The sequence below is a fragment of the Paenibacillus sp. sg306046 genome (assembly GCF_059821225.1).
Window position 1 is genome coordinate 1 of the sequence record NZ_JCAMRT010000018.1, and the last position, 114970, is coordinate 114970.

Genomic DNA, 114970 nt, shown 5'->3' on the forward strand with positions numbered 1-114970 from the left:
CCGAAGGAGCACGATTGGAAATCGTGTAGGCGTCACAAGCGTCTCGAGGGTTCGAATCCCTCTCTCTCCGTAGAGAGGTTTAAGATATTTTATTAGTAAGGCCCGTTGGTCAAGGGGTTAAGACACCTCCCTTTCACGGAGGTAACAGGGGTTCGAATCCCCTACGGGTCATTGATGAGTTTGATACTCATCACCATGGAGGCTTAGCTCAGCTGGGAGAGCATCTGCCTTACAAGCAGAGGGTCGGCGGTTCGATCCCGTCAGCCTCCACCATATAGTTTTAATTGAAATGACGCGGGGTGGAGCAGCCCGGTAGCTCGTCGGGCTCATAACCCGAAGGCCGCAGGTTCAAATCCTGCCCCCGCAACCAATGATTATGTGGAGCCGTGGTGTAGAGGCCTAACATGCCTGCCTGTCACGCAGGAGACCGCGGGTTCGAATCCCGTCGGCTCCGCCATTAATTTATTGAAGGTTTACGTCTCATCGGTTCATCTGAACATAGATGAGAACCGTTTTTTTATTTTATGCCGTCGTAGCTCAGCGGTAGAGCAACGCACTCGTAATGCGTAGGTCGGAGGTTCGATTCCTCTCGACGGCACCAGAGGAAGTCAGATTGTGGCGGTCGTGGCGAAGGGGTTAACGCACTGGTCTGTGGCTCCAGCATTCGTGGGTTCAAGTCCCATCGATCGCCCCATATCTTATTGGGGATTAGCCAAGCGGTAAGGCAACGGACTTTGACTCCGTCACGCCTAGGTTCGAATCCTAGATCCCCAGTTTCTGACTTGAGCCATTAGCTCAGTTGGTAGAGCACCTGACTTTTAATCAGGGTGTCGTAGGTTCGAGTCCTACATGGCTCACTTTTACCTCGCGGAAGTGGCTCAGCGGTAGAGCATCGCCTTGCCAAGGCGAGGGTCGCGGGTTCGATTCCCGTCTTCCGCTCCAAAAGTTACACTTGTTTCAAAGTAGCTTTCATGGTTTAATAATTAGTGATATGTGCGGAAGTGGCTCAGCGGTAGAGCATCGCCTTGCCAAGGCGAGGGTCGCGGGTTCGATTCCCGTCTTCCGCTCCACAAGTTACACTTGTCTCGAAGTAGTTTTCATGGTTTAATAATTAGTGATATGTGCGGAAGTGGCTCAGCGGTAGAGCATCGCCTTGCCAAGGCGAGGGTCGCGGGTTCGATTCCCGTCTTCCGCTCCATAAGTACACTAAGCCGGTATGGCGGAATTGGCAGACGCGCGCGACTCAAAATCGTGAGGGAAACCGTGGGGGTTCAAGTCCCTCTACCGGCAGTTTCATCGGGACGTAGCTCAGCTTGGTAGAGCACCTGGTTTGGGACCAGGGGGTCGCATGTTCAAATCGTGTCGTCCCGATTTCATTTTCGCGGGTGTAGTTCAATGGTAGAACTTTAGCCTTCCAAGCTAATAGCGTGGGTTCGATTCCCATCACCCGCTCCATCTCTAAGTTCCAGTAGCTCAGCAGGATAGAGCAACGGCCTTCTAAGCCGTCGGTCGGGGGTTCGAATCCCTCCTGGGACGTTTCTAAGTGAATATCAATTGATATATAAACCGCTCAAANCTCTAAGTTCCAGTAGCTCAGCAGGATAGAGCAACGGCCTTCTAAGCCGTCGGTCGGGGGTTCGAATCCCTCCTGGGACGTTTCTAAGTGAATATCAATTGATATATAAACCGCTCAAAGCCTTGATGTATAAGGGTTTTGGCGGTTTTTCCTCTTTATTTGAAGTATTTTCTTGGTTTCTTCATCCATTTTAAGTATTCGAACCGATCAGGGAGCAAATTACTTGGGCTTTGCGAGGGTTTGTTTTTCATAACCCATGCTAAGCCCGTTATTCATCTTAAATTCTATAAAGTTTTATTCGCATCGCTGTGGCGCTGAATGTAAGTCTTAGGCCATTTTAAAGCCTTTCTTAAACGTATCTTGCTGATCCCATTTCGACCATGCAGCTTCCAGCAGGTTGCCGTCTGGATCGGTGAGATAGAAGTATTTGGCTTCGCCCTGCCCAAGTGTATGTAAGGGCTGAACCGCCACACCGTTCTCCTCCAGCAACCGATGCGTGCGTTCGATATCAAGGCAGTTCAGAGCGAGCACAGGAAACGGCTTTCCGTTTCTGGAGAGCGCAAGCGGAATTGCGTCCGATGTGGCAATAAGCAGCACTGCGATCGAATGCTGATGAGGATGATGAAGCACGGCGAGCTCCGAGCCTCTGTCTTCAAATCTGTTTACCAGAATAAAGGATAAATGTTCGGTATACCAATTTATGGAAGTGTTCAAATCTGATGAAGGCAAATAAACATATCCAACACGTGTGAAGGCAAAATCAGGATTCATCGCTATTCCTCCATTTCATTATTTCTACCCCGCTTTTATTTACCTTAAATTTTGGGTGTTTCCTTAAATAATATTATTTCCAAACATATGTCGATCAACCAGAATTCGAACGCCCAGTGCAGCAGATGGGCCAGTTGGATACTGCTGAGGATTAAGGTAATTGAAACAACTGCCGAGTTCAGCTCTGAAGGCTGAGTTAATCTGAAGCTGCTGCTTACAGAAGCTTTAGCTCGGAAGCCCGTTGGATGGCCTTCATTCGGCTGTTAACCTCCAATTTACGGTAAATATTTTTCAGGTGCCGCTTGATCGTTTCACTGCTCACGTGAAAACGTTCCGCCATTTCACGGTTGATGAGTCCCTCTTGAACCGCTCGCAAAATTTTCATTTCCTGGGCGGTAAGCAGAATCGGATTACTGTTGGGAATGCGGCTCTCTGGGTTCAGCTTATGCAGCAGTGTCTTGACATACTCAAGCGAGACGGGAAAAGCCGGTTGCATGGGACTGTTCTGCCGGAGGCGTATGTACTCGGCCAAGAGCTTCGCCATCGAAGCTCCTTCGTCGAGGAAGCTGCGAAGGTATCCTTGCGGCTGAGCCAAATAGAGGGCCTTCTCCAAGCGTGTAACTGCCTGGGACGAACTGCCTTGGCGATCGTGCGCCAGGCTTAGCAGAATCAATACCTTGATTTGCTCTCTGATCCGCAGATCGCGGCTTGCCTGCAGATGCATTTGTTCCAGCAGCTTGAGGGCGTCCTGCGGGGCTCCTGTCATCATCAATGCTCTTGCATAGTGCAAATATTCCGTGAAGCGATAGTAGGGAACATGATCAGAGGGCTTCAGTCCGCAAACGGTCAACCATACTTCCGCTTCTGCTATTCGTCCGCTCAGCAAAGCAAGGAACATCTCTACAGCTTCCAGCTTTTTCAGGAACAGATATCTGTCCGAGGATCGAATTAGAGCCGCGACCTGACTCAGGGCCAGCTTCGCTCCGTCGGCATCGCCTTTGATCTGAAGAAGATGGGCGTAATGAATGGAGGAATTAACCACAATTCGAGAATAGGGCCGCATCACTTCTTCTTTTCTGGCCCGATTCAGCAACGGTTCCGCTTCCTCAATGCGATCCCATTCCATCAGAAGCTCCCCGTAAGCAACATAAAAATATCCGGTGAACGGATAAGCAGCCCTTTTCCCCCAGCGATCCGTCCAGACGCGTAAAAATCGGTCCGCTTCATTCAGATCGTCAAAGAAGGAAAGCAGGCCTTCATAGTTTACTCCGCGCACCGTGTTTCCCCCCAGCATTTGCATAGGGATGCCCTGAGGGGCGTGTCTGTCGAATTGCTCCAGATATTCGGCAGTATGTGGAATATCTCTGCGGTAGAGAGCTAGCTCCGAGCTCATGAGCAGCACGGTAGGCACCCAAGGGAACCACTCTGGGCGTGCAAGCCTGCTTCGAACCTGCTCCAATTGGGCTTCGGCAATGGAGATTTCCCCCGCTTCGACATGAAGCTTGATGGTCATGCACTGCAGGCAGGGGCTTGCGTCCAGTATAGAGGCTGGAAGCTGGGAAAGCCATCGCTTCAGCATGACCCGTCTGAGACTCCACTCCTCGATATGCTGCTCCAATAAACTCGCCGCGTCCTCGTAGTGTTTGCCTTCCAAAAAATGATCCACGGCTTCCTCATAATACTGATGAGCTGCATACCAATGCCCTGCCGCGGCATGAACGCGGGACCATTGGCCAGAGTTCTTGCCGCGAAGCTGCTGCTGTAGAAACTCGCCGAACAATTGATGATAACGGAACCAGCCGTATTCGTCATCCAGTGGAAAGATGAGCATGTTGCTCTGACACATCTGCTCCAGCAGGTGCTGGCTGTCGGGTCTGCCGGTTACCGCTTGGCATAATGAACGGTTCATTCTCTCAAGAATCGAGGTCTGCAGGAGGAACTCCTGTCGCTCCGGAGGCTGCTGCGCGAGAAACTCCTCCAGAAGGTAATCGGCCATATCGCGCTGTTGACCGTTAAATCGACCGATAAAGCGAGCGGGGGCGGGGCTTTGCTTCAGAGACAGCGCTGCCAGATGGAGGCCGCTGAACCAGCCTTCGGTACGTTGTACCAGCAGCCGCAGCTCCTCCTGTTCGAACGGCACGTTCAACAGATCCGCGAGATAGCGGACGCCATCATCAGGCGACAAGCGGAGATCACCGATGGCTACCTGACGCAGCTGCCCTTGGGATCGAAGCCGCGCAAGCGCCATCGGCAATTTTTTGCGGCTTGCGGTATAGATGTGCACGTGAGCAGGCAAGTATTCGAGCAGATAAGCGAACGCTTCATAGACTGAGGGCGCCTCGATCAGATGCAGGTCGTCCAAAATCAATACAAGCTCTTGAGCGATGTCCTGCAAGTCCCGCAATAATGCGAACTCTACTCTCTCCCTTCGATTCCCCTCTGTTTCGGATAAGCAGTTCGTTGTTGCCGCGCAGGCGGTCGGGAAGACGCGCCGGATGGCAGCGAGCAAGTAGTTCCAGAAGCGCTCGTTATCATTGTCGAGATGGTCGAGGGACAGCCAGGCCACAGGATAGGGGCATTGCTTGGCCCACTGGCTCAGGCAGGTTGTCTTCCCGTACCCGGACGGAGCGATCACGGTAGTCAGCTTGCACGCGAGCCCTTCATTCAAGCTATGGATCAAGGATTGACGTGCCATAAGATGGTTTGGCCGCAAAGGCGGAATTGAGAATTTGGTTTGTAGCATGAGGTTGCAGCTCCACGACCTTCAATATGTTTTACGTACTAATTATATATAAAACGCTCGAATAAATCTCGTTTTTCCATATACCGTCTGGAAAGGTGAGCTAATGAAGTTTGCATCCGTACAAGCAAAGATTGCGGCCTGTTCCTGGTCATCCTGTACTGCTTGAACGGCTGTTTTGGATCAGCGAACGAAATGTGCCGCAAAGCAAAGTCTGCGTCAGAAAATGGACACGCTTCAACAAGCTTAATCATTGAAAAGGACTTCCGGGAACATCATGTTGAACATGCACAATGACAAGACCAGTCTGGCAATGAGCGGCGGTTTCACGTATAATAGAGAAAAAGCACAGGCTTCGGATGAGGCCTTGCCTATAGTTTAAACGTTTCAATTACGAATCGAGAGGCGGCGAAGAGATGTTTGATTTGACTGGAAAAGTGGCATTGGTTACTGGAGGAGCTGTAGGCTTGGGCGGAGGTATTTCGCTGGGCTTGGCTAAAGCAGGTGCAGATGTCGTGATCGTGACGAGTAATGACCGTTCACGTGAGGTTCAAGAACAAATTGAAGCGCTTGGGCGCAAAGCTCATACGATTGTCGCCAACCTGATGGATGAGAGCGGGCTGGATGGCGTCGTTCAGGAAGCTTTATCGGTATTTGGCAAAATTGATATTTTGGTAAATAACGCGGGAATTATTCGCCGTACGCCTGCTGCTGATCATGCAGCCAGTGATTGGCACGATGTGCTGTCCTTGAACTTGAATTCGGCCTTCTTCTTGTCCCAATTGGTAGGTCGGGAAATGATCAAGCAAGGCTCCGGTAAAATTATTAATATTGCTTCGATGCTGAGCTTTCAGGGTGGAATTAATGTGCCTGGCTATACGGCTTCCAAGCATGCGATTGCCGGGGTTACGAAAGCGCTGGCGAATGAATGGGCTGGCAAAGGCATTCAGGTTAATGCGATTGCACCTGGCTACATGGATACGGATAACACGGCAGCAATTCGCGCTGATGCAGAGCGTAATGCACAAATTTTGGGACGTATTCCAGCGGGACGCTGGGGAACGACGGAAGACTTGCAAGGCCCGGCAGTGTTTCTGGCTTCGGCGGCTTCCGATTACATGAGCGGTCACGTATTGTGCGTTGACGGCGGATGGATGAGCAGATAATGAGCGCGCGCCAAAGCATACAAGAGCAGATGTTTCAGCCGGAGATTATTACTTTTGGCGAGTCGATGGCGTTGATGATTCCGGAAAACACGAAGGGAATCGAGTATTCCTCCTCATTTCAAGGCTTGTTCGGCGGGGCTGAAAGCAATGTCGCGATTGGTGTAGCTCGTTTGGGGCATCGGGCCGGTTGGTTTGGTCGGCTGGGCAAGGACCCGTTCGGGCGGATGATTCTCAAGAAAATTCGCGGCGAAGGGGTCGAGGTGTCCCGCGCTGAGCTGACAACAGAAGCTCCGACCGGGCTGATGCTGCGTGAGATTGTTTCCGGCAAAACCTCGGTGTATTACTATCGGAAAGGGTCTGCTGCGAGCTTTATGCGTCCGGAGCATTTGGACGAGGAATATATCAAGCAGGCACAATATTTGCATGTTACCGGGATTACGATGGCGCTTAGCGAAAGCGCACGGGAAGCGGTGCGGGAAGCAGTGCGTTTGGCCAAAAAGCATGGCGTCAAGGTTTGCTTCGACCCGAACCTGAGGCTCAAGCTGTGGACGATTGATGAAGCCCGCGACGTGCTGCTTGATCTGGCTGCGCAAGCAGATTATTTCCTGCCGGGGCTGGATGAGTTGAAGCTGCTGTATAAGACGGACAACCTGGATGAAATTGTGGCCAAGCTGCGCGAGCTGCCAGGCGTGTCAATTGTGAAGGGCGGCGACGATGTTACCTACATCGTGGAGCAGGCTGCGGTAACTGAGGTGCCTTATTTCAAGGCGGAGCAGGTCGTGGATACGATTGGTGCAGGCGATGGCTTTTGTGCAGGCTTTTTCGTGGGATTGCTCAAGCAATACGAACTGAAGGAAGCGGTTCGCTTGGGCAATCTGGTCGGCAGTATGGTTGTACAAATGGAAGGCGACTGGGAAGGTATTCCAACCTGGGAGCAGGTTGAAGCTTATCTGAACAATGTCAAGCATGTAGAGCGGTAGCAGCTATCTTTAGAGCCCTAGATAAGCAATCAGGAGAGGATGAGATACAGCCATGAAAAAAATTCAATTGGTGCAGCAAATTGTTGAAGAGGGTGTTGTCGCGGTTTTGCGCGGAGAGACGCCGGATGAGGTTGTCGAGATGGCGGAGCAGGCGATCGCGGGTGGAATCAAGGTCATTGAGGTCACAATGACAGTTCCATTTGCGCTGCAGGCGATTGAGAAGCTTGCGAAAACCTACTCGATCACATCGTCCGATCCAGCCAAGCAGGCGATTATCGGCGTTGGTACGGTGCTTGATCCGGAGACGGCACGTGTGGCAATTTTGAGCGGCTCCGAGTTTGTAGTAGGCCCTTCGTTAAATCGGGATACAATTACGTTGTGTAACCGATACCGTGTGCCGGTTATGCCGGGTGTGATGACGATTCAGGAAATTCAAACGGCGCTGGAGCTGGGCGTAGACGTTGTGAAGCTGTTCCCAGGCAATCTGTATTCCCCTGCTATGATCAAGGCGATCAAAGGGCCGCTGCCGCAAGCTAACATTATGCCAACGGGCGGAGTTTCCTTGGGCAACCTGGGCGAATGGATCAAGGCTGGAGCTGTTGCGGTCGGTATTGGCTCTGACCTGACGAGTGAAGCGGTGAAAACAGGCGACTACAGCCTCGTAGCGAAACGTGCTGCCCAATATGTTGAAGCTTATCGTGCAGCCAAGGCGTAAGCTGCTCCGCTATAAACGGCTGCCTTTAAGGGAAATAAAATCAAAAGCTAAAAAATGCAGGAGCCGGATCTGTTAAAGGCTGCTCCGCGTTTGATTAAATTCAAAGAAGAGGAACGATTGATGGTCTAAGCCGTCGATCGTTCCTTTTTTAGCTTATAGAAAAATCCCTCAGAACGTATAGTCCTGAGGGATTTAAAGAAAAACTATTCGGTAGCGACGGATTGATCAGCTTGCAGACCAACCGGAGCAATACGTACGAAGTTGTCTTGCAGATTATTCAGCAGCTGTTGAATCTTAGCCGCAGTATCTTCCTGACCGGAGTTCACCAGTTCAGTATGATACGCGCCAAGCAGCTCGGTCAAGTCTTTGGAGCTTTGGGCACCGATCGGCTCGACTTTGACTTTCGCGCCTTTGGCGATCCGGCGTTGCAGCGCTGCTTCATCCAGACCCATCTCAGGCACGAGACGCTGGTAGATCACGCCGCCTGTCATACCGGCACAAATCCATGGACCTGGGTCACCCAGAACAACGGCACGGCCATTGGTCATGTACTCGAACGCAAAGCCTTTCAGGTTGGCTCGGGAAGCGAGGCCGCCCAGCTCATCCTGCAGCGGAGAAGCGATTTCTCCACCAAATACAACGTCTGCTCCGGAGAAGCGGATGCAAGCGCGTGTATCGGCATTACCTTGAATCAGGAACAGACCGCTTTGTGCGCCGTAACCAAACGATTTACCAACGGAGCCGTTAATAAACTGCTTGTGCTTGCCAGGCGCCTTCAGAATTGCAACCTTACCGCCGAGGGCCATTTTACCTACGCCGTCCTCAGCGCCGCCATGAACAGTAATGTCAACGCCGCGTGCATTGAAAGCAGCGAGACCGTTTCCTGGAACGGAGCCTTCGGTAATGTTGATGTTGATCTTAGGCAATTGATCGTAGCTGCCGTCGAAACGGTCTCTGACCCGGTGGCTGGAGTAACGGCTGCCGAGAATACGCGATTCGGCGTCGATGTTCGTCCAGTTGCGTTCTACCGGAGCATCGAAGGAAACGGATTCCGGGAACAGGTCCAAGCCTTCCGCGCCTGCTGCAATCCGGATATCGGACGACACAACGATGGCATCGGCAAATTTTTCTTCGGCTTCTCTGGCCATTTGCTGTGCGGCCGCGAACGAAAGCGGAGCCGGACGAAGCAGGTCGGACAAGTCGATTTTTTCCAGATGGCTGACTTGCTTCAGCAGGTCGGAACGACCGACCAGCTCTTGCGCATCCTTGAAGCCAAGTTGGGCCACGACTTCACGAATTTCTTGACCGATGCCGCCAAACAGGCGAACGAGCGAATCTACGGCTGTGTCATAGACACGCGGTACGAAGCGGCGCAGGCCTTTCTCTTCGGCTTCCTCCAGCGAATCAATCTGGGTAGCGATTCCGACGTGGCAAGTATCCAGATGGCAGCCGCGGCAAGTGGTACAACCGATGGACTGCATTGCGATCGAGCCGAAGCCGACGCGGTTAGCGCCGAGCATAAACATTTTGACAACGTCCGTACCGGATTTCATACCGCCGTCGGACCACAGCTCGACCTGATGACGCAAGCCTGCGTCGATCAGCGCCAAGTGGGCAAGCTTCGTGCCAATCTCGGTAGGCAGGCCGACATGCGTAATCGAGTGAATACGCGCTGCGCCTGTACCGCCGTCGAAGCCGGACAAGGTGATGACGTCCGCGCCTGCTTTGGCGACGCCGACAGCAATGGTGCCGACACCCGGAACGATTGGGATTTTGACGATAATTTTCGCCTGACGACCGCTTGCTTCCTTCAGCTCGGAAATAATTTGAGCCAAGTCCTCAATCGAATAAATATCATGGTTGTTCGACGGAGAAATCAGGTCGGAGCCGATCGTTGCGTTACGCGCCAAAGCGATTTTCGCTGTAACCTTGGAGCCTGGCAAGTGACCGCCTTCGCCCGGCTTCGCGCCTTGGCCGATTTTGATTTCCAGGAAGGCAACAGCTGTCGCCAGCTCGACGTTGACGCCGAAGCGTCCGGATGCAACCTGCGCACCGCGTGTCCGCTTGTAGCGGCCGAGCATGTCTTTGATTTCGCCGCCCTCGCCGTTCATGGTGACCATGTTCAGGCGCTCGCCGGCTTCTGCGTAAGCGCGGAACGCCGTTTCATTCTGCGAGCCAAAGGACATGGACGAAATGAGCACAGGCAGGTCATGCCCGCCGATGCCGATATTCACGTCTGCCGGGTCAAGCGGCTTGCGGCCTTCAGCATGTGCTTTCTCGATATCGAAATCCGCTACGTGGCGGATCGAAATGCCGTTTTTCTTTTCTTCCTCGCGCAGCTTGTCGCGGTAGTCGGTATAAGGAGCCGCGCCGGACGCCGTGTCGCCGAGCGCCTTCCACATCCGTTGGAAGAAGCGGAAGTTTTTCGCCGCTTTCGCCTTAGGGTTGGAGAAGTCGTTATAGCGGGCTTCAGCTTCAGCTTCCAGCTCGGCAAAGCCTGTTCCGGCCTTGTCGCTGCCCAGATAGTTCACAATATCCAGCACTTCCGCTACCTCAGGCTTCAAGCCGATGGAGGAGAAGAAGCGGGTATAGCCGCGCAGCTCATGCGTACCAATGGTGGAGATGACTTTCTCCAAGCCTTTCATCAGCGCGGAAAATACTTTATGCGCCGCAGGCGCGCCGTTTTTGGCGGAAGCCGTTGCGTACATAAGGTAAGGCGACAGCACGTCTGCGCCTAAGCCACAGGCAACCGCGATGTCATGCAGACTGCGGATGGCCGCGCTGCGCACAACAAGCGTCGTTTGCCGGCGCAGATTGTCGCCGAAGCCAAGCTTCTCAGCGCGCAATGCAATATCAACCTTGGATACGGCCAGATGCGGCTCAATCCACAAACGATCGTTTTCGTGAGCGCCTGCATCATCCAGAATGAGCAGGGCTGCACCTTGGCGGACAGCGGCAATCGCATCAACCGCCAGCTGATCGAGCGCCGCGGGCAGCGAGGCGCCGCGGGCAAACGTTGTGGACAGGGTGGCAACGGATTCGCCGAACAACGATTTCAATTGCTCCAGGCTTGGCTGCTTCAGCGCCGTCAGGGAGTCAACTCCGTTGCTGCCTTCCAGCACGACCGGATAAAGCAATTCCAGACGCAGACGTTCGTCCGGCTGGCCATATACCGTTGGACGCGGGCCAACGACGATCCGTGTCGAGAAATGCTCCATTTCGCGGTCGCGGTCAATGGCAGGATTCGTTACAACAGCTACACTTTCCTTGATGAAGTCAGGAATATTTACACGTTCCCATGCCAGCGCCGCATGCGGGCTGTCATGACCAAGCGAACGGATCGGCTCAGCGCCGGTTTCCGCCGTCGTTTCGATCATTTGAATACCGTCGCGATCCCAGCCGAACGCGCTGTACATCGTGTCAGTAGGCGCCACATCAGCAGCTGCCTCGACTTCAACAGCAGGCACTTCATTGTGCAAATGCTTGCGCAAGCCTTCGAACCCGATGCGAGCTTGGGCGCGTTCCAGCACGAGCGATTGCACTTCAGAGTAAGGGATGACTTGAACATGCTCTCCTGGTGTCAGCACAACGCCGATTTTCTCGCCAGGAGCGATCGGCTTAGGCTCAGCAACCATTTCGCCAACCTGGATAACGCCTTGCTCCGAGGAGAAGTACAGCGATGTTTCGCTTTCGACCATCCAAACCGGACGCAAGCCGAGCGCATCGACGCTGAAAATACATTCGTTGCCGTAGCGTGACACAATTCCTGCCGGACCTTGTGCGTAATGCCCCCAAGCTTGGCGGAAATAAACGTACAGGTCTTGCATTTCCGGACGGAACAGCTTCATTTCATTCAGGATTGGCGGGAATACGATCTCCATCGCCTCGAACAAGCTGACGCCTGCACGGTGAATGAACGTTTCAATGGTACGGTTCATATCCTGGGAGTCCGAACCGCCGTCGACGAGCGGCACGCCAACCATGTCAGCTTCGATACGCAGCTTTTTGACCGTATTGATCTCGCCGTTGTGGCCAAGCAAGGAAAACGGCTGTACGCGGAAGAAGCTGGATTGCGTATTGGTGGAGTAGCGGTTATGTCCGATCGTGACTTGCGCCGCAAACAACGGGTCGCGGGTATCGTTGTAATATTTAGGCAGGATGCTGGCCGCACCCATTACTTTATAAGCAGCCGTTACATTGCTCAGCGTAGCGACGTGAACGGTATATTTCGCTTCGATAGCGACATGCAGCTCAAACAGATGATCGGCAACCTTGACAGCCGGCTTGTCGCACAGACCGGCGACTTGCCAGAAGGTTGGTTCGTCATTGCGGCCGTTAGGGCCGAGCACGCTGCTGTCAACCTGGTTTTCCTGCTCCAGCAGGACGCTGACTTCGAACTTGGCGAACAGCTCGCGGATGCCAGCCTGCATCTCAGGGGCCGAAATTTCCAGCTTGCGCGGGACGAAGATGTGAGCGACGGAAAAACGCTCGTCGTAAGCCAGTTTGCCGTCCAGGCCGGCGTCCGTCAGCTTCTTCTCCCATAGCGCGCGCGGGATGTCGGTCAGGATGCCACAGCCGTCGCCTTCGCCGTTGATAAAGCCGGAACGGTGCTCCATTTTGACAAGCGCATCAATGGTTTTTTGAATATTATCGCGGGACGGGAATCCATCCTTCTCAACGATACAAATGATGCCGCAGCTGTCATGTTCGGTGGCCAGTAAGTTCCGGAAACGGCCTTCATCACGCATAACTTGATTCATTCTCTTTGGTCAGCAGGCTGACCTTCACCTCCCAATAATAGTAATGCCGTATTCGTCTTGTACAAAGACTTTGTCATGAACGGTAAAAGAAAGCGGACGAAGCGAATACAAACGAAAATGAATAAATATGCAATTATTCTGTATAATCATCGTTTGCGCTACTTGTCCGTTCTTCTGGAAGCTACGCGAATTGAGGGCTGAATAAAGGCGCTGATCGCGCCCGCAACCTTGCAGGGAACGCAGAACTTCATGAATTTCATGGCAAAAACCTTATTTTTAGCCGAGTTTATTCAAATACAGAGTAGTAATAGAATACCATGAAATGTGGCTATAGACAATAGAACATTACACCTTTCGACACAATGTAAGCGCTATCTATTTTGCATAACTGGTGAATAAAGGCAAAAAAACACGGAAAATCATGGCGGGTAAAAAAGCGAACGAACTATTATCGAATAATGATAATAGTTCGTGATTTGAGTGATAAATGCTTTTTATTAGCGCTTTAAATCAGTGAATTGTTTCGGACATGCGTTTGAAAGCATGAGCTGCCGCGTCGATGGTCAGGCTTACATCTTCTTCCGTATGAGCCGTTGTCAGGAACCAGGCTTCATATTTGGAAGGGGCGAGGCAGATGCCTTGCTCAAGCATCAGGCGGAAGAAGGCGGCGAATTGCTCGCCGTCGGCGGCTTGCGCTTCGGCGTAGTTCGTGACCGGGTGCGCGCAGAAGTGGGTAGACAGCGCTCCGCAGATGCGGTTGACCGTCAGCGGAATGCCGCGCGCTTCGGCCGCGCGCGTCAAGCCTTCGCCAAGCTTGGCGCCGAGACGGTCAAGCTGCTCATAGGTACCGGGCTGCCGCAGCGCCTCCAGGCAAGCAATGCCTGCGGAAATCGAAGCGGGGTTACCGGCCATCGTTCCTGCCTGATAAGCGGGGCCAAGTGGTGCAACCTGCGACATGATGTCAGCTTTTCCACCATAAGCACCTATTGGCAAGCCGCCGCCAATAATTTTTCCAAGCGCTGTAAGGTCTGGTTCGATCGCTTTCAGATCCGTACCGGCGGGCAGACCGGCGAACGTCTGTGTCGTGCCGTAGTGAAAGCGGAAGGCGGTGATAACTTCGTCATAAATGACAAGCGAGCCGTTGCGCCGCGCGGCCGCGCACAGACTTTCCAGGTAGCCGGGATGCGGCATCACCATGCCGAAGTTGCCGACAATCGGCTCGACCATTACGGCTGCGACCTCGCTGCCCCAACGCTCCAGCGCTTGCTCCAGCGCAGGAATATCGTTGTAGGGCACTGTGATCACCTCGTGCGCGATGCTGGTGGGGATGCCTGCGCTGTCGGGAATGCCAAGGGTGGACGGGCCTGATCCGGCGGCCACCAGCACGAGATCGGAGTGACCGTGGTAGCAGCCGGCGAACTTGATGATCTTGGCCCGGCCGGTATACGCGCGGGCGACGCGGATTGTCGTCATGACGGCTTCGGTACCGGAGTTGACGAAGCGCACCTTATCTAATGAAGGGATTGCTTCCTTCAGCATCCGCGCAAACTGAATTTCCAGCTCGGTCGGCGTACCGTACAAGGTGCCGTTTTCGGCGGCACGGCAGATGGCGGCTGTCACGTGCGGGTGGGCGTGGCCTAAAATAACCGGACCGTAGGCGGCCAGGTAGTCAATGTAGCGGTTGTCATCAACATCCCAGAAATAAGCGCCTTGGCCGCGCTTCATAAAGACGGGCGCGCCGCCGCCGACTGCCTTGAACGAGCGCGAAGGACTATTTACGCCGCCGACGATATGCTCCAGCGCTTCGCCGTACAGCATCGCGGAGCGGTCTCGGGATATGGAACCGGACGGGGTGGAAGCAGGTTGATTGTAGCTGGACGGAGAGGACATGGCGATCAGTTCCTTTCAATAATCAAATAAATTTCAGTTCAGCGTTGCGGAATCCACGTTTCCTCGAAAAAGCGGAGCTTTCGCTCCGCTTGTCGGGTTGACGCTGTCTACTTTTTCGCCGGAGTGACGGCCGACTTGGTTGAACCGGCGGCAGCCTTCGATTCCGTGGGGAACGGGTCGCGCCCCTCAAGCACCGCCTGCACATACGGCAGCAGCTTGTCGCGGTTGAAGCTGATGACCTCGGCCCCGCCGACCCGCTTCTCGACGAGCAGCTCGGCCGGCGGAATTTGCGAGCTGGCCATCCCTTCGGTTTTGGCCTCCAGAGCGAGGGTGCCAAGCTTGAGCATATCGGTGGCCGTCAAATTTGTCTCGATGTACGGATCAATGCTGTTTAAAATCATCGGCATCCGGATCAGCGAGCCGGTGGATTGCATTTTCTGGGCGACGGCGGTCATAAATTTCCGCTGGCGCTCGGTCCGGGAGAAATCGCTCAGCGCATCATGGCGGAAGCGTACATATTGCAGCGCTGTTTTGCCGTTCAGGTGCTGCGGCCCCTTTTTCAAATCAATATCAAATTCGGGCTCCTCGGAGTCGCGGTACTTCATATTTTTCTCGACGTCCAGCTCGATGCCGCCAATCGCGTCCACAAGAGCGATAAAGCCTTGAAAATCGGTATAAATGTAATACTGGATCGGAATACCTAGCAATTCACTGGCCGTCTTCATCGCCAGATGCGGTCCGCCGGTGGCGACAGCGGTGTTGATCCGATCATTGCCGTGTCCCGGCACCTTCACATACGTATCGCGCAAAATCGACAGCAGCACTGCCTTTTTCGTCACAGGGTCAATCGAAGCGACCATCATGGAGTCAGAACGAGGAATTTCGTTTTTTTTCAGGCCGCGGGAGTCGCCGCCAAGCACCAGCACGTTTACGCGCTCCTTGCCCTCCCATTTTGGAGGCAGCAGCGACTGGGGATCGGTTCCCTTGCCTGTGCCAAGCGCTGAAAATTTGGTCGATTCGGGCTTGCTCTGGATGTTTTGGGCAAATTTCATAAAGCCGTATGTATAATAACCAACGCCCGCAAGCAGTACAATAAGGACAACGACAATCAGCCGCTTGAATGTTAGTGCCATAGGTGAGATCCCTTCCTTCATCTTCGGATATGCTTTTCCTGCTGCACCGCTTCGTGTATCATAACGAGGTGACGGTTTATAGGTTCCCGAAAATTTCTATTCATTATACCGGGTATCGCTGTAAGGTCGCAAGCTTCGGCAAATTTTGACAGGAGGACTTCCAGAGATGTCGCTTGCTATTGATGTGCGCGAGCTGCGCAAGGAGTTTCAGGTGCAGAAAAACCGCGAGGGTCTGAAGGGCGCCTTCCGCGATCTGTTTAGAAGAGAGTATAACCACGTCCGAGCGGTCAAAGACATCAGCTTCCAAATTCCGCAGGGCGAAATTTGCGGATATATCGGGGAAAACGGTGCCGGGAAGTCCACGACGATCAAGATGCTGACCGGCATCCTTGTGCCTACGTCCGGAGACATTCGCGTTAACGGCTACATTCCCTATAAGGAGCGTGAGGCGTTTGTCCGCGGCATCGGCGTCGTATTCGGCCAGCGCAGCCAGCTGTGGTGGGATTTGGGCGTCGTAGAGTCGTTCCGGCTGCTGCAAAAGGTGTATCGCGTCCCCGACGGCGACTACCGGCAGCGGATGGATGAGCTGGTAGACCGGCTCCAGCTTGGCGAGCTGCTGAACCGCCCGGTGCGCAAGCTCAGCCTTGGGCAACGGATGCGCTGTGAGCTGGCGGCTTCGTTGATCCATAATCCGTCGATTTTGTTTCTGGACGAGCCGACGATCGGTCTGGATATTGTCGTGAAGACGGAGATTCGTGAATTTCTCAAGTCGATGAACAGCCGGTTCGGCACGACGATTTTGCTGACGACACATGACTTGCAAGATATTGAAGCCTTATGCTCGCGGGTCATCATGCTGGATGACGGCAATATCATTTACGACGGCGGGCTGGATGAGCTGAAGGAGCGCTGGGGCAAAGGGAAGGACATTTACCTGCGGTTTGCGGAGCCGGTACAGCTGGACAGGCTGCGCGTGCTGACCGAAGGGCTGGATGTGGAGTGGTCGCTGGAAAATGAGCTGACAGCCAAGGTGTGGCTTCCGCAGAAGCGCGTCGGCGTATCCGAGGTGCTGTCGCGGGTCGTAAACGTCGTCGGGATCGAGGATATCAAAATTGTCGAGACGAACACCGACGATATCGTGCGGGAAATTTACAAATCAGGCTCCGCCGAAACCCGGCAAGCGCCGCAGGACAGCGAACGGGAAGTGACCGTGCATGTCTAGCGCCTATCTCGAAATTATCCGCATCCGCTTCCTGATGATGCTGGCCTACCGGGTCAATTATTACAGCGGCATTATTATTTATGCATTAAACATCGGTGCGTATTACTTTCTTTGGAAGGCGATCTACGGAACGAAGGAAATGCTCGGGGGCTTGACGCTGGAGCAGATGACGACCTACGTAGCGGTTGGCTGGATGGCCCGCGCCTTCTACTTTAATAATCTGGATCGTGAAATTGCGACGGAGATCAAGGATGGCAGTGTGGCGGTGCAGTTTATACGGCCTTACAACTACATTTTGGTCAAAATGATGCAGGGGCTGGGCGAGGGGCTGTTTCGGCTGCTGCTGTTTTCGACGCCGGGCATGGTGATCGTCTCGCTGCTGTTTTCCGTCAAGCTGCCGACCGATCCGAAGCTGTGGGTTGTATTTCTCGTGATGCTGTTTTTCAGCTTTCTGATTAATACGCAGCTGAACATCATTACCGGGCTGAGCGCCTTTTTTCTGGAGAATAATGAAGGCTTGATGCGGATGAAGCGGGTGGCGGTAGATTTGTTCTCGGGGCTGGTCGTGCCCATGTCGTTTTTCCCCGGCTGGGCCGAGGGAGTGCTCAAGCTGCTGCCGTTTCAGGCGATTACGTATTTGCCGAGCAAGGTGTTCACCGGAGCGGTCGCGGGGGATGCCGTCTATGACGGGCTGCTGGTGCAGGTGCTATGGTTTGCGCTGCTGCTGGCGCCGCTGGTGCTGCTGTGGCGGAGCGCGCGCAGCCGTTTGTTTGTGCAAGGGGGGTAGGAAGCTGTGTTGTTCTATGCAGGACTTGTTGTCGATTACTTGAAAAATTATATGAAAACACGCCTGACCTACCGCTCGGACTTCTGGATAGAGGTGCTGTCAGACCTGCTGTTTAACGGCCTGAACCTGTTTTTTATTTTGGTCGTATTTGGTCACACGGCATCCATTGATGAATGGAACGAGCAGCAGGTGTTGTTTATTTACGGTTATTTTATGGTGCCGTACGGTATTTTTATCGCGTTTTTCAGCTTGTGGAACTTTGGTGAGCGATACATTGTCAAGGGTGAGCTGGATCGGATTTTGACCCGTCCGGCGCATAACCTGGTGCAGTTGATGCTGGAGAATATGGACCCGTCGTCGCTATTCAGCGCGCTGGTCGGCTTGCTGATTATGGGCTACACCTGGTCTGAGCTAGGCCTTGCGCTGACCTGGTCCGATCCGCTTATGCTGGCGCTCATGGTAATCGGCTCGATTCTGATTTATGCCGGGGTGTACATTTTCTTTACGGCGCTGTCGTTTTTCTCCGATGCTCCGACGGGCATTACGGCGCTGCTGTGGAACTTGCAAAACTACGGGCGGTATCCGATGACGATTTATAATGCGGCCATGAAATTTGCGCTGACGTGGGTGCTGCCGTTTGGCTTCGTCGGCTTTTACCCGGCCGCGTATTTTCTGGATCGGGACAATTGGGGCAGCTTCGCGCTGCTGACGCCGGTGGTCGGCGTTATTTTCTTCATCATCGGTTTGTCCGTATGGAATTACGGAGTCAAACGTTACCGCGGCGCAGGCTCCTGAGGACGGCTGGACAGAGCGGGGGCGGTTGGGGGGCAGCCGGAGCGCTATTCGGAATGGAAATGTGAGGGTGAAAGCAGGACGCGTTCCCGGACCGGCGGCTAACTGCCGCTGGAACGGCTCGCGGCCTGGATGCCAGGGAGTGTGACATATGGAAGAGTTGAAGCAAGAATTACAAGTCGGGCAGCTAGTGCCTGATTTTACGCTGGTTGCCGGAAGCGGGAAGCAGGTGTCTCTGAGCGATTACCGGGGACGCAACATCGTTTTGTATTTTTATCCGAAAAATAACACCCCGGCCTGTACAGAGGAAGCTTGCCAGTTCCGCGACTACTCTGGTGAATTCGGCAAGCTGAATACGGTGGTCATCGGCATTAGCCCGGACCCTGTTCGCTCGCATCAACGGTTTGCGGATAAATACGAGCTGCCGTTTCTGCTGCTGTCCGACCCGGAGCATGAAGCGGCGGAGCTGTTCGGCGTCTGGGCGCTCAAAAAGCTGTATGGACGCGAATATATGGGTGTCGTCCGGTCGACATTTGTGATCGGCAAGGACGGCTCGCTCATCAAGTCGTGGAGCAAGGTGCGCGTCAAAGGGCATGTGAACGAGGTGGTGCAGGCGGTTAAGGAAGCTGAAGCCTCCGGAGCTTAAGGCTTGGGAAGGTTGAGGAAATTGATTAAATTTTTAAAATATGGGTAAATATAGAAAATATGAGGAGAGCTAAAAAAGCTGAGGCTGCTGAGCATAAGTGTAAGGAACCGCAACAACGGGCATGAAAACATTTTACATAAACCGTCATTTACATAAACCGTCATCAGGATGCAGGCGCTGTGCGGGCAGCGGACCGGATCGTGATGGCGGTTTTTTTGCCTGATCAAGCGGGCGGCGGTTGGCTGAAAGGGAGTCGGAAGCCAGCAGAAACCAGGAGAAGCCAGCGCAGCCGGGGATGTGGCAGTCCGCATGTCGCTAGTTGTGGTCCAGGGACTCCGACTTTTGCCGGCGGCGGTAAGCGGCGGGCGGGCAGCCGAAGTGCTGCTTGAACAACGTGTTGAAATAGCTGAGATTATTGAAGCCGACGTCCAGCGCGATTTCCATCACCTTCCGGTCGGAATGCTTGAGCCGAAGCGAGGCTTGGCGAACGCGGTACAGGTTCAAGTATTCAATCGGCGTCATGGCGGTCGTTTTTTTGAAAAACCGGCAGAAGTACGCTTCGCTCATCGCCGCTGTTTCGGCCAGCTTGCCCAGCGGAATCGGCTCCTGGTAATGCTGCTCGATGTACACAATCGCCGATTTCAGCCGTTCATAGCTGGGGTGGCCCGCAGCGCTCCGCAAGCGGTCGCTATGATCCTGCGGGTCCCGTATGGCGAGCAGCCGGGACATAAGCAGACAGAGCAGACCGCGGGTCGTCAGCTCCAGCAGCGGCGCGCCGCTGCTGCTGGCGTCGAACAGCTGCCGCAGCAGCGCCAGCAGCTCGCGCTCCGGCGCAGTCTGCTGCGTCAGATGGACGGGGACGCGCCACGTTTTGCGAAGCAGCGGGAGCATGTAGCGTTCATGAACGGCATCCAGCGGTCCGCTGCTCAGCAGGGTCGGATGGAAGACGACAGCCAGAAAGGAGCAGGGCGCGTCTCCGGCTACTTGACCGGAATGCAGCTCGCCCGCATTGACAAATACCGCCTCGCCCGCCTGCAAGCGATAATCGCGGCTATCAATCCGCAGCCTCGCTGCGCCCTCCGTTACCAGCAGAAACTCCAGCTCGTCATGCCAATGCAAATCCAGCAGTAATTCCTCCGGCGGACAGGTGATCGCATACACATTGGCCGGATGGTTCGGATCGCCGTGGATGCGGTTTTCCTTCAAGGCGGATTTGTTCACCGGATAGCTCCCCTTTCTCCAGTAAGCAGAGGTCAAAATCGTGATTATAATAGTCAATATATACGTAGAAAGCGATTCCAAAGGTCAATATCATTATAAGCAAAGAAACGGAGGGATCGCAATGAAGTTTACGGACGGGTACTGGGGATTTCGGCCAGGTGTGGATGTGCAGATGCCTGTAGAGGTAAGGGATGTTCAGTCGACGGCCGGTAAGGTTACCGCCTACGCCGCGACCAGACTGGTCAAGCGCAAGGGAGAGACGCTGAACGGCGCGCTGCTGACCGTTGAATTAAGCTCGCCGCTCCCGGAGGTGATCCGGGTGCGCTGGACGCATCATGCCGGGAAACGGCAGGCGGGCCCGTCCTTTGCCATTCACGAGGATGAAGCCGCACCTGTTGTGATCGAGCATATGGAGGATACGGTGGTCATGGCCAGCGGCGCGCTGCAGGCGGTGATTCGCCGCTCGCCGACATGGGGGCTGGAGTTCAGGTACGAGGGACGCCGACTGACGGGCACAGCTCACAAGGGCGCAGCTTATATCCGGGATCAGGATGGCAGGCCGTATATGCGGGAAATGCTGGATCTGGGCGTCGGCGAGCATATTTACGGATTAGGGGAACGCTTTACGCCTTTTGTGAAAAATGGACAGGCCGTTGACATCTGGAATGAAGACGGAGGTACGAGCAGCGAGCAGGCGTACAAAAACATCCCTTTTTATATATCCAGCGCCGGGTACGGGGTATTCGTGAATCACCCGGAGCGTGTGTCGTATGAGGTGGCGTCCGAGGCGGTGTCCAAGGTCGGCTTCAGCGTGCCGGGCGAGACGCTGGAGTACCTGATCATCGGCGGAGCGACACTCAAGGATGTGCTGGACAATTATACGAAGCTGACCGGACGGCCTGCGCTGCCGCCTGCCTGGTCATTTGGCCTTTGGCTGACGACGTCGTTCACCACCGACTATGACGAGGCGACGGTTACCGGATTTATAGAGGGGATGGCGGAGCGGCGTATTCCGCTGCATGTGTTCCACTTCGACTGCTTCTGGATGAAGGAATACCAGTGGTGTGATTTCGAATGGGATGCGGCGATGTTCCCGGACCCGGAGGGCATGCTGCGCCGCTTGAAGGCACGCGGGCTGCGGATTTGCGTCTGGATCAACTCGTATATAGCCCAGAAGTCGCCGTTGTTTGCGGAGGGCGCGGAGCGTGGATATTTGGTGAAAACGCCGGACGGCGGCGTGTGGCAGTGGGACCGCTGGCAGGCGGGGATGGGGCTGGTCGATTTTACAAATCCGGCTGCGATCCAGTGGTACCAGAGCAAGCTGCAGCGGTTAATGAATATGGGCGTCGATTGCTTCAAGACGGATTTTGGCGAGCGGATTCCAACAGATGTTGTGTATTTTGACGGCTCTGATCCGCTGAAAATGCATAATTATTACACCCAGCTGTATAACAAAGCGGTATTTGAGGTGCTGGAGCAGCATCGGGGCAAGCATGAAGCGATGCTGTTTGCCCGCTCCGCGACGGCCGGAGGCCAGCAGTATCCGGTACATTGGGGCGGCGACTGCTCCGCCAACTACGATTCCATGGCCGAGACGCTGCGCGGCGGCCTGTCGCTGGGCTTGTCGGGCTTCGGCTTCTGGAGCCATGATATCAGCGGATTTGAGCGGACGGCTCCGCCGGATATTTACAAGCGCTGGGTAGCGTTCGGGATGCTGTCCTCCCACAGCCGGCTGCATGGCAACGAGTCGTATCGGGTGCCGTGGCTGTTTGATGAGGAAGCGGTGGATGTATTGCGGCTATTCACCGAGCTGAAGTGCAGGCTGATGCCGTATTTGTTCAGCTATGCCGTTGAAGCGACGTTCCGCGGGCTGCCGATGATGCGCGCAATGGTGCTTGAGTTTCCCGAGGATCCGACCTGCCACTATGTGGACCGGCAATATATGCTCGGCGAGCGGCTGCTGGTCGCTCCGATCTTCAACAGCGAAGGGACCGTGACGTATTATGTGCCGGAGGGCCGCTGGACCAACTGGCTGACGGGAGAAACGGTTATCGGCGGCAGATGGCATCACGAGACGCATGGCTACAGGACGCTGCCGCTGCTTGTCCGGCCGAATTCATTGATCGCGCTCGGCAGCAACGACCAGCGTCCCGACTACGATTATGCCGATGGCGTTGCGCTGCACCTGTTCGAGCTGGAGGACGGGGCGACGGCTGCCGCTGTCGTACACAACCTCGACGGCGAGCCGCAGCTTGAGGTACAGGCAGTGCGAAGCGGTGACACGGTACGCATCACGGCGGCTGGCGCGGCCGACAAGCCGTGGACGCTTGTGCTGCGCGGCTGCGAGGGCGTCAACGCCGTCGAGGGCGGCGAGGTGTCGGGCCATGCGGAGGGCGTCGGCGTACGGATTCAGCCAGCGGCCGGCGTTCAGGAGCTGAGCATTGAGCTGTAGCCATTGCCATTGGCCCGTTTGCCATTGGCGGATGCAGATCACACGGGAGGCCAAGGCGGTGTTAGGAGTTAGCTGCGGCAACCGTCTGCGATCGGCGTCCGGAAGCTTCGGATTTAGCAGCGCCATGGTGCGGATAACCGAGTGTTGGTGAGCTTCTTGGCAGCGCCATGGTCGGGTAACCGAGTGTTGGTTGAGCTTCGAGCAGCCGATAGCGGACTGAAGGCAATAGCGGATGAAACGAAACCGGGGTCGCAGGACGCCCGGTTTTGCTTTTATGGCGGAAAGGAATAAAATGGATAGAAGACATGGCGAAAACCAACGATTGAGCATGCAGCATGACGTCATCAGCATCATAAAATTCCGGGAGGCATGACTATGACGCAGCAATACGTTCCATTACTCATCGGCACTTATCAGAAGCAGGGCACGGATTCGATTTTTTCACTGGTTTTCAACGAGGAAACCGGGGCATTCGCCGTAAAGGCGGCAAATACAGACCTGGCCGACCCATCCTTTCTGATCGTCAACGGCAAGCGGGACAGGCTGTACAGTGTAATTGAGGATGCGGACGAGTCGGGCGGCAGCGTTGCTTCCTTTGAACTGGATGAGGAAAGCGGGGCGCTCCGGCTGCTGAATCAGCGGAAGACGCAAGGGGGAGCGCCGTGCCATCTGACGCTGCTTCATGGGGAGCAGGTGCTGCTGGTGACGAATTATATGAGCGGCAGCGTGGCGGTTTATCCGATCGAAGCGGATGGCGGCCTGGGGGCGCTCAGCGACTTGCAGCGGCATGCCGGGCATAGCGTGACTGAACGCCAGCAAGGGCCGCATGCGCACTGCGTTGTGGTGAAGGATGGACATATTTATATCGCGGACCTGGGACTGGATCAGGTTGTACAGTACGGCCTGGAGCCGGAAGGCCCGCGCCTGGTGCGCAAGGCGGCTTTCCAGGTCGAGCCGGGCGCAGGGCCGCGGCATCTGGCCTTTCATCCGGAGCTGCCGTTTGCTTATGTCATTAATGAGCTGAACAGCACGATTCAGGTGTTCCGCTACGAGCCGGAGTCCGGGGAATTAACGAGGGGGCAGGTAATCTCGACACTGCCTGCCGATTACGCGGGCGTTAGCTATTGTGCGGAAATCGTCGTCCATCCGTCCGGTCAAACGCTGTACGGCTCCAACCGGGGGCATGACAGCATCGCAGTGTTCAGCATCGACCCAAGCAGCGGCGAGCTGGAGCTGCGGCAGCATGCGTCTACGCTCGGGCGGACGCCGCGCAACTTTGCGTTGTCCCCAAGCGGCCGTTATGTGGTGGCGGCCAACCAGGATTCGGACTCGCTGTATTCGTTCCGGGTGGATGCGGCGGACGGAACGCTTGCACCCACGGGGCAGTCTATCACGATCCCGCGCCCGGTGTGCGTGAAGTTCTAATAGAGTTGAAGTCTAAAGGCGGGAGAAACCGTCAACACTAAGCCTGGAGGCGTAACTAAGCCAATTTCCGGGGGAGTGAGCGTATGCTGCCATTTCATTACCGTATGGCCGAGCTGTGGGCGCATCATCAGGTAAGGGAGCTGAGCGCGGAGGAGCAGCAGGAGCTGTCGATGTGCTTGCAGGCGAACGTCAATTATGCCCGCAAGCTGAGCGAGCTGCATAATTATGTCGATGCAGCGGCGATCGTCCATGATAAGCCGTGGCTGGAGGAGCTGAGCCGAAAAATTGCGGCGATGGAGCAGGAATTTCAGCTGCAGCTGGCTGCGCTGAAAAAAAGCAAGTTTAGCAAAGGGTAGCTGGCTGAGGCGTCAGTTCGTCAGAGAGACAAGGTCGGGGGCTGTTCCAAAAGTTGATTTGCGATGTTCAGCCTCTGCTAAGCTGCATAGGTTGTGTATAAAAAGAACCTTCATTTTCACGGTTTTGGGTGGATTTGAAGGTTTTTTTGTTGATCGTGCAGGGCTTCTGGACAGCGTGTGGAACCCGCATAAATGAGCAGGAATTACAGCAGCAGCTTAAGCGTCAAGTTCCTGCGGAGGGGCCGCCGCTTATTTCCAGTCCGGATCGGGACGATACCATTCGCATGCGGCAGCATGCCCATGACGATATGGACGTTCGATGAGCGGCGGCCGTTTTATCCGAGCTGAAATGTAAGGATGGATAAGGCATAGAGGGGCGTATGAACCGGCAATTCCGTGCTTTCCGCTATCAAGTTTACCAAGCCTATCAAGGAAGATGTCTTTGGAGAGAGGACGTTTGCAGATGGCTTGTCTTTCGTAGGGAGGACACTTCGGAGCTGGCAGTGATTCGGGTACGGATGGTTCTTAGGTCTACATCTGGTTGGTTCAGGCGCGTATGCAACTAAATATGGACGTAGAGGATAGAGGAAGTCATAAGGGGTGAATGTCCGCTTTTTAAAAAACATGTGTCTACTGGGGGCGGACATTAAAGGGGGCGAACCTTTGGGCGCTTGTTCGGGTCTGGGGCTCATCAAGTCTAAAATCTCTCAAATCAGGCGATACTGGAATCATAGACTACGAGTCTGCGAAGGCTAGATCGCCTTAGTTTAGGGAGGAAACCAGGCATGCTGAACTCATCTGCGTCGGATTCGCCGCAAGTTCTGTTAGAACGGATTATGTACCAAATGGAAAAGGTCATCGTCGGCAAACGGGCTGTCATGGAGAAGCTGCTCGTTGCTTTGCTGGCCGGCGGGCATGTGCTGCTGGAGGATGTGCCCGGTGTCGGCAAAACGATGCTGGTGCGCGCGCTTGCACGAACGATGGACGCCAGCTTCAAACGGATTCAGTGCACGCCGGATTTGCTGCCGTCTGATTTGACCGGTGTATCGGTTTACAATCAGCGGACAACGGAGTTCGTATTCCGGCCCGGTCCGCTGCTGGCCTCCTTCGTGCTGGCCGATGAGCTGAACCGGACTTCTCCGCGCACCCAGTCTGCGCTGCTTGAGGCGATGGAGGAGCGGCGGATGACGGTGGATGGCACGACGTATCCGCTGCCGGAGCCGTTTTTTCTGCTTGCTACGCAAAACCCGGCTGATTTCGCAGGCACATTTCCGCTGCCGGAAGCGCAGCTGGACCGTTTTCTGCTAAAGCTGACGCTCGGATACCCGGAGCTGCGCGAGGAGGTGGACTTGCTCGGCCGGATGGATGAGGGGCCGCCTCTGGCTCAGCTGCGGCCGGTGCTGCTGCCGGAGGAGCTGCTTCGGCTGCAAAAGGAGGTGCGCGCTGTCCATGTCGATGACACGATGAAGCATTATATCGTGCAGTTGACCGCTGCAACCCGGCAGCATCCGGACATCGCGCTCGGCGCAAGCCCGCGCGCCTCGATTGCGTTGATGCGCGCGGCGCAGGCGGAAGCTTACCGAAGCGGTCGCGGTTACGTAATCCCCGACGACGTGAAGGCGTTGGCCGGGCCGGTGCTGGCGCACCGGCTGCTGCTTCATGGCGGCGCACAGCTGGCAGGCGGCAGCGCAGAGTCGCTGATCGCCGGGCTGCTCGGCGCTATGGCGGTGCCAGTGCGCCGTCATGCGGCCGGTTAGCGGGGGCTCCGATGAAGGGAATCAGCGGAGTTGCACTGGCGGCGTTCGCCGCCGGATGGTGGGCCCAGGCTTGGGGCGGCCGCACAGCTTGGCTGCTCGGCGGCTCGTTGGCCGCGCTGTTGGCTTACGTGCTGCTGGCCTACGTTGCTCTGCGCGGGGCGGGGCTGCGGGTGGAGCGCAGCTGGGGCACAGGAAGAGCCGTATGTGAAGCAGGGAAGCGGCTGCCGATCCATTACCGCATTCGGCTAGGGCTGCCCATTCCGGGCCTGTGGCTGTCCGTGGAGGAGCGCTGGCGGCATCAGGTGACCGGCGAGATCGTCAGCTTCGCAGCGTGCGGCTCGGCGGGACTGCTTGGCGAAGCGGCGCTTGTTGGCTGCTCGGGCCCGCTGCCTCGCGGGCCATATCGGGCGGCGGAGCGTGTAATCGCCGCGGGAGACGCCTTTGGCCTGCTGCGTGTCACGCGGCGGCAGGCTGTGGAGGGGCAGCTGCTTGCGCTGCCCGAGGCCGCGGTGATGCCGGCTGGCGCTCAGGGAGCCGCCGCGGATGCTTGGGCCGCGCGGCGCGACTCGCGCGCGGCAGGGGTGCCCTACGTGCCGCAGCTGCTCGGCACGCGGCCTTATGCGCCCGGTGATCCGCTATGCCGGATTCACTGGCGCTCCAGCGCGCGGACAGGCGAGCTGCGCGCCAAGGACATGGAGCTGCCCGGCGTTGGGCGGCAGCTCATTTGTATAGACGCGGCTGGCGCTGGCGCGTCTGCCCGTTTGCGCCCCGGCGGCGCAGCTGGGGCGGACAGGATCCCCGCCGCCGGTTCCGGGCGCGCGGCGGATGAAGCGCCCACAGCGCCGCAAGCTGCGCTCGCGGCGCTGTGGGCGCAGCCCGCGTTGACGGCGGCGATTGCGGCCGCCGCGGGCCTCGCGCACCAGGCGTTGGCGCGCGGGCATGGTGTACGCCTGGCGCTCAGCGACGGCCAGGCGCATGAGGCGGCAGCCGCGCCGCATGGGCGCGGCGCGGCGGAGCCGCTGTTGGCGGCGCTGGCTGCAGCGCCGCAGGGCGTGCCGCGAAGCGGCGCGTTCGCCGCGCTGGTCGCGCGCGAGGCGGCCGCCGCAGGCGGCGGGGTGACCGCGGTCACGGCGCGGCCAGACCCGGATCTTGCGCCCGCCTTGCGGCGGGCCAGACAGGGCTGTGTACACGTGATCATCGTGTACGGGCCGTGGTGGCCCGGCGGAGCGGCCGGGCTGGACAATTGGCGGCGTGAGCTGTTGGCCGCTGGCTGCACCGTCATGGTGTGGCCGTGCGGACAGCAGCCTGTCGCGCCGGAGGCCGATTTGCGGGGAGGTGCAGGCGATGCCGCGATTTGATGATCTATGGCGCAAGCAGGCATCCGGCCAGACGGTGGCGGCGGTTCGGCAACGACAGTCGCAGCCGTCCTCCTCGCTAGGGATGGACATGCTGCTGAGCCTGCTTGTGCTGCTGCTTGTGCTGGAATGGTTGTATCCGCTCGTCCGGCTTGCGGATGTGACCGAGCTGTATTCGATTCGACCGTTTGTTGTCACCTTCGCGTTCTTTGCGCTGCTGGACACGTTTCGCCGTCCGGCCTGGGTCGTCTGGCTAGTGAAAGCGGCCTGGATCGTCGGCTGCACAAGCTGGCTGCACAACGACCAAAGCCTGCTTTCGCCCGCCGAGTGGGCCGTCTGGTTCAGCGAGCTGACAGCGGACGCCGGTGAAACGCTGCGCGGTGAGTTCGGCGACTGGGAGCCAGCGACCCGGACCTTGCTGTTTATGGCCGGGTGGTCGTTTCTGCTTTCCGTTCTGCAATCGCTGGCGCTGGAGCGCCGTCAACTGCACGGCTTTGTGCTGCTGACGCTTGTTTTGCCGATGGGGGCGCAAACAATCTGGGGACTTGACGCGTTCCCGTCCGCCTGCCGCAGCCTGCTGTTCGGTCTGCTGCTTCAATTGCTGCTGCAGGCTGGCCGCTGGCGGAGCCGTCTTGAGGAGCTGCAGGAGCGCGAGGCGCAGCGGCGGCCAGATTCCGGTCTGCGGTTTGCCCGTTTGCCAATCGTGCAGCCGCCGCTTCCATCCTCGCCTCTCACTGACAATCCGGGCTTCAACGGCAAAGCGAGTCGTTCGTCCGCCGCGCTGCTGCTTGTGATAGTTGCTGCGGCTGGCATGGTCGCGGCGCTGCTGCAGCCCCAGCAGGGGCATACGCCGGATTGGAGCCGGTATATGGCGCTCTGGCAGGAACGCTTTCACGCATTTACGGGTGCAAATGGGAACGCCGAGCAAGCCACGGCACGCAGCGGTTATGGCGCGGATGACAGCCGGATCGGTCAGCCGCTGCGGCTGGATGATCGGCTTGCGTTTACGGCGGTTACGGATCATCTCACCTATTGGCGCGGGGAAGCGAAAACCGTGTATACTGGCCAAGGCTGGGCCGAGCCGGATGCGCGCGCCGGAGCGGGCAGCCTGCTTTTCGACGAGCGGAATGCAGCTAAGCTGGGCAGTGAGCTGACAACGATCCGGCAAAGCATCACGCTGGCTGACAGCTCCTTGAACCGGACCTTATTTACCGGCGGGGCGCTTGCTCGAATTATTTCGCTGCAAGGCGCTCAAGGCGGGCCGATTCCCTTAGCCTGGGTTTGGCAAAATAGCGTCACCGACCGGATCGCGCTGCCTGCATTGGCGGAGCCGCTGGCGGCTTACACGCTGGAAACCCGCCTGCTGACGGACCGGACGCTGCTAGAGCGGGCGACTGCCGATGACCTACCGGCGCCTGAGGACATCCGAATCCGCTTCACGCAGCTCCCCGAACATATGCCGGAGCGGGTGGGGGAGCTGGCGCGGCGCATTACGCAGGCTGCTGTCGGCGATCAGGCGAAGGCGAGGGCGGTGGAGCGTTATTTGCGCGAGCAGTATACGTATGACACGGCGCGCACGCGTCCGGTGGCGGCTGGAGGGGATGCTGTCGATCACTTTCTGTTTGAGCAAAGGGTCGGCTACTGTGACCATTTCTCCACAGCGATGGTCGTGCTGCTCCGGGAGGTTGGCGTTCCTGCCCGTTGGGTCAAAGGCTTTGCGACCGGAGATGTCGTCGATCAATATGCAGAAAGTGGTCGCGAGCTGTACACGGTTCAGGTGAGGCAAAAGGACGCGCACGCCTGGGTCGAGGTCTATTCGCCGTTGTATGGCTGGGTGGCTTATGAGCCGACGCCAGGATTTGCCGGGGCGGCAAGCACGGAAGACCGCTTTGCGTCGGCTTCAACGGTAACGGATGTCGAACAGAGCCTGGCTCCGCAAGCTTCAGCGTCAGAGCCGTTTGGGCTGGCCGAGCTGCGACAGCGCTGGGAGACCGTCTGGCGGCAGACGCAGCAGCTTGCTGTTCGTGCGGCTGAAATGCCGGCACAGCTTGGGCCGTGGCTGATGCAGCTCAGTTCGTTCGTCCAAGCGATGTGGCGGCAGCATACTTTGCTGTTTGCCGTGCTGGCAGCTGCGGTTTGTTTGACGCTGATCGCCGCAGTGCTGATGTTTGCAAGACGATGGTTGTCAGGCTTCGGTTTCGGTAGGGCTTCAGGCTTTAATCGCGGTAAAATGAAACAAAGCACCCCTTCCCGCCAACCTGCACCCACAGCCGCCGCTTCGTCATCGGGGCAGCGAACGGGAGAACGCTTCGTTTACAGCTTGCGGCTGCTTGCCGCAAGGCGATTCGGCGAGCAGCTCTGGCTGCGTGTTCAGCGGGGCTACGGCCGGGCAGAGCCAAGCTTGACGCTGCGGGAATATGGGCAAACGCGTCCGCTCCCGGCCGGACCGCAGCGGGAGGCGCTGCAGGAGCTGCTACGCCTGCTGGAGCTGCAGCGTTACGCCGATCCTTATGCCGAGCAGAGCGGGGGAGTGTCCCGTTCCACGCTGCGCGAGGCATGGAAACGGCTGCAGCGTCGCTAGGCTCGCTATTTCAAACATGTCCCCGGGTATATTTCGTTTCAGACCGCAGATCAGTCCGGACGACAGCAATCGACACAATTACCGTCAGGGCATTGCCCTTTATCCGGCGGAGGCTTATAATAAGTGTCATTGAAAAAACGAACGATATGAAGCAGGAGGAACGTTAAACTCATGGACAAGCCGAATGAAATCATTGTGGTGCTCGACTTCGGAGGGCAGTACAATCAGTTGATTGCCCGCCGTATCCGCGATTTGGGTGTATACAGCGAGCTGCTGCCCTTTAACACGCCAGCCGAGAAGATCAAGGCGCTGCAGCCGCGCGGTATCGTATTTTCCGGAGGTCCCGCCAGTGTGTACGGGGATGAATCGCCGCTGGTCGACCCGGCCGTGTACGAGCTCGGCGTGCCGATCTTCGGCATTTGCTACGGGATGCAGCTGATGGCGCATCAATTGCAAGGCAAGGTCGAGCGCGCATCGAAGCGCGAATACGGCAAGGCAGAGGTTGATTTTGCCGATGCAAGCGGGCTGGCCCATGGCTTGGACAAGCAGCAAACCGTCTGGATGAGCCATAGCGACCTGGTCGTGCAGACGCCGGAAGGCTTTGTCGTCGATGCCAGCACGGAGCATGCGCCGATTGCGGCGATGAGCCATCCGGAGAAGCGGTTTTTCGCGGTGCAGTTCCATCCGGAAGTGCGTCACTCCGTTTACGGCAATGAAATGATCCGGAATTTCCTTTACCATGTGTGCGGCTGTGAGGGAACGTGGAGCATGACGACGTTTATTGATGACACCGTGCGTGACATTCGGGAAAAGGTCGGCGACCAAAAGGTGCTGTGTGCGCTGTCCGGCGGCGTAGATTCGTCCGTTGTTGCGATGCTGGTGCATAAAGCAATTGGCGATCAGCTCACATGTATGTTCATTGACCATGGCTTGCTGCGCAAGGATGAAGCGGAAGGCGTCATGGAGACGTTTGTCGGCAAATTCGACATGAAGGTCGTCAAAATCGACGCTCGCGAGCGGTTCCTCGGCAAGCTGGCCGGCGTGGACGATCCGGAGCAAAAGCGTAAAATTATCGGCAACGAGTTTATCCGCGTCTTCGAGGAAGAATCGTCCAAGTTCGATGATTTTGCTTTCCTGGCGCAAGGCACCTTGTATACGGATATCGTAGAAAGCGGTACGGCAACCGCACAAACGATCAAGTCGCACCATAACGTCGGCGGCTTGCCGGAGGATATGAAGTTCAAGCTGGTCGAGCCGTTGTCCGCGCTGTTTAAGGATGAGGTCCGCAAGGTAGGCGAAGAATGCGGATTGCCTGAGGCGATCGTCTGGCGTCAGCCGTTCCCAGGCCCGGGTCTGGCCATTCGCGTGCTTGGCGAGGTTACCGAGGAAAAGCTGACGATTGTCCGCGAATCCGATGCGATCCTGCGTGACGAAATTGCCAAGGCCGGTCTCGACCGCGAAATCTGGCAATATTTCACGGCGCTGCCGAACATGAAAAGCGTGGGCGTGATGGGCGATGCCCGGACGTATTCGTACACGGTGGGCATTCGCGCAGTTACGTCCATCGACGGTATGACCGCCGACTGGGCGCGTATTCCATGGGATGTATTGGAGAAAATCTCGGTTCGTATCGTTAACGAAGTCGACAACGTCAACCGGATCGTTTACGACATCACCTCCAAGCCGCCGGCCACTATTGAGTGGGAATAGGCAGGAGCGGATCAAGCCCTGTGCTGCCCGGCAGCCTTGATACATAAGAGCTTCCGGTCTCACGGGATGGAGACGGCCAGTGGGCGCGAACCTGTAACGTGTTAAAAAGCTCTCTTCTATTTGCGTTGCTTAGCAAATGGAAGAGAGCTTTTTTGCACGTAAAAAAGCGATTCAAGTTATGTCGATTTCGCCGCAGGTGTAAACATAAATCAGAGATAAGCTATTCATAATTTTCATTCATATGAGAGCGATATATAACTTTACGATCTGTCCCGCCATCCACATTGTCGATTGGTGTATAGAAGAGCGTGAATTGATTTTTCGAAGTGAAATTTTTCGGAATAATATAACCCGACACTTGAACTGTCGGCGAACCGCTAATTTCTTTAGGCTTGAGACGGAGACGGCTGCCTTCTTTTTCTTCTACAACACCAACGACATACTGGGTTTGGGGCTCTTTTACATTAATTTCGGTGTTTTCAGCAAGCCGCAAATCATACCAGTCCTTGTTATCAACCGAGATGCCGCAGGAGTTATGATAGAAGGCTGGTTGTTCTGTATAATTCAATTCACTGATTGAAAGCAAAGCATAACCGCTTACCCCGTTCAACGAATAATAATTAGGATACTCGCCCCAACTCAGGTCATCGGTCAACCATCTGCGATTCGGGTCATTAGGGTCGTCCAAATCGATTGCAATAAAAGATCGGGTTGTGCAGGAGACGAGTCCGTTAATTGAAGTTGAACTCCAGCCTTGATCGTCCAATTCTTGAGCTCCAAAATTATAGGTTGAAAAATATCTGGGAATCATGGTGACAACATTGCTTTTATGCCAAGCGATCTCTGCTGCCGCAACCGTATATTTGTTAGGTTCAGAACGTTCTCCGCTATTGAAGGCGACGACACGATTTACAAAGGTGACGGCTTGAGCGCGTGTTACCTTGGAATCAAGCGACAGCTCTTCGGTTCCTGTTCCTGTCAGCAGCCCTCGTAATGCTGCTTCGTAAATCATTCGATTCGAGGTAGAGGTTTGGTCATTCTTAGCCCTGATAATCGGGTCAACTCCACGGTGGAAATAGTTCAAGAAGCTCTCCAAGCTCTCTTGATCTAACGAAACCCGGTAATAGCATTCATTAGCATTCGGACAAAAATGTGCTCCTGCAATACCACAGCTGTATTCATTTTGGCATTGGTTGTGGTCCGAAACATATTTCGCAGGGTGTCGAGTCTTTGTAGCGGATAAAGCTTGTTCTAAATCCGACAGAACCTTTTCGGGATTTTGCTGAATTAAGCTAAAATCACCTTTAAAGTCTGAATTATTTTCGATCCTTTTTTTATCTGCTTCATAATTGAGATATTTTGATTTCAGAGTGTCTGTTGAAAAAATGGATGATGCTTTTTCATTCATTGCTTTTTCATACTCATACTGAACGGTTGCTCTCACTACGGTACTGGCTATTTCACTACGCGTAACGGGCGTGTCCAAGCCTGAACTATAATCGTCTTTATAGAGCTTATGGCTCGTTGCAGCTTGCATGTAAGGCGTGAACCAATGCCCATCCGAACGTGGTGTTTCGATTGGATACTGTAATGCTTTTACCATCATAGTTACTAATTCTTCGCCTGTGATCGTTGCATCCGGTTTGAAGGTTCCGTCTGTATAGCCGGTTGCAAAGCCTGAAGCTGCTGCTTGCTCGATCTGGCTTCTAGCCCAATGGCCCGAGATATCAGAGAAAGGAGTAGCAGTGTTTTGTTGTTCGGCATAAATAGGACTTGCTAGCAGAATTAGGAGAAATGAAAAGACGATAATTCCATACAACGTTTGTCTCATTAGCAGAAACCTCTATTCTAAGATGTTTTTAAGGTTAAATCGAATACTAAAGCACCAGCCATAAAACCTGCAGCGAACCTGAAGTGTTTCATTTTAATCCTCTCCTTGATTTATTTTTCAATTAAAAGCTAATATCCAAGCGGTCTATTACGCATTCTTATCATAGAGCTTCGATCAGTCACTTTTCCACGGACTTTAAGTCACATCGGCAAAAATCTATAACTTTTGACCTAGGAATCCGATATCTATATAAATAGCGTTATTGATATCGGGGGTTAGGTGTCGTGGATATTCGATCTGAATTTGGCAAACGGGTAAGGGAGCTGCGCGCTCGAAGTGGTATTTCGCAGGAATTGCTAGCCAACCGTGCAGGATTAGACCGTACATATCTAAGTGGAGTAGAACGTGGCGAGAGAAATATAAGCATTATTAACATTGAAAAAATCGCGAATGCGTTGAATATTTCGATTGAATACCTGTTTTCCAATGAGCGGTTTTCAAGCAATTTGGCCTATATTAAGAAAGATTTCGAGGTTCCTTTTTTTGAACGATTCAAATATCATTTGGACAGCAGCAAGAATATACTCAGCTTTCACGTTCATGGGCTGTTGACCGGTGAGAATGTTGATTATATGTCCAAGACGTTATTAGGGATTGCCTCTAACTTTCAACAGGGGGAATTAAGTATTTTCGTCGATCATCGGGATATGAAAGCATCGGATGGCGAGCCGGTTGTGTATTCTCCAGAAGTAACGGAGAAAGCGGTTTTGTTTCAGCAAAACGTCATATTATGCAGCAAAAAAGTCGTGGTTTGTTGCAATAGCGAATTCATGGTTCACCAAATGAACTATGTGACGACCATAAGCGGAATACGCGATAAGGCCACACATCTATATGAGAAGGACAGGGATATGATTGGGAAGGCATATGAATTGCTAGGTATAAATGGTCATGATCTGATCAAGCCATTAAGGTAGGCAGGGTCGAAATCTTTAGTAAGCAACCCGAACAAAACTGACCGATGGTCCGATAATGTTCGGAAAAATGATTGACATCCGGCAAGGCCGCTTTTAGAATGAAGGGAGTTAAAGCATGGAATAACCGTTTCGTATAATTCCGGGAATCGGCCTGGAAGTTTCTACGAGATCACCGCAAATGATCTGGCTACGAACAGGACGCGCTCGCTTCGCACAATACTGTGCGTTGCGTCGTTTCTTGTGAGCCCGGACCGTCAGGTACTTGGGCTTTTCGTCGTTGTTCCGAAAACACTCTGTAAGGGGGATTTTGGGAAGATGGATCGTTTTTTCAAGCTGAAGGAGCATGGCACGACGGTACGGACCGAGGTGATGGCCGGGCTGACGACGTTCATGACGATGGCCTATATTTTGGCTGTAAACCCGAACATTCTCAGCGCTTTCGGCTCGGGGGCGACGGGGATGGACTGGACTGCCGTTTTTCTGGCAACCGCCATTGCGGCCGGTCTGGTGACGATTTTTATGGGTTTGTTTGTCAATTTTCCGGTAGCGCTGGCGCCGGGGATGGGATTGAACGCTTATTTCGCCACGGTGATTTTGGCGTCCAACGGTACGTTTACGTACCAGATGGCGCTGACCGCGGTCTTTATTTCAGGGATTATTTTCATTCTGCTTACGGTGACTCGCGTCCGGCAAATGCTGCTCGTCGCTGTACCGGATAGTCTGAAGCATGCGATTACGGTCGGAATCGGGTTGTTTATTACGATTATCGGATTAAAAAACAGCGGTCTGCTGACGGTTGCCGTCGAGCTGGCCAATGATGTGCCGAAGGGCAAATATACGGACTTGCTGTCGTTTGAGACGGTGTTCCACATCGGCAGCATGCATAATGTGAATGTGCTGTTGACCGTCATCGGCTTGGCGTTGATTTCGGTTTTGATGGTGCTGCGCGTGCGCGGCGCGATTTTGTTCGGAATTTTGCTGACAACGGTTGTCGGGCTGTTCCTGCACAATCCGGATGGCTCGGCTGTTGTCAGTCTGTCGAGTCTGACGAATCCGCAGACGACGTGGGTGCCGGACTTGAGCAAGCTGGCGTTTGCCCATTTTGATTTTGCAGGCGTGATGAATGCAGGCATTATTACCGTTGTTTTGACGTTTACGTTTGTAGAATTGTTTGATACGTTCGGCACGCTTGTCGGCACGGCGAATCGCGCTGGCATCATGAAAAACGAAGTCGAGGGCCGCAAGCGCGTCGGCAAGGCGATGATGGTCGATGCAATCGGCGTCAGCGGCGGCGCGTTGGTCGGTACGAGCACGGTGACGGCTTTTGTCGAAAGCTCCGCGGGGATCGCGGAAGGCGGCCGCACCGGCTTGACGGCTGTAACGACCGGTGTCTGCTTCCTGCTGGCGATTTTCCTCGCGCCGCTTGCAGCGCTTGTGCCGGGTGCGGCTACGGCGGCTGCGCTGATCGTTGTCGGTGTGCTCATGATGCAGTCGGTGAAAGAAATCGACTTCTCCGATCTTGTGTACGGAATTCCGGCGTTTTTTATCGTTGCGTTTATGCCGTTCACGTATAATATCGCCAACGGAATTTCGTTCGGTATTGTCAGCTACGTCCTGCTGGCGACTGTCGCCCGCCTGGGCGGCAAAGGTGAGTACAAGGTGCATTGGCTGATGTGGGTGCTTGCGGTGCTGATTGTGCTGCGGTATATGTTTATTTCGGAGTAGGCTGCGCAAGGGACGGCTAGCGGACAAGCGGCGGTGATGCACTAGCGGATCGTTCATCACTTTCCGTCTTGACATCACGCCGATCACCGTCATATAATTACCTACAAATCAAAACGCAACGAACGGGAACAGTAACCGGAACCCCTATTCAGAGAGCTGCGGCATGGTGCGACGCAGTATAGGAGACATGGTGAAGCTCACCCGGGAGCGGCTAAACTGATGGTCCTGTGCAGCGCTGCACATAGGTCACATGAAGGACAGCAGGTTTGGACGGCTAGCCGCCGTGATCAGGCTTTGAGCGGATGTTGTTCCAGCCCTTGCGGCTTGTAGAGCAGCATTAACAAGAGTGGTACCGCGATAGGAACAGCCTGTCGTCTCTTATTTTAGAGACGGCCGGCTTTTTTGTTTGCTTGCGGCGCTGCCGGGCGTTCAATTTACCTATAGGATACACGCGAAGAACGGGAACAGTAAGACGGGATGGCCTGAACAGAGAGCTGCGGGGTGGTGCGACGCAGCAGGCGGACCGGCTGAAGCTCGCCCGGGAGCGGCGGAATTGACGGAGCATGTACATGCCGTCCGGAGCCTTCTGGCTGCGGGAACGGCCCGACTGCTGCCCAGATTCCGACGGAGCAGTCTCCGTGATCAACGTCCAAGCGGGATTGGCTTCACGACAGTAGTGCACGACTGTCAGGAACGCCAGTCCAACAAGAGTGGTACCGCGGCATTGGCCCTATACAGCCTGTCGTCTCTTATTCCAAAGAGACGCGGGCTTTTTTTGTTGAAATTTCACCGTCAATTATCTGAACGTCAATGATTATCATCCATTTTCCAATCTCAAGGAGGTTATTTCCATGGAACATCAGCAAACCCAATCCGCAAACGCAGCCCGTATCTATCGTCCGGTCACGATTTTCGACACCACGCTGCGCGACGGCGAGCAAGCGCCTGGCGCAACGTTGACGCCTGCGCAGAAAATCGTCATTGCCCGCCAGCTGGCGAAGCTGGGCGTCGATGTGATCGAGCCGGGCTTCCCGATTTCCAGCCCCGGCGATTTCGCCGCTGTTCAGCAAATTTCCCGCGAGCTGCAGACGGTTGAAATTTGCGGCTTCGCCCGCGCCGTCCGAGCGGATCTGGATGCGGCGATCAAGGCGACGCAGGACGCAGGTCGGCGCAGGCTGCATATGTTTTTGTCCTCGTCTACGATACATCTGGACTTTCAGCTGAAAAAGTCGCGTCAGCAGGTTGTGGCGCTCGCCCGCGAGATGGTTGCGTACGGGAAGCAGTTTGTCGATGAGTTTGAGTTTTCGCCGATGGATGCGACGCGGACAGGCGATGAGTTTTTGTTCGAGGTGATTGAGGCGGTCATTGAGGAGGGCGCAACGATTATCAACATCCCGGATACGGTTGGCTACGCGCTGCCGGAGGAATACGGCGCCATGTTTACGCGTGTGATGCAGCAGGTACGCGGCGCGGACGGGGTCAAGTTCAGCGCGCATTGCCATAATGATCTCGGGTTGGCCGTAGCGAACAGCCTGGCGGCGATAAAGGCGGGCGTCAGTCAGGTCGAGGTGACGGTGAACGGTGTCGGCGAGCGGGCGGGCAACTGCTCGCTGGAGGAGCTGGTCATGGCGCTGGAAACGCGGAAGGAGACGATGAGGGTCGAAACACGCGTGCAGCCTGCGCATATTTTTGCCACGAGCCAAATGGTCAGCCGGGCGATGAGCTTCCCGATTGCGTTTAACAAGCCGATTGTCGGCCGCAACGCATTTCAGCATGAAGCGGGCATTCATCAGGATGGGCTGCTGAAAAACCGCAATACGTATGAAATTATGGACCCGGAAGCGCTGGGTATTCCGCGCAGCATGATTATTCTCGGCAAGCATTCCGGACGCCATGCGATTAAGCACCGGGTCAGCGAGCTGGGTGTTGAGCTGGACGGCGAGCAGATGGAAAGCTTCTACGCGGCGTTCAAGGAGATGGCCGACCGGCAGAAGGTTGTCCACGATCATCAGTTGCTTGAGCTGGTCGGGGCGACGGTAAATCGGGTGCTGGAGCCGTTTACGCTGACATCGGTTCAGGTTGTGACCGGAGATGCGGGGCATCGCGTCGCTTCGTGTACGATTCGGAACGAAGCGGACGGACGAGAGCAGGTGTATATCGGAACGGGCGACGGGCCGGTCGAGGCTGTTGTCTCGGGGATTAAGCAGGCGCTGCCATTTGCAGCCGAATTCGCCGATCTGGAGCTGTATTCGCTGTCGTCCGGCGAGGAAGCAAGCGGCGAGGCGATCGTGACTGTCCTGGCGCATAGGCAATCGTACCGCGGCGTATCGGCGCAGCGGGATATTATATTGGCTGCGGCCCATGCGTTTATGGCTGCGTGCAATCAGGCGGCGCGGGATGCGGCGGTTGTCCAGACTCTGGAGGCTGGGACGCCAAGTACGGTTTCGCAAGCTTAAAGGGATTAAACGAGGATTGGAGGTTGTGGATAAATGTTATCCACAACCTCTGTGTATAATGTGGGTAACTCAAGAAAATCCGCTGAAATCAAGGAGATTGGCAGCAAGCCTGTCTCTGTAAGGTCGAATAACTTTGCCGATAAAAAACTGTGGATAATGGGTATAATTTTGTGGATTTCCACACAAATACAGAGATTTCAAGGAAAACTGACAAATTTCGCTGGGGATAAGGCTGTGGATATCAAGATTAAAGGTCGAGTTATACACAATTTGGTAACTATTCATCATTTTAGCTGGTTCATGAAACAAATGGTACGTTATTGAGAATGCTGCGTTGCTTGGAAAAAGGGCAGTCGAAATACCCCCGGCTTGCTGCGCAAGCAGCCGGAGGTATGAGCTTTCGAAGCCGGGAGAGCTGAGCGTAAACCTTTCCCGCAGTATAGGCGGGTTCGCTTGAACGAGCGCAGCCTGGTTGCGGGACGTACATGCGGGACGTTCAGAGCGCGTAAGCGAGACGCGGCTTGGCAGGCGCATTAGCGGTCCAGCCGCCCGGCCTGCCTGTAGATAGCGGCCGCTACTCGGCCAACTGCTCCCATTGCTCGTAACAGGAAGCCAGCTCCTGACGCTTCGCTTCAATCAGCGCGTTTTTCTGCTGGACGAGCACGTAGTCGTTGAACACTTCAGGCAGCGCCAGCTCTTCCTCCAGTGCGGAAACGTCCGTTTCCAGCTGCGCGATCTGCGTTTCCAGCTGCTCCAGCTTACGCTGGCGGTTTCGCTCCTCGCGCTTCGCTTGCTTGCCCGATTCATAAGGGTTGGATGCACCGCTGTCCTGCCCGGCCGCTCCCGGCTTTTCCGTGCTCTTGGATCCGGCGCTGCCGCCTGCGGCTGATCGCTTGGCCGCTTCCAGAGCGAGCCGCTGCTGCTCCATTTCCGCCAGCTCCAGCTTTTTCTCGACATAATCGTCGTAATTGCCCAAATAAGTCGTAATGCCGTCAGAAGCCAGCTCCAGCATATGCTCCGCCATCTTGTTGAGGAAATACCGGTCATGGGAAATAAACAGCAGGGTGCCTTCATAGTCGATCAGCGCCGATTCCAGCACTTCCTTTGAAAACAGATCGAGATGGTTGGTCGGCTCATCAAGAATAAGCACATTGGCATTGAGCAGCATCAGCTTGGCCAAGGATACACGGGCTTTTTCGCCGCCGCTGAGCGCGCTGATTTTTTTGAACACATCCTCGCCGCTGAACAGGAAGCTGCCGAGCACGGTCCGCACCCGGGCCTCCTCCAGATGCGGGAAGGCGTTCCACACCTCTTCAAGCACCGAATGGGTTGGGGTTAGTCCGGTCTGCTCCTGATCGTAATAGCCGATCTTCACATTGGCGCCCCATTGATACGTGCCCCGGTCTTGGGCATGCTGACCGATCAGCGTGCGCAGCATCGTCGTTTTGCCGATGCCGTTCGGGCCGATCAGAGCTGCGGTGTCGCCCCGGCGGAGCTGAAAGGAGGCGCCCTGCACAAGCGGATGGCGTCCGTCGTAGGAGAGGGACAAGCCGCGGACATCGAGTACCTCGCGGCCGCTCGGCGCCTCGACCTCGAACGAAAAGCTGGCACGCTTCAGATCGCCGAGCGGCTTGTCGAGCCGGTCCAGCTTATCCAGCGCCTTGCGGCGGCTTTGAGCCCGCTTGGTAGTGGAAGCGCGCGCAATATTGCGCTGGACGAACTCTTCCATTTTTGTAATTTCGTCTTGCTGCTTCTCGTATTGCTTGAGCTCAATTTCGTAATTCGCCTGCTTTAGCTCGACGTACCGCGTGTAATTGCCCGTATAGCGCCTGGATGAGGTACGTTCAATCTCATAAATGGCATCGACGAGCGCATCAAGAAAATATCGGTCATGGGAGACGACCAAAATTGCCCCGGGATACGAGCGCAAATATTGCTCCAGCCAGGTCAAGGTCTGAATGTCCAGATGGTTGGTCGGCTCGTCCAATAGCAGCAGGTCTGGCGCTTCAAGCAGCATTTTAGCCAGCGCAAGCCGGGTTTTCTGCCCGCCGCTGAGCGCCTGCACCGGAGTCGCCGGGTCCATCTGGCCGAAGCCCATCCCGTTCAGAATGCCGCGTACCTTCGCTTCCACCTCATAGCCGCCTGACGCGCGGAAAACGTCGGACAGCTCGGCGTAACGCCGCATCGTGTCTTCGGTTTTTTTCTCGTCGTCCAGCACCTCGGCATCAGCCATTCGCGCTTCCAGCCGCCGCAGCTCCGCTTCCATCTCCAGCACTCCGGCAAATACGCTGAGCAGCTCGTTCCACATCGAGCGGTCGGAATGCAGCCCCGAATTTTGCTTCAGGTAGCCGATTTTTGTTTCCTTCGATTTAAACAGGCTGCCGCTGTCATAGGACAGCTCTCCTGCAATGATCTGCAGCAGCGTAGATTTTCCCGCCCCGTTGACCCCGACCAGCCCGATTCGTTCACGCGGCTCGATTTGCAGCGTGATCTGAGAGAGCACGCTTGTTACGCCGTAGCTCTTGGCGATATTGCTGACTTGCAAAAGCATAAGTATAAATCCTCCCTGATGCACCCGAGGTTACGTGTAGTAGACACAATTGGTTTTAGTGTAGCATAAATTGCCGTTTTTTTCGATTTTAGCGATGGAAACTTACCTATTATTATTGGCTGTGTGGAGAACAGGCGGCGACAAGCTCCTCGGGCCAACCCGGGCGGATGGGGCGGCCAGCGGCGGGCGTTTCCGGCGAACGCTTTTTTTTATCGAGTATTTATTGTAAACTGAATGAAAATGGTATTAAGACTTGCAAAACGGAACTTGTTCCCTGCCTGCAAAATTTTTATCGCTTCGTGAAAAGAGGCCGTTCCTATGAATATAAAAGAGAAAAAAATTGAACTGAGGCGGCAAGCCGAGGCGGTGCGTTCCAGGATCGGTGAGGAGGAGCGTCAGCGCAAGTCCGCAGAAATCAGCAGTAAACTGATCGCAAGGCTGGAGGAATTGATGCGTCCCGACCCGTCGGTCCGCCGTAAGCCCACCTTGTTCGCTTATATGCCTGTGAAGTCGGAGGTTGATGTGACAGCCGTGCTGGAAGCATGCTGGAAGCGCCCGTGGCGTGTTGTTGTGCCTAAGGTTGTTCCTGCCCATAAGCAGCTGAAGCTGTTTGAAATCAAGTCCTACGCCGATCTGGAGCGGGGAACGTGGGGCATCCGCGAGCCGATTGCGAAGGCTCCCCAGCTTTTTGATATACGCCAGATTGACGTCGCGCTGGTTCCGGGTCTGGCTTTTGACCTGAAGATGGGGCGTCTCGGCTACGGCGGCGGTTTCTACGACCGCTTTATGCAGCAATACGTGCGCACGGGGCTGCCCAAGCCGTACATTGTGGCGGCATCCTTCGAGGAGCAAATTATTGACGAGGTGCCGATGGGGCTGTTTGACTTCCGGACGAACGAGCTGGTCACGGAGTCGCGTCGCATTTTGGAGGGAGGCATTGAAATCCGATGACCTATGAGCGTCAAGCTGCCGCGGAGCAGCCGGAGCATGGGGCGGGGGAGCCGCGGCTCACCCACTTTAACCGGCAGGGCCGGGCCAATATGGTCGATATCAGCGCCAAGCAGGAGACATCCCGTTCAGCGACGGCGCGTACGACTGTAACGATGAAGCCGACTACGCTGGAGCTGATTCAGCAGGGCCGGATCGGCAAGGGCGATGTGCTGGCTGTCGCCCAGGTTGCCGCTGTGATGGCCGCCAAAAAAACGTCTGACTGGATTCCGATGTGCCATCCGCTTTCCCTCACCGGCGTCGACGTGGTGTTCACCGACAATGGCGAGGACGAGCTTTATATCGAAGCAACCGTGAGAACGAAAGGGCAAACCGGCGTCGAGATGGAGGCGTTGACGGCAGTCTCGGCCGCCGCGCTGACGGTGTACGACATGTGCAAGGCGGCGGAAAAATCCATGCAGATCGGACCGACGCTGCTGCTGGCGAAATCCGGCGGTAAAAGCGGCGATTACAAGATGCAAGCCGAAGGATAGGCTGATGCGATTTAATCGGGGAGGAGTAGGCTCATGCGCTGGAAAGTGGCAATATTGACCGCAAGCGACCGGGGTTCGCGCGGGGAACGGGAAGATACGAGTGCTCAAGTTATTCGGGAACTGATCGAGGAAGAAATGCATGGCGAAATCATCGAATATCGGATTGTGCCGGACGAGAAGGACGAAATTATGGCTGCGCTGATCGAAATGACCGATTATTTCAAAGCCGATCTCATCATTACGACAGGCGGAACGGGGCTGGCCGTGCGCGATGTGACTCCGGAGGCGACGCTGGAGGTCATTGAACGACAGGTGCCGGGCCTGGCCGAGGCAATGCGGTTGTATTCCATGCAGAAGACGCGTCGCGCGATGCTGTCGCGTGCGATCTGCGGTATCCGGGGGCGCTCGTTGATTGTGAATTTGCCCGGCAGTCCGAAGGGCGTATCCGATAATTTATATGCGATTATGGATCAATTGCCGCATGCGCTCGGCATTTTGTCCGGGAGCGAGGGCGAGCATGGAGATGAAGCCTGAACGTATGCTGAAGGAAGTCGCGGTTGAGCAGGCGGTCGGGCTTGTGCTTGCGCATGACCTGACCCAGATTCTCCCCGGACAGTTCAAGGGCCGACTGTTCAAAAAAGGCCACGTGATCCGCGAGGAGGATATTCCGGCGCTGCTTAGCATCGGCAAGGAGCATATTTATACGCTTCAGCTGCAGCACGGCTATCTGCATGAGGATGACGCCGCGCTGCGGCTCGCGCAGGCTGCGCAAGGGACATATGTGGAGCTGACCGCTCCCCATGAAGGGAAAATTTCACTGAAATCGACCATTTCCGGCTTGGCGCAAATCGACAAGGAGCGGATCGACCGGGTTAACGCGCTGGATCAGGTGATTATGTCCACAATCCGGTCGAACACGGTCGTCAAGTCCGGACAAGCGTTGATGAGCACGCGGGTTATTCCGCTGGTCATCGAGGAGCAGCGGGTTGCGGCAGCGGAAGCGATTGCGGCAGCCGTCGATTTCCCGTTGATTGAAGTAAAGCCGTTCCGCCGATTGCGGGCCGGACTCATTACGACCGGCAGCGAGGTGTTTAAGGGACGGATTCAGGATAAATTTGGCCCGGTTGTCAAGGCGAAGCTGGAGGCGCTTGGCTCCGAGGTGATCGAGCAGCGGTTCGCTCCTGACGACAGCGCGGTCATCGTTGCTGAAATTCGGCGTTTTCTTGATGAAGATCGGGCAGACCTGATTTTGGTCACGGGCGGTATGTCGGTTGATCCGGATGACCGGACGCCGGGTGCGATCAAGCAGGCCGGTACGGACATCGTCAGCTACGGGACGCCGATGCTGCCGGGCTCAATGCTGCTGGTCGGCTATTTGCAGGGTGTGCCGGTGATGGGCTTGCCCGGCTGTGTGATGCATGATCCGCATACGTCCTTCGATGTGCTGCTGCCGCTGATCTGCGCTGGCGAGACGATCGTCCGGCAGCATATTACGGAGCTGGGCTACGGCGGCTTGCAGAGCTGTTAACAGCTCTGCAGCGTCGGCGTGGTGGTTTGTAACAAATCAAGCTATAGAAAGGTCGCGAGGCCGATGTTTGGCAATATTGGAGCTTCTGAGTTTATTCTGATCGCCGTTGTTGCTCTCCTTGTCTTCGGACCGGACAAGCTGCCCGAAATCGGCCGCAAGGTGGGCGGCATGATCAGGGAGTTCAAGCAGGGAGCCCGCGAGCTGCTGCAAGATGAGCCGTCGGCCGAACGTAAAGAGGCGGCTCCGTCGGCAAACGCGCCGGAGCCGCCGCTTGCTGTTGCTCCGGCGTCCGATGACCGGGAGGCCGCATCGGGACTGGCCGGGCCTGGGCGAGCTTCTGTCGGCTCGCCGGGAACGGCCGACGAGTATCACGCCGACGATGGCTCCGGCGTTGCCGTGCAGGCCGAGGCTGCAGATGGGGCGTTAGCAGCGCCGCCTACCGCAGCCGGGACGCAGCCGGATGTTGGCTTGCCCCCCGCCGCAGCTGCAGCCCCTCATCCGGACCCGATAGGCGGATTCTCGCCGCCTCGCGAGGAGGCGCCGTCCGGCGGCCATGGCGAAGCGGCGCGAGGCACGCGCAGCAACCCGCGGCGGCTGCCGGATTAGTTCACTTCATGGAAAGGGCAGGTGAGTAGGGTGCAGGACGAGGGCATGACTTTAGTAGAGCATCTCACAGAGCTGCGCAAGCGGATTATCTGGATCGTCGTCGTCTTGATCGTTGGCATGGCCATCGGTTTATTCACAGCCAATCCATTGATTACGCTGTTGAAGACGGTACCTCCGGCAAACGGTATCAACTGGAACGCCTTTTCGCCGTGGGACCCGTTAAAGATGTATATGAACTTTGCGCTCGTCACGGGGCTGCTGCTGACGCTGCCGTTTACCTTGTTCCAGCTGTGGGCGTTTCTCAAGCCGGGACTGCGCGAGGTGGAGCAGAAGGCGTCGCTGATGTACGTGCCTTTTGCCTTCCTGATGTTTTTGCTCGGCCTGGCGTTTGGCTACTTTATCGTGTTTCAGATGGCGTTTATTTTCACCACCTCAATCGCTAAAAGCTTGCAGCTCAGCGAAACGTATGGCATTGCGCAATATTTCGGCTTTATGTTTAATATTATTTTACCGATTGCTCTTGTGTTCGAGCTGCCGATTGTGGTGATGTTTCTGACCAAAATTCGTCTGCTGAATCCGAAGCTGCTCCGTAAAATCCGCAGGTTCGCGTACTTGATTCTCGTGATCATCTCGACGATGATTACGCCGCCGGATGCGATTTCGGCGATTGTCGTCGCTGTGCCGATGATTATTTTGTACGAATTCAGCGTCTACTTATCGGCAAATATTTACCGCAAGCAGCAGCTCCAGGATGCAGCCTGGGAGAAGGACGCGAGGCCCGTCGAGTGACGGGCTTTTTTTCGTGTAATTCGTGTAAAATGAAGCGAATACATCATGTTCGTTCCGGAGTTCGCTCGTTCTGGCCGGTGAACGGTATGCTGGAGGAGCGAATCGAACGGATGTTTCATTTTCATCACTCATGACGTATACTTGAAGAAGAAGAGGCCCCGTCGGGAGTGATGCCGGTATTCATCATCAGCATGACAAGGCTTACAAGCTGTTGCTGTCGAGCAAGCGCGTGTTTCATGAGCTGCTGCAAAGCTTTGTGGAGCGTGACTGGGTGGAGCGGATCGACGAGCAGCATTTGGTCAAGGTGGACAAATCGTACATTTTGCAGGATTTTCGTGAGAAGGAAGCAGATCTGGTGTATCGGCTGAATATGCGGGAGCGACCGGTTATTTTCTATGTGCTGCTGGAGATGCAGTCCAAGGTCGATTTCCAGATGCCGTACCGGCTGCTGCAATATATGATGGAGATTTGGCGGGATGTGCTGAAAAATACGGGTGCGAAGGAAGCGGCGAGGAAAGAGTTTCGTCTTCCGGCGATCGTGCCGATGGTGCTGTATAATGGCGAGTCAGAGTGGACGGTAGCGAAAAGCTTTCGGGAGACATTGGCCGGCGAGGAAGAATTCGGTGAAGAATTGCTGGACTTTCGTTATATCCTGATTAACGTCGCGGAATATACGGAGGAGCGTCTGCTGGAATTGTCGAATTTCATCGGCTCGATTTTTTTGCTGGACAGGAAGCGGGGCATCTACGATTTCGTGGAGCAGCTGGAGCAATTGGGCGACGTGCTGGAGCGGATGCATGCGGACTTATTCCCGTTGTTCCGCACATGGCTGAAGCTGATCACCCATCACGGATTGTCCGAAGCAAGCAGACAGCGGGTAAGCAGCCTGGTGGACGAATACGAGCAGCCTGGGGAGGTTAAGGCGATGATATCAAGATTCGAGAAGGAGTTCGAAGGCTTCGAGTTCAAGGCGTTGCAGCGCGGAATCGAGCAAGGACTGGAGCAAGGACTGGAGCAGGGTCTGGAGCAGGGTTTAGAACAAGGAATGCTGAAGGCGAAGCTGGAGGTGGCGCTGAATCTTCTGCGAAAAGGGCTGGACTGCGCAACCATTTCCGAGGCAACGGGTTTGGAGCTTATGAAGGTTGAGCAGCTAAAGGAGAAGCTGCAGCTGTAGTGTAGCCAAAGCCCAGTCATTCATCAAGCGTCTGTGCAGATGCCAAGCTGCTGCAGGCGCTTTTAACTTGGAGCTTGGGCTATCCAAGAAAATTAGCACAGCTGTACCTGCCGAAAGCCATAGAAATGAGGAGATCGGATTGAACTTATGCATAAACATAAAGCCTGCGGCAGCGCTGCCGGTGTTGTTGCTGGCTGTGCTGCTGGCAGGCTGCGGGGCGGCTTCGTCCCAAGAGGCGACACAACCTGTGGCAGCATCAGCGGGTTCAGCAACGGCAGCGGGCGAAGCGTCGCCCAAAACACCGCAGCTGACCGCAGAGGAAGAGGCGAAGCCAAGCCAAGGGTTGGATTTGCTGGAGTCCAAAGGCTTGAACAACATGGAGACCCTGGATTGGGATCAGGTTCATCTTTCCAAAAAGGACTTCAAACGTATGCTGGATGACATGTCCAAACCTGCGTCTGGTGAAAAATCAATTCTGCAAAGCATCTCGATGCCCGACGACACTACCATCGAGATGGTTTTGGATACATCCGGGCAGGGCGGTGCATTTACCGGCAAGCTGGCCGTTGCCATGTTTGACCCCATCCTCCGCCAGCTCTACATTCACTCTGATTTCTACCAGAAAGAACGCCAGCCCTTAATCCGCTTTAAGGATACGACTGACGCTGTGCTTGCGGAGAATAAAGATTTTGTACAGAAAAAGACGGGCAGCAAATAGCTGGACGGGAGGGACAGGCCATCATTGTGATCCAAACGGCAACGCGGATCGACGCGCCGATTCGGCTTTGCTTCGATCTGGCGTGTGATCTGAGGCTGCATACGGAGACGGTATGGCCGCATACGCGGGAGCGAATCGTCGAAGGCCCAGCTTCAGGGCTTGTGGAGCCGGGGGCGATGATCACCTTTGAGGCGACTCATTTCGGAATCTGTCAGCGGCTCACTGCCAAAATTACCAGCTATGAGCCTCCGCACCTGTTCGTCGATGAGATGATCAGCGGAGCGTTCCGCAGCTTGCGGCATACGCATGCTTTTGTCGAAGAAGATGGCCGGACTGTCATGACGGATACGCTGGAGCTGTCGGCTCCGCTTGGCGTGCTTGGATGGGGGGCGGAGCGGGTCATATTGCGAAGATATATGGAAGCTTTTCTCGTTAGCCGGAACCGTCGGTTTAAAGAGGCCGTTGAGCAGCGCTGCAGGGAGTCTAGAGGATAGAGGGGAATGAGACGAATGAAAGCATGTTACCGCCCGGTAGGGCTAGGGGAAATGAAGCTGATTCTGGATGCGGAGCTGAAGGCGTTCCCGCCCCGACTGCCGGAGCAGCCGATTTTTTATCCGGTGCTGAATCAGCCTTATGCAGAGCAAATCGCCGCCGAGTGGAACACGAAGGACAAATTTTCAGGCTACGTCGGATTTGTGCTGGAGTTTGAGGTGAAGCGTCCGTTTATTGATGCTTACCAGGAGAAGCAGGTTGGTGCCAGCCAGCATCGGGAGCTTCATAAAGCCTGCCAATCTGAAGGAGAGCTGCTTCTGCGTAAGCTGGAGGCAATGCCTGCCAGATCGAGCTATGAACTTGTGTGATCCGGCTGCACTTGGATAACGGATGATTTATGCCAGCCCCGTGCAACTATTGGAAGAAGCGGCTCTTCTAAAACACCGACATTGCTTTTGAAGCACAAGTCTGGATAGAAATGGAGCTGTGGCATGCCTCAATTGATGCTGAAAATCATAAATAATCCTTCGGGTGAAGGCTATCGCCGACTTATTGACTACGCGATCCAACATGCCGCGATGTTTGTGCTGGCTGAACGCTACCAGTTGGACCGGGGCAAGCAGCACCGCGAGCTGCTGCGCAAGCTGCGGCCGTATTTGTTGAAGACGTACGAAAGCGGCGTCGTGATGGGCGTAAATTCAATTGGTTATTCCTACGAAGACATGATCTATGTGTATCGCTGCTGCTCGGAGGCGGGCGAGCTGTTGAAGGAAGCAGCGTCCAGCTTGTTCGACTGGCAGCATCCGCAGCTGCCGGAGGACCTTGGCTTCTGGGACGAGCAGGAGCGGGATTGGCTGATAAATGTTGCCCACGAACGAATGGCGGGACTGCGAGCGGCTCATGCGGATGCGCCCAGACTGCGCGAGGAGCTACGGGGCGTTTTTTTGCGCAGCTCGTTTAATGAGGGGCTGGACGAATATTTGGCGGATGCGTTGCATCACGGAGCGGATCGGCTGAATATCAGCGGCTATCACCTGCAGGAGCTGCCGGATGCGATCGGCAAGATCAAGACGCTCAAGTCGCTGAACATTTTCGAGCAGGATGTACGCAGGCTGCCTGTCAGCTTGTTCGAGCTTCCAGAGCTGGAGGAGCTGACGATCTATACGGCTGATCTGGAGGGGCTGCCACCGGAAATCGGCCGTCTGACGAACCTGCGGCAATTGACGATCGGCTGCTGCAGCTATGACCGTTTTCAGCCCGGCCAGCCGAAAATTGCGATCGAGGATGTGGCGTTGAAGGAGCTGCCGCCGGAGATCGGCCAGTTGACGAAGCTGAAATCCCTCAGCATTCGGGCGACGGGTCTGCGTCGGCTGCCGCCCGAGCTGGCGCAGCTCAAGCAGCTGCAGGGGCTTGACTTGAGCCGCAACCAGCTGGAGGAGCTGCCGCGCGACTTGCTGAAGCAGCTGCGGCAGCTGCGCTATAAGTCATTTGACGGGAACCCTTTCTCTGAAAATGGTCGGAGCTGAGGGGACAGGATAGAGGCACGCTGCCGTCTCCTCTGCATGGAGCTTTTCCCTAAGAGGCTATAAGCGTCACAAGTGCGAATAGACAGGCTCTTGAGGCAAGTAAAGTTACGCTTATAAAATGACCCCCCTGCCTGGCTAGGCAGGGGGGATTGGCGATGAATCGCGCGTTGTACGGAGGATGGTCTGTCGCCTGCGAATCCGACGGGGGCAGGTCAGCCGCAGCTAACCAAGCGCCAACTGTTGCAAATAACGATAGCTGATCGCCAAGCTGTCGAACGGATCTCGACGGCATTGGTCCTGCTCGACGACGTACCACTCAACGCCGGTCTGGCGACAAGCCTCAAGGATGGCCGGCCAGTTCAAATTGCCTTGTCCAATTTCAGCAAACGTCTGCTGATCCTCCACGATTTCCATATCCTTCAGATGCACGACCTGCATCCGCCGATTTACCTTATGCACCCAATCGACCGGATTGGCCCCGCCTGCCTGTACCCAATACAAATCCAGCTCGAAGCCAAAAGCGGGATCGGCTCCGTGCTCCAGCAGCACGTCCATGCCGGTACGGTCTCCGAATTTCTGAAACTCAAACCGGTGGTTATGATACACAAATTGCAAGCCATGCCGCGCCAGCTCTGCCCCGATTACTGAAAATTCCTCGGCCAGCCGGATGTACCCCTCCTCGCTGGAACGATAGCCTTGGGGCATGGAGCCAAGGCCGACATAGCTGCACTCCCAAAGCTTGTGCTCACGGATGACGGCGGGCAAATCACGGGTCAGCCGATCGTACGAAATATGGGTGGCGCAGACGGTCAATCCGATTTCGGCGGTAAGCTGGCGCAGCTTCTCCGGTTCAATCGGCCCCATGCCTGAAACTTGAATTGCGTCATAACCGATTTCCTTCACACGACGCAGTGTCGTTGCGATGTCCTCCGGGGTTTTGAGAAAATCTCGCAGCGTGTACAGTTGGGCAGCGATACTGGCTTGTTTCATAGTCCATCACCTTTCCCTGTGTGGAAGTTATCTCATTCAGTGTACCACGTTAAGGGGAAAGGCATTTTATCGAGGTTAGCGGATCGTGCGGGTTCATTTAACTGTGCTTGACCTAGTTTCCGGAAAATGGGTGGTCCGCGTTGTCTGAAGCTGCCGTCGGTCTGTCTGCTGCCTGGACAGTCGCCTGCCTGGCTCGCTTTGCTCGGGACGGAGCTTTCCTCGCTTTTAGACAATTGAGGCAATAACGTCGTCCGTAGGCACGGCCATAAGCGACAATTTTACGGACAATCGCCGGGTCAGCGAGCTTCGTAAAGGGGCAGGGGTCCGGTTTCGTATTGACCTCCAGTATCCACGGCTTCAGGCGGCGATCAACCGCGATATCCAGACCCAGCTCATGCATGGCCGGATAGGAACGGCTGAATTCGGCTGCGGTCCACTGGGCCAGCCGCTTCATCAGCTGAAGCAGACGGTTCGTTTTACGGCTGCCAAACGTAGGCGTCAGCAGCGCGGCCGGAGCAAAAATCGTCCCCCCCTGACTGCCGTTGGTGACGGCTTTTCCCCGCGGGGCGACACGGGCGGCAATGCCTGTGCAAATCCAGCGGCCGGAGCGGTTTTTTTGAATCACCACGCGGAAATCAAACGGTCTGCCTTCGTGTCGCAGCATACGAATTCCTTGCTGGATCAAATAAGGCCGTGAGCCGAGCCGGGCTTCAAGCGCTCGCAGCAGCTGCCCGGAGGAGGAGAACGTTGCTCGGCTTAGGCCGCTTTGCAGCCGGAAGCCGGAAGCCAGCCGCTCAACCTTCATGACACCGATTCCCAGCGAGCCGCGGTCGGGCTTTACATAGATCATGTGCTGCCGTCGGAGAGCAACGACCAGTTCGGGTGCGGAAAACCGCTGCGTGGCGGGTATATACGGAGCCAGCTTCGGGTTGCGCAGCACGAGATTCGTTTTTTGCAGCTTGCTTGATATATATTTCAGCTTACTACTCATGTCATGGCCTCACTTTCCTGGTTTGCAAATGGGCGTAAGACGTTGCAGGCTGTATTGTTGCTATCATACGAGGCAAAGGCGGCGAATGTGAACGTCGGCCGGGCAGGCTGCATAGGCTGTAGCAATGATCGGAGCCGCAGGGCGGCTTGCATGAAAGGGAGTGCGGCACAGATGCGCCAGCATGCGGACGAAGATGAGGCGTTCCAGTCAGCGCTTGAGCAAGCGATGGAGCAGACGCTGCGGAATTTCCCGTGGTATGAGTCGTGGAGCGGGCTGCAGCGGTTCCATGGGAAGCAGGGAGTCGTGACGGTTCAGTCGGGTCAGCATTCCCCGGCGCAGCTAAACGGGCCGCAGGGAGAACCTCCGCTGCTTACGGCGGCGGTACTCGACGCGTTTTATTATACGGAGGACAATGAGCTGGCCCGGCAGCCGTCCATAAATTGTTATCGAACGTCGGGTACGAGCACGGGCAGACGCAAGACGATTTTTTATTCGCCGTCTGACGAGACGGCTTATTTGCAGATCAAATTAAACGTATTCCGCGACATATTGGGTACATCCGCTTACCGCAGCGCGTTGGCTGATCTCGGAACCGGCCATGCGGAGGCAACGGCGGTTGAGGTGTTTCGCCAGTTGGGCATGCAGGTTGAATCATTGCCCTTTCAGCTGCCGATTGAGCGCCATCTCGAACGGCTGGAGAGCTTCCGTCCGGAGGTTTTGTATACGATGCCGTCGATTTTGGACCGTATTTTGCTCGCTTCTCCCCATCCGGACGAATATGGGATTCGGCACATCATGCTGGTCGGGGAAATGGCTTCGCCCGCCTGGAGGCAGCGTGTCGCGGAGCGGATGAGGCTTCCTCTGGAATGCGTCACGGACACGTACGGTTCCATCGAAATCGGGACCATCGCCTATTACGCGCACAAGTACGGCCGGTATTTGCTTGCCGATGGACTTGTTGCCGAGGGCGCTGGCGTGGAGCAGGTGATGGCCGACGCAGCATGGCGGGAAATGATGGAGCCAGCGGTCAATGAGGAGCAGGTGCTGGTGCTGACCTCTACCGTAAGGGTTGCTTTTCCGGCGGTGCGTTACGTGACATATGATGTGGTACGGGACTTGCGTCCCATTCAGGTTGATGGCGTCTGGCGGCAAAGCTTCCAGTCCATCGTCAAGCGCATCGGCCCCGATCTGAAGCATGGCGAGAAGATCAGCCTGTACGATATTGAGGAGGTCGTTTGCCGCTCGCTGCAGTCGTCGAGCCTGCGGGTGAAGGTTATCGGCAACCGCTTACAGGTGAGGGTGTTCGGTCCGCATGTGTCTGAGGCTGCGCTGGAAGGCATTCGTTGTGACTTGCAGCGGAAAATTCCGGAGATCGGCGGCATGATCAGCTCCGGCTTGCTGGAGGCCATTGAGGTGGTGGCCGGCGAATCCGGCGATTCGCAGCTGCGGGGTACGGTGAAGGGCAAACGAGTGAGCTACGAGGAGGAGCGGGCATGAGGCTTGAAGGAGGTTTGGCCGATGCGATCGGGCATACGCCGTTGGTCCGGCTGGAGCGGTTGTTCGCAAATATGCCGCTGGCCGTTTACGGGAAGCTGGAATGGATGAATCCGGGCGGCAGCGCCAAGGATCGGCCCGCTTTGTATATGCTGCGGGAGGCGATCCGGCGCGGCGAGCTGAGCCGGGACAGTGTCGTGATCGAATCCAGCTCAGGCAATTTGGCAATCAGCTTGGCGCAGCTTTGCTGCAAGCTTGGCTTGCGGTTTATTTGTATCGTCGATCCGCGGACGACGGAGCAGCACAAGCGGATTATTCGCAGCCTGGGGGGAGAAATCGAGCTGGTGACGGAGCCGGATGCGCAGACGGGCGAGTTTTTGCCTGCCCGCATTCGGCGGGTACGCGAGCTGCTGCAAACGGTGCCGCACGCATTCTGGACGAATCAATACGGGAATCCGGATAATGGCCGGGCGCATGCGGAAACGACGATGGCAGAAATTGTCGAACAGCTGGGACGGGTCGATTATGTGTTTTGCGGCGTCAGCTCCTGTGGTACGATCGGGGGCTGCCGAGAGCTGATCCGCGCCCGGGGCCTGACGACGCAGCTTGTTGCTGTCGACGCGGACGGCAGCGTGCTGTTTGGCGGTACGCCCGGTCCGCGCAAGCTGCCGGGGCTGGGCGCGGGCATGCTGCCCGATTTGCACCGGCAGGACGCGGCGGACCTGGTAGTGCGGGTGTCGGATGCAGATTGCGTGCGGGGATGCCGCGAGTTGGTCCGGCAGGAAGGCATATTGGCCGGGGCGTCCTCGGGTGGCGTCGTGTCGGCGGTGCAGCGGCTGGAGGGAAGCTTGCCGGAGGATGCGGTGTGTGTGCTGATTTTGCCCGACCGGGGCGAGCGTTACCTCGATACGGTCTATGATGACGCGTGGGTCAGACAAGAGCTGCACATGGAGCTGCGGGCTGCTGCAGGCGGAGGGCGGCTGCGATGATTTATTTGCATGACGGGCATATTCGCCAGCTTGGTATTGACTGGTCCCACTTGATCAGCCTGGTGGAAGGGGTCGTGCGGCTGGCCGAGCAGGGCGGCTGTGCGCATCCGCTCAAGCCGTATTTGCGATTCGGCGACCCGCAGAACCGGATCATTGCCATGCCCGCTTACGTAGGCGGCGATACGGGAATGGCCGGCATCAAATGGATCGCCAGCTTCCCAGGCAACGCCAGACGGGAGCGGCCGCTGCCGCGTGCGCACAATACGATTGTGCTCAATGATCCGCTCACCGGGGAGCCAGTTGCATTGCTGCGCAGCGGGCTGCTGAATGCCGTGCGGACGGCGGCCGTCAGCGGGGTTATGCTGCGCGCTTACACGGAAAGCCGTCAGCCGGATCGGCTGCAGCTCGGACTGATCGGCTGGGGGCCGGTCGGCCGTCTCCATCTGGAGATGTGCGCCAGCCTGCTCGGCGACCGGCTGGAGCGCGTCAGGCTGTGCGATATTCGAGGGATCGAGCCGGAAAGCATTCCGGAGGCGCTGCGCGGCATTACGGATATTGCGGACGATTGGCGGCCGCTGTACCGCAGCTCTCATGTTATCGCGACCTGCACGGTCGCCGACCGTCGCTACATCGACGAGCCGCCGCCGCGCGGGACGCTGCTGCTCCATGTGTCGCTGCGTGATTATGAACCGGCGAGCATATCCGCCTTGCGTGCGATCGTCGTCGATGATTGGCAAGAGGTATGCCGCGAGAATACCGATATTGAGCAGCTGCACCGGCTGTTAGGACTGGCGCAATCCGATGTTTGCACGTTGGCTGATGTCGTGTGCCGCGATGCGCTGGTCCGCTGGCCGGCGGATGAGCCGGTATTTTTTAATCCGATGGGGCTCGGCGTGTTCGACATTGCGATAGCGGCTTTCTACTGCCGACAGGCGCAGGCTTCGGGAGCGGGCGTTCGTCTGGAAACGGGAGATTGAGTGCGGGTACGGGGAGAGGTCGGCTTGACCTCTCCTTGCCAGCTGCTGAATTGGCGCAGTTAGATAGCTTGGCAGCTTAATAAGCGCAACTTCTGCGGGCGGGCATTCGTCTGAAAAGGGGGAGCGAGTGCGAGGGAAGGCCGGATTATGCCCGGACCAAGCTTCTCGGTGACAGGTAGTTTTTGGAGGGTTGTCCGTACCGCGCGGCAGCTGATTGGCGATCTCTTCATTTGGCTAATACTACTAGAGGCTCTAACCCCGACAAATAGACGAAAGCAACCGATGGAGGGAACCAACATGAGACCGATCTCACATACACTCAAAAGCTCGCTGCTGGCGGCTGGACTGCTGGCACTGGCAGCCTGCAGCAGCCCGGCCGCGGGTCAAACCGCGCAGACGCCGCCATCCGGCGACCCGCCAGCGGCAGTCGGTCAGTCATCCGGTTCAACGGCCGGGGGCGGCCAAAGCCAGCTGTCTGCCTCCAAACAGGCGTCGCCGGCTGCGCCTGCCCGGCAGCCGCAGCCGCTGCCTATGGGCAAGGTGACGGCGGTTCGGCTGGCCGATGCGCAGAAGGGCTGGGTCGGCGGCAACGGCTGGATTGCCCGGACGGATGACGGCGGCAAGCATTGGACCGGACAATACGAGGGGCCGGGACTGGTGCGTCAATTATTTGCACTGAACGACCGGCAGGCATGGGCGGTGCTTGCGGACAAGCCTGAATCGCAAGGCCCGTTTCGGCTGATCCGCACCGAATCCGGCGGGCAATCGTGGAAGGATGCCGGAACGGTGCCGAACGCGGGCTTTCTGCATTTTGTCTCGCTGACGGAGGGCTACAGCGCAGGTGCGAAAACCGTCGATGGCGGCAAAACGTGGACCAAGCTTGCTGTGCCTGCGCAGCTGGTTGGCGATCCGTATTTCCGCGGGGATGGAATCGGCTGGGCCGTGACACAGGGCGGCGATGAAATTCATATCCAGCGGACAAGCGATGGCGGTCATAGCTGGCAGACGGTGAACAAACGGGTGACCGCTGTCCCGGCGACCGGGGCGATCATCCGCTCGGCAGGCAAGGACGATGCCTGGATTGAGCTGGTCGGCGATTCCGGTATGTCGCAGACGTCCTATTCGCTGCTTCATACGAGTGATGCGGGCAAGCAGTGGCAGACGGTCATCGCTAATTCGACCGCGGGCGCGGGTCCTGCGCCAGGGATTCCGGGCGACCAGGCCCAAGGAAAAACAAACAACGGCTCCAAGCCTGGCCCGCTGTATGTCGTTAGTCCCGACGCAGCCTTCATGGGCGGTCAATGCCCGGCTTGCGACAAGCCGAATACGCTCGGCTGGACGAAGGACGGCGGAAAAACGTGGGTGAACGGCAAGCAGGAGCTGACCGGCTACGGCCCGGCGCTGCTGGCGATGGCGGATGCGAATCATGGCTGGTGGTTGACGACGGACAACACGGAGCCGTCCGTGTTGTACACGACCTCGGACGGCGGGCAAAGCTGGACGAAAGCCTATACCTTCGACAAGCCGGAGAACGGGATGTAAAGGAAAAAACGGCGGCATGCTGCGGAAAGGTCCGCAATGTGCGGGGCTTATAACGCAAACAGGTTTGGCGCTTAGCGTCAGGCTTGTTTGCGCTGTCGGGTGTTGCTTAGCTTTCAATTGTAAATTTTTAGCCGGGCAACCGATATAACATAAAGAAACCGGATGACTGTCTAATATGGAAGAGAATGAGCATGAGGAAGGAAGGTTAGGATGAACGAATGCTGGCGTGTATTGGAAATGGAGCCGACTTTACAAATTGCGGATATTAAACGGGCTTATGCGCGGATGCTGCGACTTCATCATCCGGAGCAAGACCCCGAGGGCTTCCAGCGGGTAAGAGCGGCCTACGAGCAGGCGCTGCAAGAAGCGCAGTTTATTCAACAGGCGCAGCCTCTGGCGGCTGCAAGCGAGCGGGATGCGGGACCGTCGCAGGAGGCGGCTGTGGATGACCGCCGGGAGGCGATTGCCAGCCGCATGCAGACGGCTGCCACATCCGCGCGGGGGACAGCTGCCGCGGAAAATGCCGAGACGTTGGCTGGCTCGATTGTCGTACAGCTGCAGCAGCTGTATGCCGATTTTCCGCGCAGAATTCAACCGGAGGCGTGGCGGGCTGTGCTGGAGCAGGACGAGATGTGGAGGCTGGAGGTCAAGGAGCTGGTGGATCGGCAGCTGCTGGCGTTTCTGCTGGAGCATGACCATGTGCCGCGGACTGTCTGGGAGCTGCTGGATGCTCATTTTAGGTGGACCGAGATGGACATGGAGCAGTACAGCCGTTATCCCGAGGACGAGTTGGACAGCCTTATCACCTGCATGAAGCGGCCATGGGCGCTTCGTTATGATGATCTCGTCCGGATGAAGGACAGGCAGGATGAATTTATTGACGCTCGCGAGTTGGCCCAGCTAGCGCTGATGCACGGAGAGCTGGAGGACGCGGGAATGTTCCTTCGTGCGGCTGCCGAGCTGTTCACTGATGATACCGACTTGCTGCGGCTGATTGGACAGTACGCGCTGCAAGGGGGGGATGCCGAGCAAGCGCTTGAAGCTTACAGCCGTATGCTAGAGCTGACACCCGGCGATCATGACGGCTTGCTGCAGCGCGGCGGCTTGCTGCTCCGTCTGGGGCGGGCCCACGAGGCGTTTTTTGATTTCCAGCGGGCGCTGGAGAGGCAGCCGGAGCATCTGACGGCGATCAGCGGGCTGGCGCAATGCTTTGCGGCGCTGGACAAGCTGGTGGAAGCGAAGTCTTTGCTCGAGCTGGCGCAGGAGCAGCATCCGTATGATGTGGACATCCGGCTTCGGCTGCTGGAGCTGAACAGGCGGCTGGCCCGAAGCTGGCAGGCTGAGCTGGAGCAGTTTCCGAACCGGCATGAGCGGCGCTTCGAGCTTGCCGAGCTTTATTTCGAGCTGGGGCTGGTTGAGGAGAGCTTCCGTACGCTGGAGCATCGGTCGAAGCAAACGGCGCTGCCTGTCGGTATGCATGTGCTGCTGGGACGCATTTATGCGCAGCAGGGCAAGCTGAAGCAGGCGATCGAAAGCTTCAGCCGTGCCTGGAAGCTGGCGAAGGAGCAAGGCTACAACGGTTACGAGGCACTGCTGTATCGCGGACAAGCTAATTTGCAGCGCGAGCAGCCTGATGCAGCACTGGAGGACTTCACGGCAGCGCTGGCGATGAACCGCTTTGATGCCAACCTGCTCCGCGCGCTGGCTGAGGCTTATTTGGCCAAGGAGCAGCACCTTGAACGGGGGCTGGAGCATACCGAAGCGGCGATTGCACTGGAGCCGGAGCATCTGGGCGGCTATGAGCTGCGGGCCCGCTGCCGCCACAGGCTGCGCCTGTATCGCGAGGCGGTCGCCGACTACGAGAAGGTTGTGGGGCATGACTACAGCGATGTGGTATCGTGGTTCCGCAAGGGAACGTGCCATGTTCATTTGCAGGAGTTCGAGCGGGCCAAGTCTGCGTTGAAAAAGGGGCTGGAATACGGGCGGAGCAATCTGGCGTATTACCAGCTTGCAGCGCTGCTAATGGCGGAAAGCAGCTACGACGAGGCGCTTGAGGTGCTGGAGGAGCTGATCGAGTATGATGACGAGGACCCGCTCGCGCATGTGTTGACCGGTGACGTTTACCGGGCGATGGGCGATCGGGACATGGCGCTGGAGACGTATGAAGAAGGACTCGAAGAGTTCGAGGATGACGAGGAGCTGATCCGGATGGTCGCCTTTATGTACGTGTCGAGCGATGAACGGGCAGAACGGGCAAAGGCCGCGCGTTTCCTCGGAGCTGATCTGGAGCATGCCTGGAGCTTGCGGGAAGCGCTCTGGCTTGGTGTCGAATGCAAGGCGTGGACATCGGCGCTTCCGATCGCCAGACAGCCGCGCTTTACCGGCGGAGATCGGGCCAATGAGCCGGTGATTCGCCTGTACAGCGGGATTGTGTTGTACCATAACGAGCAATACGGCGAGGCGGCTGAGCAGCTCAAGAAGGCGCAGGCTGGCGGCTTGCATGGATTGAGTGAGCATTATGCGAGTCTGACCTATTTCAAGCTCGATCAGAAGGAACAGGCGCTGCAATGGGCGCAGCTTGCCTGCCAGTCAGACCCCTCGCATACCGGTTATGCCGAAGCGCGTGCGCAGCTGGAGCAGCTTGTCGGCGGCAAGCGTTCGCTATTTGGCTTCCTGCGCCGCAAGCTGAACCGGGAGCCTGGCCCTGTTGAGGTGACGCGGCAGCATGAGCTGGATGATGTGCCCGCTTTTCATTACAGTCTGGAGGATGAGAACATATGGCATCATTAAAAAAAGCGGGCCAGCTCGGTCCGGTCGATCTCTGGTTTCGGGCGTTGGGGGCGGTGTTGGATGAAATGAACGGACTGGACGCGCGGAGCAGCTACGAGCTGGCTCGGACGCCGGACCAACTGGAAAGCCATGCGTACGGCTTAAAGCGCGACTGGGGCATCGAGTCGCGAGGGGACTTGCGCAGGGTACTGCGCGACTTGCGGGAAGGGGATGACGGTCACCGGGGCTCCTTCCAGCAGCTTCGCTCGCTGCTGTCATCGATGACGGAGGCCGAGCAGCTGGCGTATATCAAGCAGCTGTCGCCGCGCGCCGGGGAGCATACGAAGGCGCGAATCGTGCAGAATTACATGAACAGGCTGCCTGCGGCCGGGATCGCGGCCTGGGACTGGGGACGGTATGCCAACCTGTGCAAAAAAGGCGTATTCCTTGAATTTATCGGGGAAGAGGAGGCGCGGGAGCTGCTGCTGATGATTGGTCCGGACGCACAGCGCTCGTATGACGGCTGGCTCCAGTTTGGCGTCAGCTACTTGGTCGGTCGGCAATATTGGTGGAACAAGCTGACTCCTGAAAGCGCGGTTGAAAATGTCAGCTCGATGCAAAATCTGGTGACGCAAAACTACAGCCTGTGGCATCGGCTCGACTGGCATACGCCGTTAAGCCCTTGAATGGACGGCTTGACCAACCTCTGATGGCAAGGCAGGCGAGGTTGGTTGTGCTAACGAGCCAGGCGTTGCAGGCAGCGGGCTGTCAGTGTGACCGGGCATGGCATTGATGTGACGGCTTGCGTGAGCGCGAAAGTGCCGGAGGCTTACCTGCTGCCTGCGGGCAGCAAGGCAAGATCAGAAGCAAGCAAGATCAGAAGCAAAGCAAGGCCCGGTCGATAAGCGACGGGGCCTTGCTCTCATTCGGTAATTAATTCATGCATGAACTTACTTAACAGTTACATCTGGAGCCTCGCGAACAGTCCTCCTCCGCAGCCTGCCGCCTATAATCCGGCAACGGTCTCGGCCAGCAGCTCGTAGGAACGCAGCCTTGCCGCATGATCGTACACAGAGGCGGAAATGATCAGCTCGTCAGCTCCGGTTTGCTCCAGAATCGCAGGCAGCTTCTCGCGGATCAGAGCCGGGCTGCCGGCTAGCGAGTAGCTTAGCTTGCCGCGGACAAGCAATTTCTCCTGAGGCGTCCATAAGGTGTCCATGGAATCCACCGGAGGCGGCAGCTGGCCGGTACGGCCGCGGATAATATTAAGAAATTGCTGCTCGTGGGACGTCGCCAGCCTGCGGGCTTCTTCGTCCGTTTCCGCGACGATGATGTTGATGCCTACCATCGCATAAGGCTTCGCCCGTGCTTCCGACGGCTGGAAGCTACTGCGGTAAAGCTCCAGCGCAGGCAGCAAATATTCCGGCGCGAAATGGCTCGCAAATGAAAACGGCAGACCAAGCTGGCCGGCCAGCCGCGCGCTGAAGCCGCTGGAGCCCAGCAGCCAGATCGGAATCGTCAGTCCTTCTCCCGGTACGGCCCGCACGCCTGGCGGACGGGCGTCATAATCGGGATCAAGCGACGGATTCAAATACGCCCGCAGCTCGCGGAGCTGCTCAGGGAAGTCATGCCCGTCGCTGCCTGTACCGCGCCGCAGCGCGCGGGCGGTGGCTTGATCGGAGCCGGGCGCGCGGCCGAGTCCGAGGTCGATCCGGCCCGGATACATGGATTCGAGTGTGCCGAACTGCTCCGCAATGACAAGCGGGGCATGATTCGGCAGCATGATGCCGCCGGAGCCGACGCGCAGCGTCCGGGTGCCTCCGGCTACATAGCCGATCAGCAGCGAGGTAGCCGAGCTGGCTACGCCGATCATATTATGATGCTCGGCCAGCCAATATCGGTTATAGCCCCATTGCTCGGCATGCTGAGCAAGGTCCAGCGTGCGGCGGAAGGAATCGGCAGGGGTGCCGCCCGCTACGACGGGGGCAAGATCAAGGATAGAGATAGGAATCGTCATGCTGCAGTGCGCCTCCTGTTCAGGTGACCGGACATGTCCGGCGATGTGCGGCTGGCTGGATGTTCAGATGTTTTATTATTGCGGATTTGTCGTCCACATGCCCGCTGTCTTCACAAAGACACGCGGCGGCAGCTTCAGGGTCGCGACGATCAGCTCGGCGACATCTTCAGCTTGCATCATACGGTCCTCATCGCCGATGGGCAGTCCGGCCTTAACCGCCAGATTCGTATTAACGGTGCTCGGCGTAAGCGCCGTAACGCGAATGTTGGACTTGCGCACCTCCTGCATCAGCGCTTCGGTCATGCCAAGCACGGCGAATTTGGATGCGCAATAGGCAGAGCCTGTGGCGAAGCCGCGCTCGCCGGCAGTCGAGGCGATATTGATGATGCTGCCCCTGCTTTGCGCAAGCATCGTCGGCAGTGCGGCGCGGGTCACATAATAGGTGCCCAGTACATTCGTCTGGATAATGCTTTCCCATTGCTCCGGCTCCATCTCCGCCAGCTTGCCGAAGCCTGCAATGCCCGCGTTGTTGATCAAAATATGCAGCGAGCCGAGCTGCTCGATCAGCTGGCTGACAGCCGGCTCCAGCTCCGCGCGCTTGGAAATATCGGCAGCGGCTGTATACACCTTGATGCCGTACGTGTCGGTCAGCTCGGCGCGCAGCGCCTCCAGCTCGCCCGGATTTCGCGAGATCAGGCCCAGATGCACGCCCTCTTGAGCGAGAGCGATCGCGGCTGCTCTGCCGATTCCTTTGCCTGCACCTGTAATGATGGCGGTTTGATGCGCTAATTCCAAAATAATCCACTCCTGTTCGGAATTTTGTTGTCGTCAATGTTTCAATTTGGTCATATTGGTATATTATATAAATAGGATGACCTCTATCGAAGCCTTTCAAGGATGAATTCTATAATCTTAAACAAATCATATAATTGAACATTGGAACGATAAAGGCATAGGCAAAAACATGAAAGAAGACCAAAGAAACGAAGCATTCGCTGCGCTCCCAGTCAGTATGTCTTCTATAACTGTCATTAATATAATAACAGTTAAAGGCTATAAATGCAAAACTAGAGGAAAGAGGTGGCAGCCATGACATGGACGAAGGGTCAAGCCGGCTTTAAACAAGGGGATTGGGTTAGCGGTACTTCCGTCTGGGACGAGCCGTTTATCGGTTACATTGACTCGATTTCCGCAGAGCCCGGAGGAGCCGTGCTTGTGCGCATTACCCAATGTGACCGCAAGAGGCTGATCAACACACTGGTGCAGACGCGGCAGCATCGGCTAAGCCCATTAACCATGGCCGAACCGGTGACCAGGGAAGCGTGGACCAGTCTGATCGAGCTGGCGCTGATAACGTATGACAAGGTCTGGTTCGAGGAGCTGACCGCCCGGATGACTGCGGCTGCCGAATCGGATGTCGCTGCGGAAGCGAAGCCGGCTGACACGCCGTCCGGCTCCCGCCGCGCTTCCGGATACGGACTGACGCCGCGCGAGGAATAAGCGGGTAGCCGTGCCGGTAAGTTATTTGCTGCCGGGTTCGTCGTTTTTTGCCGGCAGCTGTGCCAGGCGGTCCATCGGACCGCAGACGACAGGCGGGAGCTTCGAGCGGAAAGTGACGCTATGACTGATAGACCGGCAGCCTCTCGGATAGTACCAGCCAACTGAGCCTGCTCGCCTTCTATACGGCGCATGCGGACGAGCAGGGAAGGGACGTTGCCGTCGTTTCCAGCGAAAGCCGCAGACCGCCTGGACACAGAAACTTCCCAAACGCTGGCAATCGCTGTGAGCCGGGGATTTCCCGAATGTAAAGCTCTACGAGCTACGAGCGCTCCTGCAGCAGCGTCCGCCATACATGCAAGGCATTCATTACCTTCGGAATGCCGACATGAGGCACGCAATGAATCAGCGCCTCGGTAATTTCCTGCTCCGTCAAGCCGCAGGTAAGGGCGACGGAAAAGTGAAACCGCAGCTGCCCGGCCGTATCGCCCTGTGTGACAAGCGAGCTGATGGACAACAGCTCCTTGTCGCGCAGGGACAGGCCGTCCCGCGCATATATTTCCCCGAAGCCGAAGCCGAGCACGATGCGGGCCAGCTCCGGGCTTTCCTGCATCAGCTTGCCGACAAGCGCCTCGCCGAACGATCCTGCCATCAGGCGCAGCTGCTCCTGACCTTTTGCCACTTGTTCATCCTTCATGCTGATCTCCTCGTTTCTGTCTCTATATCCATCTAAATAAAGCCGTACCTACTCTGATCCACTTATGCCGTCCCGTCTGTCCGATTAGCCGCGCGCTAACGTAGGCGGAATTTCATTCGGATCAACGCAAGCCTCGATGACGATTGTTTCCTCCAGCAGCAGCGCTTCTTGCAGCGCCGCTTCGAATTGAAGTCGATTGCACACGCTGTATACCCGCGCGCCCATCGAGCGGGCATACAGCGCCGCATCAAGCGGCACTTCATATACGGTGCCATCCGTCCGTCCTGTCGCATGTTTCATCCCTTTGTTGACCATGTCCAGCTTGCCGTTGTTCAACACGATAAACAGCACTGGCGCCTGCTGATTTACCGCCGTCGACACTTCGCTGCCATGCATAAACATACAGCCGTCACCTGTCAGGCAGACGATTTTCGTCCGCGGAGCCGCGAGCTGCGCCCCGACGGAAAAGCCGATGGCATGTCCCATTGCCGCAAACACATCGTCGAAGCGGAAAAACCCTGCCTGCTTGATCTGTAAATGCCGGATGGCATGGTAGCTGTGGCTGCCGTCATCGCCGAAGACGACCGCATCCTGCGGCAGCAGCTCGCCCAGCACCTGCATCACCTGCTCGGCGGTCAACAGCGCATCCGGCTCCTGGTCTTGAACCGGGTGAGCTGGCGGCTTCGCCACCGTCTCCTCGCGAGCCGCCGCCGCCAGCGCATGGACGGCAGGGGCCGGCTCAGACAGCCGTTGATCGGCCGCTGCCTGCAGCGCCTCCAGGTTCAGACGAGCGTCGCCCTGCACAAATAACACAGGGGAAGGGAAGGTTTTGCCGACGAAGGCGCCGTCCACATCAAACTGCAGCACAGATCGGGGAATCATCCGGTCGCTCAGAAACGGGATCGACATGTCGCTGAGCTTCGTCCCGATCACAACCAGCAGATCAATGCCGGATTCAAAGTAGCTGCGCGCTTCGGGAATGCCGCCCAGACCGAACGGCCCGATATGCAGCGGATGCGAGGAGCGGAAGGCCCCTTTGCCGCCGGGCGTCGTGATGACGGGTAATTGCCATGTCTCCGCCAGCCGCTCCACCGCTGCATACGACCCGGAAATGTGGACGCCCTTGCCGATCAGCAGCAGCGGCCTCCGGGCTGTTGCAAGCAAGCCGATCGCTTCCTGCAGCCTCGTAGAGATCGTCAAGGGCAGCCTGCCTGGCAAGTCCAGCTGACACGGAGGCGTCGCCTCGGTCAGCACATCCTGGGGAATGCTTAGATGCACCGGGCCGCGTACGCCTTGTGTTGCCAGCTCCATTGCATGGCGAAAGTAAATCGGAAACTGGTCGCCGCGTTCGACGCGGGCGCTGAACAAGGTGACCGGCTCGAACATCCGGACCAGATCGGTCGCGAAAAACGTGGAGTCCTGTCCGAGCGGCCGCCCGTTGTGCTTCATGGACGGATGACCGGTGACGAAAAGCACGGGCTGGTGGTACGCCTTGGCTTGTCCGGCTGCCGTCAGCATATTGGTGCCTCCCGGTCCTGAGGTGCCTATGGCGACTCCGATTCCCTGATTCATCATCGCGTAGCCGGCTGCCGCATAACCGGCTCCGCACTCATGACGGCTTAACACATAACGGATGCCTTGGTTGCCCACTTCGAGCATAAGCGGCACGATCGCTTTGCCAGGGACGCTGAACACATGGCGGACCCCCCATTCCCGCCAGTGGCGCACGAGCGCCTGAACGACAGTTTCTGTGTTTGTAGTTTGGGTCATAGAAGGAACCTCCCTGATAAATAATGCAAGCGACAGGATGACAGCGGAGCGGTCACGGCCAACGTGGTCAGAGCGGCAAGGAAATCGTAAACGTAGAGCCAAGCCCGATCTGCGAGCTGAAGGTCAGCTTGCCGGCATGGTTGTCGATAATGCGGTAGCAGGTGGATAACCCCAGCCCCAGCCCGGCTTCCTTGGTGGAGAAAAACGGCGTCATAATATCCTGCATCTGGTCCTCGGTCATGCCAAGTCCGCCGTCGACAACATGAATATGAATCTGCTTGTGTTCGTAATCCAATCTGCTGCTGATCCGCACGACACCGCCGCAGGGCATCGCTTCGATCGCATTTTGAATCAGATTGATCAGCACCTGCTTGATCTGGATCGGATCAATCGGGATAACCGTTCCTTGATCCGGCAGCCGGCACACAAGCTCACAGCGCTGCAGAATAGCCTGGCTTTCCATGAAGCGGACCGTTTCCCTGATCAGGTCCTCGATGACACAATCCTTGCGCTCGGGGAAGGCGGGCTTGGACATCAGCACGAAGTCGGAGACAAGTGTTTTCATCGTTTCCAGCTCATCGTAGATCATCTGCAGGCGGCTGAACTCCTCATGATTGTGATACCGTTCCTTCATCAACTGGATGAAGCCCATGACCGAGGTAAGCGGATTGCGGATTTCGTGAGCCAGTCCGGCGCCGAGCTTGCCGATCGCCGAATATTTCTCCGAGACGATAATTTGCTTCTCCAGCTCCCGGCGTTCGGTGATGTCGCGGAACTGGGCGTAAGCGCCGAGCAGCAGGCCATTTTGCAAAATCGGCATCGCATCAAACAAACAAATAGTTCGGTGCTCCAGGCTGTTTGTGAAGGTCAGCTCGACATTTTCGAAGCTTTTTTTGTTTTTCAGCACGTCATAGATCAAATTGCCGAATTGCTCGAAGGCAAAAACGGGGTTGTGCAGCACCTGCTGGCGCGTCCGGTTTGTGATCTTTTCGGCAAATTGATTGAAATCGACGATGTCGCCCTTCGCATCTGTGAGGAGCACGCCGTTCGGGACGGCATTCAGAATATGCTCGTTGATCAACGTCTGATGCCGCGCATGCTGGCGCAGCAGCAGCTCCCGTTCCATGGATTCGACCATGTTGGCCAGCAGCGGCAAGGTGAAGGAATTGTGCAGCTCGGCCGTTGTCATAAATCCGATGGACCCGGATAACGGATAAGGCTCCTTCAAATGAAAGGGGACGCAGTAACACGCGGTTTGATGCAGCGCTTCATGATAATGCTCCGTTCCGATGACTTGAGCGAGACAATTGCCGGACAAGGCCAGGTGAACAACATTGGTGCCCATCTCCCGTTCATTCAATTGAATGCCTTCGATGATGCCGAGCTGCTTCAGAAATTCTTTGATCGACTGGTCGCCGAACCGTGTAATAATATAGCCTTGTGCGTCAGAGACGAGGATCGTGACCGGTGTCCCGGAGATCATATCCATCACTTTGGTCCCGAGATGCTCGACGACATCAAGAACTTCACGGTAGGTGATTTGCCGTTCAATCAGCTCCTTGGCTGACAGTCGGGTCAAAGGGGCGGGGAAATGATAAGGCTTCAAGCCGAAGCGAATGCAGCGTTCCTTGGATTCCTGGATGAGTACGGCCATACGATGAGGGGACCCGTTGAAGGTAGGAAGACGTTCAGACAACATAGAGGCTGCTCCTTCGATAAGGATGGGAAACCGGCTCCGCAAAACTAGGCTGGTCGTTGTGGTTACCATTATATAGTATATAAGGTTGTTTTGGGTATAACATATATAAAATTCTATTTAACGAACGAGGTCCGGGTTTACGTGGAGCAGGGGCGTGTGCGATGCTGGTAGAACAAACGGTACAGAAGGGGCGGGACGAGCGAATTTATGAGCAGGAGAACGGAATATGTGCACAAATCGCCCAAAACGATGTTGAACAAGGGGACCGGCTTTTTGTCCGGCTACAGCCATTCGTTGAACCCGTATGCCGGGTGCGTGTTTGGCTGCTCGTATTGTTATGTGCGGCAAATGCCCGTTGCGGCCTTTCGCGGAAAGGAATGGGGAACGTGGGTTGATGTGAAGCGGGACGCGGCTGCTGTGCTGCGAAAGGAGCTGAGGCGGGCGAAAGCAAAGGGGCCTGTCACCATTTTTATGTCCTCCAGCACAGACCCTTATCAGCCGCTGGAATACAAGGAAAAAGTGACGCAGTCCTTATTGGTGGCTATGGTGGAAAACCCGCCTGATTTTTTACTGGTGCAAACCCGGAGTCCGCTTGTGGCGCGCGATATCGAATTGTTCAAGCAACTGGGGGAACGGGTCCGGATCAGTCTGACGGTGGAAACCGATCTCGACGCAGTCCGCAAGCATTTCACTCCGTATGCGCCGCCCATCGCCGCCCGGCTGCGGGCGCTCCGCATACTGGCTGAAGCCGGGATACCAACCCAGGTGGCGGTAGCGCCTGTGCTGCCGAGCAGCGAGCGGTTTGCAGAAACATTGGCAGCCTTGGTTGAACGCGTATGTGTCGATGATTATTTCATGGGTGACGGCAGTCAAGGCAAACGGACACGCAGACTGAATCTGGAAGCGCTCTACACCGAGCTCGGGATGGAGGCGTGGTATGATCCTGCTGCATACCTTGTCGTATATGAACGAATGAGGTCATGCTTCGCAGATCATCAGCTGTTCGTAAGTCAGGCGGGGTTCGAAGCGTAGGACCGGCCCGGAGTCTGTTCGGCGCTTGCTTGTTCAAGCTGCTCCAGCAAGCGGGTATACAGCCGATGGGTGGATTCATGCGGCTCCAGTCCGAATTCGCTATGCAGCAGCCGGGTCATGCGTTGATAGTAGTTGACCAGCGAAACCCGGTCTCTGCGCATGAAGTAAAGCTGCATGCGCAGCTCGTGGATATGCTCGTCCATCATGACAGAGTCCGGCAGCTTCAGGATAAAGGCCTCGGCGGCATGGTAATCCCCGATCGTCATCAAGTACGCCGCCAGCTTGCTCGACATGCGGGTGAACAGCTCGCGGTAATACTCCCGCTCCGTTACACACCATCGGTAGTCCAGCCCCTTAAATAAGTCTCCCTCATAACGCGCAAGCGTCCGCATGTGCTCGTCCACATTTTGTGCCGTAACCGGTTCATCGACTTGGGCGAACTGCTCGAACTGCTCCAGGTCGCAGTCGAGCGGCTGCCGAAACTCCATCCGGTAACAGTTGTTTCGGAACGTAACGGACGCTTCCGCCTGCAGCTCGCGCAGCGTCTTTCGGATTTTATAAAGTGTCGTATGCAGATGGGAATACGCTTGCTCCGCCGCAGCATGCGGCCAGATGGTTTCGAGCAGCTTCCATTTGGGAATGGATTTGCCTTTGTTGAGGTACAGATAAGCCATCAGTTCTTCGGTTTTGGCTGTTCGCCACTTGACTGGAGAAGCTTCCGGCTCGCCGCCGGTCAGCTTGAAGCCGCCCAGACATTGAACACGGGGAAGATGTGCAGGAGCAGCGGGAGCGCTTGGGGCAACAGCCGCAGGGGTTCGGCCGGTTCGCTTGAACAGGCGGTCGATCGTCTGGCTGAGCTGCTTGGCCGTGAAGGGCTTCAGCAAGTAGTTAATGGCGTTCAGCCGGAACGCTTCCAGCGCATAGTGGTCATAGGCGGTCACAAATACAAGCTCCAGCTCCGGGTCCAGCTCCTGCATTCGCTCACCCAGCTCCAGTCCGTTCATCTGCGGCATGTGGATATCGAGAAATATGACATCCGGCTTGAGGGAGGGGAGACAAGACAACGCTTGCAACGAGTTGTGAAAGACGCCGGCCAGCTGAACGCGCCCGTCCTCGCCTAGCAAAGCTTCCAAAACGTCAGTCGCAAGCGGCTCATCGTCAACCACAAATGCTTTCATGAAAGCACCTCTTTCTACGTAGGAGTTTACAGCTCTCCGTTTATCACACGATAGGGAGGGGCGACAATACGCCCATATTTTAATTCATCGGCGATTGTAGCGGATATTATCACTATTTTGTGCAATTTCTCTTATTTTGGCTGCGCGGTTTAACTCTGTTTTTTTAACGGATATGTCTGATTTTTACCTTCTTTGTACGCTGCGGTCTAGCTATAATAAACCTCAGCGCCTGGCTATGGGTGTATTTTCCAAAATTGAGGCTGGAGGTTGGGCGGACAAGCAATGACCTTTCAAGTTTAATGAATGAGGAGGCTTACGGTGATGCAACTAGGGAAGCGAAGCGCAGGCAGAGACGCGGCGTTCAGGCTGCTGGCAGGGCTGATTGTTGTGGCGATGCTGATATCGATGTACGTCCATCCGGCATCGGCTGCAGACACGGTGCTGGTATCGGAGGATTTTACCGGCTATGAGGAAGGTCCGCTCGTAATTGGAAGCGGTAACACGTGGAGCAAGGAAGGCACGGCTCCCGGTATACAGGTAGTCAAGGACACGGTGACCGGGAGAACGTATGCGTCCATTTCGCATGATGCGGCGGGTTCTTCGTATGTGGGGCAGCGATTTTCCGCGCAAAGCGGAGGGATGATCATGGAGTTTGATCTCAATCTGCCGACCGCCAAGGGCGGGAGCTTGTTTGTGATGGACGGCAAGGTCAACGCGACCAGCGCCGCTGCGCTGCGCTACCAGCTTGATGCCGGGGTTATCAAACGTCATAACGGCTCCAAGCAGCTGACGTATGATCCGACCCACTGGTATCGCTTCAAAATGATCTTTAATACGCCGCAGCGCAAATATACGGTGCAGATCACGGATCTGAACAACGGCAGCACGGTGACGTGGCCGGACGCCTTTAATGTGGACCGGGCGCGGATTAGCAGCTTCGGCTTTGCGACCAATGCAAATGGCGGCAAGCTGAACATTGCGAATGTCCGGGTCACTTCGCTTGATCTGGCGTTGAACAGTCTGCAGCTGGAGCAGGACGGCTTTGTGCCGCAGCTGCAGCCGCTGTTCAGCCCCGAGGTGGGCAGCTACACGGTTGATGTCCCTCACTGGCTGAAGCAGCTGACGGTTACGCCAACTGCAAGCAATCCGGGCAGCGTGCAGCTCAAGGTTGGCGCATCGGCGCTGGGCAGCGGAGCTTCGACGGTGGTGCCGGTGACGGGCAGCTCCATGCCGATCCAGATTACGGTCGGCTCCTCCGTTTATACGGACATTAGCCGCACCTATGACGTGCTCGTCCGGCAGCTGGACAAAGCGCCGGATGTGCTGGAGCTGGCCGCAGAGGCGCATGATGCGAAAGCGCTGCTCGGCTGGGAAGCGCCGCTTGACGACGCCTATCAGGGCGCGCGTATTTATCGGCAGCACGGCGATCAGTCGTTGACCTTGGTCAAGACGGCCGGGAAAACGGAACGCATTGCCGAATTCCCGGAGTTGACTAATGGCGAGACTTATACATTTGTCGTGAAGAGCTTGTATCAGTATGCAGGCGAGGCGCAGGTGGAAGCGGCCGGCGTGCAGATTCAGGTCACGCCCGTCAAGCTGCCGCCGCGCCAGATGGAAAGCCTGAACCGCGGATTGGTGGCGGTCAAGCAGGAGTCGGGCGTGTACATCGGCTGGCGGCTGCTCGGGACGGACCCGCAGCAGGTCGGGTTTCATCTGTACCGCGACGGGGTAAAGCTGACTTCGGCTCCTCTGACCGGCAGCACAAACTATGTGGATGCGGCAGGCACGGCAGCGTCAACGTACCAGGTGCGGGCCGTCGTTGACGGCATCGAGCAGCCGCGCTCCGAGACGGTAAAGGTATGGGATGCCAATTACCTGGAAATCCCGCTGCGCAAGCCGGCTGACGGCGTGACGCCTGCAGGCGAAGCGTATACGTACCGGGCCAACGATGCCAGCGTCGGCGATCTGGACGGCGATGGCGAGTATGAAATTGTTCTCAAGTGGGACCCGTCCAACTCCAAGGACAACTCGCAAAGCGGCTACACGGGTCCGACGTACGTGGATGCGTACAAGCTGGACGGCACGTTCATGTGGCGCATTGACCTGGGACGCAACATCCGCTCAGGCGCTCATTATCTCGACGTGATGGTGTACGATCTCGACGGCGACGGCAAGGCTGAAGTAACGTTCCGGACGGCGGACGGTACGGTTGACGGCGTGGGTCAAGTCATTGGAGACGCGGCTGCCGATTACCGCAACAGCGCCGGTTATATTTTGGAAGGACCGGAATTCCATACGATCTTCGAAGGGGCGACCGGCAAAGCGCTGGCGACGGATGCCTATGAGCCTGCCCGCGGCAATGTGGGCGATTGGGGCGACACGTACGGCAATCGGGTGGACCGGTTCCTTGCGGCGATCGCTTACCTGGACGGAGAGCGGCCAAGCGTAGTGATGCAGCGCGGCTACTATACCCGGATGGTGCTTGTCGCTTACAACTGGCGGGATGGCAAGCTGACCAAGCTTTGGACCTTCGACTCCAAGGACCCAGAGCATGCAAGCTATGCCGGTCAGGGCAATCATCAGCTGAGCGTAGCGGATGTGGACAATGACGGCAAAGATGAGATCATCACCGGGGCAGCCGCGATTGATCATGACGGCAAGGGGCTATGGAACTCCAGGCTCGGTCATGGCGATGCGATGCATGTTGGTAATCTGGACCCGACCCGTCTCGGACTGGAAATGTGGGCGGTGCAGGAAGATACGGCCGTGAAATATTCGGCAGAGCTGAAGGATGCGCGCACCGGCCGCGTGCTGTGGGGGCAGCTGCAGACCGGCAAGGATATTGGCCGGGGGCTGTCCGCCGATCTGGACCCGCGGTATGCGGGCGAGGAGATGTGGGCGATTGACGGCGAATGGAACAGTCCGACAGGGGGCTTGTTCAGCGCCCAGGGCGAAAAAATTTCCAACAACATTCCGTCGTCCAATTTTGCGATCTGGTGGGACGGCGATCTCGGCCGCGAGCTGCTGGATCACGAGTGGAAGGGAGATCCGACACGCGTGGGCGTGCCGAAAATCGACAAGTGGAACGTAGCGACGCAGTCCATGGACAGATTGGTGACCTTTAACGGGACCTTCTCCAGCAATGATACGAAGGGCAACCCGGCGCTGCAGGCCGATCTGCTCGGCGACTGGCGCGAGGAGGTGCTGGTCCGCACCGAGGACAGCCATGCGCTCCGGCTGTATACGACGACGGATGTCACCGCGCATCGCATTCCGACGCTGATGCATGATCCGACGTATCGCCTTGGCGTCGCCTGGCAAAATACCGGGTACAACCAGCCGCCGCATACCGGCTTTTTCCTGGGCTACGGGATGGAGACACCGCCGCAGCCGAATATTCGAACGTTGCCGGTGCAGGCGGCCGGAATTACAGTGTCGGCGGCAGCGCAGCAAGTAAAAGCCGGACAGCAGCTGCAGCTTGAAGCGGTGTTCCGGCCTGCGGCGACGACTAACCAGTCGGTGACCTGGTCGGTTTACCACGAGGAGGGAACGCCGACAGCGTTGGCTAAGGTGACGAGCGGCGGCTTGCTGAGCGCTCTGTCAGCGGGCAAGGTCAAAGCGGTGGCGACGGCCGTAGACGGCTCCGGCGTAAGCGGCTCGCTGCTGGTGACGATTCAGGCTGCGGACAGCGAAACGTCCGGCGGCGAAGGCAATTCGTCACCGACGGGCGGCGCGACGAGCGGCAGCGTACCGCAGCAGGCAGCGGCAACCGATCAGGGCCATGTGAAGGTGACGGCAACGGTAGATGCCAGCGGTCACGCCGTGGCGGATGTATCGGCAGCGGCGCTGCAGCAAGCCGCGGAACAAGCGGCAGGCGGCAAGCTTGTTGTTGAGCTGACTGCGGCGGACGGCGTGAAGCCGGTCAAGCTGGCTCTGCCTGCGCAGGAGCTGGTCGCTGCGACGGGCGGCGACGTCCAGACGATCGAGCTGCGGGCGGGCCAGACCGTTGTGACGCTGACTGCGGAGCTGATTCGTTCCGCAGTCGGCAGCGCGTCCTCCAAGCTGGAGCTGGCTGTCAGCCCGGTAGACCCGGCCGGCTTGCCCGAAGCGGCAAAGCAACGGCTTGGCTCCTACCCGGTATATGACTTCCGGCTGCAGGTGGACGGCCAATCGGTTGCTGCCTTCAACGGACAATTAAGCGTGGAGCTGCCTTTCGAGCTGAAGGCAGGCCAGCAGCCGCATCAGGTGGTCGTATATCACGTGACGGAGCAAGGCGTGCTGGAGCCGGTAATGAACGGCCGATATGACACAGCGACCGGACGCGCGGCATTTAAGCCGGAGCACTTTAGCCACTATGCGGCTGCGTATGTGCAGGTCAGCTTCGAGGATATCGCCCATGTAGGCTGGGCCAGGTCCAGCATCGAGGGCTTGGCGGCTCGTGCGGTGATCGACGGCACGGCTCCCGGCGTCTTCCAGCCCGACCAGCCGGTGACGCGGGCGCAATATGTGAAGCTGCTGATGCAGGCATTTGGACTGACTGACGAGACGGCGAGCGGCGCATTCAGCGACGTTCCGGCTGGCAGCTGGAGCTATGCTCCGGTCGCGACTGCCCGCAAGCTGGGCATCGCCCAAGGGCAAGCGGACGGCAGCTTTGGTGCAGACGCGTTGATCACCCGCGAGGATATGGCAGTGCTGGCTTACCGCACGGCGCAGCATGTGCGGATGTCCTTCAAGCCGCAGTCCGATGCGGCTCCGTTCACTGACCCGGCTGCGATCAGCGGGTACGCGGTTCGGGCTGTGGAGGCGCTGCACGGCGGCGGCGTCATTCAGGGCACCGGCGCAGGTCGATTTGACCCGCAAGGGCAGGCGACGCGCGCGCAGGCAGCGGTTATGCTCGACCGGCTCCTGCAGCTGCAGAACTAAAGCTGATTAACGCCTGCCTTCCAGCGGCTGAAGATGATTGTGCGTTTCCTGCCCAAGATTTTTCAGCCGCCGGCCAGCTGCCGGCTCGTCCGATGAGCCTGGCTGTTGTCAGGAGGGTACTGGAGCATCAGGGGCTGTCCCCAAAGTCGCTTTTTGACTTTCAGCCCCTGCCAAGCTGTATGATTTTCGTATAAAGTGAGCCTTCATTTCCACGTAGGGGTGGTTGTGAAGGTTCTTTTGCTGATCTCCGGGGGTGGCCCGGGCAGCTCTTTGGTTTGTGCTTGACAAAGAACGCCTAATCAATTATCTTTAATTCAAGATATTAATGGCGTAATAAGCAGCCTAACTTTGGAGGAGATGCAGGATGACGACAACGGCCCGTGAATTAACTGACTTGGTGAAAGCCCGCAGATCGGCTAATAAATTTATCCCCGGCGTCGAAATTTCGGACCGGGAGCTGGATGAGCTGTTCCAGTTGACGAAATTTGCTCCGTCGGCATTTAATTTGCAGCATACGCATTATATTGCGGTCAGAGATCCGCAGGTGAAGGAGAAAGTATACGAGGCGGCATACAAGCAATACAAAGTCAGCAGCGCCTCCGCGGTGATCGTGGTACTGGGGAACAAAGGCGCCTATCAGGATGTGGCGAAGCTGAACGAAGGCTTGCTGAGCCTGGGCGTCATTGACCAACGGGAATATGATGAAACGGTGCAATCGGTGCAAAGCTTCTATACGGATCGCGGCGAAGGTTTTATGCAGGATGAGGCAATCCGTAATGCAAGCTTGTCCGCAATGCTGTTTATGCTGCTTGCCAAGGATCAGGGCTGGGACACGTGTCCGATGATCGGCTTTGATCCGGAGGCGCTGCGTGCAGCGTTGAATATTCCCGATACCCACGTGCCCGCTCTGCTGATCGCGCTCGGCAAGGAGGATACGTCCAGACAGCGTCCGCGCGGCTACCGCAAGCCTGTCGGTGAATTTGTCAGCTACGACGGGTTCTGAGTGACCGGTCCTGCATGCTCCTCAATCCTTATACAAGCCGTCTCCAGCATCACGGATGATTGTCCGGTCCGATGCGGAGGCGGCTTGTTTGTTAAGGAAAGGAAGTCGGAAAAGCGCTCGTCGCCGGCAGGTTCGTTGAGGCCAGGCGGCTTACTCGCCGCGCGTGACCGGCCAAGGCGCCGCCGTCTGTCCGCCGCTGTCTGCGTCGGTTTCAACAAGCTGCTTCAGCACAGACAGCCGATTGTCCCAGAATCGTTCGTAGTAAGCAAGCCAGCGCTTCAGCTCCAGCAGCGGCTCAGGCTGCAGCCGGTAGCGCTTCTCGCGCCCGACCTTCTGCTCGCTGACCAATCCGGCATCGGACAAAATGCGCAAATGCTTGGACACCGCTGTGCGGGTCATCGGGAAATGGCTGCTGATGGCGTTGACGGGCAGCTCCTGGTCGCCGAGCAGCTGGAGCAGCTTGCGCCGGGTCGGGTCAGCGATGGCCTGAAATACGTCGTGTTTGGACGCAGGGCCATCCATCGGCTAAGCCTCGACGTAATTGCGCAGCGCCTGGAGAATAATTTGCTCCCATCCTTGATCCATCCGGTCGCGGACCATGCCGTGCTTCATGCCCGTCTGCGCGATGACATCCTCGGCATGGCCCCAGCCGGAGTGCGTCAGTGCAAATTCAGTCTGGCCTTCACGCTCAGCCAAATGAAACGAGATAATCCATTCGTCGCCCCAGGTGAAGACGAGCCGATTGGGCGGGTCGATTTCCTTTACCCGACATTGCGAGGTGCCGTAAGGGGATTGGATCGTAAATTCAAAGCCAAGCTGCGGCTCAAAGCTGTTCGGCATAAACCAGGCGGCGATGCCCGCGGACGTGGCGACAGCGTCCCATACCCGCTGGACGGGCGCTTGAAGGAGTACGGTTTTACGAATATCAGGGACAGGCTGGTTTGCAGGTGATGACATAACGGCGAATGCCTCCTTGAGAAGTTTAATAGGAAACCATTTGGTTTCATTTATTGTAAGAAAACGAAGGATGCTTGTCAAGGAGCGTTGAACAGCAAGCTGATTTAAATAGGAACGTTAGTTCTGTAAAATGTTGACATGAACTAAAAATATGATATAATAGATTTAACGAACAAATGTTCCTAGTTTGAGAGGGGTGTAGATCAATGAGTGCGGTTAATGTCAGATTTATCGAGCGGGATCATTTCAGACGTGTCATGCTGGAAAACAGCGAGTATGTAAGTGAGCAGCAAATTGAGCAGATTCTGAACGCGGTCGGGCGAACATGGGTGGATTTAACGTTCAAGTTTTTCGACAACGGGTCGCTGATAATTGTGGACAACGATACGGATCTACAGGTGCCCGTCAGTCAACTCAAGGGAGCAAGCTACGATTTTTACGTCAAGCAGCGAATCAAGATGATTAAGGAAAATTTGCTGGAAAAAATATTGCAGTCCGCCTGAGGTGCGGCGTGAAGCAGACCTGGCGTGACTTTTTATAAGAAGCCCTAATCCTCATCTCCTACGGGCAGACACCAGCACGGGCGCATTGCGCCTGTGTTATGTGTTAGTTAAAGCATTTCATAATGGCCGGTGGTGAAAAAACTGCGAAAGGAAAGCTTGGTTTACGATCCCCCATTTTTGGTTAACAATGACTTAACATAACCCGCGACCTCGTTTAACATCCACAACTTATGATAAAGAGGTAGGTGAGGAAGGTTACATTCGGAGGGGGACGATCCAGGTGAATCCCGTTGTGAAAATATATGCGTGTTGGCTGCTCCTGCTCGCCTTGCTGCTGGTCGCTGTACTTCCGCCGTCTGTTCAATATACATGGATGCAGCGCGCGTATGCTGCTGGAGCTCCGCTCGTTTCCCTGTTTGCCTGGAATCAACCTGTAGTCGCCGCTGCCCAAACAGATACCGTTGTGTTAAAGCCCAAAGCGGACGTGTATCCGCTGATGTCGGTGCTGGAAGCCCGGCATATGCTGGAGCAGCCTGTTTCAGTAGAAGGGATCGTCGTCATAACAAGCGAACCGGAAGCGCTGCCGCGCTCCGGCCAACGCCATATTGTCCGCTTGCAGGACGCCACCGGGGAGATCGTCATCGCCGCCAAGGGGCTGGAGGGTATCCGGTCCGGGGAGCGGCTCAAGGTGAGTGGATTTGTTGGCGATACCGCCGGTGTCCTTGAGCTGCGAGCCTACAAAGAAGATGTACTTAGGCTGGACGCCAAGTAAATGTTCGCGGCATGCAGCTTGCTTTCCGTGCTCGGAATGTTAAGCGGTTGCATGCGGGTGGCTGCCCCAAACCGATCAAGTATGGAACTTGAAGGAAGTAGTCCCGTATCATTCAAGTAATGATACTAAAAAAGCAAAGGACTGGTTTCGATGAGACTATCTCAAATTTTTATTCTGATCACTGCAATTCTGGAGGCAATACTCGGTATTCCGTTTATCGGCGGGACAATTGTTATTAGTTGGGCTTATATGCCTCTGGCAATCATGTTTGTTTTGCATGTAGTGACCCTCGCATTTGCGCTCAGGGAATATGGGCCTAAAATCGGCAGCATTGTCGGCATTTTGACTTCGTTGATTGCCTGGATTCCGTTTGTGGGCATGATCATGCATATCCTGACGGCGATCCTTTTGTTTATTTCCTCGTTCACCAGCGATTCGTACCGTAACCGGTCGTATCGTTAATTAAGCCGGTATTACCTGGCGACTAGGCTGAAGTTATCCCTTCAAGCTTTCGGTCCTGCGTCCTTCACACCGACCATCGGTTTTTGTCTCGTCCGTAGCTGGGCGAAGCAAATCATCGACGGTCTTTTTGTTCTACGCAAGCAGGACGCGAATAGCGGCTAAGGTTCTGCTATACTGGAAGCGGGATGCATTTCCCCTAATGGATTGCACAGCGTTGCAGGGAAAGGGATTTTACGATGAAAATTGGCTTGATCCGCCATTATAAAGTGAAGCATGCGTTGCCGACCTCAGGCTTCCTGAGTCCGGCTGAGATGAATAACTGGTTTCAGACCTATGACGCCTCAGACATTGAGCTGGGACAGACGGAGCTGCGGGACATCAATTGGAGCCGCTGCTATGTCAGCAGCATGGAGCGGGCGATCAGGACGGCCAAGCACGTTTACCAAGGGCCGATGGTCATCACGGAACGTCTGCGAGAGGTCGCCTACCCGGACTTTCACCGGATGTCCAAGCGGCGTCTGCACGTGCTCGTCTGGATGCTGCTGCTGCGCTTGACCTGGTACATCTTGCCGGGCTTGTTCCCGGAGAGCCGCAGGGACGTGCGTCGGCGGGTGGAGCTGATGCTGGATGATATTTTCGCTCAGGGCGAAGGGGATGTGCTGATTGTAAGCCATGCCGCCTTGATGATGGAGCTGCGCAGGGAGCTGCGGCGCAGAGGCTATCGGGGTCCTTCCTTCGGAACGGCGATGAACGGTCGGCTTTATGTATTTGAACCAAAAGGAGAGTGAGACGATGATCCGGCTGCGCGGGCATCATCTGCTTTGTTTGCTGGGATTTCGCGGCATGGGATATTCAGAGGACTTCTGTGTAAATATGACGGCCATCTATGAGCGGCTTCGTGTGGAGCCGGAGACGGTAATTGTTATGATCGAAGGCCCGGACGACATTTGCGCCCATTTTCCGCAGGACAAGCCGGATCATTGCCGCGGGGAGAGCGTACATGTGCGCGATGCGTTGGTTGTGCAGCGGCTCGGTCTGAAGCTGGAGCAGCCGATTCGTTGGTCGGAGGTGACGGCGATGCTGGCTGAACGGATGGCGCCGGACGATATTGGCCGGATATGCGCGTCCTGTCCATGGGAGCCGTACGGCGTATGCCGCGAGGGGGTCGGGATCATTAACCGTGGGGAACGTCTCCCGGCTGCGCCCCGCCGCTGATGCTGCGGCCATTCCTATATTGACAGAACATGTGTTCAAGCTTAACATAAGATGGTTCAGCTTCAGAGACGGTGCGCAACCGTCAGCTGTTATTTATTGAATAGGATCGAAAATAGGTGCGGGACCAAAGTGAAGGACGCTTTGATTCCGCTTAAAAGGGAAGTTCGGTGCAAGGCCGACACGGACCCGCCACTGTAAAGGGCGCTGCCGCAAGCAGCACCTTCCTCTCACAAACACGCCACTGGCTGCACGCCGGGAAGGTGTGGGAGCGATGCCCCAAGTCAGGAGACCTGCCTATTTTGACATCACTGTTTGACCTACGGTGTTTAGGGAGGTGGTTGGCAATGCGGATGGTGAAGAGGCTGGCCTTTCATCTGTTGTTCGGGCAGGACAATGGGGCATACAGGCGCAGACGTCGATTCCAGCAAGCATTTCTGACGGCTTCTCCAGCGTCGGGGATGCTTTTTTTGTACATGTATGGTCAAAACCTTTGTTTAATCAAGCTTTAATTTTGGTTTCAAGCCCACGTTCATGAAAGAAAATGAAGGAGAGACAAGCTATGCGGAAACCTTACAATAAACGAAGAGGTGCGGGGCTCGGTCTCCTGCTGCTGAGTCTGCTGCTGCTGTTTGCAGGCTGCACACAGGCCGGACAAGGGAACAGCGAGGCAGGCAAGACTGGTGACGCTGCAGACCAGGCAGGAGCCGAGACTCAGACAGGCAAGACGTTAACGATGGCCTATACATGGAATCCGACCGGCGTGGACCCGCACGGGGATAACAGCTGGGATGTGATGCGTTCAGGCGCAGGCGAGACGCTGATCAAGCTCGACGAGAAGCTGCAGCCGACCGCCTGGCTTGCGAAAGAATGGAAGCAGGATAATACTACGACCTGGACGCTGAAGCTGGAGCCGGGCGTCACGTTTCATAATGGCAAGAAGATGGATGCTGCAGCGGTCAAAGCATCACTGCTCCGTTCGATCCAGAACAGCCATCTCGCCAAAGGCTTGCTGATGGTGAAGGAAATCGAGGCGTCGGCGCCCGATCAGCTGACCATTACGACGACGCAGCCGAATGCGGCATTGATTTCCAGTTTGGCCGATCCGAGCGCCATTATTTTGGATACGGCCAGCATGGTCAACGAGCGCAGCTACCCGGCGATGACGGGGCCGTTCAAAATCAAGCAGTTTACAAAGGACGTTTCGTTGTCTGTGGAGCGTTATGACGCCTATTGGGGCAAGCCTGCCAAGCTGGCCGGCGCCGTGATGAAGTTTGTCACCGACGGTACGGCTCGCCTGATGGCGCTGCAGGCCGGTGAGGTCGATGCAGCAACCGATATTCCGATCGACAGTGTGGAGCTGGTCAAGAAAAACCAGAAGCTGGAGGTGCTGTCCGCACCGTCGGTTCGTACCCATATGGTGCTGTTTAATATGAATTCCACGTTGTTTAAGGTCGGCACGAACCGTCAGGCCATTGATAAGGCTATTCCGCGCGAGGCGATTATTCAGTCGATTATGCGCGGCTTTGGCACGAAGGCGAAGGGGCCGTTCCCGGATATTTTGCCATTCGGCAAAGTCGCGGAGCAGGCTGCCGGCCAAACGACCGAGCAGCTGCTGACGGCTGACGGCTGGAGCAAAAATGCGAAGGGCATCTGGGAGAAAAACGGCCAGCCGTTTCAAGCGACCTTGCTGACTTTCCCGCAGCGGCCTGAGCTGTCCGTCATGGCGGAGGTTATCCAAAGCGGGCTGCTCAAGCAGGGCATGACGGTCAATATCCGCAAGGTCGAAAATATTGATGCCGAGCTGGGCAAGCCGAACTGGGATTTGGCGATGTACAGCATGCTGACGGCACATACGGGCGACCCGCAGTATTTCCTGAATATTTTTTATCAGCCGAAGAGCGAATCCAATGTCAGCCACTACGCTTCCGAGCCGCTGGCAAGCATACTGGATCAGCTGAATGCGTCCTCGGATAACGCGAAGCGCAACCAGCTCGCCGTCCAGGCGCAAACGATGATTAACCAGGACTTGCCGCAATCCTTTATCGTGCATCCGGACAATGTATTTGGGGTGAAAAAGGGTGTGACCGGCTTTATTCCGCATCCGATCGAATATTACTACATCACCGCTCAGGTCGATATAGCCGGATAAAAGGTGGAACCAGGCATGCTGCGTTATTGGCTAGTACGCGTCGTACAGCTTGTGCTGGTGATGTACGGCGTATCGACGCTTACTTTTATCTTGATGCGGATTTCTCCCGGCGATCCGGCGCGTATTTTATTGACCACTCATAATATTCCGGCGTCCCAGGAGGCGTTGAACGCGCTCAGGGAAGAGCTGGGGCTTGTCGATTCGCTCAGTGTTCAGTACATGCGCTGGCTCAGCGATGTGTTTACCTGGAATTGGGGAACGTCGTATATGTCCAAGGAGCCGGTTATGCAGGAGCTGCTGAAGCGGCTTCCCGCCACCATTGAGCTTGCCCTGGGCGGTCTGCTTGTGCTGCTGCTGGTCACCTGCGTCCTTGGGGTGTCTACGGCTGTGTTTGCGGGCCGCTGGCCGGATCGGCTGGGACGGTGGCTTGCCTTGCTCGGCGCTTCGGTGCCATCCTTCTGGATCGGCTTTCTGCTGATCTATGTAGGCTCGGTGCGTCTGGGCTGGCTGCCGTCTATGGGACGCGGGAGCTGGCGGCATCTGCTGCTGCCAGCGCTGACGCTCGGCTTGACGCTGGGAGCGGTGTACGGCCGGGTTTTGCGCACCAATATGCTGGAGCTAAGCAAGCAAAGCTTTGTTCAGGCGTCGCGGGCGAGAGGGCTGTCGCGCGGGCGCATTTTGATTTTTCAAATTTTCAAGCATGCCATTATGCCGATGATGACGATGCTTGGGATCAGCTTTGCATTTATGCTGGGCGGGGACGTGATTGTTGAATCGGTTTTTTCCTGGCCCGGTGTGGGCAAATACATGATCGAAGCGATTACGGCGCGGGATTATCCCGTTATTCAAGGGTACGTCGTGTTTACTTCATTTCTGTTTGTGGTCATTCAACTGCTCGTCGATGTGATTCAGGTGTACCTGGACCCGCGCTTGCGGGCAGGTTAGGAGGAACGGCATGCTCGGGAAGACTTTCATCCGGCCCGGCAGGGCCAGTTTGCTGCTCGGCGGCGGTCTGTTGGCAGTCATTATACTGCTTGGCCTGCTCGCGCCGTGGCTCGCGCCGCATAACCCGCTGGAGGTAAGCCTGGCCCATCGGCTGGCTCCCCCCGGCGGGACTTACCCGTTGGGCGCCGACCATTTGGGGCGGTGTATATTGTCGCGCATGTTGTACGGCATTCGTACGACGGTGACGGCTTCTTTTGTCGTGCTGGCGCTGAGCTTGTGCATCAGCTTGCCGCTCGGGCTGCTGACCGGCTATGCCGGCGGACGCGCCGATCATGCGGTCATGCGGCTGCTGGACGCTACGCTTGCTTTTCCCGATGTGATCGTAACGCTGGCGATTGTCGGCATTCTCGGTCCCGGCTTTACGAATATGATTTTGGCGATCCTCGTAGTCCGATGGGCCGGTTATGTGCGGTTCATTCGCGGTCTGGTGCTCAAGGTCAGCCGTGAGGATTATCTGCTGTCCGCCCGGATGGCCGGCAATTCGCATCTGCGCATCATGAGGCGTTATATCCTGCCGCAGATTACGGCCCCGATTGCCGTGTACGGCACGCTCGATATGGGCAAAATCGTGCTGATCATCGCCGGGCTTTCCTTTCTTGGCTTGGGCGCGCAGCCGCCGACACCGGAATGGGGCGTGATGCTGCACGACGCAACCGCGTATTTTCAGCTGGCTCCGCACGTGATGATTTTCCCCGGAATGGCCATCGTGACGTTTGTGTTCGCATGCCAGCTCGTCGGGGAGCGGTTCAATAAGCCCGACAGCCTCGGGCCGAAGGAGGTGCAGGGTGGGTAACAGGTCAGAGTCGGATATAAAAGGCGAACCGCTGCTGCGCGCAGAACGGCTGGAAATTTCCCGCTACGAAGCGGGACGGTGGGAGCCGGTTGTCCGCAGCATGTCGCTGGAGCTGTATCCGGGTGAGACGGTTGCTTTGGTCGGACCAAGCGGCTGCGGCAAAAGCATGACCGCCCACGCGCTTGTCGGGCTGCTCGGCGACGGGTTGAAGCTGACGGGCGGCCGTATTTGCTACAAGGGCCGGGATATGACGCATGCGACGGAGCGCAGCTGGCAGCAGCTGCGGCGCGATGAGGTGGCGCTGCTGATCCAGCATTCGCTTAATGGCCTTGATCCGATCCGCACGGTGCGCAAGCAGATGGCGGAAACGTTGAAGCAGCAGCGGGCGTGGCGGCGTCGGGATATGGAGGCGCATATGCAAGCTCTGCTCGGCCGGATCGGCTTCAGCGATGCCGAGGCGATCTTGTCGGCGTACCCGTTCGAGCTGAGCGGGGGGATGCGCCAGCGAGTGCTGCTGGCGATGATGGTCAGCACCGGACCGGCCGTGCTGATTGCAGACGAGCCGACGACAGCGCTGGACGTTATTAACGAGGGCAAGGTGCTGGCTTTGCTGGCCGAGCTGCAGGCGCAATTCAAGCTTGCGGTGCTGCTGATTTCACATGATGAGCAGAGCATTCGCCGATTTGCAAGCCGCGTCGTTACGATGCAGGCGGAAGGAGCGAGAGGATGAGCTTGCTGGAGTTGTATCAAGTATCCAAGACGTACCCGGCGCAGGCGGGGTACAGCAGGTCACGCCGGCGCCAGAACGGCTGGTTGGCCCGGCTGGGGCTTGGCGGCACGGCGGCGAGGCGGTCGGATGAACTGCACGCATGGGAAGGGGAGCATGGCGCGTCCCGTCAGGCGGTGAAGCGCGTTAACCTGAGCCTGCGGGCGGGAGAAATTGTCGGGCTGATCGGCGAAAGCGGCAGCGGAAAAAGCACGTTGGCCCGGCTCATCATGCGCCTGGAGCCGCTAACAGAGGGGCGGATTGCGCTGGCGGGGCAGTTCATTCATGACAAGCGGCTTGGGGAGCGGCAGCTGTATAAGCGCGTGCAGCTGGTGCTGCAGGATTCGGCTTCCTCGCTGCATCCCCGGATGCGTGTCGGCGAAGTGCTGGCCGAGCCGATTCGCAATTACTTCCCGGACGAGCAGGCCAATGCGGAGAAGCTGGTGCTGGAGCTGCTGCACCGGGTCGGGCTGGACGCTTCCTTTCTGTCGCGGCGGCCGGAGCAGCTGAGCGGCGGGCAGAAGCAGCGGGTATGTATCGCCAGGGCGCTGGCTGTGCGGCCGGACGTCATTATTTTCGATGAGTCGCTGGCGAGTCTGGATCGGCTGTCACAGGCTTCCATGCTGCGCATGCTCAAGCACATTCAGCAGAAGGAGCAGCTTGCTTATTTGTTTATATCGCATGACTTGCGGCTTACCCAGCAGCTTTGCGATCGGGTGGCTGTTATGTACCGGGGAGAAATTGTCGAGACGCTGGACATCCGAAATCAGGCGGCCGTCAACCTGAAGCATTCGTACACGCGCGCATTATTTGCTATGCTGGATACATAACCACAAAGAGGAGGTTGCGCGATGTCAAACGTATTTGTCATTTCCGATCACCATTTTGGACATCAGGGAATTATTGATTTCGAGTCGCGTCCGTTTGCCGATGCCGGCGAGATGACGGAGGCGATGATCGGGCGCTGGAATGCGGTTGTAGGTCCGGCTGACCGTGTGTTCCATCTTGGTGATTTTTCATTTTTGAACGCGGAGAAGACGAAAGCGATCATCTCGCGTTTGAACGGCTACAAGACGCTGATTTTGGGCAATCATGATCGCGGACGGTCCCGGGCATGGTGGCTGGAAGCAGGCTTCGATGAGGTGAGCGAGCATCCGATTGTGTACGGGGGGTTCTTTTTCCTGTCGCATGAGCCGATGTATATGAACCAGCATATGCCTTATGTGAACCTTCACGGCCATATTCACCGGCAAAAATATATGGGCAGCCATTACATCAATATGTGTGTGGAACATTGGGATTACACGCCTGTGCCGTTTGAGACGATCCGGGCGATGGCGGCGCCTGACGAGGAGCAGTAAGGGCCGTTGCGCTGCTCAGTCGTGCTAAAGCTTGAACCGCTCCATGTGCTCCAGCAGCCCTTCCTGCTGCAGCACTTCTTTCTGCTTCGGCCCGATCAGATCGAAATGAGGATAAGGCTGACGCCGGTGAATGTACTGCGGATTAAGCCCGTGAACGACGCACCAGGCGGACAGCCGCTCCAGATCGGCGCAGCCGACCTTGGTCACCGTTTTGATGCCGGGAAATCGGCTGTCCAGCCAATAATGGGTCAGAAATGCAAGCTCGCCTCGGCTGACAGCCGCCTTCCAGCGGGCCAGCTCCGCGCGATTGATACCGAAGGCCATCGTCATTCCTCCTTGCCGGATAAGTTGCGCCGTTAACCCTTTCCATCCTCGCGGGATAGCTGCTGCACGACGCGGTCTACCTTGCCGATATGTGCAGCCATTCGCTCCCCGGCGAGCGGGGCGTTGCCGTCGCGGATGGCCTCATAGATGCCGGTATGCTCGGCCAGCAGCTGCTCCACCGAGCTGCGCTCGGCGAAAAACCAAAGCCGCCGCGAATCGGACATATTGTCCTGCAGGCGCTGAGTCAGCGACAGCATCATCTGCAGCAGCAGGGTGTTATGCGACGCTTCGGCAATCCGCACATGAAAATCGACGTCCGCCGTTTCGGCCAGCCGCTCATCCTCCAGCGTTTCCCGCATCCGCCCCAGCACCGCCTCCATCGCTTGCAGATCCGCCGCCGTCCGGCGCAGCGCAGCCAGCTCGGCACAGCCGGATTCAATATATCTACGTACCTCCAGCACTTCCTTCAGCGATTCGATCGAGCCAAAGAAGTCCGCGCTGTCTGGCGTCTCGCCTGAAGCCGCAGGCAGCGCCTCGCAGACGTAAGTGCCGCCGCCATGCCGAATATCGACCATTCCGATCGCCTTGAGGCCGCTGAGCGCCTCGCGAACGGTAGAACGGCCGACCTCGAAGCCTGCAGCCAGCTCTACGACGGTCGGCAGCTTGGAGCCGAGCGGATAATGGCCGGAGCGAATTTGCTCCGTCAAATGCTGCAGCACGATGTCGCTGCCCTTTTGCGGCCGAACCGGTTTAAATGTCACAGCGTAATCGCCCTTCCGTACAAAATTTATATACAACCCATTCAATCATAAGCTATAATGGAACAAAAGTCATCAGATGACCTGATCAAATGAAACGGAATTCGACATTTACAACGAAAGAGGGATGGGCCCGTGTTAAACGAACAAGTGCGTCAAAGCTTGCGCCAGCGGCTGGGCGGCGACCGTTTCAAGGATGACAAGGAAACACTTGTCTCTTACTCCTACGACGCGACGCCGATGCTCCAGCATGTGCCGGATGGCGTTGTTTTCCCGGCGAATACGGAGGAGGTGGCGTTTGTCCTCAAGCTGGCCAATGAACACCGGGTCCCGATTGTCGGTCGCGGCGCGGGGACGAATTTGTGCGGCGGCACGGTAGCGGTGGAGGGCGGCATTGTCATGGTGATGAACCGGATGAACAAGCTGCTGGAAATCGACACCGATAATTTGACCGCGACGTTCCAGCCCGGGTTAAATACGAAGGAATTCCATCTCGCGGTGGAAGCCCAAGGGTTATTTTATCCGCCAGACCCAAGCAGCATGGTCATCTCGACGCTCGGCGGCAATATTATGGAATGCGCGGGCGGGCTGCGCGGGCTGAAATACGGTACAACCAAGGACTACGTCATCGGGCTGGAAGCGGTGCTGCCTTCAGGCGAGGTGATTCGCACCGGGGGCAAGCTGTACAAGGACGTCGCAGGCTACGACCTGACGAAGCTGCTGGTCGGCTCGGAGGGAACGCTGGCGATCATTACGGAGGCGACAGTGAAGCTTGTGGCCGCTCCCGTTTACAAAAAAACGATGCTCGCGCTGTATACAGATATCCATGCGGCGGCGCGCAGCGTGTCCAGCATTATTCGCCATCGTATTGTGCCCGCGACGCTGGAATTTATCGACAACCCGACGCTGCGAGTCGTTGAAGCGTACAACAAGCTTGGTCTGCCGACCGATATGGAAGCGGTGCTGCTGATCGAGCAGGATGGGGTCGACGAATCCGTTGTGGCCAAGGATATGGAGGACATGATTCGTCTTTGCCGTGAGGAGGGAGCAGCCAGCGTGCAGATGGCCCGTGATGCGGACGAAGCGGAGCGGCTGATGAAAGCCCGGCGCAGCGCGCTGTCCACGCTGTCCCGGATTCGTCCGACGACGATTCTGGAGGATGCAACGGTGCCGCGCTCGAAAATTGCCGATATGGTGCTGGAGATTAACCGGATCGCCCGCAAGTACGATTTGCAAATCTGTACGTTCGGCCATGCCGGGGACGGCAATCTGCATCCGACCTGTACAACCGACGCCCGCGACGCTGAGGAAATTCATCGGGTTGAGCAGGCGTTCGAGGAAATATTCGAGGCGGCGATCCGCTTCGGCGGCACGATTACCGGGGAGCATGGCGTTGGCACGGTGAAGGCGCCGTTTCTCGAATGGAAGGTAGGCGAAGCGGGCATCGCGCTGATGCGCAGTCTCAAGCTGGCCTTTGACCCGAACAATATTATGAATCCCGGCAAAATATTTGCCAAGCAATCGCGGAAACGGGTGGTGGTGAACCGATGAGCGGCGCTGTGTCGATCAAAGAACAAGTGGCGCGCGAGAGCGGCTCCTCGCTGGCCGAGCGGATGAAGCTGGCGCTTGATTACGACGAGCTGACGAATTGCATGCGCTGCGGCTTTTGCCAGCCCGCCTGTCCGACGTTCCGCGAGACGGGCCTGGAGGCCGCATCGCCGCGCGGACGGATCGCGCTGATGAAGGCGGTCGTTGATGACGTGATGGAGCCGGACCAGGCATTCCGCGAGCAGATTGACTTGTGCCTCGGCTGCCGGGCGTGCGAGCCGGTCTGTCCGGCCGACGTGAAGTACGGCACGCTGCTGGAGCAGACGAAGGAGTCGCTGGAGCAGCATGCCGAGCACCGGCTGTGGGTGAAGGCGCTGCGCAGCATCACGTTCCGGCATCTGTTTCCGCAGCAGAAGCGGATGAAGCTGCTTGGCAAGGGACTGCGGCTGTACCAGCGCTCCGGACTGAGCGGACTTGTGCGTGCGTCCGGGATGCTGAAGCTTTTCCCTGAGCCGATGCGGCAAATGGAGCGCATTCTTCCGGCGGCCTCCGGCAGCGGCGTCGTGGAGCAGCTGGGCGTATTTGTGCCTGCCAAAGGAACGGCGGTCGGGCGGGTCGGCCTGTTTCGAGGCTGTATTATGGATGTGCTATATACCGAAACGAATATTCGGACGGCGCGTCTGCTGTCTGAGGCAGGCTATGACGTCGTCATCCCGGAGACGCAAAATTGCTGCGGCGCGCTGCATGCCCACGGCGGCGAGCTGAACCAGGCGCGCGAGCTGGCGCGCAGCAACATCAGCGCCTTCCTGGAGGCCAAGGTGGACACGGTGGTGTCCAACGCGGGCGGCTGCGGGGCGCTGCTGGTTGAATACGGTCATCTGCTGCATGATGACCCGGCGTATGCGGACTCGGCGCTGGCCTTCGCCGGGCAGGTGAAGGATGTCAGCCAGCTGCTGCTGGAGCGGGCTGGCCGACTCCGCTTCGACGCGCTGGCCGGGCCTGCGGGCCAGGCGGCGCGAGCCAGCGAGGCGAACGGAGCCGCAGCCGCCTCAATGGCGCTTGCAGCGGCTTCGAGCGAGGCCGCGTCCGCTGAGGCGGCGCATGCTGTGACGCCGAGCGGGGGAGCAGCCGGGCGAGCGGCTTCCGCCGCGCTGGCATCGAAGTCCGCCGTCCCGATCGAGACGGTGACCTACCAGGATTCCTGCCATCTGCGCAATGTCATGAAGGCCAGCAACGCCCCGCGCAATCTGCTCCAGCGCGTCGGCCACGCGAAGGTGGTCGAGCTGCAGGGAGCGGACCGCTGCTGCGGCTCGGCGGGCATTTACAACCTGACACAGCCCGAGATGTCAATGCAGGTGCTGGACCATAAAATGGAGCATGTGAAGGAAACGCAAGCCCGCGTCGTGCTGACCAGCAATCCGGGCTGCCTGATTCAGATGCAGCTTGGCATCGAGCGCGAGGGGCTGACGGGGCAGATGAAGGCGGAGCATGTCGTCGATTATTTGTATGAGCGGCTGATCCCGTCGCCCGAGCGGAGCTAGCGGAGGCGGACGGCGAAAGAACCTTCATAATTCGCCTGCACAGCGGAAATGAAGGTTCCTTCTTATAGCCATGCCATACCGACGATTGCTGCATATCGGCCAGCAGCTTTTCGGCATCCTTGTCGCCCCTGAACACAATATCCAGAATTCGATAACCATCATCAGCCAGCCCTGGTCGCAAAAAATCCATTGCTGCCGCCGGTTCAGTCTGCTACTATGATATTGATAATCGTTATCGCGGGAAGGTATGAGCAAAATGGCTGCATCTACAGAATCGTCTTCAGCTTCACAAAAGCCTCAGGCGCCCCAGGCGCTCAAATCCAGACCGGTTGCGGCGTCTGTCATTTTGACTGCCGGGCTAGGTATTCTGATTTTGTCGCTCGGCATATCCATTTCGCTTGGAGCGGCGGATATCAGTCTGTATACGGTATGGGAGGCTGTGTTCCGGTTCAATCCGAACGTAACCCAGCACCAGATTATTCAGGAGCTGCGGATGCCGCGCGCACTGGCGGGCGCTCTGATCGGGGCGTGCTTCGCAGTGGCAGGCGCTATCATGCAGGGCATGACACGAAACCCGCTTGCAGATCCCGGATTGCTCGGCATTAATGCCGGAGCAGGCTTTGTGCTGGCGCTTTGCTTTGCTTTTGCGCCGGGCTTGCCGTTTAAGTACTTGATTTTGTATTCGTTCCTCGGAGCGGCTGTCGGGGTAGGAATCGTATACGGCATCGGCTCGATGGCGCGGGGCGGCTTGACGCCGGTCCGGCTGGCGTTGTCCGGGGCCGCAGTGGCCGCGATGCTGTCCGCGCTTAGCGAGGGGATTGCGATTTTTTTTCGGATCGGACAAGACCTGGCCTTCTGGTACGCAGGCGGAGTGGCAGGCACGAAATGGATGCAGATTCAGTTGATGTCCCCGTGGGTCATCGCCGCTTTGATCGCTGCGCTTATGTTATCCAGATCGGTTACGCTGCTCAGTCTTGGCGAGGACATTGCCAGAAGCTTGGGCGGCCGTATCGGCTGGATCAAGCTGGCTTGCACGGTGGTGGTGCTTATTTTGGCCGGGGCTGCGGTATCGGCGGTTGGCTCGATCGGGTTTGTCGGACTGTTGATTCCTCATATTGCGCGCGCGCTTGTCGGCGTAGATTACCGCTGGATTATTCCTTGTTCGGCGGTGATGGGCAGCCTGCTGATGGTGCTGGCGGATATCGGGGCCAGAATGATTAATCCTCCGCATGAAACGCCGGTCGGCGCCTTGATCGCCGTGCTGGGCGTGCCGTTTTTCCTGTACCTGGTGCGTAAAGAAAGGAGGGAGCTGTAATGACCTCCTTCAGTTATCTGGAGTCCAAGTACGAGCGGAACAAGCGTATTCGCGCTTGGTCGGTTTTTGCCGTTTTGGCCGCGGTGATTGTGCTTGTGTTTATTATTAGCATGAATACCGGTTTTATCCGTTTGTCGCCGCTTGAGGTGGTCAAAACCTTGTTTGGCGCAGGCACGGCGAAGCAGCACCTGATCTTATTCGAGTTCCGGCTGCCGCGGATCGTGATTGCCGTGTTGATCGGCGCAGGGTTGGCTGTGTCGGGCTGCATCCTGCAAGGGCTGACGCGCAATGCGCTGGCCGACCCCGGTATTCTCGGCATTAATGCGGGCGCAGGCTTGATGGTCGTGCTGTTTATTTCGTTTTTCCCGGTTAATCAGTCGGCCCCGGTCTTTTTCCTGCCGTTTCTGTCATTGGTCGGGGCGGGGGCAACGGCGGCGCTTATTTTCACCCTGTCGTACGACAAGCATCGCGGCATCTCGCCGACTCGCATGGTGCTGTCAGGGATTGCCGTCGCTGCCGGTATTGCGGCCGCAATGATTTTGCTGACGATCAAGCTGGACCCGAATCAATACCAATTTGTTCAGGTATGGCTGGCGGGCAGCATTTGGGGGACAAGCTGGAAGTTTGTCTGGGCGCTGCTGCCGTGGCTGCTCGTGCTGCTGCCGTTTGTTCTGTACAAGGGACGGACGCTGAATGTGATGAATATGGGCGATCTCACAGCGATCGGACTCGGGACACGCGTCGGCCGCGAGCGTCTGCTGCTGCTGTCGGCTGCCGTTGCCCTGGCGGGCTCCTGCGTAGCCGCCGGAGGCGCGATCGGGTTCGTCGGCCTGATCGCTCCCCATCTGGCGAGGCAGCTCGTCGGCCCTCGGCATCAGTACTTGCTGCCTGCGTCTGCGCTGGTCGGCAGCTTGCTTGTGCTGCTGGCCGACTTGATCGGCCGCGTCATTATTCAGCCGTCGGAGGTTGCGACCGGCATCGTTGTAGCGGTCATCGGCGCGCCTTATTTCCTGTATTTGCTGGCCCGCTCGAAGGCGTAACGCGCTGGCGGAAGCGCGTGGGCTATTGGTTATTGCAGCGCTTTCTGCACATTGACGAGCGGCGGCTTCTGCCCCTATAATAAGACCAAGTTAATACGAAGGTGACGGAGAGACGGAGACCACACGAATGACATTCTTAGCGGGATGAGATTCGTCGTGGTTTTTTCTGGTCCGGCAGCTTTGGCCAGATGCACCATGTACTCTAAGGGAGGAAATAACCGGATGGTATTTCATCGACAAGTGATCTTGCCCGCTGCCCGGCAGATGAAGGATCTGGAAAAGCTGATGAAGCTTTCTTACGAATACGTCATTATTCTCGACACGCATGTGAGCCAGCTGCAGCCGATTGTGGAGCTTGCGCGGGCGCATCGGAAGAAGGCGCTGCTGCATGCCGATCTGATCGGCGGCTTGAAAAATGACGAGGACGCCGCCGAGTTTTTATGCCAGGTGGTGAGGCCGGCAGGACTGATCTCGACACGTGCGGGAGTTATTGCGAAGACGCGGCAAAATGGGCTGCTCGCCATTCAGCGGCTGTTTCTGCTCGATACAAATGCGCTGGAGAAAAGCTATGTGCTGCTGGAGCGCACAAAGCCGGACTATATTGAAGTGATGCCGGGCGTCGTGCCGCATATGATCGCTGAGGTGTATGAGCGGACCGGCATCCCGATTTTCGCTGGCGGGCTGATTCGCACCGTGCAGGAAGTGGAGCAGGCAATTGCGGCTGGAGCTTCGGCGGTGACGACTTCGCGACCGGAGTTATGGAAGCACTTTAATCAACCAAATGGACAGGAGGAGCTGCGGTGACAAACCAACAGGACCGTTATGTGATCGCGATTGATCAGGGAACGACAAGCACACGCGCAATGATTTTTGATCGTCAGGGGGACGCGATCGCGACGGCGCAGCAGGAGATCAAGCAGCATTACCCGCACCCGGGCTGGGTCGAGCATAACGCCAACGACATCTGGCTGTCGGTGCTTGGCGTATTGGCGTCTGCGCTGACCGAAGCGGGCATTGGAGCTGGCCGGATCGCGGCAATCGGCCTCACGAACCAACGGGAGACGACGGTTGTGTGGGACCGTCAGACAGGCCGCCCGATTTACAACGCGATTGTGTGGCAGTCGCGGCAGACGGCGGATATTTGCGAGGAGCTGAAGCGTCAAGGCTATGAGGAGCTGTTCCGTCGTAAAACGGGGCTGCTGCTTGATCCGTATTTTTCGGGAACCAAGGTAAAATGGCTGCTCGATCACGTGGATGGAGCGCGGGAGAAGGCGGAGCGCGGCGAGCTGCTGTTCGGCACCATTGACAGCTGGCTGGTGTGGAAGCTGAGCGGCGGCCGGGCTCACGTGACGGATTATTCCAACGCGTCGCGCACCCTGATGTACAATATTCATGAGCTGAAGTGGGACGAGGAGCTGCTGGACGTGCTTGGCATTCCGCTGGCAATGCTGCCGGAGGTTCGTTCCTCGTCGGAGGTATACGCCGACACGGTCGAGCATCATTTCTTCGGCCACCGGGTGCCGATCGCAGGTGTGGCCGGGGACCAGCAGGCCGCCTTGTTCGGGCAAGCCTGCTTCGAGAAGGGGATGGTCAAAAACACTTACGGCACCGGCTGCTTCATGCTGATGAACACGGGCGAGCAGGCTGTCGCCTCCGGGCATGGCCTGCTGACGACGATTGCCTGGGGCATCGGAGGGCGGGTCGAATACGCGCTGGAGGGCAGCATTTTTGTCGCAGGCTCGGCGCTGCAATGGCTGCGCGACGGGCTGCGGATGATCAAGTCGGCGGCAGACAGCGAGACGTATGCGGAGCGCGTCACATCAACGGAAGGGGTGTACGTCGTGCCTGCCTTCGTCGGACTGGGCACGCCGTATTGGAACAGCGCGGTACGTGGCGCAGTGTTCGGCTTGACTCGCGGCACGTCCAAGGAGCATTTCATTCGCGCGACGCTGGAGGCGCTGGCGTACCAGACGAAGGATGTGACCGACGCGATGGAGCTGGATTCGGGCTTGCCTTTGCATACGCTGCGTGTAGACGGCGGCGCAGTGCGCAACAACTTCCTGATGCAGTTTCAGAGCGATCTGCTGGGGACGGACGTCGAACGTCCGGTTGTCAACGAGACGACTGCGCTCGGCGCGGCGTATTTGGCGGGCTTGGCGGTCGGCTTCTGGAAGGACCGCAATGAAATTGCGGAGCGCTGGCGTGCGGACCGGACGTTCACGCCCGTCATGGCGGATGCGGAGCGCAAGGAGCTGTATGCGGGCTGGAAAAAAGCAGTGAAAGCGGCGACGGCCTTTGCTTAAAGCTGCGTCCCGCAATAGCGGCGGGCTGGCGTCGATGAGGCAGGTTCGGAGCGATGCTCAATTTCAGGCTAATAAGGCGCGGAAAAAGATGGGCTGTGCACTTTGCTGCAAAGCTGGTATACTAGAAGCAAGTTCATAAACGGTTGGAGACGCGGAGAAACCACAACACCCCGCTGCACGTGCTGCAGGCTGGGATGTTTGTGGTTTTTTTGCGTACCTGCCGCCTGGGCGGGCTGTCAGGCGATGGATTGTAAACGGCATGCAGGGGCTGCAAATGGCTGTGTACCTGAGCATGAGCATAGGGAACCTTAAGGATGTACGACCTGAACCTAAGTGCTTTGGACAGCCCGGACCTACACGGAGGAGGACATACAAATGACGCAGCAATTTTCCGGCTTGACGAGACAGGCGCTACTGGAGCAGATGGCTGGCGAGACGGTTGATGTTTTAATTATCGGGGGCGGGATTACGGGCGCCGGCATTGCGCTGGACGCGGCATCGCGGGGAATGAAGACGGCGCTGGTGGAGATGCAGGATTTCGCGGCGGGCACCTCCAGCCGTTCGACGAAGCTCGTGCATGGCGGCTTGCGTTACCTGAAGCAGCTGGAAGTGAAGATGGTGGCCGAGGTGGGCAAGGAGCGGGCGGTCGTGTACGAAAACGGGCCGCATGTGACGACGCCGGAATGGATGCTGCTGCCGCTGCACGAGGGCGGAACCTTTGGCAGGCTGTCCACTTCATTTGGCCTGCGGCTATATGATTACTTGGCCGGGGTAAAGCGCACCGAGCGGCGGAAAATGCTGACCCGCGGCGAGACGCTGGAGAGGGAGCCTTTGCTCAAGCAAAGCGGGCTGCTCGGCGGCGGCTACTATGTTGAATACCGGACAGATGATGCGCGGCTCACGATCGAGGTCATGAAGCGGGCGGTGGAGGCCGGCGCGCTGGCTGTCAATTACACGAAGGTCGAGCAGCTGCTCGTTGACGGCGAAGGCAAGCTGACCGGCGTGCAGGCGGTCGATCAGATCGGCGGCGGCACGTATACCGTGCGCGCGCGCTGCGTCGTTAACGCAACCGGTCCATGGGTGGACACGCTAAGGGAGCTGGACAAGTCGCGTACCGGAAAAACGCTCCGTTTGACCAAGGGCGTTCATCTGGTGTTTGACGGGGCGCGGTTTCCGCTGCGGCAGGCGGTTTATTTCGATACGTCGGATAACCGGATGCTGTTTGCCATTCCCCGCGACGGCAAGACGTATGTGGGGACGACGGACACCGACTTTACAGGAAACACCGCACATCCGCTGATGACGACGGCCGACCGTGATTACGTGCTGCAGGCCGCCAATTTCATGTTCCCTGAGCTGAAGCTGACCGCCGGGGATGTGGAATCGAGCTGGGCCGGTTTGCGGCCGCTTATTTATCAGGAAGGCAAGTCGCCCTCCGAGGTTTCCCGGCGCGATGAAATTTTCCGCTCTCCCTCCGGCATGCTGACGATCGCAGGCGGCAAGCTGACCGGCTACCGCAAAATGGCCGAAACCGTCACCGACAAGCTGGAAGATGCGCTGCGCGAACAAGGCAAGGGGCCTTTCCGGCCTTGCTCGACGAAAACATTGGCAATCTCCGGCGGCGATGTCGGCGGCTCCGCGAAATTTGACAGCTTCGTTCGTTCCTGGACAGAGCGCGGCATTCAGAGCGGCCTGGCTCGGCCGGAGGCCGAACAGCTTGTCCGCCGGTACGGGACGAATGTCAGACAGGTGTATGAGCTGCTGCCGGAGGCGCGGGAGCAGGCAGGGCGCTTCGGCTTGCCGCCCGAGGTGTACGCGGCGCTGCGTTATGGCATTGAGCAGGAGATGGTCGCCAAGCCGGTCGACTTTTTGGTTCGCCGCACCGGGGCGATGTTTTTCCAGGTGGACGCTGTCCGCCGCTGGAAGGACGGGGTGCAGCGGGCGATGAGCGAGCTGCTTGGCTATACGGCGGAGCAGGAGCGGGACTATGCCGCTGAGCTGGAGCGTCAGCTGAGCCAGGCGGTTCAGCCGGTTGAGGCGGATTAAAGTCTCGGATTAAGAACTCGGATCAAGGTCTGGATCAAGGTCTGGATCAAGGTCTGGATCAAGGTCTGGATCAAGGTCGGATGAAGGTCAGGCGAGCCCGGATACCGGCTGGCGGTTAAGGGAAGCGTAAAGCAAGGGCAAGCAAACGGAGCTATTGGGGCGATTAACCATTAGGGGAGCCGAAGGTTAACGTCCTTGATGGTTAAGGAAGCGAACTCATGTATGAGAAGCCGTAAGCGGTAAGGCTAACGATCTTAAAGAGGCGAACAGAAGCGATAGACGCTGATGTTGGCCTCTTGTCTTCTTCGTTTACGAAGCTTGTGTACCGGTTCATCGAACAGGCTTGACGATCCTGTGGACAACGGGGGCAGGGACTATCCTTTTCCGCAGTGATGCTTCATAATGGAAGCAAAGCTAACGCAGGAAGCACCGCCTAATGTTGGGAGCAGGTGAAGGATACGATGCAACAAAATAACGGGAAGCACAGCCGGACAGCCATTCAAGTCGACGAAGCGATCCGGCGTATCGAAGCGCAGCTTCAGCCGCTGGAAACGGAGGATGTTCCGCTCGAAGCGGCCTACGGGCGGTGGCTGGCGGAGCCGGTGTATGCGCCGCATCCGTTTCCGCATTTCCGCCGATCCGGGATGGACGGCTACGCGGTGCGGGCCGCCGATGTGGCGGAGGCGCGGCGCGACCGGCCGGTCGCGCTGGAGGTCACGGCTTCCATCGCCGCGGGCGATGTGCCGCATAGCCCGCTGGCGCACGGCCAGGCGGCCAAAATTATGACCGGCGCGATGCTGCCGGACGGCGCGGACACGGTCATCATGTTTGAGCTGACCGCGACGGAGGAACGGGCGGGCCGCCCGTTCGTGCTGATCGCCCGGCCTGCGGCCGCGGGCGCCAACGTAACGCCGATCGGCGCTGAAGCCGCCGAGGGCGAACGGCTTGCCGAGGCCGGACGCCGGATCGGCCCCGGTGAAACGGCGCTGCTCGCGTCCTTCGGGTACGCGAGCGTGCGCGTCTACCGGCAGCCGGTCGTCGTCATTTTGTCGACCGGCTCCGAGCTGCAGTCGCTTGGCTCGCCGCTGCAAGCCGGGCGCATCCGCAACAGCAACGCCTGGATGCTGGCCGATCTGGTGCGCGGCCTGGGCGGTATCCCGCGTGTACTGGACACTGTCGCGGACAAGCTGGAGCTTGTGCAGCGCAGCATCGCCGAGGCGCTGCCTGCGGCGGACGCCGTGCTGACCTCCGGCGGCGTGTCTGTCGGCGATTACGATGTACTCGCCGAATGGCTGCTGACGTGGGAGGGCCGCACCTTGTTTAACAAGGTGGCGTTGCGGCCTGGCAGTCCGACCAGCGCAGGCTTATTGTCGGGCAAGCCGATTTTGGCGTTATCCGGCAATCCGGGCGCCTGTTATGTCGGCTTCGAGCTGTTCGCCCGCCCGGCGCTGGCCCGGCTGCAGGGGTCGACGGACGGCCGGATGCCGCGCATCCAGGCGGTGCTGGGACAGGATTGCGATAAAATCAACGCCTATCCCCGGTTTTTGCGCGGCAGGCTTGATTTCCGGGACGGGCAGGTGGTTGCCTATCCGCTGGCCCATGACAAGTCGGGCAGCATGCGGTCGATTCAGGATACGACGGCGCTGCTGATCATTCCGCCCGGCGGCAGCGGGCTGCACGCCGGCGACAAGGTGGATGTGCTGCTGACCGCCCCGGCGGGTCGCCTCGGCTACCCTGTGTAGGCTCGCTGCTGCGCATACGTTCACAAGCTGACAGGCCAAGAGGAGAGCGGACCATGAACAAACCAATCGTTTTACAGGTGTCCGGTTACAAAAATACAGGCAAGACAACACTAGTCTGCGCACTGATCCGTTTGCTGAAGCAGGCCGGGTATACGGTCGGGACGATCAAGCATGACGTGCATGAGCTGGAGCTTGACGTGCAGGGCAAGGATACGTGGCAGCATCGCGAGGCCGGGGCGGATACGGTAGCCGTCACATCGGACCGGAGCGGCCGCACCTTTATTGTCGAGCAGCGGTCGCTGGCGCTGGATGAGCTGCTGGAGCGGCTGTCCGGCGTGGATGTGATCCTGATCGAGGGCTTCAAGCGGGAGAGCTGCCCGAAGCTGGTCATTATTCGCGAGCCGGAGCAGCTGCCGCTGCTGGAGCAGATGACCGGGCTGGTGGCGGTAGCGTCCTGGCTGCCGGCCGAGCAGGTGCAGCCGTATGCCGGCCAGGCGCCGATTTACTCGATTCATGAGCCGGAAGCGCTGCTGCGGACCGCTGCGGCTGTGATCGGGCTGAAGCTGCCGGGTCCGGGGGAGGAACGCCATGACTGATCGCCAGCCGTTAACTTTGACCGGGGTGATCGTGGCGGGCGGACATAATAGCCGAATGGGCCAAGTCAAAGGGCTGATGCCGTTCGGCGGACAGCCGCTTATCCGGCGGACCATCCGGTCCATGCTCCAGGTATGCGGCGAGGTGCTGGTGGTCACCAATGAGCCGGACACGTTTGCGCAAGCTGTCGGCGGCGAGGCGCGTATGATCCGGGATCTGATCCCGGACAAGGGGCCGATGAGCGGGCTGCATGCGGCATTGGCCCAAGCGGACGGAGACCGCTTCTGGGCGGTCGGCAGCGATATGCCGTTTATTTCAGCGGCTGCGGCGCAGTGGATGGCCGAGCGGATGAAGGAGACGGGGGCGCAGGCGGTCATTCCGCGCCTTGGCGGCCAGATTCATCCGCTGCATGGCGTGTATGCGGCCGGCTGCCGCTCTTCGCTGGAGGAAGCGCTGCATACCGCCCAGACCGGCTTGATCCGTTGGCTCAGCGGCGTCCAGGCCGAGCTTGTCTCCGAGGAGGCATGGTCAGGCGCCGGCCTTCCGCTGATATGCGCAGACAGCTTCAATGATCTGCAGCAATATGCGCAATGCGTGGCGCGTCTGGACGAATAATCCGCCTTGCCGGGGCGGCTTGGCGTCGGCCTTGGCTCGTGTTGGCTCCGGCTCCGTTAGCGAACGACGCAGAAGCCCGGCCAAAGAAAAAGACCCGCTGCTCGCGGGCCATCCAAAGCTTGCTATATTTCAAAAAGGGGGGTTGCTACTATCTTACCCCGTGAATATTAAGGGCAGATCAAAGTTATATTTCATTTTCATTACAAATGTAAAATGGCGACGCGCGCGCTGCCTTCCTGTTAGTTTACATACGGTATGGGGGTATTGTATAATAGCATCAAAACCAAGGAGGTATTAGGTATGGCAACTGTGCAATTGCAAGTTGAAGGCATGTCCTGCAATCATTGCGTGAATTCCGTAGAGAAGGCGCTGCAGACGATTGGCGCTTCCGGCAAGGTTGATTTGGCCGCCAAGTCGGTTTCCGTGGACTACGATGACAGCAAGCTGACTGTCGCTGCTCTGAAGGAAGCGATTGAGGAGCAAGGCTACGACGTGAAGTAATCCGCCTGCCGGGTGCGAATGGCCTGCCTGACATTCAGCGAACGGGCTGTGCGCCGGGAAATGGCCCGCGATATGTACGTCCAGACATTCCGTATCCCGCATAAATTCAAGCCGAAGCCTCGACGCGATGTCGGACGTTTCGGTTTTTTGCTTTGATTGCTTCTTTCGCGGGACATGATCTACTATAATAGACGAGGTGGCTAACACCGGATAATGAATTGAACTGGGAGTGTGAGCGTGTTGAGCGAATTATGGTCGGCTATTATTTTGGGCATTGTGGAAGGCTTGACGGAGTTTTTGCCGGTGTCTTCGACGGGGCATATGATTTTGACCGGACATCTGCTTGGATTTACGGATGACCGGGCCAAAACCTTCGAGGTTGTCGTACAGCTCGGAGCCGTGCTTGCTGTTCTGGTCCTGTACTGGCGGAGATTTGTCGGCTTCCTGAACTTCAAGGAAAGCTTCAGCAGCCGCGGTAAAATCAATCTGATTCATATGGCGCTGGCCATGCTGCCTGCAGTTGTCGGCGGGTTGGCGTTACATAGCTTGATCAAGACGTATTTGTTTGGACCGGCTACCGTGCTGATCAGCCTTGTCGTCGGGGGGATACTTATTTTAATAGCGGACAAGGCCAAGGTTCGGGTGACCGCCGAAAAGATGGACGACATTTCCTACAAGCAGGCGTTTGGGATCGGCCTTTTCCAATGCTTGGCGCTGTGGCCGGGGTTTTCGCGGTCGGGCTCCACAATTTCCGGAGGCATGCTGCTGGGCACGAGCCAGAAGGCGGCGGCGGAGTTTACGTTTCTCGTGTCGGTGCCGATCATGTTCGGGGCGACGGGACTTGACCTGTACAAAAGCCGCGATCTGCTGACTCTGGATGATTTGGGCATCTTTATCGCCGGTCTGGTCGCTGCTTTTGTCGTGGCGATGATCGCTGTAGTTACCTTTCTGAATCTGATCAAACGCTTGAGTCTGTCCTGGTTTGCCTACTACCGTTTTGTGCTGGCTGCAGTTTTCTACATCATTTTATTCCTGTAGGCAGTCGTCTGTAATTGCCTTCTTGTCGGGCTAACGTCCATACCATTCGCTACATCTGTCATATACTGAACCATGAGCGTAGGGGTTAACGTCTACAGGCTCAAGTACCGATGAGGAGTGGATAGGAATGGGAGTTGGAGGAGTAGGCTGCGGTGTCGGTTGTTCCACAAGCACAGGCGTCATTCTGGTGCTTTACATTCTGCTGGTTATTATTTTGTCTGCCGGTGTTTTCTGGGCGTAACAAACAGGCCGGAGCTGAGCCATACCGCGTATGCGGTATGGCTTTGTTGCGTTTATCCGCAACAGACTTGTCACAGGCTGCTAAGCTTTATATAATTTTGACTCGGCGAGGTTGACTTTATAGTTGAGAACGATTATCATTACATTATCAAAAAAATGAGAATCATTATCATTGATTACTGCCACTAACTGCCGGGAACGGCCTCAACATAATTGCGAGAAACACTACATACGTAAAGGAGATGTAATAATGGCTTCTATTTTAGTCGTAGGTGCGGATCATCTGGGCAATATGCCCGATCATTTGGCGGAAATTGGGTTTGACGACGTTATGCACGTATCCGGGCGTAAATGTCAGATGGTGCGTAAAGGAATTCCTGAGAAAGTCGCGGCAGTGCTGGTGCTGACCGATTATGTGAATCATAATTTGACCAAGGTGATCAAGCAGCAGGCGAAGGAGCAGGAGGTTCCGATTTATTATGCGAAGCGGTCCTGGTGTTCGGTCAAGAAGGCGCTCTGTGATTGCGCGGACACATGTGAGTGGCTGAATGCCAAGAGCGGCGCGACGGTGCGGAACTAGGCGTTCGGGAAAATTAGATAAGGCGGGCTTGGCCCGCGAAGCTGCGCAAGCTGGACGGACCTGTAGCCGGACAGCTTTTTTTGTGTTTCCCGGCAAAGCATTAGATGAACAGCCAACTTCCCTGTATAATAGAAAGGGTCACAACTCACTTCCAGATGACAGGAGGAGGACGTTATGAAAAAGTTTTGGCTGGGGCTCATGTGTGGAGCCGCGCTTGCTGCAACGTCTACGATGTATGCGGCTGACGGGGTGTGGGCGTTGTTATTTCCTGTGAAATTCCAATTCGATGGACAAGCGAGGGAGCTGGACTCCCGTTACCAGGTGCTGAATGTGGACGGGCATACGTATGTCCCGCTTCGATATATGGCTGAGCAGCTCGGAGCCGGGGCCCGCTACGATTCGGGGACGAAAACGGTGATCGTGCGGAAGGAGCCGGTCAACGGAACCGAGGCGGAGAAAAAGCTGTGGGCGGTGCAATACAGGCTGGAGCGCGGCATGAGCAGTCAGGAGGTCAAGCGGCTGTTCGGAGACCCGGATCAGGTGACTTGGGTGGACAGCTCGAATCAGCAAACGTGGAGGTTTGATTTTGCCGCAAAAGCAGGCTACCGGTTCGGAGGGGTGAATGAAGCCGATGTGAAGGGGCTGGAAAACGGGGACCTGGAGGCGCAGCTGTTCGTTCAATGGAACGCAGCGGGACAGGTGGACCGGTACGATCTCTGGTATGTGAAGACGACCGGTGGAGAGCGGCGTATTTCGACGCAAATTGTGTACCCGGACGGCTCGATCTCAGGGGCGCTTGAAGGCTGAGCTTGTAAACAGCAACCAACAGGCCAAGGCAAAGTCCTTGGCCTGTCGGGAATTGCGCAGCCGCTCACAGCTTAGATGACGAACGCACAGCTGATGATGACCAAGAGAATGAAGAGAACCAGAATGGCGCCTGTACTTGTAAAACCTCCGCAGCCTACTGCACCCATTGTTCATTCCTCCTTAGGAGTTGATGTTGTAGTTCGGCGCCCCCGCTCCGTTCGCATGCGAGGGCTGCTTTTTGTGCTGAAGCCTCAGCTCCTAACACATAATGCATTGTATGTCGCTGAAGCGTTTTGTGGATGGGCGGACGCCTTTCGCGGGGAAAATAGGCGGGGAACTCTCGCCGACAGCTATACATGACCTGACAGGAGGACTTAGAAATGAATGCAGACCATATCCGGGCCGAAGCCCGCAGCTTTGCCCGCCAGGAGCTGGGAGGCGACAGCAGCGGCCATGATTGGCAGCATACCGCGCGGGTGACGCGCACAGCGCGCGCCTTGGCGCAGCGCGAGGGCGCAAGCCTGCTGATTTGCGAGCTGGCCGCTCTGCTGCATGACGTGGCCGATGAGAAGCTGAATCCGAGCAAGGAGGCCGGGCTGCAGAAGGTGGCGGACTGGCTGGAGCAGCAGCAGGCGGAGCCGCATGTCAAGCAGCATGTGCTGGACATTATCGGGAATATGTCCTATAGCGGAGGACAAGGCGGGACGCTGCCAACGCTGGAGGGTCGGATCGTGCAGGATGCGGACCGGCTTGATGCGATTGGCGCGATCGGCATCGCCCGCACCTTTGCCTATTCCGGCTGGAAGGGCCAGCTGATCTACGATCCGGAGCTGAAGCCGCGGGAAACGATGACGAAGGAGCAATACCGGCAGGAGCGGAGCACCGCAATTAATCACTTCTATGAGAAGCTGCTCAAGCTCAAGCATCTGATGAATACGGACGCTGCCCGCGAGCTGGCGCAGGAACGGCATATGTATATGGAATCGTTTCTGACGCAGTTTTACCGGGAGCTGGAGCCGGACGCGGAGCTGGACGAATAAGGCATGGCAAGCAAAAGTCCTGCGTTTCCCTTGCCGGGGAACGCAGGACTTTTGCTTGTTGATAAGCTGTACTACCCGATGGAGGCCAGCATTTTACCGTCCCATGGCAGTCCTTTCTTGAACCTGGCTTCATCATGCAGCCTGTACAAGGACAAGAGCGGGAAGTCGTACATCGCCCAAATTTTGCAAGGCTTCGCCTTCGAGCCCGAGCGCTCGATAATCGCATTAACGGCCCGGCGGGCCGCTTCGTTGGCCCCTTCCATCGTCGCCAGGTCCGTGTTCGTCCGGACGTAGTCGGAGGCCAGGAAAAAATTCGGGATAGCCGTATACGCATTCGGCCGCAGGTTCCAGGTGTACACCTTGTTGACGAGCAGCGGCTCCAGGTTAGCGGCGACGCCATCGGGACGATCCAACTGAATGTCCTCGTCGAGGAACCACGTATGCAGGTTGTCGTCGGTCAGTACAACGGCGCCGTTCACGTTCAGGCTTTGCTTGAGCTGGGCCCATACTTCCTGTCGCACCTCCTCGCGCGAGCATGCTTTGGCAGGCTTGCCGAACAGGATGCCCGGCGTTTCCCAGTCCGAGACATCCACCGACAGCACGCCCCGCACTTGGCCGTCACCGTAGGTGCTCAGCTGGAAGCCGGGCCAGAACTGCTGCTGCGACACGCTGGTCAGCGCCCAAGGCGAATCCATATAAATCATATGGCCATGAATGATCGGCTGGTCCACTTTCAAATAAAATTGGACGCCGTTCATCCAGTCCACATCATCGGCGAGCTGGCGGATGCCTTCAAGCGACGGGTCGGCGTGGACCATGTCGTCGGTCAGAAGCTGGGCCATCACTTCGACAGGGAAGGCGGCGACGTAGTAATCCGCCTGCACCTCATAGACGCTGCCGTTTTCCGAGACGGTAGCGCCCGTAATCCAGCCGCCCTCGCACCGAATGCTTTCGACGGTTGCTTCCAGATGGTAGTCCACGCCCAAGGCTTGCAGATGGTCGAGCCAGGGCCGCAGCCAAACATCGTTGGTAGGGCCGTCCAGCAGCCGGTCTGCGCTGCCGCCTGGCGTCACCATATTCATCATGATCTGCGCTCCTACAGCGCCGACTGTCGCCGTGTTGGCTTCGCGCGCCTTGGCGGCGACAAGAATGCGGGTCATTCCGGCGAAGACACGCTGGAATGCAGGCGACTGCTCGTCCGCGTCGATGAAGGACCACCATGGAATGTTCTGGTATTGCTGCTGACGACGGTCGTCGCAGCTGGTCATCACCTGCCAGACCCGATCCACATAATGAGTGACTTCCTCCTCCGTCAGATTCAGCTTGTTGCGGAACAATGATTTGAACGCGTCACGCAGATCCAGCAGCGAATGGGGGAATTCCGTGAGGAATTCAACTGGCGGCCCGTCGATCCGGGCCAGTCCGAGACGCGTGCCCTGAACCAGATTTCCCGCGACGCCCTTGGCGTTGGTTCCGTACGGAATTCGCTCCATCGTATCAATAATATGCTTGTAAAAACGCGGGAAAAACCGAAAGCCATGCTCGCCCGGCAAATCCAGCCGCCCGTCGGTACCGCTGTCCGGCACCGGCATCGACCGGGCTTTGCCGCCCGGCAGCCGCTTCATCTCATAGACGGCAACCTCAAAGCCTCGTTCCGCCAATTCATGGGCTGCGCTCATTCCCGCTACGCCCCCGCCTAACACGATAACTTTCGCACTCATTCGATTCGCCCCTTTTCCCATATGTTGCCTAAATCAGTTATATCATGAATGGTAGGTCCTTGGTATTAAAAATTGTTGATAAAGTGTGCGTGTAGACACAGAAAAGGGTCGTCCCAGAAACAGGAAAAACGATGGATAGCCGAGACGGGGGGAAACCGGGTAAAATGTTCTTAACTCATAGGTCTGCGGCGAACAACGTTCGTCTGCAGATTAACGTCGGAATAGCCCGGAAGGAGGGGAAACGTATGCAGCTTTCCAATTGCAGCGGCTGCGGCAAGCTTCAGCTAGGCCAGCATGCCGCTTTATGCCACGATTGCTTCAAAATGCAGCTGGAACGGACACATCAGGTACGAGACTTTCTGGTGAAGCATCCGCGAGCGACCATGATCGAGGTTTGCCGCCATACCGGCTTATCCTTGCGGGCCGTTAATGAAGTCGTCATGCCGCGCGTGTAAAACGATATCGTTTTTTGCAAAGGAGCAGCTTCGTCTGACAGACGGGGGTTGCTCCTTTTTGGGTTGTCCATCGAAGGGGGAGGTCCCGCAGGGGCTAATCCTGAGGCGGCTTGCTGGCCGGGGGCGTGTCTTTGGAGCCGGAGCCGTTAAATAACGTTTCGGTCAGCGACTTGATTTTATCCATCAGCTTGCCGTAGCCAAAGCCGACCAGGAAAGAGACGCCGATCTTGGCGTAAAGGCTCTCGCTCGTCTGCAGCAGCATAATCCCGCTTTGAAACAGGACGATCGTCATAACGGCCGCGCCGGCGCATTGAATCGGCCGCAGCATGTACCACCACATCCAGCGGTCATCCAGCTGCTCGTAATACTGGTGGACGAGCCGCAGCGCATACAAGGTGCCGCCGATCGCCCCCGCCAGTGCGCAGTACACATAGAGCTCGACAGCTGCAAGCGGCACCATCAGGAAATGGGTCAATCTGCCGCTGCGCACCATTGCGCCGAGCCAGAAGCAGCCGATAAACCAAACGAGCAAGTAGCTTGTGGTAAAGACGGTAATCCAGTTTTTGGAATGTTGTACAGGAAGTTTTGAACTCATCGCCAGCAGCTCCTTTGTTTGCGCCTTTTCCAGGAACATAGAGGGATTCCTACCACACTCTATGCAACATGGAGACAGCTTGTATATGCGAACGGAGGCGTGAAGCGTAGAGTTTAAGACTAAATTTTACTTTACTAAATTAACGCATTGTAGTAATGTTGTGTTACCGTAATGAAGTTTTTGATACCTATTAAAGGAGTGCTGTATATGAACTTTCATTCCTCATCTGAAGCCGGCTCGCAGACGTCAAGCCGTCAGCAAACAGGGCCTGAACCTAGAAAAACGCTGGGCCGGATAACGCCCTATTCTCCCGGCAAGCCGATCTGGGAGCTGCAGCGAGAGCTGGGGCTGGAACGTGTCGTCAAGCTGGCATCTAATGAAAATCCGCTCGGTCCGTCTCCGCTCGCGGTGGCTGCGATGCAGGCGATGCTGCCAGACATTCACCGGTATCCGGATGCCCAGGCCGTTAGCTTGCGTGATACGCTGGCCGCCGCCCTGGAGCTGACTCCGGAGCAGCTGATTGTGACCAACGGAGGGGATGAGCTGATTACGCTGCTGTCGGAGACATTTCTGGAGCCTGGCGATGAGGTGATTGCGCCGTCTCCGACCTTCAGCGAATATGAATTCGGCGCCTTCCTGATGGATGCCCGGCTTGTATCCGTTCCGCTGGCTTCCGGCTTCCAGTATGAAGCGGACGCTCTGCTGGCGGCTGTTACCGCAAGGACCAAGCTGATCTGGCTTTGCTCGCCGAACAACCCGACGGGCACGTATATGACCCGCTCCGAGCTGGAGCGGCTGCTGCGGTCGCTGCCGCCGCAGGTGATGGTCGTCTACGACGGCGCATACGCTCATTTTGCGACCGCGGAGGATTATAGCGACGGACTGGAGTTTGTGCGGGCTGGACTGCCGCTTGTCATTCTCCAGACCTTCTCCAAGGCATACGGTCTGGCCGGGATTCGCGTCGGCTTCGGCATTGCTCCGGCGGATGTGATCAAGCGGGTCGGACTTGTGAAGGAGCCGTTTAATGTGAATGCGCTCGCTCAAGCTGCCGCTAAGGCGGCGATTCATGATCAGGCGCATCTGACGGCTTCGCGGGAGCAGAACGCCCGAGGGCGGGAGCAGCTTTACGCAGCGTTCGACCGGCTGCAGCTGCCGTACACAGTCAGCATGAGCAACTTTGTGCTGGTCGAGCTTGGCGCGGAGGCTGAGCGTCTGTATCAGGCGCTGCTGGGGCAGGGGGTTATTACCCGCTTTGGAGCAGCTTGGGGGCTGCACGGGCATATCCGTGTCTCGGTCGGAACGGAGGAGGAAAATGCTTATTTCATTGAACGCTTGACGCGTTTGCTGGAGGCGGAGCATGGCTAGATGAGGCAGAAGGAAAAGGCTGCGTGTCGCGTGGCTTGCGTTGTTCCTCGCCGCTCCCCGCCCTGCTGACAGGAGCAGGAGGGAGCGGCGAGGAACAAGCGGAATTTGTGGCCGCTACAGCTTGGGGTCAGCGTGGCATTTGCGGCAGACGGGATAATATTCGTCATTGCCGCCTATATGGATCTGTTCACCGGTGTAAACGGGTTTTCCTTGGCCGTCCACCCGCAGATTCATGGTCGCTTTGCGTTCGCAAAACCAGCAGATGGTTTTCATCTCTTCAATTTTATCGGCGTACAGCAGCATATATTTGCTGCCTTCGAACAGCTCGTTCTGAAAGTCATTTTTCAGGCCGAAGCCCATGACCGGAATCCGCAGCTCATCGACGATGGCAGCGAGCTGCAAAATTTGCCGCTTGCTGAGAAACTGCACCTCATCGACCAAAATACAGGATACTTTGCGCGGATGCCGCCGAACGGTCTCCAGCACATCCGTGTCCGTCTGAATCGGCAGCGCTTCCCGGCGCAGACCGATTCGCGAAGAGACATAGCCGACCTGATCACGGTTATCAACAGCCGAGGTAAACATCAGCACCTCTTTGTTTTGCTCCTCATAGTTATGCGCGACCTTCAAAATTTCAATGGACTTGCCGCTGTTCATTGCCCCGTAACGGAAGTAAAGCTGGGCCATCGAAGTTCACACCCCGTTTGTCAAAAGTAATAGGCTGAAAGTTGATCATTCCCGAAAAGCCGAGTTTTATCATACCACAATCCGGGGAGCAGGCATACCGACATCGGTCCTGCCTTGGTCCTATGCGAGCCGCTGCATGCGTGAAAAAGCCTGACCGTGTCTGAGCACAATCGCTCGTCGGTCAGGCTGTTCAGTTGCATATTTGAGAGGCAATTAAACTTTAAAGCGGCTGAGCTGATCAAGCAGCTCCTGCACCATCGAGCTGAGCGCAGCGGACGAGGAGGAAATTTCCTCCATCGAGGCAAGCTGCTCCTCGGACGCGGCGGCAACTCCCTGGGAATGGCCGGATGCCTCCAGCGCGATCCGGGCCAGCTCATCGACGGTGGCGGTCACTTGCTCCGTGCCCGCCGACATTTGCTCGGCCGCTGCCGACACCTCTTCGATTTGCCCCTGAACGGTTGCCATCTGCTCGGAGATGCTGGAGAAGATGTGGCCGCTGGCCGTGACCGATTCGACGCCAAGCTGTACTTCTGTGGAGCCGGAGCGGACGGCTGCTGCAGCTGTCTGCGTATCGTTCCGTATTTCCTCCAGCAGCGCCTCGACCTTGGCCGCGGCGTCCTTCGTTTGCTCGGCCAGCTTGCGTACCTCGGTTGCGACGACGGCAAATCCGCGCCCATGCTCACCCGCGCGGGCCGCTTCAATGCCGGCATTCAGCGCCAGCAAGTTTGTCTGCATGCTGATCTGCGAGATCAGCCCGATGATGGAGCCTACCTCAACTGACCGCACCTGCAGCCGCTCGATGGCAGCCTCGGACTGTCGGGAAGCGTGCTGTACCGCATCCATCTGCCGGATCGCCTGCTGAATGCGCTCGCTGCCCGTCCGCGTTTGCTGCGCCACATCCTGAATGGATTCTGTGACGTCGCTGGACGATTCGGCTACCCGGCTGACGCCAATCGCCATTTCCGTCATTGCCCGCGACGCTTCTGTCGCCTGCTGTCCTTGCTGCTCGGCGCCGAAAGCTACGGTTTGCACCGCCTCAGTAATTGTTTCCGCTGCTCGGCCTGTTTCCTCGGCGCTGGCGGCCAACTGCTCGCTTGTCGCGCCGACGGACATCGACATGTCGGAAACCATCAGCAGCGTCTGCCGCTGGGCGTCGATCATTTGGTTGAAATATCCCGCCATTTGGCCAAATTCGTCGCGGCTGAGGACCGGCATCTTCTGGGTGAAGTCGCCTGCGGCCATCACGCCCAGCATCTGATTGGCCATCTTGATGTTGCGGACAACCATCCACCGAACCAGCAAAATAATCGCTGCCGACAACAGCAGCAGGGAGATTCCGGCTGTAAGCAGCAGACTGCGCAAAGCTCGGTTGAAGGTGGATAGCACCTCGTCCATCAGCGTCACCGTCTCGACATACCAGCTTTGGCCGCTGTCTGCGAAGTCGATTTTGCTGAAATTGCGGCTGACCGGCAAGCCGTCCGGGTTGAGGGAGTAGGCTTGCAGCACCCCATTTTTGGCCGAGTTGAACAGATCTATTTTTTCCTGCCGGTCGTTGTACGAGGTATTCACTTTATTCGGCAGGCTTCCGTGGGCGATATAGGTGCCCTTGTCTGAGAAAATCGTGATATAGGTCGAGGCGTTGCCAGATTGCTTCACCTGCTCCTGCAGCTCTTCAAGCAAAAGATCGGCGCCTACAATGCCTAGAAATTGTCCGCTTTTGTCGAAAATCGGCAGAACAATCGAGGTGATCAACACGTCTTTCCCGCTGACCTTATACAAATAAGGCTCAAGGACGGCCAATTTTTTAGTTGTTTTAGGAAGCGTGTAATAGCTGTTTTCCTTGTCATAATCGGTAAGCTGCTCGACATTGATGGCGGAGCCGGAGCGGGACACATAAGGCAGAAATCGCCCGGAAGCGTCATTGTACTGATTTTTCTGAGTGTTGGCCTTGTCCTGATTGTCGTATTGGTTCGGCTCCCACAGCGTATAGAAGGCAAGCACTCCGGCTTGCTTGGACAGATGGTCCTTCAACAGGGTAACCGTTTGCTCGCGATTGGTCGTTTTCTGCTCCCGGTCGCTCAGCATGATTTCCGACAGTACGGTAAGATCTGATTGAATTTTGGCCGTTTGCAGCCCAACTTTGATGACGTAGCCTTGCCCTTGCTTCTCGGCTTCCAGCACGCCTTTGGCCAGACTGACCTCGTACAGCTGCTTCATCGAAAAGCCGATGATTGCCGCAAACACCAGAAGTGTGATGCCGCTCAGCGCAAGGTTGAGCTTTACAGACAATTTTAAGTTACGAAACCATGCCATTAGAACCAACTCCCCGTAGATTCTCTCTATTATACGACATATATCGACATGAATGCAGGGAATATGAAGGCTCTGCTGACGATATGTACAACTTAATTAAAATTTAATCAATGCGTTCAGTCCAAGGGCAGCGTGATGATGACGCGAGTTCCATGTCCGGGCTTGCTTTTGATTTCCAGCCGGCCGTTATGCTCGGTCATTATTTTGTGGCTGATCATCAAGCCGAGACCCGAGCCCGACTGCTTGGTTGTAAAAAAAGGCTCGCCGAGCCGTTCGAGCACCTCAGCGGGAATGCCGGGACCGTTGTCGGTAAAGGTCAAGGTGAGAGCGCGCGGACTGGACTGAACGGCTCGAATCTCGATGCGGCCGCCGGTGGACATCGCTTCCATTGCGTTTTTCAAAATATTGATAAACACTTGCTTGAGATGATTTTCTTCACAGTGAACGTCAGGCAGGTCGGCGTGAATATCCGTGTGAAATTCGATGCTGGTCAAATTGGCCTGCGATTCCAGCAGCGACAGCACATGGTGGAGAATAGGCGATATTGGACGTTTCTGGAAGGTGACGGCTTGAGGCTTGGCTAAGATGAGGAGTTCGTTGATGATTTGTTCAATACGGTCAAGCTCCGAGATCATAATGTCCAAATATTTCTCCTTGTATTGAGCGCCGACCTTCATAAATTGAGTAAAGCCCTTGAGCGCCGTGAGCGGATTGCGAATTTCATGGGCGACACCAGCGGCCAGTTGTCCGGCGACAGACAGCTTCTCCGAGTGGCGCAGCAGCTCCTCCGTTTTTTTGCGTTCGGTGATATCCCGGCCGACGATACAGATGCCCGTAATCTCATCGACTCCGACCACCGGTGAAATCGTCAGACTCATATCCAGAATCGTGCCGTCCTTGTGCCGGCGTTTCGTTTCAAAGCCTGAAATTTGCTTGCCCTGCATCCCTTGGCGAAACAGCAGCTCGGCTTCGATCCATAGATGCTCCGGCACCTGAGGCGGGCGCTCGCCCAGCAGCTCGTCTTCGGTGTACCCGTACGTATCGACAAAGGACCGGTTCACCCGGACAATCCGGAATTCCGTATCGAGAATCGACACATTGTCGGCGGTGTGCTCGATCATGGAGTTCAACTGCTGGCGGGTGGCGCGCAGCGTTTCGTCCTGCTCCCGGACCAGCGAAATATCCCGCATAAACAACGATAAGCCAGCCTTGGACGGGTAACATGAAACCTCGATCCATTTGTTGAACATCGGGAAGAAGTACGGGAAAAACAGCGGCGAAGCATCTTCAAACGAACGCGTGCATTGCTTGTAAAAGCCTGAGTTGATCCATTCCGGCAGCACCATATGCAGGTTATGGCCGATCAGCTCATCCCGGCGATGGGCAAGCAGCCGCTCTGCGCTCCGGTTGACATAAACGAAGACCCCGTCCCGATCGAGCATAATATACGCGTCGCTGACCATCTCCATGAGCGAGCTCATGCGGGAAAGCGCGGTTCGGGACTGCTCCTCCAGCTCCTTGCGCTCCGTGATATCCTGGGTCTGGATAAACAGGTAAGCCGGAGCTTGCCCGTCGCCGAACAAGCCGGAGGCATGCAGGCTCATCCAGATCGGCTGCTTGTCCGCCCGCAGCCAGCGCAGCTCGGCTTCGTAATGCAGCAGCTGGCCGCTCAATAGCTGGCTCAGATGGTGCATGCCGATCAGCAGGTCGCCCGGATGAAGCAGCGACTGCAGATTCATCGTCTGCAGCTCCGCAGACGAGTAGCCAAGCAGGCGGGCCAGCGAATGTCCTGCCATCACCAGGTTGCACTCCGTGTCCAGCAATAAGGCGCCTGTGTGGGAGTCTGTAAAATGTTTGATCGCAAGCTCGTTGATAATTGCTTCCGGACTGGCGTATTGATCACGCAGCAGTCGTTCGGAAAGTTGCGCAGAGCGCATCCGGTCATTCATGCCAGAGGTTCCTCCATAATCATGACTACGATATGCCAATAACATTCGTCAAATATCTACAATTCCCTGCTAGACGGCATGTGAAATGTCACAAATTTTACCTGAGAAGCCGGGAATAAGCGGATCTTCACTCCAGGGAGGAGGAAAAAAGCACGAGAAAAGGAAGGCCGACTGGCCATGTCGTCTCATTGTAAATATAAGAATGGGATGGTAATATAAAGCATATTATTGGGATAGTTCACCCGTTGGTCATCCTTACATTTAATGATGAGAGGAACACGCGACACATGAACAGAACAGGTTTCCCGGTCAAGCAAGGTTTGTATGATCCGCTACTAGAGCATGATGCCTGCGGCATCGGGTTTGTCGCCCACTTGAAGGGCGTTCCGTCCCATGAGCTTGTGAAGGCGGCGCTCACCGTCTTATGTAATCTGGACCACCGCGGAGGGCAGGGCTGCGAGACGAACACCGGCGACGGGGCGGGCGTGCTGCTGCAAATTCCTCACACCTATTTTCGCAAGCGCTGTCAGGAGGCGAGTATTTCCCTGCCATCCCCCGGACGCTACGGCGTCGGCATGCTGTATTTGCCGCGGGAGGCTGCGGCCCGCAGCGCCTGTGAGCAGCTGGTCGAAGCGGAGATCCGGCGGACCGGGCTGGAGCTGCTTGGCTGGCGAACCGTCGCGACGGACAACAGCATGCTGGGCGATTCGGCCAAAAGCTGCGAGCCCTGTATCCGGCAGGTGTTTATCGGAGCCTCGGACGAACCCTGGGACGAGCAGCAGTTTGAACGCAAGCTGTACGTGATCCGCAAGCGCGCGCAGGGACAGGCCCGCCAGCTTGCTGGCGGAGACGCTTTCTACGCCGTCAGCCTGTCGAGCCGGACAATCGTTTATAAGGGGATGCTCACCCCTGAGCAAGTGGACCGCTATTACACCGAATTGCAGGACCCCGACTTCGAATCAGCACTCGCACTCGTTCATTCCCGCTTCAGCACGAATACGTTCCCGAGCTGGGAGCGTGCCCACCCTTACCGCTACCTGATCCACAACGGCGAAATCAACACTCTGCGGGGCAATGTCAATTGGATGCATGCCAGACAGGCTGCCTGCCGCACCGAATTGTTCGGAGCCGATTATGACGCCATTCTCCCGATTATTGAAGCCGAAGGGTCCGATTCCCAGATGTTCGACAATGCGCTCGAATTTCTGCTGCTTTCCGGCCGGTCGCTGCCGCATGCGGCCATGATGATGATTCCCGAGCCATGGTCGAAGCACGCGACGATGGATGATGACCGCAAAGCGTTCTACGAATATCACAGCTGCCTGATGGAGCCGTGGGACGGCCCGGCTGCCATGGCGTTTACGGACGGCCGCTCGGTCGGAGCGGTGCTTGACCGCAACGGGCTGCGCCCGGCCCGCTATTATGTAACGCGTGACGACTGGATCGTGCTCGCTTCCGAAGCCGGCGTGCTCCCGCTTGCGCCGGAGCAAATTGTTGCCAAGCAGCGCCTTCAGCCAGGCCGCATGCTGCTGGTCGATACGGTGGAGGGCCGAATCGTGGCGGATGAGGAAATTAAGCAGCGGATTGCCAAGGAGCAGCCTTACCGCGAGTGGCTGAATGAGCATCTGGTGTCGCTCAGCGACCTGCCGGAGGCGCTGGAGCTGCCCGCGACGCCTGACGCGGAGGAGCTGCTGATCCGGCAGCAGGCGTTCGGCTATACGCTGGAGCATCTGCGCAAGGTGCTGGAGCCGATGGCGCGGACAGGCGTCGACCCGATCGGCTCGATGGGCTTCGACGCGCCGCTGGCTGTGTTATCGGAGCGGCCGCAGCTGCTGTACAGCTACTTCAAGCAATTGTTCGCCCAGGTGACGAATCCGCCGATTGACGCCAATTTCGAAGAAATCATTACCGCGCAAGGGACGACGCTGGGCCCGGAGGGCAGTCTGATTGACCCGAAGCCGGAAAGCTGCCGCCATATCCGGCTCCAGACGCCGATTATGACTGCAGCTGAGCTGGCGAAGCTGCGCCATCTTGGACGCGAGGGCTTCCGCACGGTGACGCTGCCGATCCTGTTTCCGGCGGCTGATGCAGCCAGCGGAGCAGCCGGCCTGGAGCGGGCGCTGGAGGAGCTGTTTCAGGCGGCTGATGACGCGATTGCGAGCGGGGCGACGCTGCTGATCTTGTCGGACCGCGATCTGGATCGCGGGCGTGCGGCGATCCCGGCGCTGCTGGCGGTCGCCGGCGTGCATCATCATCTGATCCGTCAAGGGACGCGGACGAAGGTCGGGCTGATCGTCGAGTCGGGCGAGCCGCGCGAGGTGCATCATTTCGCCCTGCTGCTCGGCTACGGGGCCGGGGCCATTCATCCGTATGTCGCGCTGGAATCGCTGCGCGGCATGATCCGGCAAGGGCT

At 57.1% G+C, this 114970-nt stretch carries 95 protein-coding genes, 16 tRNA genes, 2 riboswitches and 2 other annotated features (1 of these 115 cut by a window edge); of the genes, 84 read left to right on the plus strand and 27 right to left on the minus strand.

Going from position 1 to position 114970, the window contains the following annotated elements; genetic code table 11:
* The first annotated feature begins 99 nt into the window (after positions 1-99).
* The 16 genes from AC6ROY_RS17865 (at position 100) to AC6ROY_RS17940 (ending at position 1656) form a co-directional block, all read left to right on the plus strand.
* Positions 100-171 (plus strand) — tRNA-Glu (locus tag AC6ROY_RS17865).
* Positions 172-197: 26 nt separating this feature from the next.
* Positions 198-273: transfer RNA gene (locus AC6ROY_RS17870), tRNA-Val, on the plus strand.
* A gap of 20 nt (positions 274-293) precedes the next feature.
* Positions 294-370, plus strand: a tRNA-Met gene (locus AC6ROY_RS17875).
* A 10-nt stretch (positions 371-380) separates the two neighbouring features.
* Positions 381-457, plus strand: a tRNA-Asp gene (locus AC6ROY_RS17880).
* Positions 458-526: 69 nt separating this feature from the next.
* A tRNA-Thr gene (locus AC6ROY_RS17885) sits at positions 527-601 on the plus strand.
* 17 nt (positions 602-618) lie between these two features.
* Positions 619-694, plus strand: a tRNA-His gene (locus AC6ROY_RS17890).
* A gap of 8 nt (positions 695-702) precedes the next feature.
* Positions 703-774 (plus strand) — tRNA-Gln (locus AC6ROY_RS17895).
* A 10-nt stretch (positions 775-784) separates the two neighbouring features.
* Positions 785-857 (plus strand) — tRNA-Lys (locus AC6ROY_RS17900).
* 10 nt (positions 858-867) lie between these two features.
* Positions 868-942: transfer RNA gene (locus AC6ROY_RS17905), tRNA-Gly, on the plus strand.
* Positions 943-995: 53 nt separating this feature from the next.
* Positions 996-1070, plus strand: a tRNA-Gly gene (locus AC6ROY_RS17910).
* Between the two features lie 53 nt (positions 1071-1123).
* Positions 1124-1198: transfer RNA gene (locus AC6ROY_RS17915), tRNA-Gly, on the plus strand.
* Positions 1199-1210: 12 nt separating this feature from the next.
* Positions 1211-1290 (plus strand) — tRNA-Leu (locus AC6ROY_RS17920).
* Positions 1291-1297: 7 nt separating this feature from the next.
* A tRNA-Pro gene (locus AC6ROY_RS17925) sits at positions 1298-1371 on the plus strand.
* Positions 1372-1381: 10 nt separating this feature from the next.
* Positions 1382-1455 (plus strand) — tRNA-Gly (locus tag AC6ROY_RS17930).
* Between the two features lie 7 nt (positions 1456-1462).
* Positions 1463-1536, plus strand: a tRNA-Arg gene (locus AC6ROY_RS17935).
* 46 nt (positions 1537-1582) lie between these two features.
* Positions 1583-1656, plus strand: a tRNA-Arg gene (locus AC6ROY_RS17940).
* A gap of 247 nt (positions 1657-1903) precedes the next feature.
* On the opposite strand, the gene AC6ROY_RS17945 is transcribed toward AC6ROY_RS17940, so the two are convergent.
* The gene (locus AC6ROY_RS17945; RefSeq protein ID WP_500101939.1) at positions 1904-2347 is read right to left on the minus strand and encodes a VOC family protein; all 444 of its coding nucleotides are present in this window, start codon (positions 2345-2347) and stop codon (positions 1904-1906) included.
* A 214-nt stretch (positions 2348-2561) separates the two neighbouring features.
* A complete protein-coding gene (locus AC6ROY_RS17950) occupies positions 2562-5090 on the minus strand; it encodes a winged helix-turn-helix domain-containing protein (RefSeq protein WP_500101940.1) in 2529 nt (842 codons plus the stop codon).
* Positions 5091-5503: 413 nt separating this feature from the next.
* Between AC6ROY_RS17950 and kduD the strand changes: the two genes are divergently transcribed.
* From kduD to AC6ROY_RS17965, 3 genes are read left to right on the plus strand one after another with little or no spacing between them, the layout of a single operon-like run.
* Positions 5504-6253, plus strand: coding sequence for a 2-dehydro-3-deoxy-D-gluconate 5-dehydrogenase KduD (kduD, locus tag AC6ROY_RS17955; protein ID WP_500101941.1), 750 nt, complete (start codon positions 5504-5506; stop codon positions 6251-6253).
* On the plus strand, positions 6253-7233 hold the full coding sequence (locus AC6ROY_RS17960; protein WP_500101942.1) for a sugar kinase: 981 nt from the start codon (positions 6253-6255) through the stop codon (positions 7231-7233). Before kduD ends, AC6ROY_RS17960 begins: the two co-directional genes overlap by 1 nt.
* 52 nt (positions 7234-7285) lie before the next feature.
* A complete protein-coding gene (locus AC6ROY_RS17965) occupies positions 7286-7948 on the plus strand; it encodes a bifunctional 2-keto-4-hydroxyglutarate aldolase/2-keto-3-deoxy-6-phosphogluconate aldolase (protein WP_500101944.1) in 663 nt (220 codons plus the stop codon).
* Positions 7949-8151: 203 nt separating this feature from the next.
* On the opposite strand, the gene AC6ROY_RS17970 is transcribed toward AC6ROY_RS17965, so the two are convergent.
* The 3 genes from AC6ROY_RS17970 to AC6ROY_RS17980 all read right to left on the minus strand — a co-directional run bounded on the left by AC6ROY_RS17970 (position 8152) and on the right by AC6ROY_RS17980 (position 15731).
* Positions 8152-12696, minus strand: coding sequence for a glutamate synthase-related protein (locus AC6ROY_RS17970; RefSeq protein WP_500101945.1), 4545 nt, complete (start codon positions 12694-12696; stop codon positions 8152-8154).
* 522 nt (positions 12697-13218) lie between these two features.
* A complete protein-coding gene (locus tag AC6ROY_RS17975; RefSeq protein WP_500101946.1) occupies positions 13219-14598 on the minus strand; it encodes a glutamate-1-semialdehyde 2,1-aminomutase in 1380 nt (459 codons plus the stop codon).
* A 107-nt stretch (positions 14599-14705) separates the two neighbouring features.
* Positions 14706-15731, minus strand: a complete 1026-nt coding sequence (locus AC6ROY_RS17980) for an LCP family protein (RefSeq protein WP_500101947.1) — start codon at positions 15729-15731, stop codon at positions 14706-14708.
* Positions 15732-15897: 166 nt separating this feature from the next.
* Here AC6ROY_RS17980 and AC6ROY_RS17985 point away from each other — a divergent pair, with 166 nt between their 5' ends.
* The 4 genes from AC6ROY_RS17985 (at position 15898) to bcp (ending at position 19178) form a co-directional block, all read left to right on the plus strand.
* Positions 15898-16953 carry an ABC transporter ATP-binding protein gene (locus AC6ROY_RS17985; protein ID WP_500101948.1) on the plus strand — a complete coding sequence of 352 codons (1056 nt, stop codon included), beginning with the start codon at positions 15898-15900 and terminating at the stop codon, positions 16951-16953.
* A complete protein-coding gene (locus AC6ROY_RS17990; RefSeq protein ID WP_500101949.1) occupies positions 16946-17740 on the plus strand; it encodes an ABC transporter permease in 795 nt (264 codons plus the stop codon). The genes AC6ROY_RS17985 and AC6ROY_RS17990 overlap by 8 nt, the downstream gene beginning before the upstream one ends.
* A gap of 6 nt (positions 17741-17746) precedes the next feature.
* Positions 17747-18535 carry an ABC transporter permease gene (locus AC6ROY_RS17995; RefSeq protein WP_500101950.1) on the plus strand — a complete coding sequence of 263 codons (789 nt, stop codon included), beginning with the start codon at positions 17747-17749 and terminating at the stop codon, positions 18533-18535.
* Positions 18536-18683: 148 nt separating this feature from the next.
* Entirely contained in the window at positions 18684-19178 is a 495-nt protein-coding gene (gene bcp, locus AC6ROY_RS18000) for a thioredoxin-dependent thiol peroxidase (protein ID WP_500101951.1), read from the plus strand.
* A 315-nt stretch (positions 19179-19493) separates the two neighbouring features.
* Here bcp and AC6ROY_RS18005 read toward each other — a convergent pair whose 3' ends face one another.
* Complete coding sequence (locus AC6ROY_RS18005; protein WP_500101952.1) at positions 19494-20399, minus strand: helix-turn-helix transcriptional regulator; 906 nt, start codon at positions 20397-20399, stop codon at positions 19494-19496.
* Positions 20400-20520: 121 nt separating this feature from the next.
* Between AC6ROY_RS18005 and yicI the strand changes: the two genes are divergently transcribed.
* Positions 20521-22851, plus strand: a complete 2331-nt coding sequence (gene yicI / locus AC6ROY_RS18010) for an alpha-xylosidase (protein ID WP_500101953.1) — start codon at positions 20521-20523, stop codon at positions 22849-22851.
* Between the two features lie 61 nt (positions 22852-22912).
* On the opposite strand, the gene AC6ROY_RS18015 is transcribed toward yicI, so the two are convergent.
* Complete coding sequence (locus AC6ROY_RS18015) at positions 22913-23188, minus strand: hypothetical protein (protein WP_500101954.1); 276 nt, start codon at positions 23186-23188, stop codon at positions 22913-22915.
* A 38-nt stretch (positions 23189-23226) separates the two neighbouring features.
* Between AC6ROY_RS18015 and AC6ROY_RS18020 the strand changes: the two genes are divergently transcribed.
* From AC6ROY_RS18020 to guaA, 6 genes are all read left to right on the plus strand, one after another.
* Positions 23227-24276 (plus strand): lactonase family protein, encoded by a 1050-nt coding sequence (locus tag AC6ROY_RS18020; RefSeq protein WP_500101955.1) that lies wholly within the window; start codon positions 23227-23229, stop codon positions 24274-24276.
* A gap of 83 nt (positions 24277-24359) precedes the next feature.
* On the plus strand, positions 24360-24632 hold the full coding sequence (locus AC6ROY_RS18025; RefSeq protein WP_500101956.1) for a DUF7667 family protein: 273 nt from the start codon (positions 24360-24362) through the stop codon (positions 24630-24632).
* 785 nt (positions 24633-25417) lie between these two features.
* Positions 25418-26389: an AAA family ATPase gene (locus tag AC6ROY_RS18030; RefSeq protein WP_500101957.1), complete on the plus strand. Its 972-nt coding sequence runs from the start codon at positions 25418-25420 to the stop codon at positions 26387-26389.
* 11 nt (positions 26390-26400) lie between these two features.
* A complete protein-coding gene (locus AC6ROY_RS18035) occupies positions 26401-27747 on the plus strand; it encodes a DUF58 domain-containing protein (protein ID WP_500101958.1) in 1347 nt (448 codons plus the stop codon).
* A complete protein-coding gene (locus tag AC6ROY_RS18040) occupies positions 27734-30325 on the plus strand; it encodes a transglutaminase-like domain-containing protein (RefSeq protein ID WP_500101959.1) in 2592 nt (863 codons plus the stop codon). The genes AC6ROY_RS18035 and AC6ROY_RS18040 overlap by 14 nt, the downstream gene beginning before the upstream one ends.
* A 171-nt stretch (positions 30326-30496) precedes the next feature.
* Positions 30497-32035: a glutamine-hydrolyzing GMP synthase gene (guaA, locus tag AC6ROY_RS18045; protein WP_500101960.1), complete on the plus strand. Its 1539-nt coding sequence runs from the start codon at positions 30497-30499 to the stop codon at positions 32033-32035.
* Between the two features lie 220 nt (positions 32036-32255).
* Here the strand turns inward: guaA and AC6ROY_RS18050 are convergent, their stop codons facing one another.
* Complete coding sequence (locus AC6ROY_RS18050) at positions 32256-33866, minus strand: S-layer homology domain-containing protein (protein WP_500101961.1); 1611 nt, start codon at positions 33864-33866, stop codon at positions 32256-32258.
* A gap of 284 nt (positions 33867-34150) precedes the next feature.
* Between AC6ROY_RS18050 and AC6ROY_RS18055 the strand changes: the two genes are divergently transcribed.
* The 3 genes from AC6ROY_RS18055 to AC6ROY_RS18065 all read left to right on the plus strand — a co-directional run bounded on the left by AC6ROY_RS18055 (position 34151) and on the right by AC6ROY_RS18065 (position 39024).
* Complete coding sequence (locus tag AC6ROY_RS18055) at positions 34151-34843, plus strand: helix-turn-helix domain-containing protein (protein WP_500101962.1); 693 nt, start codon at positions 34151-34153, stop codon at positions 34841-34843.
* Positions 34844-34952: 109 nt separating this feature from the next.
* A riboswitch (purine riboswitch) is annotated at positions 34953-35053 on the plus strand.
* Positions 35054-35158: 105 nt separating this feature from the next.
* The gene (locus AC6ROY_RS18060; protein ID WP_500101963.1) at positions 35159-36568 is read left to right on the plus strand and encodes an NCS2 family permease; all 1410 of its coding nucleotides are present in this window, start codon (positions 35159-35161) and stop codon (positions 36566-36568) included.
* A 109-nt stretch (positions 36569-36677) separates the two neighbouring features.
* Positions 36678-36950: a binding site (T-box leader), on the plus strand.
* 63 nt (positions 36951-37013) lie between these two features.
* Positions 37014-37321, plus strand: a binding site (T-box leader).
* A gap of 98 nt (positions 37322-37419) precedes the next feature.
* Entirely contained in the window at positions 37420-39024 is a 1605-nt protein-coding gene (locus AC6ROY_RS18065) for a 2-isopropylmalate synthase (RefSeq protein ID WP_500101964.1), read from the plus strand.
* Positions 39025-39598: 574 nt separating this feature from the next.
* Here AC6ROY_RS18065 and AC6ROY_RS18070 read toward each other — a convergent pair.
* Positions 39599-41575, minus strand: coding sequence for an ABC-F family ATP-binding cassette domain-containing protein (locus AC6ROY_RS18070; protein ID WP_500101965.1), 1977 nt, complete (start codon positions 41573-41575; stop codon positions 39599-39601).
* Between the two features lie 318 nt (positions 41576-41893).
* On the opposite strand from AC6ROY_RS18070, the gene AC6ROY_RS18075 reads away from it, so the two are divergent.
* The 11 genes from AC6ROY_RS18075 (at position 41894) to AC6ROY_RS18125 (ending at position 49889) form a co-directional block, all read left to right on the plus strand.
* A complete protein-coding gene (locus tag AC6ROY_RS18075; protein ID WP_500101966.1) occupies positions 41894-42526 on the plus strand; it encodes a 5-formyltetrahydrofolate cyclo-ligase in 633 nt (210 codons plus the stop codon).
* Positions 42523-43056, plus strand: a complete 534-nt coding sequence (gene moaC / locus AC6ROY_RS18080) for a cyclic pyranopterin monophosphate synthase MoaC (protein ID WP_500101967.1) — start codon at positions 42523-42525, stop codon at positions 43054-43056. Before AC6ROY_RS18075 ends, moaC begins: the two co-directional genes overlap by 4 nt.
* A 33-nt stretch (positions 43057-43089) precedes the next feature.
* Complete coding sequence (locus AC6ROY_RS18085) at positions 43090-43590, plus strand: MogA/MoaB family molybdenum cofactor biosynthesis protein (RefSeq protein ID WP_500101968.1); 501 nt, start codon at positions 43090-43092, stop codon at positions 43588-43590.
* Positions 43580-44584 carry a molybdopterin-binding protein gene (locus tag AC6ROY_RS18090; RefSeq protein WP_500102058.1) on the plus strand — a complete coding sequence of 335 codons (1005 nt, stop codon included), beginning with the start codon at positions 43580-43582 and terminating at the stop codon, positions 44582-44584. The genes AC6ROY_RS18085 and AC6ROY_RS18090 overlap by 11 nt, the downstream gene beginning before the upstream one ends.
* 63 nt (positions 44585-44647) lie before the next feature.
* Positions 44648-45190 (plus strand): twin-arginine translocase TatA/TatE family subunit, encoded by a 543-nt coding sequence (locus tag AC6ROY_RS18095; RefSeq protein WP_500101969.1) that lies wholly within the window; start codon positions 44648-44650, stop codon positions 45188-45190.
* Between the two features lie 45 nt (positions 45191-45235).
* Positions 45236-45979, plus strand: coding sequence for a twin-arginine translocase subunit TatC (tatC, locus tag AC6ROY_RS18100; RefSeq protein ID WP_500101970.1), 744 nt, complete (start codon positions 45236-45238; stop codon positions 45977-45979).
* A gap of 211 nt (positions 45980-46190) precedes the next feature.
* Positions 46191-47153 (plus strand): Rpn family recombination-promoting nuclease/putative transposase, encoded by a 963-nt coding sequence (locus AC6ROY_RS18105; RefSeq protein WP_500101971.1) that lies wholly within the window; start codon positions 46191-46193, stop codon positions 47151-47153.
* A 67-nt stretch (positions 47154-47220) separates the two neighbouring features.
* Positions 47221-47871, plus strand: a complete 651-nt coding sequence (locus AC6ROY_RS18110; RefSeq protein WP_500101972.1) for a hypothetical protein — start codon at positions 47221-47223, stop codon at positions 47869-47871.
* Positions 47872-47897: 26 nt separating this feature from the next.
* The gene (locus AC6ROY_RS18115) at positions 47898-48365 is read left to right on the plus strand and encodes an SRPBCC family protein (RefSeq protein WP_500101973.1); all 468 of its coding nucleotides are present in this window, start codon (positions 47898-47900) and stop codon (positions 48363-48365) included.
* Between the two features lie 15 nt (positions 48366-48380).
* Complete coding sequence (locus AC6ROY_RS18120) at positions 48381-48731, plus strand: hypothetical protein (RefSeq protein WP_500101974.1); 351 nt, start codon at positions 48381-48383, stop codon at positions 48729-48731.
* Between the two features lie 123 nt (positions 48732-48854).
* The gene (locus tag AC6ROY_RS18125) at positions 48855-49889 is read left to right on the plus strand and encodes a leucine-rich repeat domain-containing protein (RefSeq protein ID WP_500101975.1); all 1035 of its coding nucleotides are present in this window, start codon (positions 48855-48857) and stop codon (positions 49887-49889) included.
* A 222-nt stretch (positions 49890-50111) separates the two neighbouring features.
* On the opposite strand, the gene AC6ROY_RS18130 is transcribed toward AC6ROY_RS18125, so the two are convergent.
* Together AC6ROY_RS18130 and AC6ROY_RS18135 are read right to left on the minus strand one after the other, a co-directional pair.
* Positions 50112-50879 (minus strand): sugar phosphate isomerase/epimerase family protein, encoded by a 768-nt coding sequence (locus tag AC6ROY_RS18130; protein ID WP_500101976.1) that lies wholly within the window; start codon positions 50877-50879, stop codon positions 50112-50114.
* A 112-nt stretch (positions 50880-50991) separates the two neighbouring features.
* A complete protein-coding gene (locus AC6ROY_RS18135) occupies positions 50992-51870 on the minus strand; it encodes a YheC/YheD family protein (RefSeq protein WP_500101977.1) in 879 nt (292 codons plus the stop codon).
* 171 nt (positions 51871-52041) lie between these two features.
* On the opposite strand from AC6ROY_RS18135, the gene AC6ROY_RS18140 reads away from it, so the two are divergent.
* The 6 genes from AC6ROY_RS18140 to AC6ROY_RS18165 all read left to right on the plus strand — a co-directional run bounded on the left by AC6ROY_RS18140 (position 52042) and on the right by AC6ROY_RS18165 (position 60327).
* Complete coding sequence (locus tag AC6ROY_RS18140) at positions 52042-53367, plus strand: phenylacetate--CoA ligase family protein (RefSeq protein WP_500101978.1); 1326 nt, start codon at positions 52042-52044, stop codon at positions 53365-53367.
* Complete coding sequence (gene sbnA / locus AC6ROY_RS18145; protein ID WP_500101980.1) at positions 53364-54353, plus strand: 2,3-diaminopropionate biosynthesis protein SbnA; 990 nt, start codon at positions 53364-53366, stop codon at positions 54351-54353. The genes AC6ROY_RS18140 and sbnA overlap by 4 nt, the downstream gene beginning before the upstream one ends.
* Positions 54350-55330: a 2,3-diaminopropionate biosynthesis protein SbnB gene (locus tag AC6ROY_RS18150; RefSeq protein WP_500101981.1), complete on the plus strand. Its 981-nt coding sequence runs from the start codon at positions 54350-54352 to the stop codon at positions 55328-55330. The genes sbnA and AC6ROY_RS18150 overlap by 4 nt, the downstream gene beginning before the upstream one ends.
* 297 nt (positions 55331-55627) lie before the next feature.
* On the plus strand, positions 55628-56872 hold the full coding sequence (locus AC6ROY_RS18155) for a WD40/YVTN/BNR-like repeat-containing protein (RefSeq protein ID WP_500101982.1): 1245 nt from the start codon (positions 55628-55630) through the stop codon (positions 56870-56872).
* Positions 56873-57082: 210 nt separating this feature from the next.
* On the plus strand, positions 57083-59662 hold the full coding sequence (locus AC6ROY_RS18160; RefSeq protein WP_500101983.1) for a J domain-containing protein: 2580 nt from the start codon (positions 57083-57085) through the stop codon (positions 59660-59662).
* Positions 59650-60327, plus strand: coding sequence for a DUF1266 domain-containing protein (locus AC6ROY_RS18165; protein WP_500101984.1), 678 nt, complete (start codon positions 59650-59652; stop codon positions 60325-60327). Before AC6ROY_RS18160 ends, AC6ROY_RS18165 begins: the two co-directional genes overlap by 13 nt.
* Before the next feature lie 320 nt (positions 60328-60647).
* Here AC6ROY_RS18165 and AC6ROY_RS18170 read toward each other — a convergent pair whose 3' ends face one another.
* The gene (locus tag AC6ROY_RS18170; RefSeq protein ID WP_500101985.1) at positions 60648-61658 is read right to left on the minus strand and encodes an LLM class flavin-dependent oxidoreductase; all 1011 of its coding nucleotides are present in this window, start codon (positions 61656-61658) and stop codon (positions 60648-60650) included.
* A 75-nt stretch (positions 61659-61733) separates the two neighbouring features.
* Positions 61734-62453: a 3-ketoacyl-ACP reductase gene (locus tag AC6ROY_RS18175; RefSeq protein ID WP_500101986.1), complete on the minus strand. Its 720-nt coding sequence runs from the start codon at positions 62451-62453 to the stop codon at positions 61734-61736.
* A 294-nt stretch (positions 62454-62747) separates the two neighbouring features.
* Between AC6ROY_RS18175 and AC6ROY_RS18180 the strand changes: the two genes are divergently transcribed.
* Positions 62748-63158, plus strand: coding sequence for a hypothetical protein (locus AC6ROY_RS18180; protein ID WP_500101987.1), 411 nt, complete (start codon positions 62748-62750; stop codon positions 63156-63158).
* 319 nt (positions 63159-63477) lie between these two features.
* Here the strand turns inward: AC6ROY_RS18180 and AC6ROY_RS18185 are convergent, their stop codons facing one another.
* The 3 genes from AC6ROY_RS18185 to AC6ROY_RS18195 all read right to left on the minus strand — a co-directional run bounded on the left by AC6ROY_RS18185 (position 63478) and on the right by AC6ROY_RS18195 (position 67321).
* Complete coding sequence (locus tag AC6ROY_RS18185; RefSeq protein WP_500101988.1) at positions 63478-63852, minus strand: carboxymuconolactone decarboxylase family protein; 375 nt, start codon at positions 63850-63852, stop codon at positions 63478-63480.
* Between the two features lie 84 nt (positions 63853-63936).
* Positions 63937-65622 carry a thiamine pyrophosphate-binding protein gene (locus AC6ROY_RS18190; RefSeq protein WP_500101989.1) on the minus strand — a complete coding sequence of 562 codons (1686 nt, stop codon included), beginning with the start codon at positions 65620-65622 and terminating at the stop codon, positions 63937-63939.
* Between the two features lie 67 nt (positions 65623-65689).
* Positions 65690-67321, minus strand: a complete 1632-nt coding sequence (locus AC6ROY_RS18195) for an ATP-binding protein (protein WP_500101990.1) — start codon at positions 67319-67321, stop codon at positions 65690-65692.
* A gap of 207 nt (positions 67322-67528) precedes the next feature.
* On the opposite strand from AC6ROY_RS18195, the gene AC6ROY_RS18200 reads away from it, so the two are divergent.
* Positions 67529-68353: an SPL family radical SAM protein gene (locus tag AC6ROY_RS18200; RefSeq protein ID WP_500101991.1), complete on the plus strand. Its 825-nt coding sequence runs from the start codon at positions 67529-67531 to the stop codon at positions 68351-68353.
* Here the strand turns inward: AC6ROY_RS18200 and AC6ROY_RS18205 are convergent.
* Positions 68332-69531 (minus strand): response regulator, encoded by a 1200-nt coding sequence (locus AC6ROY_RS18205; protein ID WP_500101992.1) that lies wholly within the window; start codon positions 69529-69531, stop codon positions 68332-68334. The genes AC6ROY_RS18200 and AC6ROY_RS18205 overlap by 22 nt on opposite strands.
* A 321-nt stretch (positions 69532-69852) precedes the next feature.
* On the opposite strand from AC6ROY_RS18205, the gene AC6ROY_RS18210 reads away from it, so the two are divergent.
* Positions 69853-74454 carry a rhamnogalacturonan lyase family protein gene (locus tag AC6ROY_RS18210; protein ID WP_500102059.1) on the plus strand — a complete coding sequence of 1534 codons (4602 nt, stop codon included), beginning with the start codon at positions 69853-69855 and terminating at the stop codon, positions 74452-74454.
* A gap of 364 nt (positions 74455-74818) precedes the next feature.
* Positions 74819-75457, plus strand: a complete 639-nt coding sequence (locus tag AC6ROY_RS18215) for a nitroreductase family protein (protein WP_500101993.1) — start codon at positions 74819-74821, stop codon at positions 75455-75457.
* Positions 75458-75607: 150 nt separating this feature from the next.
* Here AC6ROY_RS18215 and AC6ROY_RS18220 read toward each other — a convergent pair whose 3' ends face one another.
* Both AC6ROY_RS18220 and AC6ROY_RS18225 read right to left on the minus strand, forming a co-directional pair.
* A complete protein-coding gene (locus AC6ROY_RS18220) occupies positions 75608-75979 on the minus strand; it encodes an ArsR/SmtB family transcription factor (RefSeq protein WP_500101994.1) in 372 nt (123 codons plus the stop codon).
* Between the two features lie 3 nt (positions 75980-75982).
* Positions 75983-76414 (minus strand): SRPBCC family protein, encoded by a 432-nt coding sequence (locus tag AC6ROY_RS18225; RefSeq protein ID WP_500101995.1) that lies wholly within the window; start codon positions 76412-76414, stop codon positions 75983-75985.
* A 206-nt stretch (positions 76415-76620) separates the two neighbouring features.
* Between AC6ROY_RS18225 and AC6ROY_RS18230 the strand changes: the two genes are divergently transcribed.
* From AC6ROY_RS18230 to AC6ROY_RS18280, 11 genes are all read left to right on the plus strand, one after another.
* Positions 76621-76917 carry a hypothetical protein gene (locus tag AC6ROY_RS18230; protein WP_500101996.1) on the plus strand — a complete coding sequence of 99 codons (297 nt, stop codon included), beginning with the start codon at positions 76621-76623 and terminating at the stop codon, positions 76915-76917.
* A 280-nt stretch (positions 76918-77197) separates the two neighbouring features.
* Positions 77198-77689, plus strand: coding sequence for a single stranded DNA-binding domain-containing protein (locus AC6ROY_RS18235; RefSeq protein WP_500101997.1), 492 nt, complete (start codon positions 77198-77200; stop codon positions 77687-77689).
* 150 nt (positions 77690-77839) lie between these two features.
* The gene (locus tag AC6ROY_RS18240; RefSeq protein ID WP_500101998.1) at positions 77840-78151 is read left to right on the plus strand and encodes a hypothetical protein; all 312 of its coding nucleotides are present in this window, start codon (positions 77840-77842) and stop codon (positions 78149-78151) included.
* A 236-nt stretch (positions 78152-78387) separates the two neighbouring features.
* Positions 78388-78939, plus strand: a complete 552-nt coding sequence (locus AC6ROY_RS18245; RefSeq protein WP_500101999.1) for a histidine phosphatase family protein — start codon at positions 78388-78390, stop codon at positions 78937-78939.
* A gap of 4 nt (positions 78940-78943) precedes the next feature.
* Positions 78944-79366: a DUF1284 domain-containing protein gene (locus tag AC6ROY_RS18250; protein ID WP_500102000.1), complete on the plus strand. Its 423-nt coding sequence runs from the start codon at positions 78944-78946 to the stop codon at positions 79364-79366.
* Positions 79367-79463: 97 nt separating this feature from the next.
* Positions 79464-79678, plus strand: a riboswitch (cobalamin riboswitch).
* A gap of 247 nt (positions 79679-79925) precedes the next feature.
* Entirely contained in the window at positions 79926-81515 is a 1590-nt protein-coding gene (locus AC6ROY_RS18255; RefSeq protein ID WP_500102001.1) for an ABC transporter substrate-binding protein, read from the plus strand.
* A 15-nt stretch (positions 81516-81530) separates the two neighbouring features.
* A complete protein-coding gene (gene nikB, locus AC6ROY_RS18260; protein ID WP_500102003.1) occupies positions 81531-82460 on the plus strand; it encodes a nickel ABC transporter permease in 930 nt (309 codons plus the stop codon).
* Positions 82461-82470: 10 nt separating this feature from the next.
* On the plus strand, positions 82471-83313 hold the full coding sequence (locus tag AC6ROY_RS18265; protein WP_500102004.1) for an ABC transporter permease subunit: 843 nt from the start codon (positions 82471-82473) through the stop codon (positions 83311-83313).
* Positions 83306-84043: an ATP-binding cassette domain-containing protein gene (locus AC6ROY_RS18270; RefSeq protein ID WP_500102005.1), complete on the plus strand. Its 738-nt coding sequence runs from the start codon at positions 83306-83308 to the stop codon at positions 84041-84043. Before AC6ROY_RS18265 ends, AC6ROY_RS18270 begins: the two co-directional genes overlap by 8 nt.
* Complete coding sequence (locus AC6ROY_RS18275; protein ID WP_500102006.1) at positions 84040-84909, plus strand: ABC transporter ATP-binding protein; 870 nt, start codon at positions 84040-84042, stop codon at positions 84907-84909. Before AC6ROY_RS18270 ends, AC6ROY_RS18275 begins: the two co-directional genes overlap by 4 nt.
* Before the next feature lie 21 nt (positions 84910-84930).
* Positions 84931-85440 carry a phosphoesterase gene (locus AC6ROY_RS18280; protein ID WP_500102007.1) on the plus strand — a complete coding sequence of 170 codons (510 nt, stop codon included), beginning with the start codon at positions 84931-84933 and terminating at the stop codon, positions 85438-85440.
* A gap of 24 nt (positions 85441-85464) precedes the next feature.
* On the opposite strand, the gene AC6ROY_RS18285 is transcribed toward AC6ROY_RS18280, so the two are convergent.
* Both AC6ROY_RS18285 and AC6ROY_RS18290 read right to left on the minus strand, forming a co-directional pair.
* The gene (locus AC6ROY_RS18285; protein ID WP_500102008.1) at positions 85465-85764 is read right to left on the minus strand and encodes a hypothetical protein; all 300 of its coding nucleotides are present in this window, start codon (positions 85762-85764) and stop codon (positions 85465-85467) included.
* Between the two features lie 32 nt (positions 85765-85796).
* The gene (locus AC6ROY_RS18290) at positions 85797-86525 is read right to left on the minus strand and encodes a FadR/GntR family transcriptional regulator (protein ID WP_500102009.1); all 729 of its coding nucleotides are present in this window, start codon (positions 86523-86525) and stop codon (positions 85797-85799) included.
* 132 nt (positions 86526-86657) lie between these two features.
* Here AC6ROY_RS18290 and AC6ROY_RS18295 point away from each other — a divergent pair, with 132 nt between their 5' ends.
* The 15 genes from AC6ROY_RS18295 to AC6ROY_RS18365 all read left to right on the plus strand — a co-directional run bounded on the left by AC6ROY_RS18295 (position 86658) and on the right by AC6ROY_RS18365 (position 102432).
* Positions 86658-88073, plus strand: a complete 1416-nt coding sequence (locus AC6ROY_RS18295; RefSeq protein WP_500102010.1) for an FAD-binding oxidoreductase — start codon at positions 86658-86660, stop codon at positions 88071-88073.
* The gene (locus AC6ROY_RS18300; RefSeq protein WP_500102011.1) at positions 88070-89611 is read left to right on the plus strand and encodes a (Fe-S)-binding protein; all 1542 of its coding nucleotides are present in this window, start codon (positions 88070-88072) and stop codon (positions 89609-89611) included. The genes AC6ROY_RS18295 and AC6ROY_RS18300 overlap by 4 nt, the downstream gene beginning before the upstream one ends.
* A 256-nt stretch (positions 89612-89867) precedes the next feature.
* The gene (locus AC6ROY_RS18305; protein ID WP_500102012.1) at positions 89868-90926 is read left to right on the plus strand and encodes a FecCD family ABC transporter permease; all 1059 of its coding nucleotides are present in this window, start codon (positions 89868-89870) and stop codon (positions 90924-90926) included.
* Positions 90926-91966: a FecCD family ABC transporter permease gene (locus AC6ROY_RS18310; RefSeq protein ID WP_500102013.1), complete on the plus strand. Its 1041-nt coding sequence runs from the start codon at positions 90926-90928 to the stop codon at positions 91964-91966. The genes AC6ROY_RS18305 and AC6ROY_RS18310 overlap by 1 nt, the downstream gene beginning before the upstream one ends.
* A gap of 222 nt (positions 91967-92188) precedes the next feature.
* Complete coding sequence (locus AC6ROY_RS18315) at positions 92189-92770, plus strand: glycerol-3-phosphate responsive antiterminator (RefSeq protein WP_500102014.1); 582 nt, start codon at positions 92189-92191, stop codon at positions 92768-92770.
* Positions 92771-92829: 59 nt separating this feature from the next.
* Positions 92830-94269 (plus strand): glycerol kinase GlpK, encoded by a 1440-nt coding sequence (glpK, locus tag AC6ROY_RS18320; protein ID WP_500102060.1) that lies wholly within the window; start codon positions 92830-92832, stop codon positions 94267-94269.
* Positions 94270-94644: 375 nt separating this feature from the next.
* A complete protein-coding gene (locus tag AC6ROY_RS18325; protein ID WP_500102015.1) occupies positions 94645-96315 on the plus strand; it encodes a glycerol-3-phosphate dehydrogenase/oxidase in 1671 nt (556 codons plus the stop codon).
* A gap of 461 nt (positions 96316-96776) precedes the next feature.
* A complete protein-coding gene (locus AC6ROY_RS18330) occupies positions 96777-98057 on the plus strand; it encodes a molybdopterin molybdotransferase MoeA (RefSeq protein ID WP_500102016.1) in 1281 nt (426 codons plus the stop codon).
* A 53-nt stretch (positions 98058-98110) separates the two neighbouring features.
* Complete coding sequence (gene mobB, locus AC6ROY_RS18335; protein WP_500102017.1) at positions 98111-98653, plus strand: molybdopterin-guanine dinucleotide biosynthesis protein B; 543 nt, start codon at positions 98111-98113, stop codon at positions 98651-98653.
* Positions 98646-99266, plus strand: coding sequence for a molybdenum cofactor guanylyltransferase (gene mobA / locus AC6ROY_RS18340; RefSeq protein ID WP_500102018.1), 621 nt, complete (start codon positions 98646-98648; stop codon positions 99264-99266). The genes mobB and mobA overlap by 8 nt, the downstream gene beginning before the upstream one ends.
* A gap of 300 nt (positions 99267-99566) precedes the next feature.
* The gene (locus AC6ROY_RS18345; protein ID WP_500102019.1) at positions 99567-99767 is read left to right on the plus strand and encodes a copper ion binding protein; all 201 of its coding nucleotides are present in this window, start codon (positions 99567-99569) and stop codon (positions 99765-99767) included.
* Positions 99768-100007: 240 nt separating this feature from the next.
* The gene (bacA, locus tag AC6ROY_RS18350) at positions 100008-100805 is read left to right on the plus strand and encodes an undecaprenyl-diphosphate phosphatase (RefSeq protein ID WP_500102020.1); all 798 of its coding nucleotides are present in this window, start codon (positions 100008-100010) and stop codon (positions 100803-100805) included.
* Positions 100806-100932: 127 nt separating this feature from the next.
* Positions 100933-101046: a YjcZ family sporulation protein gene (locus AC6ROY_RS18355; RefSeq protein WP_500102021.1), complete on the plus strand. Its 114-nt coding sequence runs from the start codon at positions 100933-100935 to the stop codon at positions 101044-101046.
* 249 nt (positions 101047-101295) lie between these two features.
* Entirely contained in the window at positions 101296-101625 is a 330-nt protein-coding gene (locus AC6ROY_RS18360) for a DUF2325 domain-containing protein (protein WP_500102022.1), read from the plus strand.
* A gap of 174 nt (positions 101626-101799) precedes the next feature.
* Positions 101800-102432 (plus strand): stalk domain-containing protein, encoded by a 633-nt coding sequence (locus tag AC6ROY_RS18365; protein WP_500102023.1) that lies wholly within the window; start codon positions 101800-101802, stop codon positions 102430-102432.
* Between the two features lie 71 nt (positions 102433-102503).
* Here the strand turns inward: AC6ROY_RS18365 and AC6ROY_RS18370 are convergent, their stop codons facing one another.
* A complete protein-coding gene (locus tag AC6ROY_RS18370; RefSeq protein WP_500102024.1) occupies positions 102504-102599 on the minus strand; it encodes a YjcZ family sporulation protein in 96 nt (31 codons plus the stop codon).
* 213 nt (positions 102600-102812) lie between these two features.
* Between AC6ROY_RS18370 and AC6ROY_RS18375 the strand changes: the two genes are divergently transcribed.
* Positions 102813-103472, plus strand: a complete 660-nt coding sequence (locus tag AC6ROY_RS18375) for an HD domain-containing protein (protein ID WP_500102025.1) — start codon at positions 102813-102815, stop codon at positions 103470-103472.
* Positions 103473-103543: 71 nt separating this feature from the next.
* Here the strand turns inward: AC6ROY_RS18375 and AC6ROY_RS18380 are convergent, their stop codons facing one another.
* Positions 103544-105193 carry a hydroxysqualene dehydroxylase gene (locus tag AC6ROY_RS18380; RefSeq protein ID WP_500102026.1) on the minus strand — a complete coding sequence of 550 codons (1650 nt, stop codon included), beginning with the start codon at positions 105191-105193 and terminating at the stop codon, positions 103544-103546.
* Between the two features lie 245 nt (positions 105194-105438).
* Here AC6ROY_RS18380 and AC6ROY_RS18385 point away from each other — a divergent pair, with 245 nt between their 5' ends.
* The gene (locus AC6ROY_RS18385; RefSeq protein WP_500102027.1) at positions 105439-105648 is read left to right on the plus strand and encodes a hypothetical protein; all 210 of its coding nucleotides are present in this window, start codon (positions 105439-105441) and stop codon (positions 105646-105648) included.
* Positions 105649-105742: 94 nt separating this feature from the next.
* Here the strand turns inward: AC6ROY_RS18385 and AC6ROY_RS18390 are convergent, their stop codons facing one another.
* On the minus strand, positions 105743-106243 hold the full coding sequence (locus AC6ROY_RS18390) for a hypothetical protein (protein ID WP_500102028.1): 501 nt from the start codon (positions 106241-106243) through the stop codon (positions 105743-105745).
* 207 nt (positions 106244-106450) lie between these two features.
* On the opposite strand from AC6ROY_RS18390, the gene hisC reads away from it, so the two are divergent.
* On the plus strand, positions 106451-107608 hold the full coding sequence (hisC, locus tag AC6ROY_RS18395) for a histidinol-phosphate transaminase (protein WP_500102029.1): 1158 nt from the start codon (positions 106451-106453) through the stop codon (positions 107606-107608).
* Between the two features lie 114 nt (positions 107609-107722).
* On the opposite strand, the gene AC6ROY_RS18400 is transcribed toward hisC, so the two are convergent.
* The 3 genes from AC6ROY_RS18400 to AC6ROY_RS18410 form a co-directional block, all read right to left on the minus strand.
* On the minus strand, positions 107723-108295 hold the full coding sequence (locus tag AC6ROY_RS18400; protein ID WP_500102030.1) for a thymidine kinase: 573 nt from the start codon (positions 108293-108295) through the stop codon (positions 107723-107725).
* Positions 108296-108508: 213 nt separating this feature from the next.
* Entirely contained in the window at positions 108509-110608 is a 2100-nt protein-coding gene (locus tag AC6ROY_RS18405; protein WP_500102031.1) for a methyl-accepting chemotaxis protein, read from the minus strand.
* Between the two features lie 116 nt (positions 110609-110724).
* On the minus strand, positions 110725-112557 hold the full coding sequence (locus AC6ROY_RS18410) for a PAS domain-containing sensor histidine kinase (RefSeq protein WP_500102032.1): 1833 nt from the start codon (positions 112555-112557) through the stop codon (positions 110725-110727).
* Positions 112558-112844: 287 nt separating this feature from the next.
* Between AC6ROY_RS18410 and gltB the strand changes: the two genes are divergently transcribed.
* On the plus strand, positions 112845-114970 hold the beginning of the coding sequence (gene gltB, locus AC6ROY_RS18415; RefSeq protein ID WP_500102033.1) for a glutamate synthase large subunit. 2482 nt of this gene lie beyond the right edge of the window; the window shows 2126 of its 4608 coding nt (coding positions 1-2126); it begins with the start codon at positions 112845-112847; its stop codon lies beyond the right edge, outside the window.

Bases quoted from the DNA above. Each gene is read 5' to 3' on its own strand.
- AC6ROY_RS18375 (WP_500102025.1), top strand. From the start codon at position 102,813: ATGAATGCAGACCATATCCGGGCCGAAGCCCGCAGCTTTGCCCGCCAG.
- nikB (WP_500102003.1), top strand. From the start codon at position 81,531: ATGCTGCGTTATTGGCTAGTACGCGTCGTACAGCTTGTGCTGGTGATG.
- AC6ROY_RS18125 (WP_500101975.1), top strand. From the start codon at position 48,855: ATGCCTCAATTGATGCTGAAAATCATAAATAATCCTTCGGGTGAAGGC.
- bcp (WP_500101951.1), top strand. From the start codon at position 18,684: ATGGAAGAGTTGAAGCAAGAATTACAAGTCGGGCAGCTAGTGCCTGAT.
- AC6ROY_RS18365 (WP_500102023.1), top strand. From the start codon at position 101,800: ATGAAAAAGTTTTGGCTGGGGCTCATGTGTGGAGCCGCGCTTGCTGCA.
- AC6ROY_RS17960 (WP_500101942.1), top strand. From the start codon at position 6,253: ATGAGCGCGCGCCAAAGCATACAAGAGCAGATGTTTCAGCCGGAGATT.
- AC6ROY_RS18165 (WP_500101984.1), top strand. From the start codon at position 59,650: ATGGCATCATTAAAAAAAGCGGGCCAGCTCGGTCCGGTCGATCTCTGG.
- AC6ROY_RS18360 (WP_500102022.1), top strand. From the start codon at position 101,296: ATGGCTTCTATTTTAGTCGTAGGTGCGGATCATCTGGGCAATATGCCC.
- AC6ROY_RS17945 (WP_500101939.1), bottom strand. From the start codon at position 2,347: ATGAATCCTGATTTTGCCTTCACACGTGTTGGATATGTTTATTTGCCT.
- AC6ROY_RS18310 (WP_500102013.1), top strand. From the start codon at position 90,926: ATGACCTCCTTCAGTTATCTGGAGTCCAAGTACGAGCGGAACAAGCGT.
- AC6ROY_RS18035 (WP_500101958.1), top strand. From the start codon at position 26,401: ATGAAGGGAATCAGCGGAGTTGCACTGGCGGCGTTCGCCGCCGGATGG.
- AC6ROY_RS18120 (WP_500101974.1), top strand. From the start codon at position 48,381: ATGAAAGCATGTTACCGCCCGGTAGGGCTAGGGGAAATGAAGCTGATT.
- yicI (WP_500101953.1), top strand. From the start codon at position 20,521: ATGAAGTTTACGGACGGGTACTGGGGATTTCGGCCAGGTGTGGATGTG.
- AC6ROY_RS18155 (WP_500101982.1), top strand. From the start codon at position 55,628: ATGAGACCGATCTCACATACACTCAAAAGCTCGCTGCTGGCGGCTGGA.
- AC6ROY_RS18380 (WP_500102026.1), bottom strand. From the start codon at position 105,193: ATGAGTGCGAAAGTTATCGTGTTAGGCGGGGGCGTAGCGGGAATGAGC.
- guaA (WP_500101960.1), top strand. From the start codon at position 30,497: ATGGACAAGCCGAATGAAATCATTGTGGTGCTCGACTTCGGAGGGCAG.
- AC6ROY_RS18215 (WP_500101993.1), top strand. From the start codon at position 74,819: ATGACGACAACGGCCCGTGAATTAACTGACTTGGTGAAAGCCCGCAGA.
- AC6ROY_RS17980 (WP_500101947.1), bottom strand. From the start codon at position 15,731: ATGGCACTAACATTCAAGCGGCTGATTGTCGTTGTCCTTATTGTACTG.
- AC6ROY_RS18140 (WP_500101978.1), top strand. From the start codon at position 52,042: ATGCGCCAGCATGCGGACGAAGATGAGGCGTTCCAGTCAGCGCTTGAG.
- AC6ROY_RS18250 (WP_500102000.1), top strand. From the start codon at position 78,944: ATGATCCGGCTGCGCGGGCATCATCTGCTTTGTTTGCTGGGATTTCGC.
- AC6ROY_RS18060 (WP_500101963.1), top strand. From the start codon at position 35,159: ATGGATCGTTTTTTCAAGCTGAAGGAGCATGGCACGACGGTACGGACC.
- AC6ROY_RS18255 (WP_500102001.1), top strand. From the start codon at position 79,926: ATGCGGAAACCTTACAATAAACGAAGAGGTGCGGGGCTCGGTCTCCTG.
- AC6ROY_RS18190 (WP_500101989.1), bottom strand. From the start codon at position 65,622: ATGACCCAAACTACAAACACAGAAACTGTCGTTCAGGCGCTCGTGCGC.
- sbnA (WP_500101980.1), top strand. From the start codon at position 53,364: ATGAGGCTTGAAGGAGGTTTGGCCGATGCGATCGGGCATACGCCGTTG.
- kduD (WP_500101941.1), top strand. From the start codon at position 5,504: ATGTTTGATTTGACTGGAAAAGTGGCATTGGTTACTGGAGGAGCTGTA.
- AC6ROY_RS18030 (WP_500101957.1), top strand. From the start codon at position 25,418: ATGCTGAACTCATCTGCGTCGGATTCGCCGCAAGTTCTGTTAGAACGG.
- AC6ROY_RS18095 (WP_500101969.1), top strand. From the start codon at position 44,648: ATGTTTGGCAATATTGGAGCTTCTGAGTTTATTCTGATCGCCGTTGTT.
- AC6ROY_RS18075 (WP_500101966.1), top strand. From the start codon at position 41,894: ATGAATATAAAAGAGAAAAAAATTGAACTGAGGCGGCAAGCCGAGGCG.
- AC6ROY_RS18370 (WP_500102024.1), bottom strand. From the start codon at position 102,599: ATGGGTGCAGTAGGCTGCGGAGGTTTTACAAGTACAGGCGCCATTCTG.
- AC6ROY_RS18135 (WP_500101977.1), bottom strand. From the start codon at position 51,870: ATGAGTAGTAAGCTGAAATATATATCAAGCAAGCTGCAAAAAACGAAT.
- AC6ROY_RS18170 (WP_500101985.1), bottom strand. From the start codon at position 61,658: ATGACGATTCCTATCTCTATCCTTGATCTTGCCCCCGTCGTAGCGGGC.
- moaC (WP_500101967.1), top strand. From the start codon at position 42,523: ATGACCTATGAGCGTCAAGCTGCCGCGGAGCAGCCGGAGCATGGGGCG.
- AC6ROY_RS18130 (WP_500101976.1), bottom strand. From the start codon at position 50,879: ATGAAACAAGCCAGTATCGCTGCCCAACTGTACACGCTGCGAGATTTT.
- AC6ROY_RS18240 (WP_500101998.1), top strand. From the start codon at position 77,840: ATGAGACTATCTCAAATTTTTATTCTGATCACTGCAATTCTGGAGGCA.
- AC6ROY_RS18315 (WP_500102014.1), top strand. From the start codon at position 92,189: ATGGTATTTCATCGACAAGTGATCTTGCCCGCTGCCCGGCAGATGAAG.
- AC6ROY_RS18245 (WP_500101999.1), top strand. From the start codon at position 78,388: ATGAAAATTGGCTTGATCCGCCATTATAAAGTGAAGCATGCGTTGCCG.
- AC6ROY_RS18210 (WP_500102059.1), top strand. From the start codon at position 69,853: ATGCAACTAGGGAAGCGAAGCGCAGGCAGAGACGCGGCGTTCAGGCTG.
- mobA (WP_500102018.1), top strand. From the start codon at position 98,646: ATGACTGATCGCCAGCCGTTAACTTTGACCGGGGTGATCGTGGCGGGC.
- mobB (WP_500102017.1), top strand. From the start codon at position 98,111: ATGAACAAACCAATCGTTTTACAGGTGTCCGGTTACAAAAATACAGGC.
- AC6ROY_RS18345 (WP_500102019.1), top strand. From the start codon at position 99,567: ATGGCAACTGTGCAATTGCAAGTTGAAGGCATGTCCTGCAATCATTGC.
- AC6ROY_RS18220 (WP_500101994.1), bottom strand. From the start codon at position 75,979: ATGGATGGCCCTGCGTCCAAACACGACGTATTTCAGGCCATCGCTGAC.
- AC6ROY_RS18390 (WP_500102028.1), bottom strand. From the start codon at position 106,243: ATGAGTTCAAAACTTCCTGTACAACATTCCAAAAACTGGATTACCGTC.
- AC6ROY_RS18275 (WP_500102006.1), top strand. From the start codon at position 84,040: ATGAGCTTGCTGGAGTTGTATCAAGTATCCAAGACGTACCCGGCGCAG.
- AC6ROY_RS18285 (WP_500102008.1), bottom strand. From the start codon at position 85,764: ATGGCCTTCGGTATCAATCGCGCGGAGCTGGCCCGCTGGAAGGCGGCT.
- AC6ROY_RS18400 (WP_500102030.1), bottom strand. From the start codon at position 108,295: ATGGCCCAGCTTTACTTCCGTTACGGGGCAATGAACAGCGGCAAGTCC.
- AC6ROY_RS18195 (WP_500101990.1), bottom strand. From the start codon at position 67,321: ATGTTGTCTGAACGTCTTCCTACCTTCAACGGGTCCCCTCATCGTATG.
- AC6ROY_RS18070 (WP_500101965.1), bottom strand. From the start codon at position 41,575: ATGCTTTTGCAAGTCAGCAATATCGCCAAGAGCTACGGCGTAACAAGC.
- AC6ROY_RS18180 (WP_500101987.1), top strand. From the start codon at position 62,748: ATGACATGGACGAAGGGTCAAGCCGGCTTTAAACAAGGGGATTGGGTT.
- AC6ROY_RS17985 (WP_500101948.1), top strand. From the start codon at position 15,898: ATGTCGCTTGCTATTGATGTGCGCGAGCTGCGCAAGGAGTTTCAGGTG.
- AC6ROY_RS18280 (WP_500102007.1), top strand. From the start codon at position 84,931: ATGTCAAACGTATTTGTCATTTCCGATCACCATTTTGGACATCAGGGA.
- tatC (WP_500101970.1), top strand. From the start codon at position 45,236: ATGACTTTAGTAGAGCATCTCACAGAGCTGCGCAAGCGGATTATCTGG.
- AC6ROY_RS18200 (WP_500101991.1), top strand. From the start codon at position 67,529: ATGAGCAGGAGAACGGAATATGTGCACAAATCGCCCAAAACGATGTTG.
- AC6ROY_RS18205 (WP_500101992.1), bottom strand. From the start codon at position 69,531: ATGAAAGCATTTGTGGTTGACGATGAGCCGCTTGCGACTGACGTTTTG.
- AC6ROY_RS18405 (WP_500102031.1), bottom strand. From the start codon at position 110,608: ATGGCATGGTTTCGTAACTTAAAATTGTCTGTAAAGCTCAACCTTGCG.
- AC6ROY_RS17965 (WP_500101944.1), top strand. From the start codon at position 7,286: ATGAAAAAAATTCAATTGGTGCAGCAAATTGTTGAAGAGGGTGTTGTC.
- AC6ROY_RS18025 (WP_500101956.1), top strand. From the start codon at position 24,360: ATGCTGCCATTTCATTACCGTATGGCCGAGCTGTGGGCGCATCATCAG.
- AC6ROY_RS18230 (WP_500101996.1), top strand. From the start codon at position 76,621: ATGAGTGCGGTTAATGTCAGATTTATCGAGCGGGATCATTTCAGACGT.
- AC6ROY_RS18300 (WP_500102011.1), top strand. From the start codon at position 88,070: ATGAGCGGCGCTGTGTCGATCAAAGAACAAGTGGCGCGCGAGAGCGGC.
- AC6ROY_RS18305 (WP_500102012.1), top strand. From the start codon at position 89,868: ATGGCTGCATCTACAGAATCGTCTTCAGCTTCACAAAAGCCTCAGGCG.
- AC6ROY_RS18065 (WP_500101964.1), top strand. From the start codon at position 37,420: ATGGAACATCAGCAAACCCAATCCGCAAACGCAGCCCGTATCTATCGT.
- hisC (WP_500102029.1), top strand. From the start codon at position 106,451: ATGAACTTTCATTCCTCATCTGAAGCCGGCTCGCAGACGTCAAGCCGT.
- AC6ROY_RS18150 (WP_500101981.1), top strand. From the start codon at position 54,350: ATGATTTATTTGCATGACGGGCATATTCGCCAGCTTGGTATTGACTGG.
- AC6ROY_RS17975 (WP_500101946.1), bottom strand. From the start codon at position 14,598: ATGTCCTCTCCGTCCAGCTACAATCAACCTGCTTCCACCCCGTCCGGT.
- AC6ROY_RS17970 (WP_500101945.1), bottom strand. From the start codon at position 12,696: ATGCGTGATGAAGGCCGTTTCCGGAACTTACTGGCCACCGAACATGAC.
- AC6ROY_RS18090 (WP_500102058.1), top strand. From the start codon at position 43,580: ATGAAGCCTGAACGTATGCTGAAGGAAGTCGCGGTTGAGCAGGCGGTC.
- AC6ROY_RS18265 (WP_500102004.1), top strand. From the start codon at position 82,471: ATGCTCGGGAAGACTTTCATCCGGCCCGGCAGGGCCAGTTTGCTGCTC.
- AC6ROY_RS17990 (WP_500101949.1), top strand. From the start codon at position 16,946: ATGTCTAGCGCCTATCTCGAAATTATCCGCATCCGCTTCCTGATGATG.
- AC6ROY_RS18185 (WP_500101988.1), bottom strand. From the start codon at position 63,852: ATGAAGGATGAACAAGTGGCAAAAGGTCAGGAGCAGCTGCGCCTGATG.
- AC6ROY_RS18160 (WP_500101983.1), top strand. From the start codon at position 57,083: ATGAACGAATGCTGGCGTGTATTGGAAATGGAGCCGACTTTACAAATT.
- glpK (WP_500102060.1), top strand. From the start codon at position 92,830: ATGATTTTTGATCGTCAGGGGGACGCGATCGCGACGGCGCAGCAGGAG.
- AC6ROY_RS18050 (WP_500101961.1), bottom strand. From the start codon at position 33,866: ATGAGACAAACGTTGTATGGAATTATCGTCTTTTCATTTCTCCTAATT.
- AC6ROY_RS18085 (WP_500101968.1), top strand. From the start codon at position 43,090: ATGCGCTGGAAAGTGGCAATATTGACCGCAAGCGACCGGGGTTCGCGC.
- AC6ROY_RS18330 (WP_500102016.1), top strand. From the start codon at position 96,777: ATGCAACAAAATAACGGGAAGCACAGCCGGACAGCCATTCAAGTCGAC.
- AC6ROY_RS18040 (WP_500101959.1), top strand. From the start codon at position 27,734: ATGCCGCGATTTGATGATCTATGGCGCAAGCAGGCATCCGGCCAGACG.
- AC6ROY_RS18410 (WP_500102032.1), bottom strand. From the start codon at position 112,557: ATGAATGACCGGATGCGCTCTGCGCAACTTTCCGAACGACTGCTGCGT.
- AC6ROY_RS17950 (WP_500101940.1), bottom strand. From the start codon at position 5,090: ATGCTACAAACCAAATTCTCAATTCCGCCTTTGCGGCCAAACCATCTT.
- AC6ROY_RS18020 (WP_500101955.1), top strand. From the start codon at position 23,227: ATGACGCAGCAATACGTTCCATTACTCATCGGCACTTATCAGAAGCAG.
- AC6ROY_RS18355 (WP_500102021.1), top strand. From the start codon at position 100,933: ATGGGAGTTGGAGGAGTAGGCTGCGGTGTCGGTTGTTCCACAAGCACA.
- AC6ROY_RS18385 (WP_500102027.1), top strand. From the start codon at position 105,439: ATGCAGCTTTCCAATTGCAGCGGCTGCGGCAAGCTTCAGCTAGGCCAG.
- AC6ROY_RS18015 (WP_500101954.1), bottom strand. From the start codon at position 23,188: ATGCTGCATGCTCAATCGTTGGTTTTCGCCATGTCTTCTATCCATTTT.
- AC6ROY_RS18325 (WP_500102015.1), top strand. From the start codon at position 94,645: ATGACGCAGCAATTTTCCGGCTTGACGAGACAGGCGCTACTGGAGCAG.
- AC6ROY_RS18225 (WP_500101995.1), bottom strand. From the start codon at position 76,414: ATGTCATCACCTGCAAACCAGCCTGTCCCTGATATTCGTAAAACCGTA.